A 115343-nucleotide genomic window follows, 5' to 3' on the forward strand; every position below is an offset into this window, starting at 1 on the left:
AAAATTGTGCAAACTGGTTGGGCCTCTTAGAAGGCAGGTGCTCTATCCATTGAGCTATGGGGGCGTTCAGCTATATTTTACAACAATATTCTGTGTTCCGGGACGGAGCCGCCGGCTGGTACGGCTTTTATTTTATCCGGCGGCGGACAGGATCGCTTTTTGAAGCAGGGCTTTTACGATCTGCACCTTGAAGCGGTTCTTTGCCAGGGGCCGGACTTCTTTTGCCGCAAGTTCGCCCGCCGCAACAGCCGTCTTTTCTCCGGCGGACTTACCCTCCAGAAACTTCTCAACGGCTTTAAGCCGCAGCGGAATGGGGGCCACGGCGCTCAGCACAAGTCTGGCGTCCCTGATCTTTCCGGCGCCGGTGTTGAAAACTCCCGCCAGCCCGGCAATGGGGAAGTCTATTGAGTTCCGTATCCTGAACTTGTGGTAGCTTTGGCTGCTGCCCGGCCGTGGCGCGGGTATAAGTATTTCCGTCACCAGTTCGTCCCGGTCCAGCACGGTGGACTTCAGCACGCCGGCGGTAAAGAAATTTTCGGCCGCAAGGGTGCGCCTGGTTGTTTTTATGCTTGCGCCGAGGGCCGCCAGCGCCGGCGCCAAATCCGAAGCGTTTACGGCCACGCAGCTGCAGTCAATACAGCGCTTAGCCTCCGCACACAGCTGCTCCAGGGTTAAACCTTTGCTTTCGGAGTGTTTAGTCCGAGCGCAGCGCGTACTGCAATCGGCGTTCAGCGCAAGCAGCGGGCTTACCGCAGCGTGCTCGATCTTTTTCGGCCGCTTCCGGCCGCTGGCCAGGTAAGCTTCTATCGCGCGCGCGGCCCTGCGCCCCGCGGCGATAGCGTGGATTACCGAAGAGGGGCCGCTGACGGCGTCGCCTCCCGCGAACACTCCGGGCAGGTTGGCGGCCTGTGTTGTTTCATCCGCGCAGATCAATCCCCGCAATGTCTTAACACCCGCGGCGTAGCCGAGCTCGGCGGCCTGGCCGATGGCCAGTATGATCTGGTCGGCTTTGATAACCTGTTTTTGCGCCGCGTCAAAGCTTGGATCAAAGCGGCCCTGCCCGTCAAAAACCGAAGAGCACCGCGCGAACTCCATTCCTTTAACTTTCCCTCCGGCTTCAAAGATCCGCTGCGGTCCCCAGCCCGGTAGAATGCGGACGCCTTCCTTTACAGCTTCGGCTATTTCCGCCGGGAAGGCCGGCATGGCGTCCCGGGCTTCCAGGCAAACCATCGTAACGCGCCGCGCGCCCGCGCGCCGGGCGCTGACCGCCACATCCACCGCCACATTCCCGCCGCCTATAACCAGCACAGTCCTGCCCGCGGACTTGCGGCCTGTTCCGCCGTCCGTAAGAAAAGCCATGCCGGAAGTGAGCAGCTCCGATTTCTCAAGCCGGATATTCTTCTGCGCCCAGGCGCCTGTAGCCAGGAACACGCTGTTAAAATCCCTGCGCAGGGCGCGCAAAGAGAGGCCGGGACCGATTTCCACATTGAGTTTGAAAATTATCCCCATCGCTTCCAGCGCCGCTATCTGGGCGCGGACCAGGTTCCTGGGGAGGCGGTACGGCGGGATGGCATAGGCGAGCATTCCGCCCGCGCGGGGCAGCCTGTCAAACACCGTCACCTGGTGGCCGGCCAGCCGCAGGTAATAGGCGGCCGCAAGCCCCGCCGGGCCCGAGCCGACCACCGCTATTTTTTTCTTTGTCCGCTTAACCGGCGGCTTCATAAGTTCTGCGGCATGCCCGAGGATATTATTTCCGATAAACCGTTCCATGGCGCGGATGGAAACCGCTTCATCAAACTCGCCGCGGTTGCACTTGCTTTCGCAGAGATGCGGGCAGACACGGCCGGTGATGGCCGGGAGGGGGTTGTTGCTGAGAATAATTTCCGCCGCGGCGTTCAAATTCCCCTCACGCACCAGGGCGAGGTAGTCCGCTGTCTCCACGCTGCCCGGGCAGGCGTCCGTGCAGGCCGGCGCGGCTACACGCGCGCCTCCGAAGATAGAGTGATAGCGGTTTTCGCCCAGGAGCGCGCCGCAATGCGTTCCGCCTTTTCTCAGGCAATGGAACCGGTCGTCGGGGGTGCGGTAGTACCAGCACCTGGGCTCCTGGCAGAGATTGCCGGCTATAGTGGCCATGTTCCTCAACTGGGGGGCGGCCACGCTGCGCGCCGCCTCGGCGAGGAGTTTATAGCTGCCCTTAACCGCCCTGTGCGCGGCTATTTCATTAAGCGGCGTCAGCGCGCCAATGCGCAGCCCGCGTCTGTCCTCGGCTATATAATTTAAGCCGGGAATAGTTTTAAGGTCCACTACCAACCCGGGGCTTTCTTTGTGGATCTTGTCTTTCAGGGCGCCCAGCGCGTCGGTGCCGCCGGCAATTGCGAGAACCCGGCCCGCACCGGAAAGAACGGCGGCCGCCTCTTTGAGCGATTTCGCCGGCAGATAATCAAATTTTTTCATTGCCATGATTTACGTTACTCCAGGTAGACAGGATTCAGGAGTCAGAATTCAGAATGGCCTGCGAATAGGCCTCTAACAGTTTTAAAAAACCATATTCTGACTACTGAATTCTGACTTCTGGCTACTTAAGCAGTTACTAATTTACGCCTTCCCTAACGCTTTTAGGACTTTTTCCGGCTTGACCGGGATATCGTCGATACGCACTCCGATAGCGTTGTAAACGGCGTTCAGCACCGCGCGCGGGGTACAGGTAAGCGTGCCCTCGCCGATGCCGCACGCGCCGTACTCCCCGGCGCCTCTCCAGACCTCCAGCAGAGCAGGGTCAATATCGGGCATGTCGGCCATGGTCGCTATCTTGTAATCTATCCAGTTGAAGTTAAGCGGAACGCCCGTGGCCTCGTCGTAGATTATCTCTTCGGTCAGGGCCTCGCCGAGGCCCATTACCTGGCCGCCTATCTGCTGGGCTTCCGCGCCCGAGGCGTACATTACGGTCCCACAGTCGTTAAGGACCACCAGCTTCAGTACCTGCGTCCGGCCAGTGCTCGTGTCCACTTCCACTTCGGCGAAATTGGCGATATAGGGAACGCCGGTTTTTTCGGCGTTGGGCGGCCTGCCCATTTCCACCACTACCGGGAGCATGTCACCCTTGCGGAAAATGTCCCTGACCGTCATACCTTTGGCCGGAGCCGCCTTGCGGTATACGCGCCCGCCGGCGATGTCCAGATCTTCGGGTTTAGCTTTTATAAGGGCGGCCGCTTTTTCCAGGAGCCGCCGCTTCACCTCCCGGGCGGCGTGGGCGACTACCTCGGACTGCAGGTAGGAAACGGCGCTGTCGGTCTGCACGCAATCTTTTAAGCTGGTTTCGGTATCGACCGTGTGCGGCCAGACAATATCTCCGGGGCCGATGCCCAGGAAACCCAGCGCTTCGGCGCAGCCCAGCACATTGCAGGTGTTGGAGCCCGTGCCGGTTTCCACCGTGGGCGCGTCCAGCACCACGCTGCAGTCCGGGTTTACGGTTATCCTGACGCGGATCTCGCCGCGGCGGGCTTCCTGCCACTCGGCGTGCCAGGCGGGATGGAAAGAAAACCCCACACCGCGCTTCTTTACCCGGTCATACACCGGCCCGGCTCCGGGCTTGTGGCGCTTTGCGCGCCAGCCGATACGCCTGGCCCCCTCGCCAAGGACCGCTTTGAGGCTCTTGTCCGGCAGGCCGCCCCATTCATGCCCGAAATTTTTTAATGCCAGGTCTATGGGATCCATGCCGAGTTTTTCGGCCAGCATGTCCACCACATGACCGAAGATGAGATTGAACTGCGAGTTGCCCACTCCGCGCATCATGCAGGCGGGCAGCTTGTTGGTATAAACGCCGTAGGACTCCATCCTGACATTAGGGATGTGGGCGAGCGCCACCTCGGTGATCTCGGTAGGGGCGAACTTAAGGGCGAACATGGTGTGGTCGGCGTACGCCCCGGAATTACCGATGGATTTGAAATACATGGATGTGATGGTGCCGTCCTTTTTAGCGCCCGCCTTGCCGGTATAAATGGCCGGCTGGCGGGAGTCGTGGAAACTTTCCCGGCGGCTGTGCCTGAACTTTACGGGACGGCCGGTCTTTTTTGAAAGCAGCGCGGTGAAAAGGAAAAAGGGCTGGTCGCCGGTATCCCCGCGCCCGAACTGCCCTCCGACATAGGAGCTGATCACGCGGACTTTGTTTATCGGCAGGCCGAGCATCTGGCTGATATGCATTCTGGTCTGATCCGCTTCGTAGGAATTGGACATCACCGTAAGCTTGTCGCTCTTCCAGTCCACAAGGCAGCACCAGTTATCCAGCGAAGCCTGCGTGGCGTTATGGTGCACCGAAACGGCCTCTATAACCACCTCGGCCCGGGCAAAACCTTTATCTACGTCTCCCTTGTCCACGAACACGTCCGAGCCACCGACGGCGTCTTTGGGCAGGATATTGCGCGGGGCGATCTCGGGATGAATTACCGGCGCGCCCGGCTTCATGGCTTCCATGGGGTCAAGCACGAAGGGCAGCACTTCCCATTCCACTTTTATAAGCCTTAGCGCCTCTTCGGCTATCTGCTCGCTCTCGGCCGCCACCACCGCGCCCACCTCGTCGGTGGCCCAGCAGGCGCGGTCGCCCAGCACCCGCCTGTCGCGGAAATGGCGCCACATCATGCGCTCGTAGGAAACCGTATCCACGCCGTCGGTCCAGCCGGCGCTTGTGGGCTTAAGTGAGGACACTTCGGGGTCTTTGCAGGTGAGCACCGCTTTTACGCCCGGAAGCTGTTCGGCAAGGCTTGCGTCTATGCTTTTTATGCGCGCGTGGGCGTACGGGCTGCGCATCACTTTGGCGTACAGCATGCCGGGGAAGCGGCTTTTCAGCGTTATGTCGTCCACGAACTGCACCTTGCCGGAGGCTTTCTCCAGGGCGTCGATGCGGGGACGGTAAGCGCCTATGAATTTGCGGGCCACGCGGGGCGTGTAGGGCCGGGGGGGGGTCATGGCTTGCCCCGCCCTTTTGGCCGTGAAGTGGAAGCCGGTAGCCGCACGCTTGGACCGATCGGCAAATGCATCGATCCAAAAGAGCGGGGCTTGCCCCCTTTGTTTTCTTCGCAAGCGTGCAGCACCGCCCGGGCGATTCCGGAATAGCAGCCGCAGCGGCAGATGTTCCCCGAAAGGCCCTCTTTGATCTCTCCCGTAGTCGGCTTCGGGTTTTCATTGAGCAGGCCTTTTGCCGCCATCACAAAGCCGGGCGTGCAGAACCCGCACTGCAGGGCCGTGCCGTAGCCGGGCTCACACTGTGCGACAAAAGCCCGGATAACCGGGTCATCTTCGGGGAGGCCTTCAATGGTGAGGATTTCATGCCCGTGCGCCTCTGCCGCCAGCTTCATGCATGACAGCACCGCCTTGCCGTCCATCAGCACCGTGCAGGCGCCGCAGGCCCCCTCGTCGCAGGCGACTTTAAGGCCGGTGAAGCCGAGCTTCTCCCGCAGCAGGTAGGAAAGAGTCATCTCCGGCACTATATCGCGACCCGGCTCAAATTCATGCCATTGTCCGTTGATCTTGATCTTTATAGGCGTCTTTTTCGTCTCCCGCGCCTGTTTCCCCGGTTTTGTCGCCATACTCTTTCCCCCGTTCTATATCTATATTTTTCCGCCTGCCAGAAGGCCTTTTGCCAGAAGGCTGAAGATCCCCTGGCCTTTTTTATACGGCACCCCTTTCAGCAAAAGCTTTTCAACCTTCAGTTCCAAAAGTTCGTTTGGTTTCATGGCCAGCGGATCCCTGTTCACGATGACCATATCGGCCATCTTACCCGCTTCGAGGCTGCCGCGTTCTTTTTCGTCAAAGGCGGCCCAGGCGGCGTTATAGGTGAACATTTTCAGGGCCTCCTCCACGGTGAGGGACTGCCCGGGAACATAATGGTTGCAGGCGGCATGGATGCCGGCTATGGGGTCCGGCGGGGTGCAGGGCGCGTCGGAGCCGCCGCTAAGCACAATTCCCATTTCCGTCATTTGCCGCAGGGGGGAAATTTCCTCCGCCCGGCCGCCCAGGAGCGTGCGAAGATACTCAAGGGGTTCAAGGTCCCACGCCAGGAAGGCGGGCTGAAGGGGTATCTGGATGCCGAGCGCGGCGCATTTCCGGAGCCCCTCTTCGGAAGGAAGACAGGCGTGGATGATGCCGTGGCGGTGGTCGGACCTGGGGCAGTCCTTCAGGGCCGCCTCAAGGGCCATGACAGCCTGCTCAAAGGCCGCGTCGCCGACGGCGTGCATCTCGATCTGAAAGCCCTCGCGGTTCGCCTGTTTTGTAAATTTTACAACCTCTTCATCGCGGTAGAAGAGAACTCCCCTGTTTTGGGGATCGTTGCTATAAGGCAGCCGCAGCGCCGCGTCCTGGCTGCCAAAGCAGCCGTCAAGGGCCGCGGCGAAACAGCCTCCCACGCGGGGAAACTTTCGCTTTTGCACCTTTTTTAAATCCATGGTCTGAAAGAAGAGGCGGGTCTGGAAACCGCTGCTGAGCCCCCTGCCCAGGAGCGTCTCCAGGGTGACGTCCAGATCGAAAGGAAAACCCACGCCGGAGGCCGTATGCATCAGCCCGATCCCTTTCAGCGCCATATCATCCACCGCGAGAAGCATGTTTTGAACGGTCCGCAAAAGGGGAATCTTTCTGGTAATAAAATCGGTGACGGCAAAAAAAGTTTCCTGATTCATTTCCCCCGTGTCCTGGTGAAAGCCCCGGAGGGTTTTTACTTTAGCCGGCAGCATGGCGATCAGCGCGCTGTTGAGAATGCAGGCGTGCCCGTCGTACTTGACCAGGTACAGCGGCCTTTCCGGGCAGGCCTGGTCAAGCTCGGCTTTTAAGATCAGCCGGCGCTCCGCGACGCAGTGCGGCGACGCCCCGAAGCCCATCAGTATTTTGTCCCGGCGGCCGGACGCGAATTTTGTTATCTTCCCGCACATTTCAGGCAGGCTCCGCGCGGACCGCACGTCCAGCCCGGCGTTAAAGAGAGCATAGGAGGCAAAGTGCAGGTGGGTATCTCCGAAGCAGGGGAGCAGCGCCCGGGCGCCAAGCGCCTCCCGCGGCGCGCCCTGATACGCCGCCGGAAGCTCCGCCCCGGTATAAAGGATGCGCCCCTTGTCTTCTACAAGGTATTTGTGCACCCGGTTTTCCCGGTCGCACGAAATGATAGTCCCGTTATAAACTTTCAATCTTGTCGCTCCAGCCTATGATCGCTTTCCAGAAAACTATTCTACCAAATGAGGGAATTCCGGTGACATAATACTTAATTCCAGGGAAACAGGTATTGTGTCACCTTATTTCCCATAGGCCTTTTGGCCCATTACCTTTTGGGCATTTTTGCTCTTACCAAACCAGTCGAAACAGCGTATAATATTTTCATGAAAAACAAAATTGCATTCCTTACAATAGTTTCCGGATTCGTTTTATCGATGGGTTGCGGTTTAGCTTCAGCCGAAAACAGCCCCACGTATGACCTGCTGAAGAATGCGAATGATATTCCAAACTATGACAATACGGCCGCGCATAAAGCCGCGCCGGCGCTTAACGTGGCGGGGTTTTTGCCCGATAAAGCTGCAACTACCACAAAAGCGACTACCACGCTGAAAGCGGCACCGGCCGTCTCGTCCGGCACGGCGGTAGCTGCGGCGACGGCGGCGCCTGCAGATCCGACACTGCTTGAAAAAATGGGCAAGGATCTTAAAGACCACAAAACGGACTATGCCATAGCGGGCATGACCGGCGCGCTCACCGGTTATTTTCTGGCGGGATGCGTCCTGTCGGGCGCGCTGCTCGGATTCGGCATAATAGTGGTGTTCCTGCTGCTGTTCAGGAATGTGAGTTAAGCAAAGATTTACAGCCCTTCCTCAAAAGAATCCACCGTGTAAACATAAAGCGCGGTGGATTTTTCTTTCCAGGCGTTCGCGTCAAGCCCCGCTTTTTCAAGGCAGAGTGAAGAAAGGAATTCGTCCCGGGTTTTGAAATGCTCCCACACCTGCGGCAGGTAGGTGCCGCTCCTTGAGCCCTTCTGCACATAAACTCCGTGCCTGCGCGGCTCCACCTCCGCGTAAGAAGCAACCGGTTTAAGGGGTGAAAGGACGGAAATTTCAATTTTTATTTTTGGCAGTTCATTGCGCGTTACAGGGGAAAACCGGGAATCCTCAAAAGCGGCCGCAACGGCATAAAAGTTTACCGCGTCGGCGAGCGCCGCGCGCGGTTCCATTGAACCTATGCACCCGCGCAAACGGCCATTTTCGGTAAGCGTCACAAATACCGCCGCCGGCTGGTTAAATTCAAGCCTTTCGCTCATGGGCAACGGCGTTATCCTGTTATTCTTGAGATAGTCACCTATGCTTTTGCGGGCCTGGGCAAGCAGTTCCAGTTTTATTTCCGCGTTCAGCGCTATGGCACCCGGCTTCTTTTTCCCCGTTTTTGAAAACACTCCGGCCGCGTAACCCACCACATTGTTGTCATCGCCCGAGGTCATGCCGGAGTGGGAATACCCGGCAAGGTCAAAGTCATCCCCGCCTAGTTCAAGCGCGGCGGCGGCCCCGGCTATTATGGCCGCCTGGCCGCAGGCGGCCGTGTCCATTTTGGAGCGGTTCTTTTCAAGCGCCAGGCGGCAGGCCAGGTCAAAATAGCCGGGGTCCGCGTTCCTGAGCGCGGTTTGAAGAGAGAGCATTATTGACTTATCAGATACGGCGGCCACATCGCCCGGCGGATAGTGGGACAGATCTGAAGAAACGCAGATAACTGCTTTGCGGCCTTTCAGGCAGGCGGCCAGGGCTTTGCCGGCCTTAACCAGCGTGTCGGCGTTTTCGGTGTTAAACAGAAGCGGCAATATTTTAAAATCACCGCTATTTAAGACCTGTAAAAAAGGCAGCTGCACCTCTATGGAATGTTCGGTTTCGTGGGCTTCAGGCAGGTTTTCAAAAAGGGAGGGGGTTTTCATCAGTTCCGCAGCCAGTTTTGTATCCACCGGAACCGGGCCCAATGGAGTTTCAAAAAGACCGCCGGCCATAAGCGCACCCCGCTCCAAAGCCATGGTATGCCCGGTACCGATAATCACAAAAGTGTCAGCCTTGATTTCCTTAAGCCGTGCAAAGGCCCTGCCGGCCATTGCGCCTGAATAGACATATCCCGCGTGAGGCGCCAGCACGCCTATAATTTCGCCCTCTGTTTTTGCAGGTCCGCAGTCCAAATATTGTGAAACTGTTTTTTTGAGCTTCTCCGGGTCCGCTTCGTAAAAGCTTCCCGCCACCGCCGGTTTGCGTGTTTCCATTATTTTTTCTCCAGCTTCAGCCCTCAGCCTAGCCTATTGCCATTAATCTTATAAAATTTTAGAATAGTCTTTCAGCGCCCGCCTAAGAGATTGAAAGGCGCGCCCTGAATGCCACGAACAGCAAGTCTTCCGGTATTCTTTCATGGTGGTTGTAGCTCAGTGGTTAGAGCGCTCGGCTGTGGCCCGAGAGGTCGCGGGTTCAAATCCCGTCAGCCACCCCAATTTTGACGGTAATCGAACAATCCTTCCAAGCGGGCCACATCGCCCCAAGCGCGCGAAAGCGGCCTTAAAGCTATTTTAACGCGCGAATTCTTGCCATCATAGGTAACCTCGCGGATCAATATCTTCAACAGCTCTCTCTGCTCCTCGTAGTTGCATTGCCCGAAAATAAGGAGAAAGTTCTCAATGTTCTGACGCACGATCTCCGCGTCAACCGCGCGGCTCTCGTGCTCCAATATCTCTTTGTCCAAAGCGAACAGCTTTGTCCGCACCGTTTCCTTTTTGGCCTGCGCTTCGTCTAGCCTCTCCATGATAACCGTGTAACGGGGGGAAGTGGTGCCTTCCTGTGCCAAAACACCCACAAGGTTTTTGATGTCTCCGTCAATGTTGCCAAGTTCAGCGCACACCCGGCTTTTTTCTTCTTTTTTAACAGGGAGGGCCCGACTGGAATCCTCCAATGTCCCTTTAATGACTTTTTCCACAATGTCTTTGCTCTTACTCAGCAATTCGAGCCGTTTCATCACGAAACTTTCGAGCGCTTTAGCTGGCACCCGCCTGACCTCACATGCGGTTCTGTCCATCTTGTTGACCGAAGAGCAATGATAATAAAAATATCTTTCGCCTTGGCGCGGCCGGCTGGTCGTTGGAGTCATACCAGAATGGCAGAAAGCGCACCTGACCAGACCGCCCAAGAGGTAGCTGTATTTTCGCTCTTCTATGTGTCTTTGTGTCACTCCGTGCCCATTAGCCCTGAGGATTCTGTGCGCCTTTTCGAAAACGTCGTCCGGGATGATGGGCAGATGCTCGCCCTTAATTATGGTATCCCGCTTATAAACTATTTTGCCGGTGAAAATCAGATTATTCAGGAGATAGCTCAGGTTGGCCTTGTTGAATTGCCGCCCACCTTTGCGCTTGCCGCCGTCCGTAACCCACGCTTTCATGGTGTAGCCCTTAGCGGCCATCGACTTGGCAGTAAGCATTAAGGACGCCGTCCGGATGTATGTGTCGAAAATATCCAGGACCTGCTTGGCTTCCTCAGCGTTGACCACCAGAAGCTTATTCTTCCGGTCATAGTCATAGCCCAGAATAGGATGGCCGCCGATCCACTTGCCCTTTCTGGCCATTGCCGCCATTTTATCGCGCGTCCGCTCGCTTATCATTTCGCGCTCGAACTGGGAGAAGTCCACCAGGATGGACCGCATAAGCCGACCGACCGAGGAGGTGGTGTCTATCGGCTGGGTTACAGAAACAAAGGCCACTCCGTTACTTTCGAAGATGTCCAGGATGTGGAGAAAATCTCTCGTATTGCGACTGAGGCGGTCGTATTTATAGCAGACAACGACCTGGAATTTTCCCTGCCGCGCATCGGAGATGAGCTTTTTCAGGCCCGGGCGGTCCATGTTGCCGCCCGTAAACCCCGGATCGGTGTATTCCTCGAGGTTTACGCTCCAGCCTTCCGGCTCCCGGCTCTTGATAAAAGCCTGGCAGTATTCCCTCTGCGAGTCCAGAGAGTTAAAGCTCGTATTCAGGTTTTCGTCAGTGGATTTGCGTGTGTAAATGGCGCACGAATAGCTCTTTGGTTTTTCCTGTTGAACCGTGGCGGTTTTCCTGCTTACCATACACCATTCCTTACCATCTTTCCCGCCGAGAATCAAGGCCCTTTTTATTCGGAATGCCCGCTTCCTCTTTGGCTTGTTTTTGCTTCTTCAGAAGCCGGATAGACGCGATGGTCAAAATTTCCACAACGCGCCGAAACCGCTCATCCTCAGTCATTTCTTCTATAAATTGAATCCGGATATCCGTCATAACCACCTCATATGAATAAAGACGAATGAAGAGGCGGAAATGACGAAAAATTTGACATAGTGAACAAATGTTTACTATTCTTTGATTCGGGGGTTAAACCGCAGATACAAGGACGTGAGATGGAACCGACTCAAAAACAACGGCAGGTACTGGACTTCATTTCCAGGTTCATTCAGAAGACCGGCGCTTCACCGACTTTTAGGGAGATAGGCACTCACTTCGGCTTTGCTTCGCTTAGAGCCGTGGCCGGGCACATTGACGCCTTGGTTAAGAAAGGTCTCCTGAAAAAAGAGAAGCGAAAATTCCGCAGTCTTATGCCTACCACTGGGACGTTTCGGCCTGACTGGTCCGCTTTAACCCCGGTTCCGGAATGCCTGGCGACCGTTCCGTTGGGGAGCCCAAAAGCTTTATCCGACGAAATGGATGAGGTTCACTGGATCTCAAAATCTTTGACCGGCGCGGGAGAGTTTTGCATGTTTCCCGTTAAAGGCGATAGCATGGTTAAGGCTGGGATTTTCTCTGGCGACTATGTGATAGCCAAACAGCAGACAAGCGCGGATGTCGGCGACATCGTGGTTGCCATTTATCAAGGAGGAGCTACGTTGAAAAAATATGGCCGCGATTCAAAAGGGAACCATCTACTGATACCGGAAAATGACAGCATGGCGCCGATTATCATCGCACCGGATGACTCTGACTTTCGTATCGTAGGGAAAATGACGCTTTTAATTCGGAAAGCCAAGAATCTACGTCGAGCATAATCATGGGGGAATTATGGATGAAGTCACAACAAAGAGAAACACCTGGGTCGCCTGTCCAAAATGCGGACACAAGGTAGCCAAGGTCCGGACCTGCGACATGGAGCTGAAATGCAAGCATTGCGGGTGTGAGTTTGAAGCCGTTATAGGCATATCAACCCCATCCAAGAATGTCCCATCGTCTAAAGAATAGAACGATATTAAAAGGATATTTAACATGACTACAATTGCCGAATGGATTGATGCACGGCTTGCCATCGTGATTGGCAGCGACGGACGTGGTGGCTCTGGAATTTGCATAGAAACGGCTGAAGGAGAAGTAGCTGTTCTTACTGCCCGGCATGTTGTTGTGGATTGCATTCGCACAGGCGCACTGTTGGTGGGCAGAAGATCTCAGCACTCTACAATTCGGCCGACAAGAATCAGAATATCTTCGCAAAGCGATGTCGCGTATCTCATCGTTGATAAAAATGCTTTTCAGGGGGATTATCTCTCATATCCCGAATGGACAAAGCCATATGCATCAATTACAAATAGCCAGTCAGTCATGGCTTATGGTGCTTTGGGATCGGAGAAAGAGATTGACATAGAAGCCAGAACTATTTCATCCGTTAAAATTTTATCCTATCTCACTAAAATCTCGAAATTCAAAGATGACCTCATAACATGTGACATAATCCCTGACCGGGACACCCCGAAGACTTTCAAGGGCATGAGCGGTGGCCCGCTTTTTGATCTCAATGGCAATTTTATGGGAGTCTTAATAGAAGAAATACGACGTGGCGGTGAATCTATACCCACAGCGCTTCAGATAGCACCTGTTAATGAGTTAAAAGAATTACATGTGCCATTCCAATCTCCATTGAATGATTATTTCGGAGAAAAGATAACAGCCCGAACCTTGGACATCGTCAACCCCGAAAACACCGGTATTACCGACAAGCTGGAAGTTAATGGCGAATTCTATTGGTCAGACAAGACGCCTGACGCCCTATATGGGAAAATGGGCAAAATCCTATTTTTACGTTTTCTAACCGGTAACGCGCAGTATTATCCTATCAATACAGAAGCGTTATTTACTTGGGACACTAACACGAAAGCCGAAAGGATTAAATCATTCGACGAAGCGGTCCGTTTTTTTCTCTTTAGCATTGGATGGGGAATAGACCCTAAGCAAAAAACAATCTAGTTGTAATAACGAAACTTCGGACCCGCAGCCACGGCTGCGTGATCCGGCGACCTTAAAAGAGCCGCCATAGCAGGCCAGAGCCCCATGAGGGCCAGCGCCTGCTTGAGCCTGGTCGTTAAATTCGGGATGCGTTCCCGTTTTTAGCGATCAGGCTCTTTTTTATTGGAGCCGCTGCACTCGCGCGAACGCATCCCTTAACGCGAGGAGGCGGCTTATGTCCGTTAAAGGGAAGGCTCATGCACGTCCAATCGAGGGATGGGAGGTGGAACTGGCGAAGAACGTGGCGCGTTCGTTCGCCGGGTTTCCGGAGTGGAACGACTTGGAGGCGGAATTATTCAGGAAGTTGTCCGTCATAAAGAGCGGAAAGCGGGAGGGGATAAAAGACTGGAAGGCGTTTCTCGCCAAATCGCTGTTCAATTCCGCGCACGACTACATCCGCAGATGGAAAGCCGGCGCGAAGCTGTTCCAGCCGATGGAAATACCCGGTAAAGACGGCGAAATGCTTTCGCTGGAAGAAATCATCGCGCATCCCGGAGATCCAAAGGACTCCGGCATAGACATAAGGCTTGCGGTCGAAAGCCTGTCGCCGGAACTCCAAGAGCTGTGGGCCCTGCTCATGGAAGAGGGCGGCAATCAGGTCCGCGTGGCCGAAAGGCTAGGCAAGCCCCGGATGACGGTCAAATACTGGATAGACAAGCTCAAGAGTTCCTTGGTAAAGCGCGGTTTTTAGCAGGTAAAAAATAGTTTCGTCATTTCGCATACCCTCATTCGTCTTTAGATAGCGGAGGGCAAAATGGCGAAAACATCATCCGCGATAATTTACAAGTTCACAGTGCCGAAGCGAGGGAGCGCTGAAATTCTGAAAGCCATCCTTACGCTGGCGGTCAGGGAGACGGAAATCATATACGGTAGGGCCAAGCTTAAGCTGGAGACGGACTACAAGCTGCCCCCGAACCGCCCGGCCTGCCTTATAGAGGGCGGGACCGAGTGTGGCGAGCACCTGGCGAAGCTGATGTCCGGGTTCCTCATAAAGCAGTTCGGCGAGAACGGCTTCCGGGTGGATCGGCTCACGAAACAGGGCGGTCGGCCATGAGCTGCGAATCCGAAATCTGCCCGACTTGCGGCCGGAAGCTGAAAGCGGGCGTGAAATCGCTCGACCGGTTCATGACACTGTTGTTCATCGCCGCCGTTAAGCTGTCGAAGGACACGACGGTGAAATGGCGGGCCGACCGCGCAGATTCCAAGAGCACCGTCAAATCCGCGTTTCTGCGCGACGTCGTATTCTCCAAGGACATCCGGAACGCTGGATTCACCACCCGTTACGCCCGCATGGGAGACCTCAAGTACTGGCACCTGCTGGAACAAGACCCGGAGCATTGGCACCAAGGCATATACCAAGTCACCGCCCTCGGCAAGAAGTTCCTAAACGGCGAGATAGCGGTCCCCAAACAGCTTAAAGTCAGCAACGGCAGGATTCTGGAGGCGTCCCATGAGCGAGTGGACGTCAAAACCGCGCTCGGCAGCAAGTGGAATGAGATCGGCGATTGGATAAGCGACTGGCGTAAGGAACACGCGGATGCCAAGGACGAACAGGGTGGCCTGTACCAGCAAAACCAATAAATAGGAGTAAAAAAACATGCAAAACACTGATATTCCGTCAGCATCGTATAAAGCGATGAAACTTCCGGAGCCCAAATACACCGTTAGCGCCGACAACCACAAATACAGCATTATTCTCCCAACCGGCGAGACTGTCGGCCCGCTCAAATCTGTGACCGGCATTCTAAATGTGCTGGCAAAAGACGCGTTGATCGGCTGGGCAGCCAGAGAATCCGCGAATTTCTTTAAGACTGAAATTCTCCGAATGGGCCGCGCGGCGCTCGACCCGGCGATGCTTGAGCAGATCGCAAAGGACGCAGCGGGCGCGCACCGCCGCATGGCCAAGGATGCCGCAGACTTGGGCTCAAAGTGCCATGACGCCTTTGAGGCCATCATCCTCGGCCGCGAGCCGGAGGGACACCCCAAGGAACTTAATGAGCCGGTCTCCGCTTTCAAGACTTACCGCCTCCAATCAGACATCGAGGTCGTCGCCACCGAGGTCGCCGTCGCCAGCGCCAAACACCGTTATGGCGGCCGCCTGGACTTCTTGGGTTACTCAAAGGTTCGAGGCGGATGGGGTATTGGGGATCTAAAAACCAGCAGCGGGTTCTACGGTTCGGAATATGCCTATCAGGTCGCCGGTTACGCTGCTGCCGTAGAGGAAATGTTCGACATCAAGATCGCATGGGCCGAGATCGTACGCTTCTCAAAAAAACCGCCTTACGAAAGCGAAGCCAGACCTGTCACTGATATGGCCGCCGCAATCTTGGGCTTCATCACCGCCCTCAACATGGTGCGTAGCAATGAAATCAAGCTAATCGGTGCGCCAACGTTCTCAAGCGCCGGAAAGCCCGAGATGGTGCCCGCACTGCCCAAGCCGAAAAAGAAGCCTGCGTCACCACTTGGGTTTTGATGATGCGCAAAATAGCATTCACGAATAAATAAGACAAGGAGACCACACATGACCACAGAGAAACAAGAAGCGCAGACACAGACCGTTCCGCCGCCCGCCCATCAACTGGTGAGCGCGCGCAAGAAGAAAAAGACAGGTATGCCAAAGTCCGGCATTTGCATCATAGTGGGTTACCCTAAGACCGGGAAAAGCAAGTTCACTGCTTCATTCCCCAACTCGTACGTTCTCAATATGGACTGCGGTGATGCCGACCATATAGATGGCCGCATCGAGGATATTGAGGATGTCGTTGACGCTCACGGCAATATCGTTAAGACCAAACTGGATAATTTCCGCGAGGCACTCCTGGTTGCGATTAAGGACCCGATTATTGAGGTAATCGTTATTGACACAATCGACACTCTCGTAGAGAACATCTGCGATGAGATAGCCAACAAAGCCGGGCTGTCCAAGATCACGGACCGGCTGCCAGGAGTCGATGGCTTCTCTCTCTGGGGCGAGCTCGGAGCGCGCATCGACGGCATGATTAATCTCTTCAAGAAGAGCGGCAAGCTGTTCATCCTCAATGCCCACCTGCGCGAGCCAAAACTCGACGACAACAACAAGGTCATCACCCCCGCTGGCATTAACGTGCCGGGCAAGAGCGGCGACAAGCTGGCCTTTGCCGCAGACATGATCGGCTACACATTCAAACGCGAGGTCGGCGGCAAGACAGAATACTGTTTGACGTTTCAGGGGGGAGTTGCTGGACGCTGGGGTTCACGCGTCGAGGAACTCAGTGACAAGACGATTAAGCTCGACGGCGACAATCCATATAAGTCTTTTGCGGCGCTATTTACCGAGAAGGCAGCGATGCCCGAAGCAGGTGAGCCCGCGAAAACGCTCGAAAAGAAACCGGCCACAAAGGCCAAAGGAGGCAAATAATCATGGCGAGAATAAATTACAAAGGCGACGCCGGTGCGGAGAGCCCCAGACAGGGCGGCCAGGCGAAGTTCCAGCCGGCCCCGCGCGGAATCTACACGTTGCAGATTTCCGACTATTCGGACGGGGAAGTCACCCAGAGCGGCAAGAACCCGGGCACACCCAGAACCAAGCTGATCTGCGAGATAGCCGACAAGGGCGAGCATTTCGGCAAGCGCGTGTGGCACAACGTTGTCTGGATTCCGCGCGGCAACGGCGAGAAACCGAATCCGGGGCACGGCATGGCCGTCCACTTCCTTCATGCCGTCGGCATGCAATACGACGGCGAGTTTTCGTTCGAGGAGTCAGACCTGCAGGGCCGCCAGTTTCGCGCGCTCCTGGGCGTGACGACCTATGACAAGGTCGCCAACGGGCGAACCTACACCAACGAAAAGAACGTCATCGAAGATGTTTACACGGAACGGCATCCTGAGCCCGCATCCACACCGCCCCCTCGCAAGGACGCTTTCAAAGACGCAAGGGAAATGCTTAAGCACAAACAGCCTACGCCGGAGCCTAGCAAGTCTTCCGACGGCGAAGAAATCCCATTCTGACGCCATAGGGAGGCATTATGTTCATCGACGACATTTTGATGTCGGAAGAAATACCCAGGGAGTGGCCCGGAGGCGGGGTCCCCCGGGAACGGATGCTTCGCGCGTTCCGTACCGTTTTCGTCGTTAAAAACCAGAACGTCTGGGAATACTTTCAGGCGCATATGATGGACGATGAAAATATGAGCGCGAATTGTCCCAATGTCGCGCCCACCATGCCGGGCATGTGGTTCGAGTGGCTCGCGGAGACCAAAACAATACTCGATCCGGCCAGCGGCGAGTACCGGAACGGCAGGCTGAGAATAGGCGTTCTCTGCTCCGCCGAGGACCTGACACTGATCGGACCGGAAGACGCAAAGCCGATTCTAGATAAATACCGGGAATCCGGGGTAAATCCAGGGCGGGAAACGCGGTGGAGCGTGATGGGCATGGTTTTCACGCAAGTAATGGAGCCGGGGAAATTGCCGCACATCCTGGGCGTTATAGCATGGCGGGTCGGCCACAACGGCGAACTGCTGCCGTCCGGTGAAAACAACGGCTTCGCCTATATGCTCCGTCCGCCATATATGGGGAAACGCCAGGATGACTTCGGCGGGAGCATGGCCATCGGCGCACGGGCGTGCTGGCTGGCGCTTTCGCTCATGCACTGCAAGAACGTCCCAATCTCCAAAAGCCCGCCGATACCAGATGCGCTACGACGCGCCCGCGAGCGTAGGGGGAAACCGCCGCTGTTCCGTCACCACACGCTGGTCATAGACCCGTCCAGGCCAGTGACACGCGGCCAGGCGACCGGAAATGTGGGAATCGGCGACACCGCGCTTCACATCTGTCGGGGCCATTTCAAGGACTACGGTGAACGCGGGTTATTCGGTAAGTATACCGGGACATATTGGTGGCCCATGCACGCGCGCGGCTTGGCCGCGCACGGGACGGTGGACAAGGATTACGAGGTGCGAACATGAGCAAGCTTAAATGGGCCCTCAGCCTCGCTGAGCAGGGCTGGCCTGTCTTTCCGCTGGAGCCCAACGGCAAGAAACCGATTACACGCAACGGATTCAAGGATGCCACCACCTCGGCTGAGGCCATACAGCAATGGTGGGAGCGCAATCCGGACGCGAATATCGGCCTGGCAACGGGCGTGGTGTCCGGCATCGCCGCCGTAGACATCGACGTCAAAAAGGGCGCGAAAGGCCGCGAGTCTGCCGCCGGGCTGAATGGCGGCCTGCCGCCAACGCTCAAAGTCCTGACGCCCAGCGGCGGCTGGCATCTCTACTACGTCTGTCCCGAGGGCGGGCTGCGCAGCAGGAACGGCCTGCTGCCGGGCGTGGATCTGAAAGCGGACGGCGGATACGTGGTCGCGCCCGGGTCAACGATAGACGGGAAGGCATACGAGTGGAACAACGCGGAAGAGCATCTATCGGCCATGTCGGAGGAGATTCTCGCCCTCACGCGCAAACCAGTCCAGCCGCCGAGCCTGACCGGCGCGCTGCGGGACGGCACACGGAACTCCACACTTGCCAGTATTGCGGGCACGATGCGCAGGCGCGGCATGTCTGCCGGCGAGATAAAAGCGGCGCTTGCGGCCATAAATATGCAACGCTGCGACCCGCCGCTGCCGGACAAAGAGGTAAACGACATCGCCGCGAGCATAAGCCGCTATCCTCCGGCCGCGCGGGATGATGAAGACGAACCGGTTCCGCCCGGCTTCACTGACGATGCTCTGGCGCTCAAATTCACTTCCAAATACGCCGACGACTGGCGTTACGTCGCCCCGTGGGGACACTGGCTGCACTGGGACGGCGCGCGCTGGCTCAGGGAGACGACGCTCAAGGCGTTTGACCTCTCAAGGCGAGTCTGCCGCGAAGCGTCAGCCAGCTGCGAGAAGGCAAATATCGCGGCCAAGGTGGCAAGCGCGAGCACGGTGGCCGCCGTTGAGCGGCTCGCCCGGGCCGACAGGAAGCACGCCGCTGGCATGGATATCTGGGACCGCGACCAGTGGCAGCTCAACGCGTTCGGCGCCGGTACGGACTTACGCACTGGCGAGCTGAAACCGCACGCGCGGGCGGACTACATGACGAAGATAGCCGCCGCCACGCCGCAAGGCGACGCGCCGACCTGGCTTAGGTTCCTGGCGGATATCACCGGCGGGGACGAGGAACTCCAGCGATATCTCGCTCGCATGGCGGGATACGCGCTTACCGGCGTCACAACGGAGCACGCGCTCTTCTTTCTATACGGCACCGGCGCAAACGGAAAATCGGTATTCCTGAACACGCTGTCGGCTGTAATGGGCGATTATGCCGTAAGCGCGCCAATAGACACGTTCCTGGAAAACAAAAACGAGAAACATCCCACAGATCTGGCCGGGCTGCGGGGGGCAAGGCTCGTCACTTCCATTGAAGTCGAGAAGGGAAAGCGGTGGGCCGAAAGCAAAATAAAATCGTTAACGGGTGGAGATAAAATCGCGGCCAGATTCATGCGGCAGGATTTCTTCGAGTACAAACCGCAGTTCAAGCTTATCATCGCGGGCAATAACAAGCCCGCCATCCGCGACGTAGACGAGGCAATGCGGCGCAGGCTGCATCTGGTGCCGTTTACCGTCACTATCCCTCCGGAGAAACGTGACCAGACGCTGTCAGACCGGCTGCTGGCCGAAGGAGACGGCATACTGCGCTGGATGCTGGACGGCTGCCTTGAATGGCAAAAAACGGGACTTAAACCGCCCACCAGCGTGGTGTCGGCCACGGAGGAGTATCTTGAATCCGAGGACGCACTGGGAAGATGGATTGACGACGAATGTGTCCGTGACATCAATGCCGAGGCCGTCACAGACGACCTCTTCGCGTCATGGAAGGTGTGGACCGAGAAGTGCGGCGAATATGCGGGGACAAAGCGGCGGTTCTCTGATGATCTTGATAAACGCGGGTTTATAAGACGGCGTTCGGGTCGTAAGGGCAATCGCGCGTTTCAAGGAATCGGGCTGAAAGGCAAAGAGGTCCAAGGGACGATACTATGAAAACGCTTATTTTTACGGGCTTTTTTAACTTTTGCAGACGCAGCAGACGCAGCTTCCGGTTAACCCGTTACGCGCGTACGCGCGCGCACACGCGTGACGGGGATATACAGGGACTGCGTCTGCTGCGTCAGCATGGGAGGAGCGATGAATAACAGAGCGAAGGGAAACTTACACGAAAAAAAGGTCGCGGATTACCTCAAGAGCCAGGGCTATCTGGTAGAACGCACATTCGGCAAGCCCGGCTGGCTGCCGGGCCGGGGGATAGTATTCTGCGCGCGGGATCTGTTCGGCGCGTTTGATATTGTCGCCATCCGGCAGCCGGGAGAAGTCCGGTTTATCCAGGTAACATCGGGCGCGGTGGCTGTCCGGCGCAATAAGACGTTCGCGGTCTGGCCGCAGGCAGAGGTCTGGGAACATTTAAGAGCCGGAGTTTACCGGATTCATAAAGCGGACGGCGCGTCCAGCGTTCTCGACGTAAAGCAACCGGAGGGGGCATGAACTGGTTAAACAGTTTATGGACTTTTGACATGAAAGCGTCCAAAATAGATCAAGGCCGGTATGAGCCGCGAGTATGCGAGCACTGCGGGAAGAGGTTTCGACCCTCTTTCCCGAATCAGCAACTCCACAGAACCTGCATCCGCCCCTGGCGGCGCAAGTATATCCGCGAGTATCACCGCAAGGTTAGGCGGGAATTGAAACGGGATTATCACGATGAAACGCAAGGGTCCGCAAAAACACTCAAATGAAACCATCCATACCGCGATCACGAAATTCGAGGGCGGCGCGCGGCTCAGCGCCATCGCAAGGGAGCTTGGAGTTGAAAAGTCCACTGTCAAATACTGGCTCGATAACGCGGCCAGATTTATGCCGGACAAACAAGGCCCCAACCCCGCTGCCGCCAGAATACAAACCCGCCTCACCCGCGAAGCGTGGGACATCATCTTCCTGGCGCTCAAAGAAATCAAACGGAAACTGTCCGAGGCCACAATACGCGACCTGGTCTCCGTTATGGGCGAGCTGTTTGACCGCCAGGCGCAGTTCGGAATGCTCACAGGAAGGAACGCTGTCCCGGAGCGAGTACTTGAGAAGTCGGAAGAACTCCGCATCACTGTGCGGCAGTTCCTTCACAATAAATCAGCAGGAGAAAAAGCTTCTGCTGAAGGCCTGGGCGTCGAGCCCGTTAAACAACCCGGAGCGCAGGAACCACCTGAGGCGCAGACAGAGCCCGGAGAGCACAAAAAGGACGGGAATGACGCCGTTTAACGCCGTATTCACTAAACATAATGCGCGATTATGTTTAGGCTTTTCTCGTCGGAGAAGCACTCCGCGACAAGGCGCGGAAAATTTGCGTAAAAATCCAGACCGGAACCGCGTATGCTCCCCAAAAGAATTTATTTCGCACGTTCAAAAGGGACATACCCATATATTTTTTGTACGAAACCGCTCAATGGAAAATCCTTCGTCCATTCTTCGCACAAACGGCCATTTTCTTCGCACAGGAAAAATGGGGCTATGAAAGACCACGAACAACGGCTTGAAGACCTGTATTTCTTCGCAAAAGAGGTGCTTGGCTACACCCAATTGACCGAATTGCATCTGTCGTGGTTTGATATTTTGCTCCGCGAGCAGTACGTTCTGCTGCTGGCTCCGGTCGGCCATCTTAAAACCAGTTCCTGCACCATAGCCTACCCATTGTTCCGGCTGACAGAGAACCACAACCTGCGGATTCTACTGGTCAACGAAGTATTGGACAACGCCAAAGGCTTCCTGCGTGAGATTAAAGGGCACCTGACCCAAAGCGCGCGATTCCGCGAGCAATACGGCCACTGGGACCTGACAGCCGATACATGGACCGAGGAACGCATCCAGATCCCGCGCACTGAAATACGCAAAGAGCCGTCCATAGCGGTGGCCTCGGTGTTAGGAACTGTTGTCAGCCAGCATCCAGACCTGGTTATTGTGGATGATCCTTGCAGCAACAGAAACACACAAACGCCGAACCAGCGGCAGAAAGTAATTACCTGGTTCCAGAAGGACCTGTTACCCCGGCTGGATGACGGCGGCCAGATAATCGTGGTCATGACCCGCTGGCATACTGACGACATCGCCGGATTCCTGAAATCCGAGCCCGGATTCGCCAACTGGAAGATTATAGATCTGGCGGCGGAATGGCTGGACGAGTCCGGCAAACAGCACATTCTGCTCCCTGAGAAATTCAGCAATAAAAAACTCGCCCAACTTAAAGCACAACTGGGCACGAGCTCCTACAATTGCCTGTATCTCAATGATCCATCCGGCCAGGAGGGCTCTGACTTTAAGGCGGCGTGGCTTGATTCCGGCAGGTATGACCGCGTGCCGGAGGGAATTCCGGTGTTCGTAGGCATCGACCTGGCTATCTCCAGGCGGGAGGGCAGTTCACGATTTGCTTATTGCGTCATCGGCAAGGACAAAGCCGGGAATGTATACGTCATTGACGCCTACCGTGACAGGATTCCGTTTAATGAGCAACTCAAAGCGGCTAAACGGGTATTTCACCAGCACCACCCATGTCTGATGGCGGTTGAATCCAATGGCTATCAGGCGGCCTTTGCCGAGTCGCTGCGTACGGACGAAGAGACCAAGCATATGCCGCTTAAGACTATAAACGCGTCCGATGATAAGCATGCCAGGTTACGCGGCTTAACCCCGCTTTTTGAGAACGGCGCTATACGCCTGCCAAAACCGAACGGCATGGCCTGGCTAACGCAACTTGAAGAAGAACTGCTCCACTTCCCCCACGGCTCTGAGGATATGCTGGACGCGTTATGGCTGGCCATTCAGGCACTTGAGACGCAGCGCGTAGTGCCGCGAATATATTATGTGGGGGATTCCAGGCGGCATGATGAATACATCTAAACTGAACGGCACTGCCGAAATTTTATCCGTAACTCCCATCGCCAACACAACGGGGCGGGATTTTGTTGCGGCGCATCATTACGCCGTCATCTGCCCGCCCATAACGAAGATAACATATGGCCTGTTCAAAGGCGAGAAACTGGTTGGCGTTGCGCTATGGGGCTTCGGCACGCGGCCGATGCATACCATCCGCAGGCTATTCCCGTCGCTTGGCGTGAACAATTACCTGGAGCTGAACAGGTTCTGTGTGCTGGACGAAATGCCCCGCAATACCGAGAGCATGTTTTTGAAGCATTGCTGCCGGCGGATAAAGCAGGACTTCCCCGGTGTCCACGTATTATTCAGTTGGGCCGACGGACTCCGGGGCAAGCCCGGTTACGTTTACCAGTCGGCGAACTGGCTTTACGGCGGATTTATCAAGAGCCAGTTCTACTGCACAGCGGATGGAGAGGTTGTCCATCCCAGGCTTTTGATAACCCGCTACGGGACCAGAGCCAACGGGTTCACCCGCAGCATCGGGCTGACCAAAATATCGGGCTTTCAGTTCAGATACTGCAAATTCATGTGCTCGCACAAACTTATGAAGGCGCTGCTCAAGGAATCGCCATTCAACTGGCGCAGCAGTTATCCAAAGAAGTGCGACCTAAAGTGGTGGATAGATGCGGAGGAGGGCTCAAGAGAGAGCTTTGAGTGTCCCACACTCAAGGGGTCGGGGCGGTTCCGGCACTCCGCTTTAATTTCCAAAGGGGACAGCTTATGGGCATAAGGGAAAGACTTGTGAAGGCTTTGTTCGGCGGCGTGATACGCGCCGAGGTTGAAAAATCGTCAAAGCAGATAATTTCTTATGTGACCGGCTTGCCGTCGTCGACCGAGGGCATCCTGCCGGATATAGACTTCGAAATTTTCAACATGATGTATGAGCAAACCTCCTGGGTCCGCGCTGTGGTCGGCGTCATCTGCAAGGCGGTCACCGCCCGGGGGTATTCGCTGTCGCCGGCAAAGGCCAATGCCGACTCCAATAACGCCGAACTTCTGCAGGAGTTCTTCGCCAACTGCAATCCCAACGACACCCTCCTGGAAATACTGGACGATATCGCCCGTGACGTGTATGTGTTCGGCAACGCGTTTCTTGAGGTGGTCTACGGTGCGGACGGCAAGCCCAGAGAGTTATGGAATCTTGACGCGACCACTATGCGGGTTATAGCGGATGAACACGGCACCATTACTGGTTATATCCAAGTCCCCAGGAGCCAGCCGGGAAAGGTCGAATTTACACCCAGGGAAGTTATTCACTTCAAACTGGGAACCAAGGGGGCTACCCTCTACGGCCTTTCCCCGCTGGCTTCATTGATCCTGCCGGTGACGGTTGATAAATACGCGCAGATATACAATCGGGCGTTCTTCCTGAACGGCGCGAAAATCCGGGGCGCGTTCATAATGAAGGATGCTACTCCGGAGCAGGTGGAACGTAATCGCGAATATATGGAAGCCCGAGTAAAGAATCCGGATATGGCGCATTCGGATTTGGTGATGGAGGGCGACATCGAGTTCAAGCAGATAAGCACGACACAGAAGGACATGGAGTTTCTGGAACTCCGTGAGTTCACCAGAAACGAGATACTGGCGGTCTACGGTGTGCCGCCGAGCAAGGTATCCATCATCGAGACCGGCAACATCGGTGCTGGCAGCGGTGACCAACAGACAGCCACGTTTTATGATGAAACTATTTCACCCTTCCAGATGCGGCTGGCTGAGAAGCTGACAAAGCATGTCATCCGGCAGGGATTCGGCATCAACGACTGGTCGTTCCAGTTCAATAAGCGTGCCATAGACGAGAAAGACCAGGCCGAGATTTTCAATATCTACCTGCAAAACAGTGTGTTCAGCCCGGATGAAGTGCGCCGGATAGTAGCGCCCAGGATGCCGGAGATGCAGAAATCGCTGAATCCCCGTGAGACCATAGCCAACGCCACGCGGGCCATCGTATCGCTTGAGAACAAGTTTGTTGAGGCTGTAAGGGCAATGTTCCGCAAGATCGGCGACGCGGTCAAAGCAAAACTGCCGGGCATCAAGCGCGAAGGTGATTTAGAGATACTGCTCCAGCTGGTTGATAAGGACGGCATCGCCAGAACCATAGAGAGGTTCTCTTTGGAGGCCGCGCGAAAGGGGCTTGCCTTAGCGGCACAGAGAGACGGGCTTGAAAGCGTAGATGACCTAAGCCCCGGTATACAGGAGAAAATCAAAAGCGAGGCAGCCGCGTTGGCAGGTGATTTAGCGGGTGGGATGGCCGCCCGCCTCCGTGAAGAACTATCGGCAGGAATTACGGCCAATGAAACCATCCCACAGCTTATGCGGCGCATTGAGAACTGGGTCGGCAGCCAGTCCATTACAGTCAAGCCGGTCACAGATGCCGAAGGGAATATCATACGGGGGACGAGCACCCGTGTAATCGGCAAGGACGTTCTGGCTGAGGTAATAGCCCGCACAGAGGCAAACCGCGCATATAATGCAGGCAATCTGGACGCGCTTAAGCAGGCCGGAGTTGAAAAAGTCCAATGGCTGCTCGCGGGCGACGCGTGTCTTGAGTGCGCAGATGCGGCCGAGACGGCGCCCGGTGAGAAGCTTGGCAAGATCATGGCATTGGACGAGGCAGCCGACGTATTGCCTGCGCATCCAAATTGCAGATGCACCTTTGTTTCGGTGCTCGAGGAGAAATAATTATGGAAATAGTAAAAATTGACTTTGCGGATTACGGCGAGTTGTTCCGCTCGGACCCGGCCAAGCTGCCGGACCAAGAACTTTTATCTATGGACTTCATCCTGCACAGGGCGTGGGCCATGCTGCTGGGCGGGCACAAGATATTTGACTCGACTACAAACTGGGACGCGCAGGATATCCTGGCATTGCATATCGTAGTCCAGCTGGAGATGACCCGCCGTGGCTTCCAGCATACCATTCAAGACGCGTTGCAGGAGCAGACCCTAGCTATGATTGCGGAGGATGCCGCAGAGGCGGACTATGCTAACGACGCAGAGAAGGGCGTACGCCAGGCATTCGGCTCTTACGGCGGCAAGCGCTATCTGGCGCACCGGATAGCTTCATATATCCCGCACCACCGCACCTATGTCGAGCCATTCGCAGGCGGGGCGGCGGTGCTCTACGCCAAGGACCCATCACCACAGGAAGCATTAAACGACCGCGACGCGGAGATTGCATTCATGCACAAATTTATCCGGGACCACAGCCCGGAGGATAGTAACACGCTGGCAAAACGCGAATGGAAAATCCTCAGGGAGACCCACGAACGTCTTAAAGCTATGAAGCCGGAAACCGACCGCGACCGCTTCTATAAATCATTCTATCTGACCCGGTCATCCTATGGCAAAATGCGAGGCGGCTCATTTAACCCCGCCAACGAAGGCGTAAAAATAGACTTCCCGAATACCGTGGATCGCGCACAAGAGCGGCTGCGCAACGTGGCGGTCACCAATAAAGACTATTTGCAGGTGCTTAAGGACTATGACAGCCCGGAGACGTTTTTCTACATGGACCCGCCATATCCCGGCAAATTCAACCTCTTTGACTTTGGCTTCAAGGAAGAGGATTTTCTGAAAGCCGTTAAGGGCCTTAAGGCGAAGTGGATAATCTCCTATCCATCCGAACGAGCCAAAGTGTTCAAGGGCTACAACGTTTACATAGTTAAACGCAGGAACCAGATGCGGGGCCCGGGCGGCAACCAGGAGTGGGTCACGGAGATGATGGCTTCCAATTTCCCGTTGAAGCCGCTTAACCTCTACATCGAGAAGGACCTAACACCCGAGCCGGAAGGCATGGAGGACAAGGCACCGTCATTTCTACCGCAGCTTGAGGACGCGCCTGATGTAGAGAAAGTGCATGGCGCTTTCAAAAGCCCAGGCGGCAAATACCGGCTTTACAAGAAAATCCTGGCGCTTATCCCGGAACACAAAACATTTGTTGAGGCATTCTGCGGCGGCGCGCAGGTGTTCTTCCATAAGAAGCGGTCTGACGCTGAAATAATCAACGACGTTAATTCCGACCTTATATTCTCATATCGGTTCATCAAGAGCATGACGCCGGAAGATTTAGACTGGTTAAAAAAGCAGGACTGGGTCATACACAGAACCTGGGCCCGGAAGCTGTTTGAGAGCCAGCCCAAAACGCCGAGGGAACGGTTTTACCGTTTCGCCTATCTGAACAAGGCGACCTACTGGGGCAGGTCTGACACATGGGAAGGCGTTAGAACGGGCAGAAACGGAGAGGGCTATCACATCAAACTGCCGCTTAAGTTGCCCGACATACAGGAGAGGCTTAAGAACGTAACACTGCGGTCCTGGGATTGGCAGGATATTCTCAAAGAGTACGATGGCGACAATACGTTTTTCTACCTTGACCCGCCCTATCCCATTCATTGGCCCAAGGAGGGGGGAGACCACGGCGGTAAATTCTTCAAAGAGGAAGATTTAATCCCGGCGCTCAAAAGCATTAAAGGGAAATTCATCCTGAGTTACGAACTGGAAAAACTGGGGCTATTCAAAGGCTTCAAAACTTATCGCGTAAAAACCTTGTGGACCGGCATGCACCAATTGGGAGTGCGTCATAAATACGAACTCCTTGTTTCAAACTTCCCGCTCAAGCCGCTGAATCTCTACTTGGAGAAATCACATGAGGCCGATATAGAGCAGGCCGATGTCAGCAATAAGACGGCATAAACTGGTTAAACAGTTTATGGACAAACCGCAGCCGATGCATTAGAATTTAGACATGGCAGAAACGCGAGCGCCGGAAACACTGGAATCAAAATTCGAGGAGCTTACAGCGAAGCTCCGACGGGAACGTTTCTACGGCACACTGGAAGTGCATTATCAGGACGGACGGCTTGTGCGGGTTAAGAAGCATGAGACTGTGCTCGTAAAGGACATGCAGAGTTTGAAGGAACAATAATCTTTTAGCGCTGTCGAACTGAGTCGAAGCGCTGTTGGTCCCGCTGTAACAGGGACCGGCAGCGCTTTTTTGTTTTGGGTAAATATGAAAACACAAACGATGCTTACGGAAAAAATCGGCTTCTCATTTCCGGTCCAGGTCTTGAAGTTTGCCGAGGAGGCCGGTGAGTTCCATGTGGTCGGCTATGCTGCCACGACCGATTTTGATTTACAGGGCGACATCATAACCGAGGATGCCCTGAAAGCGTCATCTCTCGACCTGCTCAAGAACTCCACCGTACTCCTTAACCACGATATGAAATTGCCAATCGGCAAAGTGACCAAGGTGGAGTTTGACCAACATGGCCTCTTGATAGACGCGCTCATCTCAAAAACCGAGCAGGACATCATCCAGAAGATCAAAGAGGGCGTCCTTAATAAATTTTCCATTCGCGGACAGGTGCTGGAACGGGAGCGCAAGTTTTCTCCGGAGCACGACCGCATGGTCAACGTGATCCAGCGCATGAGCCTGGTTGAAGTATCGCTTGTGTCGGTTCCCGCAAATCCCGAGGCCAAGGCCATCGGGTGGTACATAGCGAAGGCCCTTAACAAAACAGCAGAACAAGGAGACAAGACAATGCCAGATGAAGTGATCATAGAGGAATTACCCGCGCAAGACGGTAGTCCAACGCCGCCGCCGGCCGCTGAACAGCCTGCGCCGGAACCTGCGGCCGCCAAAGCAAACAAACCTGCCCCGGAGGAAAAGCCCAAAGCCGCCGACGCGTTCGCTCAGGCGCAGGCGCAGAAGCCGACGGAAATCCATAAAACCGATACGGGCATCATGAAAGCACGGCTCGAACCGGCGTTTGTCCTGCTGGACAAGCTGATATCCCTGGGCGGCCAGGCCGGGAGCATAGCTCAGCAGGCTAAAACCCTGCTCAAGCAGATGGCCGGGGAGACCGTTCCCGCCAATCCGGTGACCGCCAAGACAATCGACGCGAACGAATTGGCGAAACTGGTTGCGGGCGAGGTCGCCAGGCAGGTGGAAACCGCGCTCAAAGCCATCCCGACCCTGCGGAAAGGCCTCATCCAGTCGGATATCGAGGCCGACGAAGTAAGAAAGCAATTCGACAGCCTATCGCCGGAGAAAAAGCTCCGGGCGGTGCTGGCGGTTCGGGAAAGCAAATAGGAGGAACACGTAATGAATGATTTAGAGCAACTGAAGAAGGCGTTAGACATGGCCAGCGCGGGCGGCACTATGCAGCAGCCCATGATTGACAAGGTGCTGCAGGAACTCATTGAAGTCAACAACCCCCTGCGCGTGAATCTACCCCGCAAGCCGGGGGCAGGCTCCGCGTGGATACTGAACCAGCGGACCTCCCGTGGCGCGGGCGCCGGGTTCGTAAACGACACGGAGGAACCGACTGAAACCCAGGGGAGTGTCATCCCGAAGTCCTTCCCCTACCAGACCATCCTGGACCGCCGCAAGATTACGCGCAAGCTCCAGGCCGTGGGTAAGAGTCTCCTGGACGTAGAGGCTGATGAGGTTGAGAGCGGCCTGCAGAACGTGCGCGACTCGGAAGAGAACGCGCTCATCAACGGCGACGCGGTTGCCAACCCGAAGCAGTTTAACGGCATGAGGAAGCTCATCCCAACCGGCCAGGTGGCGGTTGCCGGAGCAAACGGCGCGCCTTTGAGCCTTGAGCTCCTGGATGCGGCCATTGACCTAAACCGCGGCAATCCCAGCATGCTGATAATGTCCAAGAAGGCCAACCGCAAGTTGAACGGCCTGCTCCAGGCACAGCAACGGTTCACGGACACAATGGAAGTCAAAGGCGGCTTCCGCTTGCAGAACTATAACAGCATCCCGATTTTCCGGTCCATCTGGATATCGGACGCACAAACGCAGGGCACAGCCACCAACTGCACAGACATCTTCGTGCTGGACACAAGCGCCATCTGGGTCGGGGAACTTACCCCCTTGAAGATGCTGCGCCTGGCGCAGAAATCCTCACAGGGCAGCGAGTTCGACATCTTCGAGGACATCACGCTGGTTCTGGCCAATGACATAAAGGCGTCAAGGCTGGCCGGTGTGACCCTGTAAGGAGGCCGGATGTTCAGGCTAAAAAAACTGTATCCACCGTTCGGCACTAAGGACGCGCCGGTCATTGAGGCCTCTTACGCAGAAGGCACTGTTGAGGTCGTGGACGGACTCTGCGAGGTTAAATTACCGGAAACCAGAGACCGGCTGCTTAAAATGGGATATGCCGAATTACCCGCAGACGCACCGGCAAAACCGAATGGGAAGGAAAAAAAGAGGAGATAGCCAGTGGCACATCCTTTCCCCCTGCCACCGCCGCCCAATTTCAGGGTGGCGCAAGTGGAGCCGACGTATATACGGCTTACCTGGTCCGATTACCCGGTGGAGTTTAAGGCAAACCGCCGGTTACGCGGGTTCAGGCTTTATAAATCGGCAGTCAAGAATGAATTAGGCCGGCGAATAGCCGATGAGAAAACTTTGGGCACGGGAGTATTCCATTATGACGACCATGAGCCTGACGCGGGCCCGACAAGGTTTTACACCATGGTCGCAGTTGAAGACTCCGGCTGGGGCGATGGCTTATTCGGTGTCGGGCCATACGGCCAACCCGATCCCGGCGGCTTTGATCTGATGCCTTTTAATACCCGCCCTTGGGGCGCACCCGTGAGAGGCTGGAGCGAAGCGCCCTATGGCAGCGAGCCTTATGGCTTTTAGGATGATTGAATATGGCTGAGACTCTAAGCGATAAACTTAAACTGTCCAAGCGTGACACCGGCGACCTTAACTGGGGCCAGGGCGCGAACGCGAACCTGGACTCTATCGATGCGCACGTCCAGCAAGCACTGTTAAGGCCACCCCGAACGCTAATCGCTACTCTTGGCAGCGGCGGGGTCGGCGCCAACCTGTCGGGCAATACCGCTTATTTATATAAGGTAACAGCGGTCAATACCGCAGGCGAGACTACCGAAGGCACAATACCGGCAATCGTAGAAGCGCAGGTTACCCAACCGGTAACACCGCTGCCGGTCATCATCCAGTGGGAAACGGTCAAAGGCGCAACCGGTTACAAGATTTATAAGTCCACAGCATCCGGCCAGGAGAAGTTTCTGGCTTCCGTATCCGGCGAATCCACCGCCACCTATACTGACAGCGGCAATACCGCGACCAATCCAGCAATTTCGGTTCCGGTCTCAAACTCGGCCAAGACCTCAGTGTCAAAGATCATCGCCGGAACAAATATGACGATTTCGCCTTCAGACGGCACGGGTGATGTGACCGTCAATGCCACAAACCAGACACCGGTCGACGCGTCGGACACGGTCAAAGGCATCGCCAAGCTTTCCGTAGCTCCGGCTTTGGCCGCCAACCCCATCGCAGTTGGCGACAACGATGCCAGAAACACCAACGCAAGGACACCGACAGGCACGGCAAGCGGCGACCTCAGCGGGTCATATCCCGGTCCCACGGTTTCAAAAGTCAACGGCACCAGCGTACCGGCAGCCCCTTCTGCTGGACAGGTTTTGACGGCGACCAGCGCGACAGCAGCGGCGTGGCAAGCCCCAGCTGGCGGCGGCGGTTATTCAACAACCGTGGTGCCAGCGCCTACCGGAGTGGCCGCGACCGACACGGCGAATATCCAGACCGCATTGAATGCCAAGGGCGTTTATACCGGCGCGAGCACTGTTGTTTTGCGGGAGGGCACATACATTGTTAACGCCACCTTGAACATCCCGGATAACACGATACTTAAAGGCCAGGGCATGAACGCCACAATAATCAAGGCCGATGCCGCCCTTGGGGCGGTTCCGATAATCAGCCATATCGGGAATGGCACCTATATTGAGCTTAGGGACTTCAAGGTCAACTGTTTCTTTTCGGGGCGCGGGGCGGTTGCGTCTAACGATATCTCGCTTAGCGGCCGCCTGACACGCCTTGAACGAATCTGCATGGTCGGCCACACAGCTTCCACGGGCGCATTTTCCGCGATACGGCTGGTGTGCGGCTCAAGTGCCGTAGGTGGCTCGGTAATCCGTGATTGCGAGTTTCAGGTTATGGGTGATATGGGCTCAGCAGCGCCTGCCTGCGGGAGCGGATACATCAGCGCGAACTCTGTGCTTATCCAGGGATGCGTATTCCGCGCTTATTCCGGTGATATCACGCTCATTCACGGCAGTCCGGGCACGAATAACAACGGCAGGGTCGCCATAATCGACAACGAGTTCCATCTTCTGTCCAGCAACATCACGTACCTGATCAAAATGTATACCGGCATCGTGGCGCACAACAGGTTTTACCGCGAGTCGGGAACAACCACGGAATCCGTCAGCACTGCCGGTATAACCGCGACAAACATATCAGTCACCGGCAATGTCGCACTGAATTCAGGCAACGGGGCGATCAATGCTTATGGCACGCTTATAACTGTAACCGGCAATGTCGGCTTTAGCGCATACACCGGGGGAACTCCGGTAAACAACGTCTGATAGTCAAAAAAAGGAGAAATAATATATGGCAACTCTTGAATCCCAACTTTCGCAACAGGTCTTAGGCAATCTTGCGGCCGACATTCTGTCGGCGGAGCCCGCTATCCTGGGGCTTATACAGGCCAGCCAGTTCATTGACGGCCCGACGCCGAAAGGCAAGACGCGCATAACTCTTAACTGGACGGCTCCAACCAAAAACGAGTTTATAGGTGGCGAGCTGCTTAAAAACCCGGATGGCACGCCCGACCTTGCGGACGGCGCGGCGAATGCCGTTCATGAAACACAGTTCGACCCAATAGCGGCAGGCTCATTTACCGTCTTTGAAAGAACCTCCGCGTCATCCAACACGAAGACGCTTACGGCATCAACGGTTCACGGCCAGCGCATCATAAACATAGGCACGCCGGTTCCCGTCGATATCATAGTCGGCGCCAAGATACTCATCGATGACGGCGTGACCAACAAAGAAGAGTATGTGGGCGTTAAAGCGGTAAACACGTCTACCGGTGACATCACTCTCACGGACGGCCTTTTCTATCCACACGCTTCGGGAGCAGTGGTCAAGCAGACTGTTGTGATTACCAAGACTCTGTCAACGCATTACAACCTTGATTTGTCTACCGGCGTTCTGACTGAGTTAGCCGGTGGATTCACCGCAGGCAACAGGATCGCTATGCGCTATCAGGGAGTGCTGCAGGACCTTGACCATTATGAGCTTTACCGCGTGCCGGGCAATGCGCCTGTCTCAATCCCCACAAAAGTGAACGTGTTGGCGGCGGCCGGCGTTTCCGCTGTCAGCTCGGCAATCCTGTCAACCGCTACTTCGTTTCAGGACCAGACACCACTGGACCCGGACAACGGCAAGGACTTCACGTATTACCTGTTCGCCGTGGACGATCAGGGCAACGCCTCCAATCTTATAAGCGAGGTGATGACAGCCAATCCGCACATGGCATTCGTCGAGCTTATCCCGACCGTTCCGCAGAATCTTTCTCTTGATGTGTCGAGCAACAAGGTCAATATAACGTGGGACGCGGTCTCGGATGCGAACGCCAACGGCTACAACATCTTCCGCGCGCCCGGCTCGTCATTCGACCCCGCGCAGGCGCTCAAGGTCAACTCAACGCTTATCGCAAAAGGCACGGGCCGGGTAAGTTTTGACGACAGCGCGAGCAATGCGTCCAACCGCAGGCCTTCCGCTCAAGTGCCCTATCCGCTGGACGGCCAGACCTATAGCTACAAGGTTGAAGCCGAGGACACCACAACGTATTGGACTGACGGGACATCCAATATCCCTACGCTGGACACAAGCGCGTCAAAGACCTCAGGCACGGGTGACGGCACGGGTGGGAGATAACCTCTCATGGCAGAGGACAACGACAATGCCGTTCTGCACGTTAACCAACCGGGGCAAGCGCCCAGGGCGATTGTGTTTCTTGACAAAACACAGCGCCCTTTGACTCCGGCGGAGGCTAAACGCGCACGGTTCATCAAAAACCTGAAAAACAACTATGCCCGGCTGAACGAAGCGCTGGCTTTCTTTGAATACTTCGCCGCCATCTGCGAACTTTCATTGGAACGCAGGGAGTCAATACGCAAGGCTAACAAGGAGGCTATTGATGAACTGAGCAGGAACTTCGAGGATAAACTGGCCGAGTATGACAGACGGCGAAAGGGGGTCGTGTAAGATGGCGACGCTGGCCTCTTTACTCTCACAGGCGGTCATGGCTGTTATTCCGACAGCCTACACGACACCAGCGCTCGTTTCCAAGATGACCGGCGGTGAAGTGCCGGAGGAAGACATCCTTCCCGAGTGGATAGAGGCCGCCACCGAAGAGATTGACCGGCGCTCAGGCATGTGCTTCCGCACTAAGCAGTTCACGAATGTCTTAGACGGCGACGGTTCCGACGCTATTTTTCTGGACTGTTTCCCGATCCTTGAGATTGACTCGTTTGAGATAGACGGCGACGAAATCCAGCCGAAAGATTACGTCCTTAAAAAGGCAACTGGAATCATACGGCTTAAAAGCCATCTTACGCCGTATGGGATAGCCAATGTAATCGTTAGCGGCATTCACGGCTATGCCAAAGTCCCGGCTTTAGTCCAGAAGATAGCCACGCTCATAGTAGCAAAGACAGCGCTGTCGGCCAGGTTCGAGCCGTTGGTTGACAGCGAGAATATAGGCGATTTCTCGCAGACACGCACTTTCAAGAAGCTAAACGACGAACTGGACAGGGCATGGGACACGCTGGGTAAGCGGTTCAGGATATTCACCCTATGATTGAAACGCGGCTTTTGACTGAGAATATTACCATCCGCAAGCCTGTCCAGCGGTTTGCGACCGGCACCAGGCAGCCGGTATTCGACTATCAGGCAATCGCCACCGGAGTTAAAGCCCGGTTCAACCCGGGCGGCACCGCCTCAAGCCGGAATGTGCTGGGGCAAACGCCTAAACACTCGTTTCGGCTGTTTCTGAATCCGACCGAGCTAAAAGAGAACTACGAAGTAATGCGCGAGTCGGACGGTGAGCTGTTTACCGTAACCGGGGTCAAGAATTTTTGGAACCACCACCTGGAAGCCACGCTGGAGGAGAAGAAGTGATACGCATTGTGTTGAAAGAGAAAGGCGAAATAACCAAACTCCTGCCGCAACTGCCGCAGCGATTGCGCGGGGCTATTGTGCGAGCCATGCGTGAGTCGGCGGTTCTCCTGCAAAGCTATGCCAAGCTCTACGCGCCTGTATTCAGGGGACTCCTGCGCGTTTCCATAGCCCAGAACGTATCGGAAGAAGGCAACCGGATAACCGGCGAGGTCGGCTCAGGTTTGGCCTATGCCTCCGTGATTGAAGAAGGCAGAAACCCGTGGTCCGGCGCTATGCCGCCGCCGTCAGGCGATTTACGGACCTGGGCGCGGCGTAAACTGGGCGATGAGCGGCTTGCGTTTGTGGTAGCCAGAGCCATCAAGCGGCGCGGGTTCAGGGCGCAGCCGTATCTGAAACCCGCGTTATTGGGCGCAACGCCACGGATTCAGATGATCTTCCAGTCGCGTATTTTGGAAGCGCTGCAGCAGGCGGGAGGCACACTCTAATGCCTGCGCCACGACTGCACGAAACGCTTATCGCCGACAGAATCGTCGAGCTCATAGACCAGAACCTGGCCGATCAGTTGGGCCTTAAGGTTATCGCCATCGGCGCGTTGGAGTTCTTCCCGGCGTTGGAAAATCTGGTAAATAATGTCCCAGCGGTGTTTGTAAAACCCGCACCCGCGACAAATCTTGAACGCATCACAACCGGCCAGACTTACAGGATCGTCTACGGCTTTAGAATAGTATTCGTTAAATCGTTCGGCCCCGGTGAGGAGATAGTCAAAACAAAAACTGTGGAAACGCAGAAAATAGCCGAGCTGCTTATAGACAACGTGGACCTGGGCGGGCTGTCATTACCCAACGGGCAGGTGCTGTTCTCAAGTCTGAAGGCGATTGAATGGGAGCCGCCAGAGGATAATCTGGTCGCCACCATCAACGCCAATATGACAGCGGCCGCTCTGGTATTCACCGTGGAAACCACAAGCCGTAAATAGTGAAGGAGATAAAATATGCCTTTTGCAACAGAAAATCAAAAATATGGATTCAAGAAAGAAGCCACCCGGGGAATAGCCGAGGCCACGCCGCAGAAGTTTTTGGCGGTCGGAGCTGAAGCGCTGCTGGATTATAAATCCCTGCTCATCGCCGATGACAAAATCAGAGGCTCAAAAGAGGTTTTCCCTTCCGCCACTGGAATACGTGAAGGCGGCGGGACGCTGCCTGCCATTGACCTGGAAGCAGACACCTTAGGCGATCTATTACTCGGCTGTCTCGGCAAGGTGACAACGACTCAACCCGACGCTATCAACTCGCCGACAGTTTTTAAGCATACCTTCAAGCCTGACAATAGGGTGCAGTTCCCGTCATTCACATATTTTGTGGACAGGGGGCTTGGCATCAAACGCTATCCGCTCACAGTAATAAAGAAGCTGACAATGGCCGGCTCGGTTGACGGCAAAGGCCAGGTGGCGGCAGATGTGCTGTTTAAGACCGAAGAAACCACGTCAGCTTTCTCGGCGGTATTTGGCACACCCAAACCTTTGATGTTCTTCCAGACCGAATTTAAGCTGGACGGGGTTTTAAGCCAGGACGTCAAAAGCTGGACTTTGAGCATTGATAACGCCTCAGCAGCGCACAGAACACTGAGCCAGTCCAGAGACCCGAAGGACATAGTATCCTCCGGCAGATTCGCGATAGAAGGCGGCTATGAAATATATTTTGAGACCGAAGCCAACCGGCAGAAATTCCTGGATAACCTGCCGCAGGCCATTGATTTAGCTCTGACCGGCGATATCATTGAGGACGCTTTCAAGAGCAAGCTGGAGTTGAGCATCCCGAAAGCCAAATATACCGCCTATGCATTCGGCACGTTGGAAGGGCTGTTCGGCTCAGCCGTAGCCTTCCAGGCCGAGCTGGACCCCGCCTTGGGTTACAGCCTGCAGGCCGTCCTAACGAACGGAGTAACGGGGTATTGATTATGCTTGAACCTGTTTCAGCAACTGAGCTTAAGGAACGGTTGAAGAAAGAGAAAACCGTTGAGGTCTGCGGCCTGGCGTTCAGGATACGACGGGTGCCGCTGCTGTTTCTTGGCGATGAAACCGCTGATTTCTGGAGCCTTGCCCGCCAGGGCAAAGACGCGCTGGCTAAACGCATAAATGAGTTGATAGCCAATCCCAAGTTGCCGCAGTTCCGGCGAGTGCTGTTATACGGAATCATTTCACCTAAAATTGGCGTTGGTGACGGTGATCGTGACGCGGTCCCGGTAGACGCAATCCTTGCCGAGTATCCGCTGGCCGTCGGGCTTTACGTTGAGATCATAAATTTCACACTTGATTCCATCCCCAAGGAGGCTTAATCATGGCTGGCTTCGAGATACTATTCGAGGCCGTGGATCAGGCGTCCCCTGCCATTCAGAAGCTTTCCCAACAACTCCTCGATGCCGCGCAGCGCTCTGATAAGTTCGCTGGCATGGTTGAAAAATCCACCACGCGGGCCGATAAGGCCTTCACGGCACTCCCCCCCAAAGTTAACGCTACAGCACAATCAATGACGGCGGTCCAAGGTGCGGCAGGCCAGCTTATGAACCAGTTGGCTGGCTTTGCCACGGTCGCCGGGATAGCGGCTTTCTTTAAGTCCGCAGCAGACGCGGCCTCAGGGGAAGAGGACGCTTTAAGACGGCTCCAGTTTGCGGTTGAAGCAACCGGCGGCTCTTTTGGCAAGGAAAAAGAACGCATCATGGCGTTCGCGCAAGAGCAGCAAGCCCTGACCAGGTTTTCAGATACGGACACTTATGAGGCCCTTGGCAAGCTTACCAGAATTACAGGCGATGCCGGACAAGCCATGCAGGCGACAAAACTGGCATTCGGGTTAGCGTCCGCGTCAGGCAAGGACTTCAACCAAGTCCTGGAACTCCTTGGTCCCATCTTAAATGGTGACTCCAGTCGCATGAGAGCGCTTAAGACCGAGTTCGGCGCATTCATAGGAGATGCGAACACTTCACAGGAAGTTATAGATGCCCTCTCAAAAAAGTTTCTGGGCGCGGCTGAAAGAGAGACCGGTTTTTCACAACAACTCCAAACCTCACGAAACCGGCTGGACGATTTCAAAGAGGTCGTCGGCATGGGTGTATTACCCGTTTTTAACTTCTTGCTGGCCGCGCTCTTAAAAGGGACACAATTTTTTGAGGTCCTCGGCGTAGTCATGGCTAACTGGGGCGCTAAGGCGATGGTAATCATTGAGCAGACTGCCAGCGGCTGGGGCGCTATCTTCAAGGGGCAATTCGACCGGCTGCCGGATATCGTGCAGGATGCCAATGTAAAGATGCAGGCCATAGAGGAGGCATCAGTTGAGCAGGCAGCCGAGGTTCACAAGCGTTATTCAGATGAGCGCCAAGAGCTGATCACACAGGAAGTTGAGCTTAAAGCCAAGGTTACCGAGAAATCAATCCAGGACTCGCAAAAAGAAGCAGACGAGAAAAAACGCCAAGCGCAAGACGCGCATGACAAGCTAATCCAGCTTGACGCGGAACGCCTGGAATCCGAGGGGCAGAATCTGGAATCCAGGCTGATGCTCATTGAGCAGGAGAAGGCTCAACGGCTACAGCAATTTGAGGACTTGCGAACCAAGGGCTTAATAACCGAGGACGAGCTTACCGCAGCCAGGATGAACGCGACAGCCATTTCTATTGCGGAATCCCAGAAGGCAAGGGATGCCATAAACGGCGACCTCATAATGGTACACGACACTCAAAAGGCTGTATCGGAAGCCTTTGCCTCTTCATTCTCCGGTGCCGTGGCTGACATGATCCTGCAAGGCAAGAGTTTCGAAGATGCCTGGAAAGCCGTAATGAATACGGTCTTAAGGACAGCCATTGAAACTTTTACCCGCATAGCCGTAGAGAGAGCATTGTCAGACTCCGCAACATCATCTGCGGCGGCAGCCTCTGGTGGCATTGGTGGCGGGCTTTTAACTGCCGGTTTCATGGCTATCGCGCCTTCGATATCCAAAGGGTTGAAGAAGATTTTTGGCTTTGCCGAGGGCGCTATCGTCACAAAGCCTGTCCTGGCAACCATCGCGGAAAACGGCCCTGAGGCAGTTATACCGCTTGACCAGTTAGACAAGTTTAGCGGTGACGTATCTGGCGGGAACATATCTGGCGGAGACGTAAGCGTGTCAGTCATACAACACAACACTATTACGGTCACTGGCGTAGGCGATGAACAGGTAAGGCAGTTAATGCGGCGTATGTCTGAGGTTACCCGCTCTGGCGCAGCCGAGGGCGCGGAACTTGTTAAATCCATCATCTCAAAGCAGGGACGGCTGTCCAAGGAAGCCGTATGAAAACCACGTCTCCAGGATACAAAGCTGCGCAAGTCTCGAACCTGATTTATCCGGTCAGAAAAGTTGAGCTTTTCCGAAGGCTGGCAGACGGCTCCAACTGGGAAGGCACGCCTATTGATATTACCACCGAGGTCGTAAGGCTTGACCGGCTTTCCTGGAAGCTGGATACAGAAGCCCTCAACGAATATAAGGCATCCAACATCCGCATAGAGGTAGAAAACGCAAAGCGGCAATGGGACGCCGGATCGGCAGGCCGCTTCGCGGGATTCCAGCGATTCCACTCAAAAATCAGAGTTTCGCTTGGGCTTAAGGTCTCCGGCGCTGATGAGACTTTCCCGACCTTCACCGGGGTCATTGAAGACACCATAGAGGACTCCGGCACGCCCACCCTGCAACTAGACATCCAATCAACAGACCAGCTGCTTGAAGATGCCGACGCTGACAAAGCGGCTATCCTCATAAGCAATGAACTCCTCGGCATTGGCGATGGCTTAAAAGCTGAGTTTGAACTCGCCAACACACCTGTAGGAGCTGTGAAGGCTGTGCGCGTCGGCGGCGAGGTAATGCGGCCTGGCACCAGATGGAGCGCCACAGGCCTAAATGATCCGACAAAGACCGCTGTGATTAAATTTGAGACTGTTCAGCCGCCGCCGGGCGCGGAGGTGCGGGCGGATTATGTGGTCTGGAAACGGGACCAACGCATCCACAGCGTAGCAAGCGACCTCATAGCATCAGTACCACAGGTCCAGGCAGCGACGATTGAAACCGTACAGTTTGAGCCAGCCGCTCAGCGCGAGATACTACACACGCAGTTAGTGGATTTCGCCTCTTATAGTTTATACCGAGCAGCAGTTGTCTCTGAAGCGGAACCACCAGAGGGCGACGGACAGCTTACTATCAATCCGTATGACACGCAAGCTGAATGGGAAGCGGTGTTAAATGTTAATCGCATTAATTTCCGCCGAATAAAAGATGGGATTCACCCTAAATGGACTTCGCAATACGAAGGCGACTACGCACCGGCTTTAGAAAAAGGCACGGTCGACGGCGATTATACATTCCCTTGGTCAGAAACCCTGCCGACGGGTTCGACAGCCACCCTTACCGATAGTATAAGAACGGTGACCCACAACGGCGGCGCGGATTACATGCTCTACAACCAGGCCGAAGAGTTCGGGCTCTCAAGATGCGTTTGCGCCAGAATGAGATTCTCAGCAGTCCACGGAACCATCACACTGGGAACGATGATTGGACAATCTCCTTATCGAGGCGCACAAATTGAAATAACAGACCTAAACAAAGTAAAAGTTCGGTCTGCCACACTTAGTCCCGGTTACAATGTGGATCTTACGCAGTTCCATACATTTAGGTTGGCGCTTACTATGACAAGCGTATCGGTTGGGACTTGGACATTATTCATAGATGGCACACAGGTTTTAACCGGCACACTGGGGACGCTCTCCGGAGGGACTTCTGGAGTTCGACTACAATCCAGCACTGGAACAAATAGTGCTTTTGACATAGATTTTATCCGCTATAACGGCATCAGCCCTACCCCCGCAACAGGGCAGTTAACACTTTGGGTGGATTATGGGATGATATTGTCTGGCATAACGACATTCGCGCTTATAACCACCTTAGGGCCGTTCTTCGCAGAGCTGCAAGGATTACCTGCCGGAGCACAGTTTTATTGGTGCTGGGGCAACGACACCTACTCTTACCCGACAGAAATGCTTGTGGCAAATGGCGGGAATATCGGGAATTGGACAAATGTTGATTCTCCCAGATATATAACGCTCAAAATTGTTTTAACCGACACACTTGAGTCGCTCCCTTATGGCGTTAAGCGGGTCTGGCTGCCAGCTATCGCGGTCTCACCGGCAATTGATGGCGGCTCGGGGATAGCTTCCTGGGATACCTGGAAGGCAGCGGTTATCCCAAACAATGGCACCGTCCAGAGATTTACCGCAGTTGTCACGCCGCTTACGATGTCGGGCTACGGCTACCACCGGGCGCTGGGGCCGAATGACACGATAATCTCCGACGAGTTCGCAGTAGCCAACGGCTTTGGGATGCCGTCAAAGATGGCTTTCATTACTTTGCTAAACACCTCTGGTGCAAATCCCCCCGCGCATACCCTTAGCATTATTACCCTGACCACCAAAGATATCCTTATCACGATGGCGAACTTTGGCAGCCGATCTGTGCTGGATGTAATTAAGGAGTTGGCGAAAATAGCCGACTTCGATATCGGCCTGGATGGGGACGGGCGTTTCTTTTTCAAAAACAAAACAACGGCAACTGCACCATTGATTACCCTGGACGGCTCAAACATTGAGAAAGTCCAAAGCATCAGTCCCGGCTGGGACAGGGTTTATAACAGCATAAGGGCAAACTTCGGCGAGTTCGTTAAGACTGCCGACTCCCAGACAGAGGGAGACCCATCGCCCACCTCAAACCAGCGCTTTGGGATAAGGCCGCTGTCCGTCGGCGGCGGCGGAATGCTATTCCAAGCCGACGTAGACCTGGCGACTGTAATGGCAAAGCGCTACTTCAGCCGCTACAAGGAGCCCAAGCGCCGGGCAACGCTTACTACCAGGTTTATGCCGGAGATGGAGCTGAGCGACCGGGTCAGGCTTAACATCCCGGACCCAAGGCAAATCGGAGAGGCTTTCGATGCCAGAATTATCGGCATCGCGCATGACCTAATGAATTTCAGAAGCGAGATGGACCTTTTGGAGATTTAATGGCCACCAAAGAGACTTTGAACCAAGCAGCGCAGTTCCAGAATAACGCGGGCACAACCGGCCTGGATCTGACGGCTATACCTATAAAACTTCAGCAGACCTTGACCTTTGAACTGGCTGACGACTTTAACGACGGTATAAAAGACCCGCGCTGGCTTTTGGAAACGCCAAGCACCCAGCCCACCGAGGCAGGCGGCTTTCTGCAGTTTGCTTACCCCGGCGCCACGCCCACCAGCAACGAGGCGATATTCAATTCCTCGCGCGGGTCCATAGAGTTGGAGACCCGCTTCATCTGCGAAACCATCTCCAGCAGCATATACCCGTACTCGGATTACTTCGTTCCTTTTGGCCCCGCAATACTGGGCGGCAACATTAATCCGCCACACCTGACGGATGCAGACCGTGAAAGCCGGCTGATATGGGAATGCTGGACCGACTGGAGCCCTTACACGAATTACTTAGCCTTCCTGCCATTTTGCTACGGGGCCAATGGAGTCCGATACTGGTGGAGCCAATCAACGAATCAATGGATACAAGACCCGGGGGCGGCAATGCGACAAGGGATTTTCTTAAGTAACCCGGCGAACATCCCTATAACTCTGAAATGCGAAATCAGCGGGCAGGGGATAATAATCAAGGCTTATAAAAACGACAACCCGGCGCAGCTTATTTTCCAGACCGGGACCAGCCCCGCAATACGCCAGCTTGATAACTACCACCTGCAGCTCGCTCATGCCGCTAACCTCGGCGGTGGCCGCACCAAGTATGATTACTTTAAGCTCTCGGGCGCGGTAATTGAACCAAACTCAGGAGAGGTCATTCTACGCCGGACTTACCCCATTAAGACCAAGGTCACCAAATACACGATGAATCGCGTACTGCCAGCGGCAGGCTCCAAGATAAATATTAAGGCCCGCTCCGGGGATACCCTTGCTGCGCTCCAGGCGGCTCCGTTTAGCGATATAGCCGGGGGCGCTGTCGCAGGGAATGTGGAAACAGGGGACGTAACCATAGCGGCAGGGCTATTATTCGACATCAAACTTGAGTTCGTAAAAGCCAGCCCAAGCCCGCTGCTGAACTCTTTTGATTTCACAACGAACCCGCAGGCTGTTGAAGAGGACCAACCCATAATCCTCTCACTGGACGAGGCAGGGCCGGGGCTTGCTATGGTGACCTCCAGCGAGGAAGGCTTAAGCGAAACTGCAAACACCCGAAAGCTTATGGACGGCGATACCGATACACCGTGGACCTCGTTAAATGCCTCGGACGCGACTTCGGCGACTTTACAAGTCAGCTTCTTGACCCCGGCTGGAGGTGGCGATGTAAGGACATACAACGCTGTAATTCTGCGGAACACGAATATAAAGAACTTGAGAGTTTATGCCGGTATCACAACCTTTTTTGATGGCGAGATTCTGGACGATGACGTGATCATTCCTTTTCCAATGGTAACAATGCCGGTCATCCAGCTTGAGGCAAAGACCACCAAGGTCCCCAACCAGAACAAGAAAATCGGTGAGCTTTACTGTGGGCAGATACTTGTCGCGCTGCCGAATTTTGATTCATACACGCCGCAAAGAGAGCTTTTTGAGTCAGGCAGTTTCAGGACTTTGGGGGGAAAGCTGATCGCTTATCGGGGAAAGAATAAATACGCGGGCAAGTGGCGTGTAATGCTGACGGATTCGACCGCGAAAGACACTGTTGAACTGATTTTCAAGCAAAACCCGCTTCTTACGTTTTGGCCGGAACCCAAAGCCAGGCCACGGGACCTTTTTGACGTCGGTTGGAAGATTGAAGCCTTGCCATTTGCCTACAGTGATGTGTTTAAGAACGCGGGCCACACCATTGAAGCCGAGGTAACGGAAATATAACCGCGTCAAAGGCGGACGGAATGCAGTGTATAGCTCAAGAGGAGGTATTTATGAACAAGCCAAAACTAGCGCTGAATATTGATTTATCCCGGTCCAGACCGTGGACCGGCATCGTCTGGCATCACTCGGCCAGCCCGGACGGGTTAACGCGGGACTGGGACGCCATCCGCAGATACCATATGTCCTACCGGATAGACGGTGACAGCGTTTCGGAGGGCGATTATAATCGCAGGCTGGCCGCCGGAGCAGGGCAGTCATTTCAGCCGCCTTGGAGCGATATCGCCTACCACGGCGGGACAGAATGGGTAAACGGCCAGGTCGTTTTCAACTGGGGCAGGCCGCTCGGTCAAATTGGCGCTCATTCCGGAGTCAAAGGAGCCTCAAATATTTACAACACAGACTACCTTGGCCTGTGTGCCGTTGGAGATTTTGATAAAGCCACGCCTAAACCTGAGCACTGGGAATTTAATCTGCAGCTAACGCGTGCCTTTATGGAAGCCTTCCGCATCCCAGCCAGTCACGTAATCGGTCACCGTGAGGTATTTGACCGCCTCGGTGTGCCCAGGCAGAAATCATGTCCAGGAAAATGCTGGGACCTGGAACTTTTCAGGGGGGAACTGTAATGGACAGAATAAAACGGCTTACTTTCGCCCTGGCCAAGAAAACGGCGAACAGCGACTTCGCCAAGAATCTGATGCGCGACATTAAGTCGCTTCGCGCCCTGTGGAACTGGGTTTATATGGCGCTTTACGTCTGGATTTGCGTCTGGACAGTGCTTTATCACCCCGATGCTATCGCAACCGTGGTTACCGTGACCGGCGGCGTGGTTTCGGTTATTTTCACCGGCTATGTGCTGACCAAGACCTACGAGCGGATAAAAAACGGGAATGGCAATGGGAACGGCCACGGCCCGGCGGGAAACTCCCAGGGAGGGGACGAGAATGGCGCAAGCGATTAAAACACTATGCGGAGCCGTTAAAGCCGCCGCACTATTCATCGTCCGACGGCCCAAGGACGCGGCTTTCGTCATTTGCGGGTTCTTGTTCGTCTTCATACTCATGGAACTTCGGCATGAGCAATCACACGTGCGGGAGCTGACAGCCAAAACAGAGGGACTGCCGCCAGGCACCAAGGAAGAGGTGGTCGTATACCGCGACCGCATAATAGAGAAATGGCGCACCGGCCCGGCACAGGTTGAATACCGGGAGCGGTATCTTCCGCCAGAAGGACACGTGGAGATCGTGACGAAGGAAAACGCACCGAATAAGCCGCCGGAAGTCGTGGTCAAGGACTGGGGATTTGCGATGCGACTGGGCGGGGGGGTGGTTTACTCGGACCGGATTTTGCCGATGCTTGATCTGAAGTGGTTCTACTGGAAGCGGTATAGCCTGACAGTTGGGATAACACCGAAATTCGGTGGGCTATGTCTCTCAAGGCACATAGATGATTTTACACCATTCTGCAATTTGGAGATCTTCAGTATTGTAGGAATTACCTGGCAGGGCAACAGAGACGTGGGAATGGGTGTTCGTATAAACTTCTAAATATTTTGCGACTATCTCCGTCGTGGGAGAAAAAGCACCATCTATTCTGTGTCATTTTTTGTTAAGATTGTCTTAACATGTCTTTATAGGCGCGTTTACTGTTGGTGTGGCGAACGCAAAACTAAGAGCCTCTGCTTGTAAATCACGAAGCAGTCATTCAGATCATTTATTTTCGCCTCTTCAAAGTTATTAATGTGTCGCCTGCTATAGAGGGAAGGAGCTACTAATGACAAAGATAAAACCCGTACAGGACAATCAATCCGCACAAAATATTACTGACATGAAAGTTGACACACTTCTTCTGGACCAGGACAATCCTCGGCTCGCGTCAGGCTCAAACGCAAAAACCCAGGAAGATCTTCTCCAGGTGCTTTGGAATGAAATGGCCGTGGACGAAGTGGCTCTGTCAATTGCTGCCAACGGATTCTTTAGAGAGGAACCATTATTTGTTGTTCCAGATGGCAAAGGAAAATATATCGTAGTTGAGGGAAATCGACGATTGGCGGCCGTCACGCTGCTTCGAGATGAGGCGAAGAAAAAAAAGGTTGGGGCAACAGATCTCCCCACTTTAACAACGGTGCAGAGAGCGAAGCTCGACACTCTGCCAGTTTCTGTTTACAGTCGCAGAGAAGAACTTTGGCAGTATTTTGGGTTTCGTCATATCAATGGTGCCAAACCATGGGACGCATTCAGTAAAGCTCAATATGTGGCGGAAGTCCATGAAAAATACAAAATCCCGCTTGATAAGATTGCAAATAGCATCGGGGATAGACATACCACTGTAAAACGATTGTATCGCGGGTACAAAATTCTTGAACAAGCCGAAAGCTCAGCAAGTTTTAATAGGGAGGACCGAGTTAGAAATCGCTTCTACTTCTCTCATTTATACACAGCAGCAGATCAACCAGAATTCCAAAAATTTCTCGGTCTAGACCCAAATAAATCATTGGAACAAAATCCAGTCCCGAAAGGGAAACTTCCTGAACTAAAGGAGATGATGATTTGGCTCTATGGCAGCAAAGCAAGCGGGAAAGAACCCATAGTAAGGTCTCAAAACCCAGACTTAAACCTACTCAGAGAAGTTGTCAGCAGAAAAAATGCTCTAGCAGGGCTGCGGACTGGACTTCCATTAGAAAGAGCTTTTGAAATCGGTATTGGAGATAAACGTAGATTTAGGGAATCCCTGACTCGCGCGAAAGAAGACCTCCAGCAGGCAAAAGCCACCGTAACCACTGGCTATTCAGGGGAACAAGACCTTTACGACACCATTAAAGATATACTGGCATATGCAGAAACAATCAAATCCGAAATGGATGCGAAGGATGGGAAGAAAGCCGGTGGCCACTAAAAAAGTTCTGTCTTTTCCATTGCCCGACTCTCCAAAGGACGTTATTAAATTAGCGGACTGGTTGGAAATTCATGCTCTTATTTCTCCAGATGGCAACGCCAGTCGCGGCGACCTGGAACGACCACTCAAACGTGCCTCAATATTTCAATCTGCGACAGGAAATGAATCCAATGATATTGATGAGGCCATCAATCAGGCATTTTTAGAGTTGGAAGAACGATTGATCTCCACGGGTGATGGATACCCCTTTCAAATTATTGGCGGCATACTTCATCTCCGGGACAACCCTAGAAATTTCCCCGCCTACATATTTTGCCTATTTCTGTCCTATTTTAAGTGGACACAAAAGAAAAATGCCAAGATAAACCCATGGAAACTTTTTGAGGAACTCTCTTGCAGAGCAGCCGGACATTATATGCGTGGGGATGTGTTTTGGTTTGCAGCACGTGGGTCGGGAAAGAAAAATACCGCAAAAAGAAAAACAACACTTTTTCAGCAAAATGTTAGCGGCTTATCCACTCTTATAGGGGAAGGGAATGGATTCAAAAGTCAACCCACACTAAATAGCCAGGATGACAAGGTCGATTTAGTTGCATGGCGGGACTTTCCAGATAGACACTCGAGCAAACTGATCATGTTCGGTCAATGTGCGGGAGGCAACAATTGGGCAGACAAAACTGCTGAATTACAACCTGAACGTTTTTGGGATCAGTGGATGCAAGATGGGAAAGTTAGCCCCCTGATTCGTTCTTTCTATATGCCATATCGAATCCCCCGTATAGCTTGGACATTTCACGCCCGCAGTGCAGGGATATTATTTGACCGGTGTCGGATAGCTTACTGGACAAGAAACGCTGAAGATATATTGACCGATAAACGCTATATGGATTGGTGTGGGTCAGTCGCTCCAATCCGACAGTGATATGAGAAACCGTTTGCACTCCATTTGCCCATATTTTGCCATGTTTCCTGAAGAGTTCGTCCGGGAACATGTGGAAGCGCACACCCACCCTGGCGATTATGTTTTAGACCCATTTTCAGGAAGAGGAACAACAATTCTTGAGTCGTTATTGCTTGGACGCAAGGCTGTGGCGGTGGATATTAATCCAGTTGCATATTGCATATCGAAGGCAAAAGCTGAGCATCCGAGCCTCGTAAAGGTTCAATCACGCCTAAAGGAATTGAAGACGCTTTGGCTCAGTATGGAGCAAACGCCCTGGATACAGCTACGGGACCAAATGGATGAGTTTTTTCATAGGGCTTTTTTTCATAGCACACTGCTGGAGCTCCTTTTTTTACGACAAGAACTTAAATGGAAATCGGATTCGGTAGACCGTTTTATTGCAGCCTTGGTACTAGGATCGTTGCATGGGGAGCGAGATAAATCGCCCAATTACTTCAGCAACCAAATGCCACGCACTATAAGCACAAAGCCCAGATATTCTTTGAAGTATTGGCGCAAGCATAAGCTTTGGCCGCACAAACGCGATGTCTTTGGGATACTCCTAAGCAGAGCGGAATATAGGTTGAATGATACGTGCCCCACCATAAACGGCCAAGTAGAAATGGTCGACGCACGCCGAGTATCAGAAACTTTTTCAGACCTCAAAGGCAAAGTAAAACTAGCCATAACATCACCACCATATTTTAATGTAACAAACTATGAAGAGGATCAATGGCTTCGCCTCTGGTTTTTGGGCTATGCACCGAAACCGACATACCGGACGATTTCAAGAGATGATCGGCACGGAAACAAAAAAGAATATTGGAGGTTTCTTAAGGATGTATGGCAGGGCATTGCGCCCCTGATGGCTGAAGATGGAATTTTCGTTTGCCGGATTGGAGCTAAGGGAATAGATCGCGCACGTCTGACCCGGGGGATTAATTCCTCCATTAGAACATCGTTTCCACATGCAGAGATAATAGGCACTCCGGCTGTTTCGAAGATCAAAAACCGCCAGACGGAATCCTTTCATCCCAATACGATTGGGTGCTCTTATGAAATTGATTACGTCTTTCAGCTCGGCAGGTTCTCGGAGCCGGCAAAAAGCACTCCGCATCCTGTATCCCAACTTGCAACCAATTAATCTCTATTTACTGCAAAACCCGTGACAGGGTACGGATTCATATACCTCGCAGACCACCGCACGCCACCGCCTTTATTGGTAAATATCTTATTCCATGTGTTATTCTGGATGGCAAATGGTGCGTTCGGTTCAACTTCTTAAGTTCACCAGGGCATATAGACAAAAATGGGCAAGCGTTTGGCGTAGAATAATTTTGCCGGCGCCACCAACCTCAAAATCGAAATCAGATTAAGTTTCTAATCATTATAATTACCATTCCTTAAACTAGCCGCAAGGCTTCCCTTGACTTCATTTCACCTTTTGAGCGGTTAGTATACCACTGCCGTCCAATAAAATGTTATTGTTTTATAAGGTCTTTTTCAATTAATAACAAAAAGGGCTTGCATTTTATAAGAAGCTCTGATATACTATTTAAGTTAGCCGGCAAACTGGCCGGCTAAAATATATGGATTTACAAACGATAACTTCAGAGATTGGCTTCTCGCTTTCCGACCAACAACTGGGGATAGCCTCCCAGGAAAAAATTGGTTTCCGGTTTGGCGATAAAGGGGCACACACCAGCCGCACCATCATGTTAGCGGAACTGACATCACTATTACGTGACTCCAGTCCAACCGCGACCCGCGCAGAATACCGCTCATTGATTATTGACCACAACTGCCTCGGAAAAAGAACAGCCGCAACCCGGAAACTTTCATATCAGCGACTAAGCGAACTTTATGGGCTAGACTCATGCATCGTGCTCTTTCGCCTAATGCGCCGTCTCTGGGAGGTGGATGAGAATGGCCGTCCGCTTCTGGCATTACTGCTTTCACTGTCGCGCGACCCGCTGCTGCGCATGACGGCTCAGCCAATTATTCGCATGCGTATCGGAGAAGAGTTGGGACGCCAAGCCTTGACTGATGTGTTAAACAGGGGGACAGGTTCTCGATTTAACGAAGCGGTGCTGGACAAGATAGTTCGTAATGCCGCTGCATCATGGACACAGTCCGGCCATTTAACAGGCCGTAGCCGCAAGAGCCGGCAAATGGTTCGCCCAACAGCGGTAGTGGCCACTTATGCTCTTTCTTTGGGTTATATTCTGGGTGCGCGCGGCCATGCTTTGCTGGAAACCCTTTGGGCAAAAGTTCTGGATGTTTCTCCAGATGAGCTAATCTCCCTTGCTATGGATGCAAAACGGGCGGGATACTTGGATCTCAAATCATCCGGTGGTGTTGTTGATATATCTCCGGTTCAGCTATTTACAGAAGAAGAGAGGCGATTGCTTTATGGGACGTATTGAAGATTTATCGCAACGATACTACAGCCACATTTCAGCACCGTGGCAGCGGAATCTTGCCGGGGCTCAGAAAACTATTTTTGTCGTTTACGATAAAGATGATGAACGAAAACTCCGCGCCAGGTTGGAAGAATTTGAAACACGCACTGTTGAAGCCGGACATCCGTGGAAATCTTTTGATTTCACGCCGGTGTTTGCGAAATGGATGTCCAATATGGATTACAGGGAGTCGTATTTTGAAGAGCCAGACGATTTATCCATGAAATTACAGATAGAATTCGTCCGCTATGCTGCTGAAGAACTGCGCAAGATTCTCAGCGCTCCAGATGTTACCGAGGACACTGTTATCGGCGTCTATGGAGTGGCAAGCCTCTTTGGATTTACCAAGGTTTCATTGGTACTCAAAGAAGTGGAGCAGAGCATAAAAGGCCGGCTTGTCTTATTTTTCCCTGGAGAATACGAGAATAATAACTACAGACTACTTGATGCCCGGGACGGGTGGAATTATTTAGCGGTTCCTATTACTCTACATGGTGGGGTGACAATAAAATGAAAAACAGCGAAATATTTCAACGCGATCCATCAACAGCCAAGCTATTAAACGATGGCGTTGCCGCGGTATCAGAAGGCGCGACCAAGAAAGAAATTGACACCCTGCGTTACGAGCTGGAGCATTTTGTATGCGAGGGGCAATATAAGGGAGGAATGATCCGTGCACTAGAGTCCTTTATCGGCAATGTGGGGTCGCCAGTCCAGCCGGCGGCGTGGGTAAGCGGATTTTTCGGAAGCGGCAAATCCCACCTATTAAAGATGTTGCGGCACCTTTGGGTGGATACACAATTCTCAGACGGAGCCACGGCTCGCGGATTAGTTCGCCTTCCGTCAGAGGTAGCTGACCTTTTCAAAGAACTTAGCACTGTCGGTAAGCGCCATGGTGGCCTTCATGCCGCCTCTGGCACACTGCCTTCCGGTGGGGGAGCCAGCGTACGGCTAACCGTGCTTGGGATAGCCCTCAAATCCAAAGACCTTCCGGAGTCTTTGCCGCAGGCCCGTTTCTGCATCTGGCTTAAGAAAAACGGCTTCTATGACACGGTGAAAAAGAGCGTAGAAACTGCGGGGAAGGACTTTAATCGTGAACTTCAGGACCTTTACGTCAGCCCGCTATTGGCAAAAGCACTGCTCTCAGCCGACCCCGCTTTTGCCCCGGACGAAAAACAGGCCCGGGCAACTTTACGGGCGCAGTTCCCGGTAGTAAACGACATAACAACAGCAGAATTCGTTCAAACAATCCGCGAAGCCTTGACATGCGAAGGACAAATACCCTGCACAATCATAGTGCTAGACGAAGTCCAACTCTATATTGGAGACAGCACGCAGCGTTCAACCGATGTCCAGGAAGTTGCAGAAGCTTTATGCAAACAGACTGACAGCCGTGTTCTTCTTATCGGTGCAGGACAGACCGCCTTGGCGGGAAGCGTGCCGCTGCTGCAGCGGCTACGCGGTCGCTTCACTATCCCGATAGAACTATCCGATCTGGATGTTGAAACCGTCACAAGACGGGTAGTCCTTGCCAAAAAAGCAGATAAAATTAAAGCGGTTCAGGAATGTTTGGCCACCCATGCTGGAGAAATAGACCGGCAGCTTGCCAGCACCTCTATTGCCGTACGTTCTGAAGATCGAAACATCATTGTCGATGATTACCCGTTGCTTCCTGTGCGAAGGCGTTTTTGGGAACACGCATTACGCGCGGCGGACGTACCTGGAACCACGGCGCAGCTCCGCACCCAATTACGTATTGTCCACGATGCTGTGAGTGAAACTGCGGACAAACCGCTTGGCACGGTTGTCCCTGCTGATTATATTTTTGAACAGCTCCAGCCCGACCTCCTGCGGACCGGTATACTTCTGCGTGAGATAGACGAATCTATCCGGAAATTTGATGACGGAACCGTTGATGGCCGGCTTAAACGCCGGCTCTGCGGCCTTATATTCCTTATTCGTAAGCTTCCCCGCACCTCCGGTGTGGATATTGGCGTGCGTGCCACAGCAGAAATGTTGGCAGACCTATTGGTCAGCGACCTTAGCAGCGACGGCGCGGTCCTGCGCCGGGATGTGCCGCGCATACTCCAAAAGCTTGTCGATGACGGAAAGCTAATAAAACTGGACGAAGAGTATAGTCTGCAGACCCGTGAAAGCAGTGAGTGGGAGCGGGAATTTCGCAATAGGCAAGCTCGCCTCAACGGCGATCCCACAGCAGTGTCCGGGAAAAGGGCAGCATTGTTCGCAGCCGCTCTGGATAAATCCGTCGGTGGCATCAAACTACTGCATGGGAAAAGCAAGGAACCACGCAAATTAGTTCTTCATTATGGTGACATAGCCCCGGTAGCTAAGGGTCATGAAATTCCGGTCTGGATACGGGACGGCTGGGGTGATAGCGAAAACTCCGTCTTAAATCAAGCTCGCGCCGCCGGCGCTGACAGCCCTATAGTTTTTGTCTTCATTCCTAAGGCCAGCCCCGAAGACTTGAAAAAAATAATTGTAGATTGCGAGGCGGTAAAGTCTGCATTAGACTTCAAAGGCGTGCCAAATACAGATGAGGGGCGAGAGGCACAGAATGCCATGAAAGCCCGCCTGCAGGAAACAGAAGCTCGAAGAGATGAACTAGTCCGCCAGATAGTAAACGGCAGTAAGGTATTCCAAGGCGGTGGGACAGAAGCCTTCGGAGTTGAACTCCGCGACAAAGTCCGAGATACCGCAGAGGCATCTCTTGATCGCCTTTTTCCCAATTTTCGCGAGGCAGACCACGATCGATGGAATGGTGTAATCAACCAAGCCAAAAATGGCGCTGAAGACGCCCTAAAAATGGTCGGCTTTAATGATAAACCAGAGAAACACCCCGTTTGCGCAGCAATACTATCTACTGTCGGCGCCGGCAAAAAAGGCAAAGAAGTCCGGACCATTTTTGAGGAAAGCCCCTATGGGTGGTCGCGGGACTCTGTGGACGCTGGCCTTATTCTTCTACATACAGCAGGCCACTTGCGTGCACTTCACAATGGTGCAAACCTGGGGATTGGCCAGTTGGATCAGGCAAAGGTCTCAGTTACGGAATTCCGTGTTGAGTCAGTAAATATTGATGCCGCGCAGAAAATAAAACTTCGCAAACTTTTCCAATCCGCAGAAATACAATGCAGACCTGGGGAGGAGCTTTCAAAGGCCGATCAATTCCTTACTAAGCTGTTTGATGTCGCTAATCTGGCTGGTGGCGATGCCCCATTGCCGGAGCGGCCACCTTTAGCACGAATTGAGGCGCTCAAAGGTTTAGCCGGCAATGAGCTACTTTCCGCCATCCTTACGCAATATGACGCCCTCTCCAAAGACCTCAAAGAATGGTCTGGCAAAGCGGAGTTGTCGGCAAAACGACTACCTGCTTGGGAAACTCTAGAAAAACTTCTTGATCATGGCATACCGGGAGCGGAAATAGAAGACCTCCGCAAACAAGCTGCAGCTATAAACGCGGACCGCCGCCTGCTTGATGGTACAGACCCTGTGCCGCCTGTCCATAAAGCGGCGGTTAAACTGTTACGGGAAGCGGTAAACCGTGCCCTGTCTGGGTATGACGTGGTTTTCAAGAAGCAGATGGAACTACTGGAGACTAATGATAATTGGAAAAAGCTGAAGGCTGTCCAGCAGAAAGAAATCTTGGCCGGTGCATGTATAACCGCAGCGCCAAAACTGGATATGGGCGACGATGATGCCCTACTAAAATGCCTGGAAGCCTGCCCCTTAGACTCCTGGAAGGTTAAAACCACTGCTCTGCCGCAGCAGTTTATTCAGGCCCTGCTGGCCGCCACAAAACTTCTTGAGCCCAAAGCCCAGCATGTTCATCTGACCAGCTCCACGTTAAAAACGCCTGAGGATGTAAAAGCCTGGCTGGTCCAGAAGGAAAAGGAACTACTGGCCCATATTAAGAAAGGGCCCGTGGTGATTTCATAGGGAATAAGATGCCGCCTTTACCATCAGACCTTCGCAATAAACTTGAGCGAGCCATTATTGATGCCCGCGACGTGGCAGAGGCAGGCGCCGAAGCCGCGTTGAAGGCTTTGGCTGTTAATCATCACGAACCATTCCCGCATCAAAGCCCGGAGGAGCGCCGGTTGCGCAACCATCTGCGCGCCCACGCGCGCCAACTGGGTGACAACCAGGATGCCAGCGGCCGCCTGTATATTTCACACCTTGTGAACGAGTGCGCTTACGAGCATTGGCACCGGATGATATTCGCGCGGTTCCTGGCAGAAAACGATCTACTTATTGACCCCACGCACGGGGTTGCCATGAGCCTTGAAGAGTGCAAGGAGCTGGCCGACAAGGAAAAAACCGATCTCTGGGTTTATGCAAGCCGCTGCGCCCAGCAGATGCTGCCGCAGATATTCCGGCCGGACGACCCTCTTCTTAAAGTGACATTGGCGCGCGAGCATCGAATCAAGCTGGAGGCCCTATTAAACAACCTCCCGTCTGCCGTATTTAAGGCTGACGACTCCCTTGGCTGGGTGTACCAGTTCTGGCAAAGCAAAAAGAAAGACGAAGTGAACGGCTCTGGTGAGAAAATAAACAGCGATACCTTGCCGGCAGTAACGCAGCTTTTCACCGAGCATTATATGGTGCTCTTCCTGTTGCACAATACCCTTGGCGCTTGGCATGCAGGTAAGGTACTGGCTGCAAACCCCAAACTGGCGGATAGTGCTAAAGACGAGGATGAACTGCGGAGGGCTGTGGCCCTGAAAGCGGTTGACGGATATTCCTTTGATTATTTGCGTTTTGTGCGCGGCGCGGATGGTAAAACCGGCCCGTGGCGGCCGGCAGCCGGCGTATTTGAGAACTGGCCTAAGAAAGCCTCGGAGTTAAAAGTATTGGACCCATGCTGCGGGTCGGGACATTTCCTTGCGGCCGCATTTGCCCTGCTTTTCCGTCTTAGAATGGAAGAAGAAGGAACAAATCTGGCAACGGCGGTGAATGCCGTCCTTCAAGATAATATTTTTGGTTTAGAGCTGGATGCGCGTTGCACGCAGATAGCGGCCTTCAACTTGGCCCTTTCTGCCTGGAAGCATTTGGGCTGGGCGAGTTTGCCACCTCTTCACGTAGCATGCTCCGGTATAGGAATAAATGCGTCAAAGGAGCAGTGGTTAAAACTGGCTAAGGGTAATGAGACTTTAATGTTCCCACTGGGGCAGCTATGGGAACTCTTTCAAAAAGCCCCGCTACTTGGAAGTCTTATTAACCCGAACGCATTGGCAAAAGTAAAAATTGGCACAGTAATCGGTTTTAATGAAATTCGTCCACTGTTGGAGAAGGCAGTAAAATTGGAAAGTGATGGGGATGATGAGACGGCGGAAATGTCTGTGACAGCTCAAGGTGTAGCAAAGGCCGCCGAAATTCTGGCGGACCACTTTACGCTTGTAATTACTAATGTCCCATACCTTGGTCGAGGCAAGCAAAATGAGGTATTAAGAAAATACTGTGAGCATACACATCCAAAGGCTAAAGCAGACCTTGCGACTTGCTTCGTAGAACGCTGCTTAAGCTTCTCTGATGCGTTGGGAACAACGGCACTGGTGACACCCCACAGTTGGCTTTTTTTAGGAACATATAAACATTTCCGAAAAGATCTGCTAACCACTTCACAATGGGATTCAATCGCACGGCTTGGCCCTGGTGCTTTTGAAACGATTGGCGGTGAAGTCGTAAATGTGGTGCTGGCGACAATAACAAATGTATCGCCATTAAACACACACTCCATTTCTTCTATCGATGTTGCCGCATCAAATTCAATTGATGTAAAAAATGAAAATCTAAAGCATGCGAGCTTGCGAACCCTACTTCAAAAAAACCAGCTTTCAAATCCTGATTCGTGCATTCAAACAGAAGACAGAACTAATAACTTTCCGCTATTAAAAGATTATGCAGATGTTTATCAAGGCATTGGGACCACTGATAATCCGAACTATCTTTGCTCTTTTTGGGAAGTCCCAGTAATCACCAAAGACTGGGATTTGTTCCAATATTCCCCTGAAATTGATGGTGGATTTTCTGGCTTGTCTGGAATTCTAAAATGGGAACAAGGACGAGGCCCTCTGAACGCAATTCCAACTGCACACAAGGGATTAAAGGCATATGGAAAACAAGGATTTGCTGTAAGCGTAACTAGCGGACAAAAGTTCACTCGGTTTATTGGTTTTCGCTTTGACAATACAATTGCCGTCCTGATTGCAAAAAAACCGCAATTTCATAATGCAATTGGAGCGTTTCTAATTTCTAACGATTTTAAGAACGAAGTTAAAATATTAGACCAAGCATTGAGTGTCACTGAATCATCCTTTCTAAAGGTTCCATTCGATCTGTCACACTGGGAAAAGGTAGCGGCAGAAAAATACCCTCACGGCTTACCCAGGCCTTTTTCCAGTGACCCCACGCAGTGGCTTTTTAACGGGCACCCTAAAGGCTCAGACCAGCCATTGCATGTGGCCGTGGCCCGAATGTTGGGTTATAAATGGCCCCGCCAAACTGGCTCAAGCTTTCCCGACTGCCCGGCCCTGGGCCCGGATGATATTGAAAAGTTCAGTGACGATGATGGCATTGTTTGTATCCCCTCGATCCGGGGAGAGGACACCGCAGCGGACCGCTTATCCACGCTGCTGGCCGCCTGCGGAATAAATCCGGACCGTGATCTTGACGAATGGTTGCGCGATAGCTTCTTTGAAGAACACTGTAAACTGTTCCACCATCGTCCTTTTATCTTGCACATCTGGGATGGGCGCAAACGCGACGGTTTTCACGCTCTGGTAAATTACCATAAATTAGCCGGCAAGGGCGGCCATAAACTTCTTGAAAATCTGACTTACGCTTACCTTGGTGAGTGGATCAGCCGCCAGCGGGGTGGTGTTAAAAGTGGCGACGAGGGGGCCGAAGACCGCTTGGCTGCAGCGATTGAACTTCAGAAACGACTTGAATCCATCCTTAATGGCGAACCGCCTGTTGACATTTTTATCCGCTGGAAGCCTCTGTCCAAGCAGGCCATAGGCTGGGAGCCGGATATAAACGACGGCATACGTCTAAATATTAGGCCGCTCCTGGCCAGTGATCTCCCTAATGGCCGTAATGGTGCCGGTATACTCCGCTGGAAGCCTAACGTGAAATGGGATAAAGACCGAGGCAAAGAACCGCATCGACCAAAAGATGAATACCCTTGGTTTTGGAATGGCAACGATTTTACAGGCGACCGAGTTAATGATTGCCATTTTACAGGTGATCAGAAGCAAAAGGCAAGGACCAAAAATAGTGTTGAAAAAAAATAATTACTTAAATAACATTACACTTGCTTTCTGCCTCGTAAAACTATAGAAGTGTGACAGTCTATAATTTAACTTATGACTCAAACTGAACGAGAACATACAACGCTCATTGAGGCCCTGCAAAAGTCCCTTTCAAATGCAGGACGCAATGCCCCTGGCGAAGTCCAGCCTGTCGCTATACTCTGGCCGGATGCTGATGGCCAATGGCAACCGCTTGTTGAGCAGCTACGCCGCACAATGCCGGAATTACTGGTGTATGGGGCATACACTCCGGAACAACGCCAAGGACCGGCCATCTGGTTGCGCTGCATAATAGAGCGTGCATTGGCCGCACCGGCTCTCCCTGAAAAAAGAATTCCAATAGTCTACATGCCAAAGATTACCAGGCAGATATTGCGTGCCGTAGATGAATGCCCTGAAAGCCTCCGGCCACTGGTGGAGTTGCAATACCGTGGTGTTACTTGGTGTCAGCGCAATGGCAGGGACTGGACCGTTGAAGCGTTTCTGGTTTCAGAAGAAAGTGGTCTTGGCCTTGATGTGGCCAAAGATGATTCAACCCGCCGCGCTATGCGCGGATCGCTGCCGCAGCTGGCTGTTACTTCATTATTGCGCCTTCGTGGCAAACGACTTGAAGCCGAGGATTTTGACAAGTTGATGGTTGAAGACACTCCGCGAAACCTTCTTGAATGGCTCAGTGAGCCAAGGGAAGCGCGGGAACGCTGGGACCACGCACGATGGACCGCTTTCTGTTCAAGATGTAAAGCGGAATACGGTTTTGACCCTGAACGCGATGGCGAGATTGTGGCCGGCGAGAAGCTCGGCTTACTGGAAGATGCTTGGACAGGAGTTTGGGATCGGTTTGTCGAGGCACCATCCCTATACCCTGGGATTCCAAGTCTCCTGCGCAAAGCCAAGCCTGCTATCCTGACCTTCAAGAAAGAAACCTGGCCAGATGAGAATGACACCGCTGAAAATAATTTGCGAGAAGCATTATGCGAATTCACCAATCTTCCGCCAGCCGAAGCCCGAACAACCCTCACGAAGTTGGAGATCGAACATGCCCCAAGACGGCAATGGGTGTGGACACAGCTTGGGATGAGCCCTCTGGCAAAATCTCTAGAGTACTTGACCACATTATCAGAACGCACCGTGTCATCGCTAGGGGGGGACTCCCCAAAAACGATGGCAGACTTATACGCGCAGGGGGCCTATTTGGCAGATGATTCAGTGCTTCGCGCTCTGGCTGAAGTCCGTAGTGCCGAGGACTGGCGCGCTGTCTCTGCCGTGATTCACGCGATCTACATGCCATGGTTGCAGGATGCTGCCGAACATTTCCAGAAACTTGTCGCGGCAAATCCGCTTCCCACTCATGATAACCAGACCGATGAGATAATAGCAGAATCGGGAACATGCATCCTCTTCGTAGATGGTTTGCGCTTTGATTTAGGAGTCCGTCTCTCACAACTATCGCAGGAGCACAAACTCCGAATAACTCAAAACCGGCGGTGGGCGGCTCTTCCTACCGTAACGGCCACGGCAAAACCGGCTGTTTCACCAATACATAAAAAGATCGTGGGGCATCGCTTGGCTGCCGATTTTGCTCCAGAAATTCAAGATGCCGGTCAGCCTCTTATCTCATCACGGTTCAAGGATATGGTTATTGGAATGGGGTTCCAGTGGCTCTCTGAAACTGAAATTGGAAAACCTTTTAATGCGGATGCCAAGGCCTGGACAGAGTACGGAGAGTTCGACAAACTCGGTCACACCATGCAGGCCAAACTCGCAACCCAAGTCAGCAATCATTTGGAACTTCTTATAAATCGAATTGACTCGCTGATTGACGCCGGCTGGAAACAGGTGCGCGTTGTCACCGATCACGGCTGGCTTATGGTTCCCAGCGGTTTGCCTTCAATGGTTCTTCCTAAATACTTGGTGGAAAGCCGCTGGTCCAGATGTGCAACCATTAAACCGGAAGCGCATGTGCCGACACCGATGTCCCATTGGTATTGGAACACTTCCGAGGTCTTTGCATATGCATCAGGGGCACATTGTTTCGGTAATGGCATACAATATGCTCACGGTGGAATCAGCATCCAGGAATGTCTGCTCCCCGATTTGATTTTTCAAGGCGACGCGGCGGTGCCTGACTCTGTGTCGCGAATTGTTGACGTGCAGTGGGTAAAGATGCGATGCCGGGTGGTGGTAGAGCCCTTTACGGCCGGCATGACCGTAGATATCAGGACCAAAGCAAGCGATGCCGCTTCAAGCTTGGCTTCACCCAAACCAGTTGACAGCGATGGACGTGCTGGGTTATTGATAGAGGATGATACGATTGAAGGGACAACAGCTAGTGTGGTTCTTTTGGACGTTTCCGGTCGGGTTATGGCTAAGCGCCCGACAATTATTGGCGGCGAGGATTAATTTATGGAACTGGACAAATTAGATAAGTTAGCAGCCTCATCTTTTGAGGGGTTCATGGTGCGCAAAGATCTGGTCCGGCGTTATAGCCGGCAGTATCCAATCCCAACATATGTGGTTGAATTTTTGCTCGGCAGATACTGCGCCACCGTAAATGAAACCGAAATCGCCGAAGGGCTCAAGGTCGTAGAACGTCAACTCATGGATAAAACAGTTCGCACTGGTCAGGAAGAACTGTTTAAGGCTCGGGCAAGGGAAAAGGGTTCTGTAAAAATTATCGATATCGTAAAAGCCCGCCTTGACCCCAAAAATGATTGCTTTCTGGCGGAGCTGCCAAGTGTGCAGATTAAAGATGTGCGGATTGATGACCGGCTGGTCCACGAACACGAGAGGATGTTGACCGATGGGTTCTACGCTGAGGTTACACTCTCCTATGATGCCGCTATCGCTCAGGAACAAAACGGTCGTCCTTTCGCCATACTAAGTCTTCGAGCCATCCAGCTCTCACAATCCGATGTCTTGAGTATTCTCGCTAAGGGTAGGGCGCAGTTCACAACCGAAGAATGGCGGGACCTCCTTATACGTTCCATCGGATTAGAGCCAGACACATTGTCTGATCGTGCAAAATGGGTCACCCTTCTGCGAATGATTCCCTTTGTAGAAAGGAACTATAACCTAGTGGAGCTCGGCCCCAGGGGAACCGGAAAGAGCCATCTTTTTCAGCAAATATCACCTTACTCTCATCTGATTTCGGGCGGTAAGGCCACCGTGGCAAAGATGTTCGTCAACAACGCCAGCGGACAGCGTGGCCTAGTCTGCCACTACGACGTAGTCTGCTTTGATGAAATCGCCGGGATTTCCTTTGACCAGAAAGACGGCGTCAACATTATGAAAGGCTATATGGCCTCCGGTGAATTCTCTCGCGGTAAGGAAAGCATACGGGCTGCCGGCAGCATCGTTTTGGTGGGGAACTTGGACGTAGATGTAGAACAGCAACAGCGGGTCGGACACCTCCTCGGCCCCTTGCCCCCGGAAATCCGTGGCGACACAGCTTTTATGGACCGCTTACATGCATATGTGCCAGGATGGGACTTCCCAAAACTCAATCCACATGAGCACCTGACAAACCATTTCGGCCTGGTCAGCGACTTTTTATCCGAATGCTGGTCCAAACTACGTGAAACAAGCAGAGTTTCCAGCATCCAAGGGCGCGTAAACTGGGGCGGCGCTTTGAGCGGTCGCGATATCGAAGCCGCGACCAAAACTGTTAACGGTCTCATCAAGCTTCTATTCCCTGACCCCAACGTCCCAGTTCCGAGCGAGGAACTGGAAAAGATCGTCCGCCAGGCACTGGAGTGCCGGCGGCGGGTAAAGGAACAGCAAAAGCGCATCTTAAAATCGGAATTCCGCAACACCCACTTCAGCTACTTCATGGGCGTGGAGGGTGTAGAGCAGTTCGTTATGACGCCTGAGTTGCACAGTGAAGACCGCATCGACAGCGATCCTTTGCCCCCTGGCCAGGTATGGACGATCAGTCCAGGTGGACAGGACGTATCCCCAGGCCTCTACCGCATTGAATCCACAGTTGGCCCCGGTAGTGGGGTGAAGATTCTCAACGCCCCGGTCCCGCCGGCGTTCCGCGAGAGCGTACGTTATGGCGAACAAAATCTTTATACCCGGGCGAAAGATTTGGTCGGCGATAGAGATCCACGATCCCACGAGTTTTCAATACAACTACGAGCACTGGATAATGATCATTCAGGAACAGGACTAGGATTGGCGGTGCTTCTGTCGCTTTGTGGCGGCCTTTTAGAGCGAAGCAATAAAGGTGGCCTCATCATCGTCGGAGCTCTCAATCTGGGCGGTTCCGTAGAAATGGTGCCAAACCCAGTAGCAATAGCCGAGCTCGCTGTAGAGAAGGGAGCTACATCCCTCTTGATGCCAATATCGGCGCGCAAGCAGCTCTTTAACCTGTCCGACGACATGGCAACCAAGATCAGCATCGAGTTCTACTCGGACTTGTCTGACGCGCTTCTGAAGGCGCTGGTGGAATAATTCATCAGGCGGTGAAGATTTTGATTTGCATTCGAAAGTCTTGGGATAGTGCAAGGAGACATATATGTCATTAGAAATTCCGCCCGCTTCATTGGAAAACGTGCAGTCTACTCTTCAAGACCAGACAAAACTGGTTTACCTCATAGTTGGCGATGCATCATCTGAGGCTTGGACCATTGCTCTCGCCGCTGAACAAGAGTTGGCCGGCGTTGCAGCCATACGTTTTACCACCCGCGATGATGCACAAAATTGGATTAATCAGGCTGGAATGGTTGCCGCAACCTCTAATTGGGCCGGCAAAATTATTACACTGCTCAATCTCTCCCAGGCGGAAGATAAAGATTTTGTACTGACGGCCATAGATCGCGATTCCAGAGTGGCATGAAACTTAGGAAAACCTTATGACCTATCGTCTATTATCAATTGCCTGCTTGGCCATCACCTTATCGGGTGTGAAATTTGTTCAAGCTGAAGAACTTGCAAAAGCAGGGGGGACAAAGTTCAGTATTACTGAACTTGCTGAAGATGGATCATATCACATCGACCTCCGTCGTTCTAATGTGTCTATCGACGCTCGAAGCCGCATTGTTCTTGATTTCGATAGCACTCAGCTGGGAAAGTCCGCGAATCAAGACAGATGGGATCATCTCCAAGCAGTTCTGGAGAATATTAAGGAGCTTGCATCACAGCGGACCACTGCCATATCGGCTCTAATCGCGGCCCAAGGCTCTGGCGATATAAAGATTAAGGAAGCACAGAAACTGGCCCAAGACTACAACGGCAAGTATCTAGAATTTAGAGCCAGCATTAAGAAAATACTTGGCGAGGAAATATTTAAGCAAATAGACCAAGCTGCAAATAAACGGGCTCGTGATGGCCGCGGCGGTTTTTTACCAGAACTTGCGGACTGGACCTCTAAGGAACTGGAATCCCTTACTCCTTCGTCAACCGATATTACAGAAAAGGCATCAGAAGTCCTAGTTGAGGTTGCTGCCTTTTTGGAACCTGCCGGGCAGGACCGCAAGCCCATTCATGTCGAGAATTACGATCAAATTCCAGAGGGAATCTTAAGCCCACTACCGCGTACCGGTCTCCAGATGACTTCGGAAGAACAAGCCAAACTCAATCAGGACCTGGAATATGCCAGACAAGCATCACAGTCTATCCAAGAGATTCGACGAGAGAAAGATTCCTTAGTGCACGAATTGTTGGGATTTAGAGGGCAACTAAAAGATCGTATACATCAGTCATTGACTGCGGCAGAACAACAAGCACTACGCCTACAAAAACATATCGAAGCCATTACCACCGACAGTGCCGATAGGAAAACCGAACTTTTGGCCGCTGTGCCAGCCCTATCAGCGACAAATGCGTCGCTTGCACAAGTTTTCTCCTCTATCCAAGAGTTAAAGGATGAACTCTCTAACTTGGAGAAACTTAGGAGCTATGACATCTGCTCTGGAATCGGGACAACGTCAACTATTTTCTCATCCACCCACGTCATCACTGTATTGGGGGCTTTGGATGGAAACCTGAAAACAGTGCAGTCTCAAATCCCATCCATAACAGACCAGATTGCTGATGGGATAAAAACATTGGCCGCCGATCAACAGGAAGCTATCACATCGGAGATTAACTCTCTTAAAACAGACCTTGCTAATCAAACTATAGGAGCCTTTGCACAACTGACTCAAACATTACCAGCGACGACAGAAATGCTGAGAACCTGGGGAAAAATATTTGTGGACGCAAGGGAGCAGGCACAAGCCAGCAATACACTTGATCAGCATTCAGTTCCACTTATTCAACGAAAGATTAACGACCTAATACCCGCCACAGTTGATCTTCGTCGCTCAGGAGTCAAAAACGGTGACTATCTTACTTTTAAGGTTCGTGTCCGAAATACCAGCAATGTTCTTTTAGAGGAAAAGACCTATGTTTTTCAGATTGGATCTAAAGGGCTATATCGAGAATACACTGGTCAACTTCTTTTCTCCGCACCGACTACGGGTCCGAACAAAAACCAATTTCAGGCCAATGCCGGCGCACTCGTAACATGGAAATATGGTTATCGTCAACCGAAAGGTTTTAAGAATTTTATGGATTGGTTGAATCCCGGCATTGGCATCCATGCGGCCTCTATGCACCAAGGAACCGCTACAGTTGAGGTCGGAACTGGCGTTGCATTCAGTCTATGGGATGATATTATTACCGGCGGTTATGGTTGGAATCTTGGTGTTACCAAGGACCGTCATTATGTTTTCATCGGCATCGGGATTTTAGATCTTCTCGACAAAATGACCAAGACCACTCTGCCAAAGCAATAGTTCTCATGTATTAGAACCTGGGATGTGTTTTCTGGCAGGAATCCTGTAATAGTTTCGCGGTAACATGAGCATAGCGTTGTGTGGTAGTCACCGAGCTATGCCCCAGTAGTTCCTGAATAACCCGCAAATCTGCCCCACCCTCCAGCATATGCGTCGCGCAGCTGTGCCGTAGCTGGTGGGGGGTAACCCGCCCCGATAAACCTGCCCGGCGCGCGGTGGCGGCAAACTTCCATGCAAATCCTCCCCGCGTTATCGCTCCACAGCCTTTGGCGTTGAGGAATATAGCATCCGGCACCGCCGGGAATCTGGCTGACCGGACAGCAAGATAGCGGCTCAGGGCGGTTGCGGCGCGCTGGCCGAACGGCACCAGCCTCTCCTTTGAGCCCTTGCCCATCACCCGCACCCAGCCGCCTTTCAGATCCACCTGCCCCAATTTCAGGCCGACCAACTCCGAAACCCGCATTCCTGTGGCATACATGAGCTCAAACATGGCGTGGTCCCGCAGGGCCGCGAACTTGGCCACCGTTGGCGGGCGAAGCAGCCTTTCAACGCCCTCAGCATCTAGCGGTTGGGGAATTCGCTGCTTAAAGCGGGGAAGGCGCATCCCTGCGGTAGGATCGGCACCGGCATGGCCAGCCTGCGCCAAATACCGATGGAACTGCCGCACAGCCAGCGCGGCGATGAACAGCGAGGCCGACTTAAGACCGTCGCCCTTGCGGCGGTCCAGGTAGTCCATAACGTCGCCCCTGGCGGCCGAGGCTGGCCCCCGACCGCCAGATCGCATGAAGGCGGCGTACCTCTCCAGCTGATACCTGTAGGACAGGCAGGTATTCGGGGATAGGCCCCGTTCCACCCGGAGATGCCGCATGAACTCGTCCAAGAGGGCGTCCATAGCCGCCCTCAGCCCTTCTTCTGGACGACTTTTACCCGCTTCTTGTCGTCCTTTACCACTTGCCAGCCCTTACGGGTATAGCTCACCATGCGCGCTCGCACATTGGCGGCCAGGTCCTTGCCCTTGCCCGCCTCCCCGGCCTTCTTGGCCAGTTCTGCGGCTATTTCAGCCACAGTCTTGCCCCCGGCCAGCAGGAACGGGTCTATTATGGCCGACAGCGAGCCAGACTTCTTCGCCTTGGCCTTGCCGTTGACCTTAAGAAGCACTTTGGAGTCCTTGCCGATGCCCTTTTCGTCATATGGCTTGAGCTCGTAGTCGCCGTTTACCATCGTGAACGTGCCGGTCGTCTTCAGTTTGATGAGGATTTTTCCGTTTTTCGGCCCCATTACTGTAACCGGGATGCCCGTCCTGGAGAGATACACACCACCCACCTTCGCTTCATTTGCTTTCATGGCTTTGCCTCCTGGGGCGCATGGCCCCGATTACCTTTGCCTTCTCCCGGGCGTCCGCCCGGCTCTGGTTGAACTCGTAAACGCCGTGGTGGACGCCGCCTCTGACCGCCGCTTCTACTTCGTCGCGCCGGAAGCCCAACTGCAGAGCCCGGCGGACCTGATCCGCGACCAGGTCTGTCAGCAAGGCATCCAGCACGTCATCCTTGGGTATGTTCATCCGCGTTCCTCCTTGATTTCGCCGCCGGTCCGGCCCGGAGCCGGCCGGTTTCGCTTTTTTTCCAGCCGCCGCAGAACTTCCTGCGCCCCTTTTTTGTAGACGGCCAGGCATATCAGTTCGCCGCCGTCCGCGTAAACCGCCCAATACCTGCCCCGCTTTTCTATTTTCATTTTGATTCATCCCACACGGGCCACATGCATATATTCGCCTTTTCATCCTGGGCAATATCGTATTCCTTCCCGCAGGCGACGCAAGTCACTCGGCTTTCATCGTTGTAATCCCAGCCCTCAGAGTAGTCAGCTGCCTTATCGTCATACTCCGGGCCGTCCGCTGTTATCTCGCAGGGAACGCCCCGCAGCACCAGCGTTATCTTTTGGGCCTTGAATTGTTTACTTCCGCACGCGCATTGTATGTTCATCTTTGCTCGCCTCCTGTCGCCCGGCCTCATATTTCCTTAAAGGCGGCCAGGATTCGCTTAGCATCCTTCTCCGCTTCGCCGCGGCCCGTGTAAAGCGCGTGGATATCGTCCTCGCTGAGCCCGCCCCGGAACTGCCGGGCCAGCCCCTTGGCGTCGGCCTCAAAGCAGATATCCGCAAGAACGCTCTCCGGACCGGGCTTCGTCACCACCCAGAACTTCGTGATTTTCATTTCGCATCTCCTTTATGTGTCATTACCGCGTTAAAATGGGCAACCAGAAAGTCTGCGGCCAGATGATTGTTGCCGCCAATGTGCCAATCCGTGTTCTTCTCTGGGGCGAGGGGGGATTTATAGTCGTATAAGGTGAATGGCATGCCGTTGATGCGGCCATACCACTCTGCCTTGATTTTGCCGTCACTGGACAGACCCGCCTGCGGCTGGCCGAACACGAGCAAAAGGTCGTCGTAGCGGGTTCCGTCCGGCATGTATCCCATGCAACCTGTCCCGCGATCCTTGCGGACGCCCATTTCCAGCTTCGTTTCCAACGTTATCGTTATATTCATCCTGTCCTCCTTAAAATCTTAGGCGCGGGGGAAATATTCGGCCAGCGCGGGAACGGCGCGGTATTCGTTTAACAGCTTGGCTGCCGCTTTTGCGGCGCGCACGAGCTGTGTCCGCGACTGCCAGTCCAGCGTGGAGTGGAAGATATCGTTCCGCATGATGTCTTCAATGTATTCCGCATCCTTTCCACTGGCCGCCGTCGCTTCGATAATAATCTGTTTATAAACACTCATAGCCGCCGCCCGTTCTTGACCGCTTTGACCACGGTCGGAATATCACCATCTACCCGTGTTCCCAAGGCCGTAACATCTTCGATAAACAGTTCATCTTCCACCGCCAGGTTGTCCCACTGCACAAACACTTCCTGGCCCGCAGTGCGAACCACCGTTCCGGTATATTTGCCGCCCCATTTAGCGTCGCGCACCCGGTCCCCCTTTCTGATTTTCTTTGTATTCTTCATAGTGCTTTTCCTCCTTTCTCCGTCGGCCGCCCGTCGGCATGATCATGATCTACAAGGTTTCTTCGAAGAAAGCAAGGCCTTTCTTCGTCGGGCGGACTGCCCAAATCCGCCTGGTATTGTGACGCTTTACCGCCTTTTCGCCTCGCCTATAAATCCCTGGATTTTTCGCGCATAAGGCAGGAATCCTTCTTGGGGTTTATGGCGCAGCTTCCACAATAGTAAACTGTCGAAACCGTCGTAATCGATTCTTCCGTCTGAATAGACCCTTATCCAAAACTCTGTAATTAAAACTTGCCTCTGTTTGTTTTTCATATAGCCTCCGAGTATATGAACACACTTACCTTCTTCCCTATGCAGGAATCAAGGCGAAACACCGAAGTCTCTCTGCTATTTCTTTTTTTCGCGGAAAAGGTATACAATATTCCAGATGGATGCCATGAAGACTAATCTTGCCGGGACAAAAACACTTAAGAGCCTGATAGCTGTCGTTCTGACGATGGTTTTTCTGGCCGCTGTTCCGCTTCATCATCATGCCGACGGAAAGGTCCATGACGGCGACTGTCAGTTATGTGCGGTCACGAACCATGCGCTGCTGCCTGATGTGGGCTCTGTCGCGGCGGTAATTTTTATTCTGCTGTTTGCGGTAATCCTTTGCGAGACGGTCATACCCTCAGTCCGAAAGGATATCCCGCATCTTCGCGGTCCTCCCGTATTCTGAACATAACTTCAAGTTAGTGCGCTATTCCGTATCCAACCGGGATGCCGCATATATCCCATAATTCAAGGAGAATGTTCATGTTTAGAATACGTTCTATTTTTTCAGTTGTTTCATTGTTGCTTCTTTTGTCCCCTGCATTTCTTTGCGCCGGAGTAATCAATCCTGACATTTCTGTCCTCGGGCAGATCATTTATAAATACCACGATGACAAAACTGCCACGGATGCCCGCAAGCCGACGCTTGACCTGGGCGAAACGGAATTGGTGTTTGATTCCTACCTGAACCCCTACGCGAAAGGAACTTTCGTGTTTACCGTGGGAGATGACGGATTGGGAACGGAGGAGGCGTATATCGACGTAATAAAAGGCCTGCCGGACGGGCTTGCGGTTCGGGGCGGGAAATACCGTCTCGGATTCGGTAAGTTGAACCCCGCTCATCCGCACGCTTATTCGTTCATTGAGGCGCCGAGGGTCATGTCAGCCATGCTTCCAGGTTCGGACGGGTTTAACGATATCGGTACGCGCGCATCGTATTTCCTGCCGCTTTCATGGGCCTCCGACATTACAGCGGACGTTCTTAAAGGCGTGTCGTTCCACCCGGACGAAACAAATGCGGCTGCTGGCTGGTTGGCACATTGGAACAACTCGCTGCTTATCGGAGAAACGACACCGCTGGATATCGGCGTTTCCGCGACCCAGGGGACAAATAATGTTGAATGGGGGACAAAGACGGCGGTTTACGGCATGGATATTAAGGCCAAGATTCCGATCTCGAGTCTGACCAATCTCACGTTGCAGGGCGAGTACTTCTACAACAACAGCAGTGTCGTTGTGGATACCACCACCGGCGACACCAGCCATATGGGCAGGCAGGGCTTTTACGCTTTCGCCGACCTGAAATTCAAACAAAGGTGGAACGCAGGCGTCATCTACGACCAGTATAATCCTCCGGAGAACAAGAACCTGACCAACAGGGCTGTAAAAGGGTTTGTTGGATACTCGCTGCTTGAAGAAACGACCCTGCTCCGGCTTACATGTGAGCGTTTTAAGCCCGAAAACTCCCCGGCTGTCCACACCGTGATGTTCCAGGTGTTGTTCAGCATGGGGCCGCATAAAGCGCATCAGTTCTAACTGTGTATACAAAAGGAGACATTATGAGAAAGTATTTTATTCTTCTGGCTGTTGTAGTGTTCGCCGGTATCATGCCTTTGTCTGCCGCGCCGATAAAGATCGCGGCGGCTTTGCCGGACCTTGGCTCCATAGCGTCATATATCGGCGGCGACAAGGTGGATGTGTTCACGATAGGCAGGAACAATGCGAACCCACACGCAGTGGAGGTGCTGCCGTCATATATGATAAAGGTCTCCCGCGCGGCCATATACCTGAAGGTCGGGCTTGCGCTGGACCAATGGTCCGACGCCATAATGGACGGCTCGCGCAATAATAAACTGATGAAAGTCGATTGCTCCAACGGCGTAGCGGTCCTCCAGAAGCCGACCGGAAAAGTTGATGCCTCGCTGGGCGATGTGCATCCGGAGGGGAATCCGCATTATTGGCTGGACCCGGCGAACGGCGTAATAGTCGCCGGAAACGTGCTTGCCGCGTTGACTAAGGCCGACCCGGAGAACGGTCCGTATTATGAAAAGAATTACGAGCGTTTCCGGGACGAAACGGGTAAGCGCATGGCCGGCTGGAAAGACGCGCTGGCGAACGTGCCGGGGAAAAGAATCATAGGCTACCATTCTTCCTGGGTTTATTTCGCTTCGGCGTTCGGCCTGTCGGTGGTGGGGAACGTAGAGCCTCTGCCCGGCATCCCGCCTACGGCGAAACATCTGGCGGAACTTGTCGACATGATTAAAAGAGACGGAATAGCGGTCCTCCTGCAGGAAATGTATTTTCCGGACAATGCGCCGCAGTTCCTGGCAAGAGAGACCGGAATAAAGGTCTATAAGTTCTCTCCCTCCTGCGATAACGTAAAGCCTGATTCATATTTCAGACATTTTGACGAGATCACGGGACGGATACAGGGAGGTAAATAGGCATGCTGATGTTCCAGTATCACTTCGCGACGATAGCACTCCTGGTTTGTCTTATCCTGACAGGCATACATACGTATATGGGCTATCATGTGGTCAGAAGGGGCGTTATTTTCGTGGACCTGTCTTTGGCGCAGGTGGCGGCATTGGGATCGAGCGTGGCCATTCTTCTGGGCTGGGGCGAACAGTTCCCGGTCCGGAATTACCTGATGTCGCTTTCCTTCACGCTTATAGGTGCGCTGTTGTTCGTGGTGTTCCGCAGTAAGCGTGAAAAAGTCCCTATAGAGGCACTGATAGGCATCACCTACGCCGGGTCCATCGCCCTGTCGCTGATAGTGCTGGAGCACGCCGCCACCGGCACCGAGGAAATAAAGGAGATGCTCACAGGGTCGCTTCTTACGGTCTCGCCGAAAGAAGTGGCGTTTATAGCCGTGCTGTATTCCGCGATAGGGATCATCCACTGGCTGGCCAGGAAACAGCTGTTGTTGGTAACGGAGGCGCCGGATAAGGCGCGGGACAAAGGGATGAAACTCTGGTGGTGGGACTTCGTCTTTTACGCCACCTTCGGCATGATAGTGACCTCATCGGTGAAGGTCGCGGGAGTCCTGCTGGTATTCGCCTTTCTCATTATTCCGGCCGTCGCTGCAATGACCACGGTGGAGGGCACATCCCGGCGGATAATGTTCGGCTGGTTGTTCGGGATCATAGGCTGTTTCAGCGGTCTTGAATTATCGCTGAGGCTGGACTGGTCCACCGGGCCGACTATCGTAACGGCTTTCCTTGTTTTGCTTATAGGCGTCTGGCTGACAAGGACGGCGGTTACGGCTTTTACTAAACCGGGAAGAGCATGATGGCGTAAAATTCGGGAACCGCTGTATGTGTCGTGGATATAATTCAGGACACATTACAGCGGTTTCGTAGGATTTCATCTCATGCTCCGTGAGCAAATAATTGAATTGCCTCTCATGCCGGTCAAGAAAGAATGACAGTGTCGCCGAAGAAAAGCTAACATTGAAGTATCAATTGCGCTTCGGAGGGATTGATGGATATTAAGGTTTTGGCGCTTACAGCCGCTTCTGTCGGCTTCTTCCATACCTTGCTCGGACCGGATCATTATGTGCCTTTTATCGCAATGGCCAAGGCCAGAAACTGGTCCTACCTAAAAACCGGCGTTATAACTTTCGTCTGCGGCCTGGGCCATGTCGGAAGTTCGGTATTGCTGGGCTTTGCCGGTGTCTATATCGGCGCGAAAGTTACCAGCCTGGAAAAAATAGAATCATTTCGTGGCGGCCTCGCTGGATGGCTGCTGGTAATATTCGGCCTGCTGTATTTTGTTTGGGGGCTTAAGAAAGCATATTCAGGCCGGGAACATGTGCACTCGCACGATCACGGCGGTTTCCGGCATGTTCACACCCATTCCCATGCGGATGAGCACGCGCATGTCCATGATACGGGAAAAGTGAATATAACTCCCTGGATATTGTTCACGATTTTTGTTTTCGGCCCCTGTGAACCTCTTATCCCACTGATTATATATCCGGCGGCAAAAAACAGCATGAGCGGCGTAATCGCCGTGACAGCGGTTTTCTCACTGTGCACAATCTCGACGATGATGGTCATGGTTTTAGCGGCTTTGCGGGGTATTGAACTACTGCCGGTTCAAAAGGTAGAGAGGTATTCGCATGCTCTCGCCGGTTTCGCGATTTTGATGTGCGGAGTAGCCGTTACCTTCATGGGGCTGTAATCAATGAAAAAAGTCCTTTTTCTGTGTACCGGAAACTCCTGCCGCAGCCAGATGGCGGAAGGCTGGGCACGGCATTTGCATGGAGATAAGCTGGAAGCTTATTCGGCTGGAGTCACCCCGCAAGGGATTCATCCGTTCACTGTGCAGGTTATGAAAGAAGCGGGCGTCGATATAGCCACTCAAAGTTCAAAACATATCCGCGTGCTGAAGGATGTAAATTTTGATTATGTTATTACCCTTTGTGATAGCGCGCGTGAGAGCTGCCCACTTTTTCCCGGAAGAACCAAGGTGCTGCACTATGATTTTGACGATCCCGCCTCTGCGCGGGGGAGCGAGACCGAAATGGTTGCAGTTTTCAGGCGAGTGCGCGACCAGATACATGATTTCATAGCGGCGTTGCCTGCATCTCTGAATATCAAAGGACAATAGCCGACGAGAAGGAAGGAACAGTATGACAAAAATAGGAATTATCCGGTGTCAACAAACAGAAGATATGTGCCCCGGAAGCACTGACTTCAAAGTCGCCCAGGAGGGCAAGTGCGCTTTTGAGCAGACTGGGCCGGTCGAGATCATCGGCTTTGTTTCCTGTGGCGGATGCCCAGGCAAGAAAGCGGTCACCAGGGCCAAAATGATGGTGGAACGCGGAGCGCAGATTATTGTGTTCGCCTCGTGCATCAAGAATGGCAACCCGATAGGCTTTCCATGCCCGCACTCCGCCAAGATGATAGAGACCGTGACTAAAAAGCTGGGGGCTGAGGTGAAGGTGCTGGATTGGACGCATTGATACCTGGGAAAGAGGCGAGATACCGCCCCTCATAGTCCGCTCCGACAAGGCGACTGAACGCCTCTTTCTGCCGTTCAAAATCGTGGATTACAGTAATGCTCCGGAGCGTGCGCTTCGATATAGGGCACCTATGGGAGGTCGGCGGTAAGGCCATGATACACTCCTGAATCTCGGGTGCGAGCCGGAGCAGATTAAGCCGACGGAGCAGCTCAAAGCGGGTGATTCCCAGTTCCTTGGCCAGGACGATTTTAGTGAGCCCCGGAGTTTTATCCAGCCGTTCTTTAAGTTGCCGGGCATCCAGCAAGTCCCGCTGGATTCTAGGCGGGCGGGGGGCCCGGCGGCGGTGATCCCGTGCAATCTGGGCCTCTTCCGGGAAAAGTATGCGTTTTTGACCGTTTGGACCGGTCGCCAGGCCAAAAGGAGCCTCGTCTATCAGGTAAAAGCCATTTTTCAGGCCGGAATCAGCGTTAAATCGGTCCGAAATTGTTCGATTAGTGTCGGAACAGCCACCCCAAATTTGATTTTGTTGTTTTTTTATTAATTTTTGCAGTTAATGGCCCGAAGGGTCGCCCTGCTTGAACGCAGGGCAGGCTACGGAAAAACACTGCTCTAAAGCAAAATCCCCGACTTTAGGTCGGGGATTTTCATTTGCGGGGATACGACTTGAGTTCCTAACCCAGCAAGCCGCCCATACCGGACTGCAAAGCCTTCAAGTACGGGACATACGAAAAAACGCGGTGGCGCCGCCGCCCGCTGATTTCTCCTACAAAACCCAGTTCCTTAAGATGCGCCAGTGTCTTGTTCGCTGTGGGGAAACTTAAACCCAACTCCGAACAGACGGCATTCACCGACAGCACACACCGCTTCTTAAGCAGTTCGTGCACCTTAAGCGCCGAAAACTTCGCCCGGCCGAGCCTTTGAATAGCCGCCTGGTGTTCATTGAACATAGCGATAAGTTTAGCCGAAGTCTCGCTTCCCTGTTCAGCCACTTCCGCCACGCCCTCCAGATAAAATGCCAGCCAGCCTTCCCAGTCGCCGCGCGCACGCACCCTGTCCAGGGCATCGTAATACTCCTGCCGCCGCTGTTTAAAGTAAAGGCTGAGATACAAAAGCGGGGAAGTCAGCGTACCCTCCGCTATCATAATGAACGGAATAAGGAGGCGCCCCAACCTGCCGTTACCGTCCAGGAAGGGGTGAATACTCTCGAACTGCGCGTGCACCATTCCGGCTTTTATCAGCGTAGGCGTCCTAGTCGGCTCATTATGGATGAATTTTTCAAGAGCGCCCAAAGCGGGAAGCACTTCCTTCGGCGGTGGCGGCACGAAACGTGCGTTGCCGGGGCGGCTCCCTCCAATCCAGTTCTGCGAGCGCCTGAATTCTCCCGGCTCCTTATGACCACCCCGCCCGCCCTGGAGAAGGATATTGTGGATCTCCTTTATCAGCCGGAGGCTTACCGGCAGCATTTTGAGCCGCTTGAGCCCGTATTCCAGGGCTGACACATAGTTGGATACTTCACGCACGTCATCTTCCGGGACTCCCGGAGCTTCCGCATTCTCGTACAGTAGCAGATCTGAGAGCGAGGATTGTGTGCCTTCTATCTGCGAGGAGAGTACGGCCTCTTTGCGTATATACGTATAGAGCAAAAGCTCTGGATTAGGCAACTGCGCCGTAACAGCGTCCAGCCGGCCGAGCGCTCTGCCGGCCCTTTCGGTCAGGGCCTGCAATTTCTCATCATATTTCAGCGGCGGCTTCGGAGGCAGCGGGGCTGGAATAAAGCAGTAATACGGCTCCGGCCCGGCTTGCTTTACAGCATAGCCTGCGCGGGGGGAATACTTTAGGGCATTGATATCCATAATTTAATTATAGCACGCTATCCTTTAATAAGCAATATGCTAATTAAACTTTAGCTAAATACCATCGGACGCTGTTGAGGCGCAAGTTCTTCATTTGTAGCGCTGTTTCCGCCCCTGCAGGTTGTCATAAATAACAGTCCGGTTCAGCGCGCGCGGGAAATAATTTTCTGCGTTGTACGGCCGCCGAAGGCGGACGGGAGCGGCCAGCAGGCCGCGCATAAGGGGTGGACTTTGCGGCAGTCTTGCGCCGCTACGGACACAATTGGCCGTATCATCGGCTGATGAGTATGATAAACACCTCTTTTCTGCTGGAGCAGAGCGAGCCCGGAGCCGGCCCACCAATGGGCCGGCGTGTGGGCGAGCCTGCGGACCTCTTCTCGCGGCAAGGAGCAGTGCGGGGCCGCGCTTCGTGGCCACGCCTGCGACGACATCTCGCGGATAAGCTTCCCCGGACCGCAGATCTACTGGCAGAAGGTGGAATTTATAAAGATTCCTCAGGATGTTGCGCAAAGTAGGTTCTAACTTCATCCTGAAAGCCACCCGCCTACTTTTGAAAATCCCCGACGAGAAACTATGTCTTTCGTTTCTCGTTTATTATTTTCACCACGCCCTATTTGGTAGAATGCTCGAATCAGGGAAAATCAAACAACATATAGCCACTATAGTGCTCAATACTTCCTGCTGATAAGGGAAACTAAAAACATGATTACACTCAATCTCATGAACGGGTTTAAAACAGCTTGTCCATTTTTGTCATTAACTGGGGGGGATACTTTTTTACTTCGCTCGGCGTAAAAGCCGCCCTGATTGGCCCCGCATTACCTATATTTTAGCGGGGGATACTTTAAACCAGGGAATGGTCTAGTTTTTGGGGGAAGGTCACTTTTCAGTCAAGGGGATTCTAACTTTTTCAACCCTGCGTCTACCGGCGCACGGAATTAACCGCTATTGATGTGCCAGAGAGTCGGAAAGTTTTTTGGCGGCGTTCTCCGCGAGAACATCCAGCTTGTAAACATCCGAACTTCGCTCGCTGACACCACCCACGATCTCACCTGTTTCGACTTTGATTAAACGTATTGTCAGCAGCACTTTTTTACCGAACGAGGAAAAACTCCCGAACGCCATTACATTGGCTCCGAGCATCTTCCCGACCTGGATCGCGGCATTCTGGTCGACCACTCCCGACTGTCCTAATTTAAGTTCGCTCAGCATCTCTTCGATCCGCTGCCGCTCTACAAGCTTAAATCCTTTTTTAGCAGCCATCTGCGCTGAGATCAAGTCAGAAAGGGTAATACCGATGGAATCCAAGCTTTTATCCGCGCTGTTGTTTATAAGAGGCAGAATAGCTATAACGATGTCTGATCTGCCATTATCAAGGGCCCCGTGTTTTATAACTGTTTTTTGTCCGCCGCAAGAGACTATAAGCACTGACATAAATACAAGCAATTTTAAATACATATTTTCCTGTGCCCGGTCCGGTTCGGGCTTATTCCTCGATATGGTAATCTCGCAAAGCGGTTTCCGTGGATACGACAGCCGTCCCCACAGTCGTCCCCACAGTCGTCCCCACCTCCGCTTCTAACCGGGACTTTATGATCCCGATCCCTTGGGCGAACCACGAGATGGTCACGGTCTTTGTCGAAGATTTCAAATTCACCCGACCTGAGAATTTCACTTTGCTCGTAGATTCGCTTTTTAGGACATAGCAGTCGAATGTGCCGGCCGGCACCGTAACCGTTTCAGTGCTGATCACCTGGTTTGTCCCATCCAGTATGGTGACCGAATTCAGTCCGCTGGAAGCCACCGTTGTCATCGTCGCAATTGACACCCATTGTTTCCCGACTTCCAGGTCGTAGGGATAAAACAGCTGCGGCGGGTCGTAGATGGACGTGGATATATATTCTTTCCCGCCACCAAGGCTGGTCACACTTTTGTTCCCCAGATAATATATCCCATCGGCCTTTTTTACATAATAGGAGTAAAGTTTTGTCTTTGCATCCGTGGGTTTCCCTTTGCCTATTGCCACGCTCCCTTCGACCTCATTGATATAGGTAAAGGCGGGAGTGCCGTTAAAGTTATCCTGCCCGCCGGCCCGGGAGGTATTCACTTCATGCGTGTTAATTATCGCCGATTGCGTCGTGTTATCGGATGTCCAATAATTGCCTTTGTTCATGGACAGGAAAATATCTATAAACCTATTTTTTGCGAGGGAGAACTTGGGGTCGAGTTTTGTCGCTTCACGCAGCTCTTTTACGGCTCCCTGCAGGTCTTTCCTGGCCTCAAGCAAAGCGCTCTGCCCGAAGTGCTGGTAAGCCTCAAGCGATTCCGTCGGCCTCACGCCCAGCTTCGCCAACTCTTCTTTCTTAAGGTCGATGTTCAGGTTTTCCGCAAGGCCCTTTACAATCTGGTCCTGCAGGTCAAAAATGTCATTCAGCTTCCCTGTCGCCTGCGCTGTCTGCAGGATACCGCCGGATTCCACATCCACGAACCGCGCGGTAAGGCGGACTGTCTCCGCGTGTTTTTGGAACGCCCCCACCACCAGGACGCTGGCACCCATCAGTTTCCCCGCTTTAACCGCCGTTTTCTCGTCTATCGCCCCGGTCAGCTGCAGTTTCTGCTCATCCATCACTTTTCTTACCTGGATCCGCTCCACAAGCGCAAGGTCTTTGACAGCCAGCAGGCTGTTCGTGACGGTCTCTGGAATGCCCAGGGATAGCCAATCGAGGGCCGGGTCCTTACTGACATTTTCGAACGGCATTACCGCGACAGTGTGCGTGACAGCGGAAAGACTAACTGGCAGGGATAAAAGCGCGAAGGCAAAAAACGAATTGCGAAAGAGTTTTAAGGGCATAGTGTATTAATCATAACATTTTAGGTTTGTTCATGGCGGGGACTAAAAAATACCGGTGTTTCACGATTATGAGGCGTTTTTCAAGGGATGTTGCCACTATCCCATGTCCTGCGCCCCACTTTTGCTTAAGTCCTACCTTTAACTGCGGTGTTGCGGTTTTAATCGCTTTTTCATCGCATATAGGGGTATTTTAAGCTCTTTCAAGTAAGTTTCAGAGTTACTGTAAAGAACATTGCGAGCCTTCAATTTGAACCCACGACCTTTAAGGAGTGGCAGATTACCGATAGCATAGTAGTTATGATTAAAAACCGTTCTAGGCCCCAAAAAGGGCCATTTTCGGCTAAATACCAAGAATCACAGGATCGTGGGGGGTAAAGAAGTAGTTACAAAGTTCGTCCACTAAGGGACCCGGACTTTTTAAAATTCTCGACGAGAAACGATGCTTTTGTTTCTCGTTTTTATTTTCATTCCGCCTATTTGCTAAGCTATTTAAGTGGGGGGGAAAGGTCAGTTTTAATGTGGGGCAGCACATTTTCTGAAAATTTAAATGAACTTAAATTTAGACAAGACATCCCTTGAACCAATCGCTGATATGTTGCGCTAGCGGAAAGAGATACTCAAGAACAGCGACTTCTCATGTGAGCCGCTGCCTTTCAGTGAGTCCCGTGAGTGGCGATTCGAGGACGGAATTCTACGACACAGAACAGGCGGTTTTTTCTCCCTCGCGGGACTTGCAACACAGGCACGATGCGCACGACTGCACGCTAAAGAGCAGTTAATCATTTTGCAGCCCCAGCCCGCGATAAATGGTTTTCTATTCCGGCGGACGGCGGATCACCCGGAACTCCTATTTCAAGGGCGCGTGGAACCGGGCAATATCGACATCATGCAGTTGGCTCCTACTGTTCAGTCTACTGAGGCTAACTACAAGCAGTTACATGGAGGACGAGAAACACCATTTGTGGATTGGTTCACGGAAAAGAAAATCGGGCAGGTGCTTATCGATGAACTACAATCAGAAGAAGGTTCGCGCTATCACGGCAAATACAACCGCAATATAGTTATCGAGGTGCCTGCAAACCTCGAACTACCCCTTCCACCGAACTGCCGGTGGTACAGCGTTGATGCTCTGCGTACGTTCGTTGCAAGCAACAATATCTTGAACACGGACGCCCGCTCCGTATTGGCTTGCATGGACTGGGGCACCCTCGCCGAAAATGGCGGACCTTTTATCCGACACGCGCCCGGAACCTTTGGCGCGAGTTTGCGACAATCCTATTTTTCGAATGGTGCAGAAGAGTCACAAGGAATCTCTGAAACCCTGCGATGGCTGGCCCAACTGCGCGTTCAATGTTCGCTGAGATCCCGGATTCTGCCGATTACCGCATTAAAAAACTGGAAAATAGAACAGGGTGAAATCCGGGAAGAGTGTCGAGAAGCCGGTTTTGCTGCCCGACACTTCGCCGTAGTCGCGCGGGGCCGTGAAGTTTCCTCTTGGGATCAACCACTGATTGACAGCGCTGGCGTGGGACTTGTTTGTTTGGTTGCTCAGCGGCGCTGCGGCATGCTGCAGTTCTTGATCAAGGCCAGCTATGAGATTGGCTTTCTTGAAGGCGTCCAGTTATCCGCTTCGCTGTGTATAAATCCCGGACAGACTGTTAGAGCCCAGAATCGGTTCGAATCTGAACTGTTCAGCCGCATTGAAAAGTCAAACGGCGCGATCCTTCACATGGAATGCCGTCAATCTGAAGAAGGAGGGCGATTTTACCAGGATGAAAATCGATATCAGATCGTGGAATTGACAGAGGATGTCATTCTGCCGGAATCAGAAGACTGCCGCTGGATGACTCTGGGTCAAATCAGGCAACTCATCAGTGTACCGGGAACCATAACTATTGAGGCGCGCGGAGCCTTGGCCGGTCTTCTGCACTGGATCTGAACAATCCGCTGCTGCAAACACCGAGGGAATCATGATTAATTTAGGCATCGTTGTCGTATACGTCGTACCCAAGTGGTATGAGGCTATGCTCACTCTTCACCTCCGTCAGATCGAAAGGCACACGCATATGCCTTACAATATATTCGGATGTGCTGTTCGAAGCTCAGCCGAGGCACTACGGATACTGAGGTCTAACTCGAGCGTTCGGCTTTGCGAATGTTTGCCGACTACGGCCACTGGCAGTGGGGAGCACTCTCATTATCTCGAATGTTTAACAAAAATCGCCATCGATGCGGGGGTAACACACGTTGTTACTTTGCATGTGGATTCATTTCCGATCCATGACGGCTGGGTTGATACGATGATGAACAAGCTTTTGGATCTATGCCCTTTTGTGACTGGTGAAGGAGCTAATACCGCCTGCCTCATGTTCAGTAGACAATTCTATCTGCGTTATCGCCCCACGTTTCTACCAACAGATGCTGAGCGGAGCCAACCGTCATTCAGAGATTGCGTGTCTAAATGGAAACTGCGCACACACTCAGGGGTAGGATATGCATTCCGGGCCTACCAGCACGGATTAGCCGCTTGTTACATGCCCGAAGTCCATAGAAAAAACAGCCTCGCATCGGTTTATGCTCAGCAGATTTTGCATTTTAACAGTGGATTCAGAATAACTCGGCCCATCCGCTCGAAGGAACCGGGCCTCTGGTACTCGGCTTGCGCATCTATCTTGGCCGCCGCCTGCCATGTTTTCAGGGGCATTGTTCCGGCAAATACCCGACAAGCTATACGCAACCGACTGGGAAGGAAAATTTTAGAATCTATCGATCAACCAAGAATCTATCGGAGTTGTACCAGATTGTGTCTGGAAAGAGAGGCCCTGTTAGCCAACCCCGATGGATATATAGCTCAAATGTTGGCTCAGCCCAATAAAGCCTCACACCCGAAGAGTAAGGAAGAGTAAGAGCGGTGTTTTTTGGGGAAAGTTATCACCTTCTGCACGCAACCTCCCGATGAAACTTTATAAAGACCGCTCGAAGTCGTTTCCCCTGGCATCCCCCAGCCCATGCCCACGAGATGTTGTTCTCAGGTCTGGGTGAGCAATGAAGCAGTTACAAAATTCGTCCGCCAAGGCGCCCCAGATTTGTAATTCCTCGATGACAGCCGCTCTTCGGCTGTCGTTTTTTATTGGGATTTAAATAAACAGGGTAAATGTTGTACAGTTTTAATGTGGTATAGGTACTGTGCTGGAATTAATGCCTAACATTTGAGTTTCCAAAAACATGAGAAGAATATTGCCAATATCTTTTATGCTTGCCATCTCTAATTTTCCCGTGTGGTGTGCTGTCGATATAACCATGAAAGAGGACGGGAATGTAACCACTTATTCAGTAGCTGGTAAAGAAGTCGCAAGGAAGCTTTTCGATGACAATGGTAAGTTAATAAAAATGACCGGCGTTATACCCGATGGCACCGTCAAACAGATGAAGAATGGAAAATTGTACTCCGTCGAATGTCGGAAGGGAAAATGTGACGGAAAAACCAAGGTATATACTACGGAGGGACGTCTTCAGTTTGAAGAGTCAACGAATGTTAATGGAGTAAAAGAATCTTTATTTTATGACTACCATCCTTCCGGAAAATTAAAAAGTATTATGCAGAGTGAAAATGGAAAAATTTCCTATCTTTCAAGCTACTACGAAACAGGCGATATTTCAGGCGAACATTGCTATTTTGGAGGCAAAAACGGAACTGTGACACACAAGACGTATTATCCCGGAAAAATACTTCACCGTGAATTTACAACAAAGAAAGGCAAGATAAACGGTATTTTAAAAGCATATTATACGAATGGGAAACTTTCCAGTCGGGTGAGGGTAATGAATGGCAAACTTTCCGGGACATCATTACTGTATTATGAAACCGGCAGGATTTCCGCAGAAGAAACTTATACTACCAATAAGATAATTTACAAGAAGGAATATGAGCCCGATGGACGGATCCGCATTGAAGGCCGGACTGATTGCAAAACAGCTGAAAACAAAACAGAACACTGTTTTTATATTGCCGGTCACAGGCCGATAACCACCTTCTCTCTGCCATTACTGCCTTAAACATTGCAGTGCACCACTTAAGAACTGAACAGGTATGAAAACCTTACATCCCGATTTAAAACCCGTTTTAGGCCTAAAAATGGCCATTTTTGGCTACTAAGCCACTCGCCTCTTTAAACAAAAAACGACAGTCAGAATTAGACTATGGAGTTCGAGAAGCGAACGACAGTTCCCCGCCCTGAGCCAGCCTAAGCGCGAAGGCCGAGCGGGAGAGGCGCGCGCACGGTGCGGGCGACGCCATGCCTGATGAGCCAAACCACCGGCAGTACCCGCGAACCCGGGCCGTTTGCTCCATTAAACGCCTTTAGCTGAGATTTGACATCTTTGACATGACATTTCCGCTTTTCCGAATCATGACACTTTAACTTTTTCGCACTCTAAACCTTTTCAAACCAAATATGTATTATAATTATATATGCAAGGTTCACCCCCGATCATGCCATATAAAGATGCTCCGCATAACGAGTCTGTAAAAGGCCCCGGCTTTGCCGCTTTTTTAGACTTACACGACTCCACCTACGCCTGGGACCAGAACGCGGACACCGCCTCCGAAATGATACGGGAACTCTACAGATCGGTCGAGGCCGCCGTTGACAAGTATAATGGACATGTGGGGAACTTTACAGGCGACGGTTTTCTGGTGCTCTTCACCAGCGTAGAAAGCAGCATCTTGTGCCTGAGCCGGATAATACAGGATTGGGAACATACGCGCGCGAAATATATTAAAAAATATTCCGTAGCCGGGGTCTCCGTCCCGGACGCCCATTTTTTGGCCCTGCGCACCGGTATTTCTTTCGGCAACTTCGGTCCTCTGGAGATAAAAGACACGCTCCACTACTCCGGCTCCGGCATAAATAAGGCCCAGCGCTGCGAGGCCGCGTCAAAAGAGTACTTTCAGCGGGAGACCATAGGCCAGCTGACATCGCCTAATTATATTTTCATAGACAGCAGCGCGGAAAACCTTATACAGGTAAGGAGCGACTTTTCCATTTCAGAACAGTTGCCGGCGCAATTCAAGGGATATTTTCAGACCCAGGTGCTGGCGGACAAGCCTGAGCTCGAAGCCAGGAAACAGTTCATTTATGCGGTCTGGCCCAGGGAAAAGGCCGGTTCCGCGGGGAAATCGGCGGCGGAGCTGGAAAAGCTGGCCCTCGCCCAGGCAAAGTCCGATATAGGCGACAGACTTATCCTGGCGGCCCAGACGATCAAATCCGCCAAGATGCTGCACGAATTATCAGAGTCAGCCATGGGCAAAAACCGCAAAAAACTGCTTGAAGAAGCGGTAAAAGCCTATAAAGACGCCCTGGGGGCTTACACCGCCGGTTCGTCTCCCGCAGATTACGCCCGCGCGCAGAACTATCTCGGCGACGCGCTGCTTACCCAGGCCTCCAATCTTGCCGGAGAAGAACGAAACCAAAAACTGGAGGAAGCGGCAGCGGCGCAGCAGGAAGCGCTGAAAGTCTATACCGCCGCATCATTTCCGGATGATTATGCCCGTGTACAAAACAGCCTTGGAGCGACTTTCCGGGACCAGGCTCACTTTCTTGCCGGCGAAAACAGGAAGAAGAAGCTTGAAAGTTCGCTGACAGCGCTTAAAGAGGCCCTGCGGTTCTGGACATTTGACTTGACCCCGGATAATTATGCCCGGGCACAATATAATCTTGGCGCGGCATTGACGGACCGATCCATGCTTGTTACCGGCGAAGAGAAAAGACAAAAGCTCAATGAAGCTGTCATAGCGTGCCGGGAAGCTCTGCGTGCAAGGACCTTAGCCGCGACTCCCGACGCTTATGCCACGACACAAGGGCTTTTTGGACTGATCCTGAAGAGTCAGGCCACATTCCTTTCCGGAGAAGAGAAACGGAAAAAACTTGAGGAAGCGGCAACGGCGCTCCGGGAAGTCCTGAAGGTCCACACATACGATTCCTCTCCCCATGATTATGCCACAACACAGAACAATCTCGGAAGCGCACTTCAGCACCAGACAATGCTCCTTGCCGGGGAAGAAAAACGCAAAAAACTCAAAGAGGCGGCCGCGGCGTACAAAGAATCTCTCCGGGTGGACACTTTTGAGACCTCTCCTTCCAATTATGCCATAAGCCAGAATAATCTCGGCAATGTGATAAAAGAACAAACCGAGTTTGCGGCGGGTGAGGAGAAGCTGCGCATATTTGACGAAGCGATAGCGGCCTATGCCGAAGTTCTGCGGGTTTACACTTTTGAGTCGGCCCCCACCCAATATGCCATCACACAATTCAATCTTGGAGGGGTGCTGGTGAAACAAGCCAAGTGTTTTACCGGGGAAACAAAACAGGCAATACTTGCGAAATCCGTCGCCGCTTACGGGGAAGCCTTGCGCGTGTTCGATCTTTCTTCGATCCCCGACTACTATGCTATAAGTAAATATGGTCTTGGCAACGCGTTGAGAGACCTGGCGGGCTCGATGACCGGCGGGGAAAAACAAAACATCTTAAACGACGCAGTGGCCTCGTATGCTGAAGCTTTGCGGGTCTTCACCTTTGAGTCGGATCCGGGCGAATACGCCGGCGTCCAAAGCGATCTTGCCGACGCTTTAGCCGGGCAGGCGGAGCTCCTTTTTGGAGATGAAAGGAAGGAAAAGATCGCGCAGGCGATGTCGGCTTATACAGAAGCCCTGAAGGTTTACACAAAAACCGATTATCCGGATTTCCATGCCGAACTGAAAAAGAAAGCCGAAGAATTGAATTCATTTCCGCAGCAATGATCCCGCAGCTTTCAAATTTAAATCCGGCGGCGACCCCGGCAAAGGGTGAAGCCCGTGGGATTTATTTTTTTGATGTTGTACGCCGCAGAAGATTGTTGGCTCGGAGCCTTTTATGAAGGCTTCCAGCATCTTTTTCCTGCAGGTTGACGTTCTCCCGAAAAACCAGACCACGGCCAGGTTTAGATACCGCCCTCTGACGGCGCTTTATGGATAAATCCGCCGCGGGTCTTTTGGCCTAGCTGCGACCGGGTCCAAAGCCTCTGCTCAAAAGAGGGGAATTAATACTAAACTATATGCGGTAGTGATATTTTACAGGAGGGTTCACTGATGAAAAAAGCTGTATATCTTCTGTCGTTGTTCGCGTTCTCGGCCCCGGCTGTCGCCGGCGGTTTCTTAAAACTGGAAAACATGCGGGCAGCTGATTTTAAACTGGGCCCGGTCGCGGCTGTTGTGGTGCCGGTTCCCGCCGCCCCGGTAAAAGAAGACCCCGTGCCGCAGGACCTCGTCAACAAATTCAACAATGCCGCAAATGAACTCCAAATGCTGGAAAACGATATTACCTGGGTCAGGAACGATATCGATAACCTTGAAAGAACGGCCAGCCGGATAATACAAACGAACAGCCAGGATTCTTTTTTCCAGTTCGATCTCCGACGGATGTCCTCGGATATGTCCAGGCGTTTCAGCGATATGCAGCGCGTTTCCTACGAGGTAAAGGACCTGCTGAATGCGGCGCAAAAGGCGAAGCAGCTTAACGATATAGCCAGGAACATGGAGCAGGCCGCCAGCGACATATTGCGCGAAGCGTGGCCCGGCATCCAGGACGCTGCCCAGAGGCTGGAATGGACCATACGCTCCGGCAAGCCCGAGATCATCGGTTATGACGCGCAATGGACCGCGATGGATATTTCACGGTACTCCAGACAGTTCACCGACCAGTCCAGATACACTTATTCCGACGTACAGACCCTTGTGGCTAAAACACAGCCGTAACAATGTATCGGGCACAGTTTAAAAGGGCGTCCGTTCAGGCGGACGCCCTTTTTATTCCTTGCGATTTTCAGGGTAATATCCCAATATCTTGATCGCCCTTAAAATCCCCGGCCGGATTCCGGGGATTTTTGTCCGGGCATGTTCCCGCTGTCATCCGTCCATGCGCCTACTTCAGTTTTTCAAGAACTGCGCTCAAGGCGGCCAATTCCCTCTGCACGCCGCCGGAAGTCCAGTGCCGGCTGCCTTTCAGCGCCTTGATCACTGCCTCCCTGCCGTTCAAGCCTGCGGGGGAAATGCCTCGCAGGAAGCCCCAGACCTTCTGCAGGGCTGCATCCGCGTCTGAGCCGAGTACGGACTTTGCCTTGGCCAGGGCCAGCAGCGCCAGGGCCTGGTCTGCCGCGGACGCCTTCCTGCCGTCAGGTTCGCAAAACGCCCCTGAACTGTCCTGCAGGGAGACCAATTTTCTGAGCAGTCTCGGGGAGGGAGCTGCCAGCAGTTCCCCGGCAAGCCCGGCCACCAGGTTTTCGCCGGCCGCCGGGGCTTCGGGCCCTTTAGCTCCGGGCTTAGCGTTGCCCTGCCAGGGCGAAGCCGCGAATCCGCCGCCGCTGCCGGTTCCATTCCCGGCCGGGGCGGGTACATTTGCGCTGGCGAATTTAGCCTGGGCAAACGCGCCCCGCGCGGAAGCAGCCGAGGATCCCGACAGACCTGCCCCGAAAAACCCTTCATACCTTGTGCCTTCCGGCAGCTCCGACTCGACGGGCACGACCATCGGCTTTTTCCCTTTTGCCGGCGCGGAGCTCTCATCCACGGCCACGAAGGAAGTGTAGCGCGTGACCAGCTTATGCGCCAGGGCGAGCTGTATGATCCGCTCCCGCGCGTCCGGGTCTTCCTTCCTGTAGCTTAAGCGCTCGAGTTCGGTTATGCGGGACCTGGCCCACAGAGGCCCCATGGCGCCGTTGCCAGGCTCCTTTTCGGCGAGGTTTACATTGACGGACATTTTCCAGGGCTTGCCCATCATTTTGCCCTTAAGCAGCACGGGGGCGCTGCCGCTTTTCTCATACCTGGCGTGTATGAGCAGCGGCTGCCCGGCGAACAGGTCCGGGATGAACCCGGGCGAAACGTCGCTGACATCCAGGCCGTTCCAGTCCACCGACAGGTCCGTAAGCACGGGGCGGGAGATCCTGTCATAAAACCTCTCTATGACTTTCTCCAGCTTCGCAGGCTTCCCGTCCTGCCGGACATATTGCACCGTACCTTTGCCCATGACAGCCATTTCTTCCAGCAGGTAGCGGTTGGGCGAGGAACCCACCCCGAGCGGGAAGATGCGGGAATTATTAAGGTGCTCTTTTATGAACGCCAGTATCCGCGCCTCGTCGCCGATATAGCCGTCCGTCATGAAAAGCACGATGCGCAGCCGTTCCGGGTCCTTCGGGAACTCGAGCGCATTGCGGAGGGCGTCCAGCATCTCGGTGCCGCCGCCGCCGTTGAGGCCGTTTATCACGGCGCGGCCGCGCGCCACGTTCAGCGGAGTATTCTTAAGCGGTTTCTCGAAATACAGCTGGTTCCCGGAGGCGAAGCTCATTATCTGGAAGGTATCGCCGGGGTTCATCCCTTCCAGGCAGCGAAGGGCGGTCTCCTTGGCGGTTTCGACGGGAAAACCGCTCATGGAGCCCGAGACGTCCAGGGCGAGAACCAGCTCTTTTGGTGTGACCTGCGTAAGCGGGAAGTCCGCGCCGGGCTGCAGCATAAGCGTCAGGTAGCCTTCCTTGCCGTCCTTGTGCGCGATAACGGCGGCGGCAGCCATCTTTACCTCAGGCTCATAGGTCAGCAGGAAATCCTTGTTCGGGATGCGGTCTTCAGGAGCAAGCGTTATCTCCGCCTTCGCCGGGCCGCCGCTCTTGACCGTTATCTCGTGGGACGAACTGCGGATATTCCTGACCGGCACGCCCGCGTCCAGCCTGACTTCCACAGAGATGTCACGCCCCGACCTTTCACCGGGCTTCACTACCGGGGGGGTTATGCGGGAGGCGTCCGGCACCTGGTCGGTGTCGTCCGACCAGCCGTCGCCCGTTTTGCCTGTTTTTTCGCCGGGAATATAGCGCGGCCCTACGGTCATGGGGAAAACGAATTTATATTCCCCATGGTCGTAAGCCAGGTCCTGTATATATTTAAGCGTTACCCTTATTTCATGGCCGGGGGGGATATTGGCCACGGACTGCGTGAAGATATTCGGCCGTTCCTGGTCCAGCAGCGCCGCGGTTCTGCCCTCAGCCCGCGCTTTTTCGTATATCTGGCGCGCCTCTTCGCGTTTCTTTATCTGTCCCTTAATGACCCGGTCCGCCACGGTCAGCGTCATCTCGTTGACCGCGGCGTTCTCCGGCAGGGGGAACACGTAGACCGCTTCTATCGGGCCATCTGCCGGGTTGCTGAACACCTGAGTGACCCTGACTTCAGCCACTAAGCCCGAGATCTCGGCCTTTACTTCGGTATGCTTCAGGGGAAGTATCCTCCGGGTATCTGTTCCGGCGTCCACCACCTGGAGGGAACCTTCTCCCAAATCCTGCGGCTGAGCGAAAGCCGCGGGGTTAAGAGCGAGCACTGCTGCCGCCACCAGCGCTTTACGGACCTGAGCTATGAGTTTCATAACCGCCTCCTTTGCTGTCCCCGGTTAGACACCGGAAGCCGGAAAAAGTTCCATAAATCTTCCGGAATTGGTAAACTTCTTGGGAACTTTTTCTGCCGGCCGGTGTCTTATAGTCGCAGCCCTGGAGGAGTTTTGGACGCTGAGGAGCTTTTTAACAGGCATGCCGCCATGGTCTACAACCTGGCGCTGAGGCTGAGCGGCAACGCGGCCGACGCGCAGGATATAGCCCAGGACGCGTTTATACGGGCTATATCCGGGCTGGGGAATTTGCGCGACGGGTCGGCCGCCGGCACCTGGCTGTACCGCATAACCATGAATGTCTGGAAAAACAGGGTCAGGTCCGAGAAAAGGAGGTTTTTCTGGAAAACCTTCTCGCTCGACCGGGCCAGAGAGGAAGAAAGCGACCCGCCGGCCCTGCAGGTGGCGTCGCCTGAACCGCCCGCGGGCGCGGCGCTTGAAAAGGAGAATGAAAAAGAAATCCTTGAAAAAGCGCTTTCCAGTCTGGACCCGGAAGATCGCGCTATCCTGGTCCTGCGGGAAATAGACGGCCGCTCCTACGAGGAGATCGCCGGGGTCGCCGGGATACCGCTGGGAACTGTCAAATCGCGTATTTCCAGGGCGCGCGAAGCCCTGAGACAAAAAATGGGCGCATTGCTTAAAGACAATGGAACATAATACCTGCAGAGAAAATTTGTCGGCCTACCTGGACGGCGAACTGCCGCGGGAGGAAAAACTTTCGCTCGAGAGCCATTTAGCCGCCTGCCCCGAATGCAGCCGCGCGCTGGCGGAGCTGAAGCAGGTTTCGGCTGTTTTCAAGAAACACGCCATGCAGCCGGCGCCCATGTCATTAAAGGATGCGGTATTCGCCAAAGCGCGGAAACAGGCTGTTTTTTATTTCTGGTTTAAGCCGGCCGCCGCCCTCTCGGCCGCGGCCGCCGGCCTGCTCCTCATCCTCAATTTGCCAAAAAGCCCGGACCGTGAAACGCCGCAGCCGGAGCTCTTTCCGCGCGCCGTTTCCGCCCAGCCGGCCGCGGGCGGGCTCGCGGCAGAAAATGCGCAGCCGTTTGACGGGTATTCCGGCATGTCGGCTGCCGCCGTCCGCGGAGCCGGCGCGCCGAAGTATCCGGCGCTATCCTTACGCAAGAAAGCTTACGCGCAGGCGAAATCCGCAGTCAGCGCGCGTTCAAAAGCGCCGGGGTCAGTTTCTTTCTCAGCCGGCTCACCCGCCGGAGGTTCGGCCCCGCCCGCTTTCTTTGCCGCAGGGAATGTTCAGTCAAAACGGGCCGCGCCTGTCACGGTTCCGGATATCGTCGCGGATGGCGTCCGGTTCTCGGCTGCCCATTGGAGGGAGGACGCCGGCAAGCCCAGGAACGGCGGCTCGGTGCGGGCTTTCGACGCGCACGGCGGCGAACTCCTGTGGGAAGTGCGTGTGTACGAGGCTGTCGAGGATCCGCGCATGGAAGCCGATGTACAACAGGTGCATATCTCGGCGCTGGCGCTGAGCGGGAAGAGACTGGAGATCACTGACGAGAGCGGCAACCGGTACCGGCTGGATATCTCAACGCGGCAGGTTGAAAAGCTGTCACGGTAAAGCAATCAGAATAGCCGGCTTGACTTTTTTATACGCTTTTATTGTTCCTGACTGTCACCCTCTTTCTCTGCCGGCCAGCAATAAGCCCCTGCCCCTGCCCGGCGGCATAGTAGTTGTAAATCCTGTTCAATAAACCACCCGCCGTTTTACAATTTCTCTGCGACAATCGCACTTTGGCTGTCGTTTTTTATTTATGCGTTTATATTCAAAATTTTATTGCACAAAACCGGGTCGATCTGAAGCCATAACCATCTTTTTGGTATTATAAGACATCGGCGGGAAATACAAAGACCTATGAGAGGGTTTAAATATAAGATTTTTTTGGTTTTTTTAACTGCTGCCTTATCCGCGCCGTTCAGTGTAACGGCACAGAATGAACAAAGCCGTCCTATTGCGAAAACACTAAGGCCGTCCAGGCCGCTGCCGGAGGGCGTCAAAACGTTAAAAAACATCGAATACGTGCCCGGAGGCGGAGCATCTCGTTCGCTTGATCTATATTTGCCGGAAAAAGCGGAACATCCCCTGCCGCTGATAATCTGGATCCACGGCGGCGCCTGGAAGGGCGGCGACAAAAATACGCCTTTGGGGATCCGCTTTATCAGCCGCGGCTACGCTTTAGCCAGCATCAACTACAGGCTAAGCGGCGAAGCGAAATTTCCTGCCCAAATCAACGACTGCCGCGCTGCCGTGCGCTACCTTAGAGCTCATGCGCGGGAATGGGGCATTCACCCTGACTATATAGCCGTTTGGGGAGGTTCAGCCGGAGGGCATCTCGTATCCCTGCTTGGGACAACCGCCGATATCAAGAACTTTGACGGCAAAGATAGCGGGCCGGCAAGCGTTTCGCCGCGCGTGCAAGCCGTAGTAGATTGGTACGGTCCCAGCGATGCGCAAATGCCCGGCATGTTCAACTCATCCGTGTTCAAGGATTTAATAGGCGGATCGCCGGAGGAATACAAAGAAAAAGCTCTTCTCGCCAGCCCCATTCTTTATGTCAGCAGCAATTCCGCGCCATTTTTAATTATGCACGGAGAACAGGATCATACGGTCTCCATACAACACAGCGTGCGGCTATATGAAGCTTTGAAAAAAGCCGGCGTGGAAGCGACTTACAAACCTATTCCCGGCGCGGGGCACGGCGGCAAAGAATTTACTAAAACCGAAAACCTGAAAGTCATTATGGATTTTTTTGACCGGCACCTGATGCGACCCATACTTAGGCAAATGAAAAAGCAATAACCCTCACTCCGGCAACGGGCCGCTGAAGGGAACTTTTTTGACGCAATGAACGGGACAAGTCTGGAAGGGTTTCAAAAAATTACGATAATCGCCCTTATGTTTCCTGCAAATCACATTATGCGAAAATCGGGGGATGAATGATTCATATCATTAAGCAGCCGAGTGTGCGTTTTCTTTCAGCCGGAGTTGTTCTGCTGGCCTCTCTGATCGCCTGCGGAAAGACGCCGGTTTCCGATCAAAGTATCGTTGTTTCTTCCGCTTCAGCGAGGGAGAAGCTCGCTTCGCCTGTCTCTGACGCAAGGATTATTATTTTTTCCGCTTCGGCCACGGAGAAACTTGCCTCGCATGAAGCTGAATGGGAGGCGCCGTTCTGGGAACCTTCCAGCCGGCAGATATTGAGATTTGAAGCGGCTTTCCCGGAGTATCTTCGCGGGAATCCGACGGGCAGGGGAATGCCTGGCGAGGACTTTAAGAGCTATGGGAGACAGTATTTCGGAATTTCGAAAAATGGAAAGAGGCTGATCTATCTAAACGCGTTTTGTGGACCGGAGAGATTCCCCAACCGGCAGATGTATAAGGTCTGGGTCTTAGATGGCGGCAAATGCTATTTCCACGTGATTTATAACCCCGCTGAAAATAAATTCTCCGATCTTCAGTACAACGGGGAAGCGTGACTTCATATAACCACGCGCTTCCGCCGCTGCACGCCGCAGTTTGGCTGTCGTTTTTTATTTATGCGTTTGTCCCGTAAATCATATTCCCAAAAACCGGGCCAGACTGACTTCCCAACCGTCTTTTTTGGCCGTCTGAGGCACAGTGTGCGTGATACCGACCCTTTCCCAACAGCTGTGACTCTGGCCTGTCGCGGCGGCCCCCTTCCCGGGAATTAGCCACAGGGGACACCGCACCGCGGTTTCCCCTACCTCTGGCGCTGTCCGCGGCTGAGGGGACACCACATAGTGGTTTCCCCTCCTACGCAAGCCCCGCCCTTTTGGCCGCGGCAAGAGGCTTATAGACGACACTCTGGTTATAGACCCTGGAATTGCGCGCCAAAAGAGCGGGGCAAGTATTGTATTATAATCATTAGCGGCGTTTATTTAGACCTTGATCCACAGGGGGTAAATTATGGATAGAATAGCATGGCAGAATTTGTTCAAGAAAAGGTTCACTTTGGAACCTGACAGCAGGGATTCCATGCCCGGCGAGTCGACATACCTGATCAAGGATAAACAAATTTTAGTGATAATCCGGGCGGCCGTGCCGTCAGGCGCGCTCAGGGCCGAGTCACTAACCGATACCGAGGAATGCCTGGTCGTTAACAGGGGCCAGGGTAAACGCGCCTATGTTGACTGGGCCACGATAGAAGCCATATCGACGGTAGATACTTAGGGGCTGCCGGAGCGCTCCGCTTCGGCCTGCTATATTATGGAAATACTTATTACCAACGACGACGGAATTTACGCCGAGGGAATTTACGCCCTGGCCTCAGCCTTAAAAAAACTTGGGAATATAACGGTGGTGGCGCCCGACACTCAGCGCAGCGCCGTGGGCCACGCCATAACCATAGTCGACCCCTTGCGCGTGAGCGTGGCGCGCAGGAACGGCAAGTTTTTCGGCTACGCCTCCAGCGGCACGCCGGCTGACTGCGTAAAGCTGGCCATCAAGACCCTGATGAAGAAAAAGCCCGACTTGGTGGTTTCAGGCATAAACCTGGGAGCGAATATCGGCTACAATATCCTTTACTCCGGCACGGTTTCAGGCGCCACGGAGGGCGCGCTGCTTGGTATTCCTTCGCTTGCCGTTTCACTTGACACTTTTACCGGACCGGATTTTTCCGCGGCCGCCGCGTTTTCGGTTAAAATAGCGGCCTCCATGAAGAAACGCCGCCTGCCCGCGGGAACGCTTTTAAATGTGAATGTTCCCGCCATAAAGGCCTCAAAAATAAAAGGCGTACGCATTACCAACCAGAGCCGCACTTCCTTCAACGACTGGTTTGACAAGCGCAAGGACCCGCACGGGCAGACCTATTACTGGATGGACGGCGACTTTAAGCCGAAAGACTCCGACGCCTCAAGCGACCTCAACGCGGTGAAAGCCGGCTATATTTCAGTCACACCGATACAATTTGACCTTACAGATTATAAGTTTATCACGGCCCTGGAGAACTGGCAATTGTAAAAGCACAATGAAAACAAAATTCTTTCTGGCCGCGGCTTTGGCCGCTGTTTGTTTAGCGGAGGCGCGGCTCGGCGCCCTTGAAGAAGCGGCGATAACGGGAACAAAGCCTGTAACACAGCCGGCGCCCGCTCCAGAAGCGGCACAAATCCGGCCCGGACTCCCAGAGGCCGCAAAGCCTGCCTACACGCCCAAATATCTGGATGAAACGCGTCAAGCCATGGAATATCTTTCCGCTATGCTAGCGAAGCAGGACAGGCTTGAACCCGAAAAGCTTGCGGAAACCGCCAAGGACATAACCAGGCTGAACGAAAAACTTAAAGCCCTGCTTGGCCCCGAAATACTGAAAGAGCTTGAAGCCGACGAGAAAACCCTGCTTGAGAAACAACAGGGAGCTTTTGCCAAAGGCAGCCTGGCGTTAGTAAGATCCTCGCTGCAGATTTACTACGGCGACCATAACGGCGTTTTCCCGGATAACCTGGGCGGACTGATACCCGGTTATCTGGAATCCATACCGGACTTACAGTTGCCCGTCCACGAAAAAACCGGCAAGATAACCGTGATAGACTCGAAAAAATACGACGATAACCTGAGTTCCGCAGTAACGGACAGCGGAGGCTGGCTTTATTTTTCAAGTCCGGATTCAATGAATTTCGGGATGCTGTTAATTGACTGTTCGCATAAGGCGCCGGGGACAAATCTTGAATGGTATAAGTACTAAGGACAAGATATGCTGCAAAAAAAACATTCAGCCGGAGCGCTGCTTCTATCTTCGGCACTTTTAAGTTTAATGGCCTGCAAAACGCTGCCGCCCCCTGCGGTTATGGCGGGGAAAGACACAAAAACAGCCGAAATACACGCCGGCCCTGTTGAGGAAATGCTGCCCGGCACTATTTCAAAGACGGAAACCGGCATAAAAGTAGCGCTTACTTTGAATGGAACTGTCGGCACTGAAATAAGCAGCGGCACGGCGAAAGACTGTTTTGAGCTTGAAACGCTTATAACGCAGCTGACTGCCGACAGCGCCGCCGCATTTGAAGCGCTTACCGCGCAGCTGACTACGGACAGCGCCGCCGCAACTGGAAAGACCGCTGAGCGCAAACCGGATGAATTAGCCGCCTTTGCCGGTTCCAGCCAGGCCGACTACAGGTCCATATTGGAAAAAACTCTTGGAAGCCTGGAAGGCTTCAAACTGAACCAAATAATATTTTCCGATGAAAACCGGGCAAAAGTTTTTTACGCAATGGAAGCCTTGTATAAAAAAATGGGCGAAGCAACGCTCAATAATATGGACCGGCAGATAGCGAAAGAAGAATTGCGCTCAAAAGAGGATTCCAAGAGCTCCGATGAAATATTAAACGAGGCTAACTGCATGCTGAACACCGCCGAAATAATGCTGGCTCTCTCGGATTATAAAGAAAAGAACGGAAAGTGCCCTGAAAATCTTAATTTACTGGTTCCTGCCCAGCTTAAGGAAATCCCGGCTATAACCCTGCCGGGACACTCCGAAAGCAGGGCTGTGCGCATAATAGACGAAGATTTTAAAGCAGAAATCTCCTCCGCCGTCAAAGACACCGGCGGCTGGCTTTATTTTTCAAATCCGAAGTCAAACCACTACTGTGTTATTACCCCGGACTGCTCGCACAAAAACAGCGAGGGCAAAGCTTTTTACACAGTCGGGATAAAATAAAAATGGATCCTGAAGAATATAAACTTATCGCGGTGGTGGGGGTATCCGGCGACGCTTCCAAATATGGCCACAAAATTTTCCGCGACCTGCTTAAAGCGGGCTACCCGGTTAAAGGCGTAAACCCGAAAGGCGGATTTGTGCTGGGCAGCCGGCTTTATTCGAGCCTTGACGAAATTGAAAAAAAACCGGACCTCGTAATAACCGTGGTCCCGCCCGAAGCGACGGTTACAGTAATTGAACAGTGCAACAAGCTGGGCGTAAAAACCGTGTGGATGCAGCCCGGCTCCGAATCGCCTGGCGCGCTTGAAAAAGCGGCGCTCTACGGTATCAAAACCATCACCGCCTGCTTCATGGCGCAAAAAGGCGTGTGGTAATAAAACGCCATAAGCCATCAGCTGTAAGCCATAGGCAGTAAAATACTGCTTATTGTCGCACACTGTAATCGTAAAAGAATTCAGGAGTTAATTATGCGTAAAATAGAACCGGGGGATATTGTGGACGGTTACCGCATCGTCCGGAAAATAGGCGAGGGCGGCATGGGTTCTGTGTACAAGGGTTTTGACGAAAAGCTCTCGCGCGAAGTGGCCATAAAATTCATGCTTGAGCATCTGGTCAATGAAAAAAGCCTGAAGCGTTTTCTGCGGGAAGGCAGCGCTATCGCCAAATGCGATCATCCCTCCATAGTGCGCGTTTACAGCTGCGGAGAATACGAGGGCGCGCCGTACCTGGTAATGGAGTATGTTGACGGCGAGCCTTTAAGCAGGTTCATGGACAGGGCGAAGATCCTCAAAGATCTGGCGGGACAGACGGAAGACCTTAAAAAGTTCGGCTATATCGGAACAGAGGCCGAAGATAAAAAAATACCGTATTTTTTGCGCGAACTGAAAAGCTGCCCTCTTAAAGACAAAAATTACCCGGCGCTGGTATGCGCGCTTGTGGGCAGCGTTGCGAGGGCGCTTGCCGAAGCCCATTCGCGCGGCGTTCTCCACCGCGACATAAAACCTTCCAACATACTTTTAAACAGGGAGGGGGCCGTTAAACTGCTGGATTTCGGCCTTTCCAAAAGTTTCGGGGATCCGGAACTGACCGCTGCGCATCAGATATTGGGCACTCTGCGCTACATTGCGCCTGAAAGTTTCGGCCCGGATAAAAACCCGCTTACGCCCGCCGGCGATATTTACAGCCTCGGCGTGGTATTTTATGAACTGCTTACCCTTGAGCATCCTTTTGCGGCGGAGGATACCGCCTCTTTCATGGCGAGAATTATTTCGGGAAAGTTCAAACCGGCCTCAAAACTGAATCCCTCCATACCCGCGGGGATAAGCAGGGTGATAGCAAAATGCCTCGCGATAAATCCGGCTCAGCGCTACCAAAGCGCGGCTTTATTGGCGGAAGATCTGCGTTCGGAGGCGGAGAGCGGAAAAAAATCCCCGGGTACGCCGCTGCTGGACGGCATTAAAGTTTTATTCAAGGCGGTTGCGTCTCACAAGGAAAACTCGGCGGAAGACGCTGAAGACATGGCCGGCGTTGCCGACGGAGAGTATGCCGCCGCGGATATAAAGATGATAGAGATCATAACAAAATCCGGCGACGTCGCGGTGCGCGGCTGCGCCGGGCCGAACGTAAAGTTTTCCGCTTTGGATGCCGGAAACAGCTCCGGCAGCCTTAAAGCGGCGGTTTCGCCGGGAGTTCTTAGTATTATTTCGCGCAATCGAACGGGTGTAAGCGTTTCAGCTCCGGAAAATATCGCCGTGAAAATAACTGCAGGCAGCGGTGATGTGGAGTTGAAGGAAAGAACCGCGGCTGTTGAGGTCACTACCGGCTCCGGCGACGTCGCTTTAGAGAATGTATCGGGCAGACTTAAGGCCCGCATGGGCACGGGCGATCTGGACGGGACGATATCGTCAAACGAGGCGGTTGTACTGTCCGGTGCGGGCGATGTAACCCTCTCTGTAGGCACGACGGATGCTGCCGGCTCTAACATAGATATTAAAACCGGCTCCGGAGACGTTACGCTTGACTTTCCCGAAGGCACCGAATTAGCCGCGACACTGAGAAGCCCCGGCGGCGACATAAAGAACGAATTAGGTACCTCGCCGCATGCGGCAATGAAGGTGAGGGTTTTATCAGGCGCCGGGGATATCACTCTCCGCAAACAGCACACTAGCCGATAAGCTGTTAGCTGTTAGCTATTCGCTATTCGCTATTCGCTATTCGCTATTCGCTATTCGCTATTCGCTATTCGCTATTCGCTATTCGCTACCCCTATGTTCCGACATATACTCGGCCCGAAATACGAAGAATTTCAAACCTTTTTACGCGCAAAAATGGTTGAGGACCAGATAATGCGGCGGGGGATAAAAGACGCTGAAGTGCTTGCCGCCATGCGCAGGGTAAAACGGCATTTGTTCGCGCCGGAAGACCTGCGCACCCGCGCTTACGAGGATTACCCGCTCCCCATATCAAACGGGCAAACCATCTCGCAGCCCTACATTGTGGCGCTGATGATGGAGTTGTTGGGGCTGAAAGCGGGCCAAAAAGTCCTGGAAATAGGCACCGGCTCCGGCTATCAGGCCGCGTGCCTGAGCGAGCTTGGGTGTGCAGTCTACAGCGTGGAAATTTCGCCTTCTCTTTCAAAGACCGCCGGCCTGACATTAAAAAGGCTCGGCTACCCCGCTGTGAATATTCAAACCGTCGACGGGCGCGAGGGCTGGCCGGAGTACGCGCCATATGACGGGATAATCGCCGCCTGCGCCGCTGACTCGGCTCCGCCAAGTCTTTTAAACCAGCTTAAAACAGGCGGGCGCCTTGTAATACCCATAGGCCCCGAAGCGGCGCAGACGCTTAAGGTGTTTGAGAAAACAGCCGCGGGTTTTAAAGAAAGCGATATAGCCCCGGTCCGGTTCGTGCCGATGACCGGGTCCGCGGGGAAAGAATTAACTGAGTAGCCAGTAGTCAGAATACGGCAGCCGGGACCCTAAATTCTGAATGTGAATCCTGCCGCGCAGCAACGAAATGAAAAAAATGATTCTCCCCATTCTCATAAGGCTTATAGCTTATCCCGCGGCGCTCTACCTGGTGTTCTCAGTTATTGTGTTTTTCCTATATACCCACCCAAAAAGATATATCAGCCCGCCCGGACTTGGGCCTGGGAACAACGGCCCAGCGGTGGAAAACGTCAGGCTTGCGACCCCGGACGGTGTGGAACTGGACGGCTGGTACATACCGAACAAAAAAAGCGGCAAAGCCCTGATAATCTGCCACGGATACCCCATGGACAAAGGCAATGTGCTGAGTTTTACTTCTTTTCTGGCGAAAGATTTCAATCTGCTGCTGTTTGATTTCCGTGCCATGGGTAAAAGCGGAGGCTTTTTCTCCACCGGGGGCCGGCGCGAAACCAGGGACGTGTCCGCCGCCGTTAATTTTCTGAAAGCCAAAGGATTCACGCATATCGGGGCTTTCGGTTTTTCCATGGGCGCGGCGACCCTTGCCATGGCAAAAGACTACGAGATAAAAGCAAGAGTGCTGGATTCGCCTTACGCCAGTCTAAGCCGTGAACTGGACTTTATTTTTAAAGATTTCGGCGTTTTCCGGATCCCGCTCTTATGGCTTATGAAAGCGTGGAACCTTGTTTTTCTGGGGATCAGCGCGGACGGCGTGGCGCCGGAAAATTTCATAGCCGCAATAAAAACGCCTGTGCTGCTTATACACGGCGATAGCGACACTCAGGTACCGGTTGAGAATTCCCTGACCCTGCACACGATCACCCCTAAAACGGAGCTTTGGATCATTAAAGGCGCCAACCACGGCGAGACTTCCTTTATCGGCGGGGCGCAATATAACAGCAGAATTCTGAATTTCTTCAATAAAAATCTGTAGGCTTAAAGTGTATGGCAGCCTTTCTGCATACGGCTTACGGCACGCCTGTATTTTGTAGAATCTAACTATGGCCGCCATAAAAACCGACAATCTTGTGAAACGCTTCGCGGAAGTGACAGCCGTAAACGGCGTCAGCCTTGAGATACCGGAAGGTGAAGTGTTCGGCCTTTTGGGTCCGAACGGCGCCGGCAAAACCACCCTTATCAGCATGCTGGCGACGCTGGTAAAACCCACTTCCGGCTCCGCGCTCGTGGCCGGTTACGACATCAACCGCCAGCCGCTCGCCGTGCGCAGGCAGATAGGCATAGTGTTTCAGGAACCCAGCGTTGACGATCTGCTTACCGGCCGGGAGAATCTCTATCTCCACTCCATGCTTTACGGCATACCCCGGCGTGAAATAACCGGAAAGATAGACAAGATGCTGGCCCTGGTCAAATTAAGCGACCGGGGCGACAGCTTCGTAAAAACCTATTCCGGCGGTATGAGGCGGCGGCTTGAGATAGCGCGCGGCCTTATCCACAGCCCGAAAATACTTTTTTTGGACGAGCCCACGCTGGGCCTTGACCCGGCCAGCCGCAAAGCGGTATGGGACCATATCCGGGAGCTTAAAGAGGCGCACAACACCACAATCATACTCACCACCCATTACATGGAAGAGGCGGACAGCCTTGCCGACCGGATCGGCATCATCTACAGCGGAAAAATAATAGAACTGGACACGCCTTCCGCTTTAAAGAAAAAAGTCGGACAGGACCTGGTTTTTCTTACCGGCGCCATAAACGAAGAAGCTCTTGGAAAGCTTCCATTCGTCAACAGTGTGGAACGGGAAGACGGACATTACAAAATAGGCATTGTTGATTCGGGAAAGAATCTGCAGGCGCTCCTGAACGCGGGCGGGCATATAGATGAAGTGGAAGTGCGGCGCGTCACATTAGACGACGTCTTCCTTAAATTCGCCGGCCAGCAAATGAGCACGGACGCCGAAGAGCACGCCGAGAGCATTTTTGAAAGGATAGCGACAGTTAAAGCCGCGAGGAAATAGTCGGGGCTGAAATGCCGAAGTAAGCACAAAAGATGAAAAACCCCACCCCTATCCCCTATTCGCTATTCGCTATTCGCTGCCGAATATGATCAACCTCAACGCCATTTACGCTCTATTGCTTCGCGAGGCGAAGATCTATTTCAGAGAGAAAGAGCGCATCGTCTCCATCCTTGTCTCTCCTCTCCTCTTCCTGTTCGTGATGGGCCGCGGCATGGTTTCAGGAACCAGCCCCGTGCCGGGTTTTACCTACCAGCAGTTCATCTTCCCGGGGATACTTGCGATGGTTATATTATTTACGTCCATTACCTACGGGCTTTACATAATCTGGGACAAGCGGCTGGATTTTTTAAAAGAAGTCCTGGCGGCGCCCATTTCGCGGACCACTCTTTTCATAGGCAAGGCGCTGGGGGGGATGTTGGGCGCGATAATAGAGACCTTTCTTCTTCTTATTATCGGAGCCTTTTTCATACTGCCGCTGAATCCGCTGAAAGTTGCGTTGTGTCTGGCGGCTTCCTTCCCGGTCTCATACATGATAACCAACCTGGGCCTGACCATCGGGGCAAAGATGAAGTCCATGGAGGGCTTCGGGCTGATAATGAGCTTCCTGACCTGGCCGCTTTTTTTCTTCAGCGGCGCGCTGTTTGACATCTCCAAAGCCGCGCCTTATATAAAAGTGATAAGCCTTTTTGACCCGGTCACCTACTCAGTGGACCTCCTGCGCATCATCATGCTGGGGCATGGCGTATTCTCAGCCTGGGCAGACCTGGGTGCCATACTTGCCTTCTGTCTTGCCACTACCGCAATAGGCGTGTCCGCCTTCGGCAAACTCCAGCAGGAAAAATAACAGAAAGAAAGAGACGTAGCTGCGCGGCGGCGCAACTGCGTGACGGGAGATCGTGCGGTTTATTTAAAACGCCGGCATTGTTTTATCAGCGTCTGTGGTGTTTTTGCGCCTGGGTAGCGGGTGGAGCCGAGGGGGGGAGGGTAGCCATCAGTCTGGCAAAATCGTCCCAGACACCGTCGCGGGACCAGGCCAGTTTGTCGTAAAGCGGATCATAAACGTCAGGCACATAGATGGACATCCCGTTGCTGTTCGGGTCCAAGCCCCAGTTTTCAAGAACAACTTCGCTCTTAAGGAAGCTCAACAGGCCCGCGCCGGAGTCGCGGAGCGCCGCGTTCTTTGTCGCCGCGGTTACCAGCGAGATAAAATGGTATAGGTCCTTGTATTCCGGATCGTCGTAAGCCTTGCAGGTTTTTTTCGCGGAAGCAAAAACCTCTTTTTCATTTGACACTATCGCGAGGCTTGCCCAATTATCAAGTTTTTCGCGCAATTCGGACAATTTGCCGAGCCGTACCGCGGATTGTGTAACATTGATTTCTTCGGTGCTGCCGCCGCCTAAAAAATAATCCCTGTAAGCGCGCACGATATGGCCCGCCACCTCTTCCGGACCAGCCTCCGGCCGTTCGTTCAATTTCCCGAGGAACTGGGCATAGCGCAAAACCTCTCCGGGTTCCGTCTCCTCGGAGGCCACCATAACATCGGCGTAATTACGGTATTCATAGGCTACGGAAGCCATCTGCATATTGCAGCCATCGGCCATGAACAAGTCCACTTTACCGGCGTCCTTCAGGGCGGCGCCGAGCTGAAGGGTGGATATCTCATGCCCGGTGTCATCATCCAGCGAGAAGCCCTTGCTGATATTGGCAAAATCGGGGGCATTGGCAGGGTCAACAGGCTTCCAGCCGTTGCCATGGTCCCAGATGATAAGCGCGTAACGGCGGGCGGGGAACCTGACCCTGGCCCATTTCACGAAATTCGCCAGTTCTTTCCAGGAACCCATGTCGGCCTTCTTGCGGTACTCAATTACGGGTGAAGCGATATGTGTCAGATCATTGTCTTTGGCTATCAGGTAGCGGCGCGCGCCGGTCCAGTCTCCGTCTGTCGCGTCGTCGCCTTCTTTCTGCCCTTTCATGCGTCCAAGCTCCACCGCGATATTAACCTTAGCGGTGGTACCAACCAGTTCCATCTGGTTGACGTCCTGCAGAGCTGAAGTTTCCAGATTGTTTTTTCCATTCACAAAAATCATCACGGTCCAGTCTTTCAAAGCCGCGCACTGCGGCTGGGCGGCAGGCCCCGCACTTTTTTCGAAGCGTAGGGGAAACCGCTGTGGCGGTGTCCACCTGTGGGTAAATCTGCCGGAAGGGGTCCCGCCAAAGTGCGGGGCAGGAGTGGGAATTACCGCGGCAGACGACCGTATGGCGGAAGCGTCCAGGCTCTCAAGATCGAATTCATTAGCGGGCGCGGCTAAAAGCGGCAGGCCCCGGAACAGAACAAGACAAAAAAAAGCGGCTATGCTTTTCATCATGCGGTTTTCCATTAATTAAAGTGTAATATACACAGGGTTTTTAAGTAAGTGCCTAAGGACCCCTTGTTTAAAGGACTGAAGGCCTATGGGTAAAGAAAGGCTGAGGGCTGAAGAAAGGCTTAAGACTTAAGGCTGAAGGCTGAAGGCGGAGAAATCCTGTCGAAAAGACCTTTAAATGCCTTTTGTTCATCCGGCAAGAGCAGGAAAAAAACCGCGGCCGAATAAGCGCCAAGCGCCGCCAGACGAACGGCCAGCCAGGCGCCGGGCCCTATCAAAGGCTTCAGAAAGACAACACAGGCGCCAACGCCAGCTATGCCTAAAACCCCGGCCACGCGCTTATAATCATAAGGCACAATATAATATTTTCTGCCGGCCTGGTGCATGAACACCGCCATGGAAAAATAGGCGATAAATGTCGCCCAGGCGGCCCCCAGCATGCCGAAAGGCGGTATAAGCAGAAAATTGGCGGCGATATTCAAGGCCGCTCCAAAAAGAGTGGCGGCCATTATCCGGCCGGTTTTTTTTGCGATCACGGCGGGGGCCAAAAAATTAACATAAAGTCCGTTGAACAGATATCCCCATAAAACCACCGGCACAATACCCAGTCCCGGCCAATAGGCGGGGTGTATTAACGTGCGGCCCGCAACTCTTATCTTTACCAGGTCTTCTATAAAAAAGGACAGCGCGAGCACCAGCCAGGCCGAACCCATGGAAAAATAGGTGAGAATTCCCGCAAAAAGCGGTTTTGCCTCCGGGTTTTTGGCGCGCTCTATAAAAAAAGGCCGCCAGGCCTGGTCGAACATGCTGACCACCAGCATCATGAAAATGCCAAGGCGGTAATTGGCCTGATAAATGCCCACCGTGGTCTCGCCCGAAAGGCGGAGAAGTATGGGCCTGTCTATAACCTGCACGGCCATGGCGCCGAGTCCCGCCGGCACAAGCGGCAGGGCAAAGGAAAGCATTTTGCGGAATACCGGCATATCCAGGCGTAATTTAAGGCGCGGGAGCGCCGGCCAAAGGACAATTGCAAGCGTAAACAGCGAAGAAACGATGTTGGCGGCAAAAATGCCTTCAATGCCCCAGCCCGAGCGGGCGATGAACCAGAAATTTAAAAGCAGATTCAATATCACGGCTGAAAACCTGATAAGGGCGTATTTAAGCGCCTTATGGGCCATGCGGAGATCCGCGAACGGCACGGCGCTTAATGCGTCGGCAAAAAGGATAATGGCGGAATAAGCTACCAGGCGGCCGCGGCCTGCGCCAATGCCCGCCGCTAAGGCAAGGGGCTGCCTTCCGGCGCAAAGAACAACGGTTATAACAAAAGAAACCGCGGCAACGCCCCAAAAAGCCGAGGGGAAAGCTTTTTCCCTTTCCTCATAATGGCGCATATAGGCCTGGTCAAGGCCGTATTGGCAGAGAATGTTGAAAAAAGCTATGTAGGAAAAAACAGCCGCCACAACGCCGTAATCGGCGGGAGAGAGGTAATGCGTGTAGAAAGGAAGCAGCAGGAAAGTAAGCAGGCGCGAGGCCACGGTGGACAGGCCGTAAACCAGCGATTCTTTGCCAAGCTTTTTAATTTCGCTGAACATAGTTTAACAACAGGGGCTAGTGTATAGGGGATAGCGGTTTAAGGAATGAGTTTATTTATTCCGTCCGTTTTACGCTGTCCGCTCTCCGCTACACGCCAGCCGCTGTCACAATTCTATTTTAGCAAATGGCCCGGCATTTTCTAATCCGAAGTTGGCAGTCCGCCCCGGCAGACAGTTTCTGGAAAATTTGTATAATATCATTTCAGTGGGTTATTATTGTTTTGGGGGAATATGGAAAATACAGCAAAAAAACAAATAACGAATTGCGCGGATTGCGGCTTTCTTTCCGCCTGTTTCGCCAGCAAGCTTGAACCTGAGGCCGCAAAACTCTGGAACGCCATGAAAGCCGCCCGACATCTGAAAGACGGCGAGGAAATTTACGGAGCGGCCCAGAAACCCGCCGGGTTTTTCGTGGTTTGCAAAGGCCGGGCCAAAGTGTTTTCAACCGACGCCAGGGGCCAGCAGATGATAAACTGGATACGCCACCCGGGGGAGCTTTTCGGCCACATAGCTTTTTTCTCAGGCAATCCGTATTCCTGCAACGCCAGGGCGATGGGCGACACCATCCTTTCTTTTTTCAGCGAGAAAGCCATGGATAATTTTCTGGCCTCCAACCCGAAGACCTACAGGCTTTTTTTGCGGAAGCTGGCCGAAGAAACTCATGGCCTGCAGAAAAAATTGAACGACACCGCCTACCAGCCTGCCAAAGGCAAGGTGGCAAAAACCCTGCTTAAAGCGGTTTCATTCAAAAGCAAGGATACCGCCGCTCCCGCCATCTACGGCCTTAAGCGCACGGAAATAGCCGAAATAACCGGCCTGGCTCTGGAAACAGTGGTCCGGATACTGGCTGAGTTTGAAAAAAAGAATTGGATAAAACGGGAAACCAAATCCATAAAAATACTGGACCACGCAGCCCTTTCAAAGATAGCCAATCCGCATTTCAACACCGGCAAATAATAGCGAAAAGCGAATAGTGAAAGGAAAAATCCTTAACACTATTCGCTTTTCGCTATTTACTATTCGCTAGTTCGTTCCGAACATCCTGTCCCCGGCGTCGCCGAGGCCCGGAACTATGTAGCCGTTTTCGTTCAGCATTGCGTCCACCGTGCCCACATAGATCGGCAGGCCGGGATAAGCTGACGAGAGCCGGCGCAATCCTTCTTTCGCCGCTATAAGGCCGATAAAACAAATCTTTTCAGCGCCCCTGGATTTAAGTATCTCCACAGCTTCCACGGCGGAGCCTCCCGTGGCAAGCATGGGATCCAGCACCACCACCAGGCTGTTTTTTGTTATCCTGGGAAGACGGACATAGTATTTAACAGGCTTCAGCGTTTCCTCGTCGCGGTAAATGCCTATGTGCGCGAGTTTCGCTTCCGGATATAGCTTGGTTACCCCGTCAATCATACCCAGCCCCGCTCTTAAAATAGCCACAAAAACTATGTCGTGGGAAAGCACCCGCGCCGACGCCACTCCGATCGGGGTGCGCACGCTCACGCTTTTTACTTTCGCGTTTAAAAGCGCGTCGTGGGCCAGAAGCAGTCCGGTTTCGCCCGTAAGCCGCCTGAAATCGGCTGCGGAGGTGTTCTTATCCCGCAAGCGGGCTATTTTATCCAGCACAAGCGGATGTTTTGAAATGTGGATATTTTTATTCATCGAAAGCTCCTGGAAGAAAGGGGTCAGCGGTTAGAGTTCAGAGGTAAGGGAAGGAGTTCTTTATACTCTACCCTCAACCCTATACGCTCACCCCTATCCTCTGCCGTTATTTTATTATCTCTCTTATCAGCGGCTCTTTTTTAGGGGGCCGTGCGCCGTATTCAAGCGCGCTCTCGAACATTGCGGCGCCCTCGGAAAGTTTTTTGGCGTCGGAGGCGTAAAGCCTGGCCAGAACCTCGCCGGGTTTGACTTTATCGCCGAGTTTTTTTGAAAGCAGAATGCCCGCGCCGAAATCCACCGCGTCTTCGGCGCGTCCCCGGCCGGCGCCAAGCATCACGCTCGCGTGCCCGACGGTCCTTGAATCCAGCTTTGTAAGATACCCGCCCCGGCCGGCTTTTATTTCGCGCGAAAGTCCGGCCCTGGGCAGGAAACGCCCCGGGTTATCGGCCACCCGCGCGTCGCCGCCCTGCCATTTAAACAATAAGCGCAGCTTTGCAAGCGCGGCGCCGGAGGTTATGGCGCGCCGGGCCTTTTCCTCTCCCTCTTCGGGAGTGCGGGCTTTCGCGCCGAGGTAGATCATCCAGCCGGAAAGGGCTTCAAGCACCCGCGTAAAATCCGCGGGGCCCTTTTCGCCCTGGAGTATACGCACGGACTGCTCCAGTTCAATTGCGTTCCCCACGGCGAGTCCCAGCGGTTCGTCCATGGCTGTCAGAAGCGCCACGCAGCGTATGCCAAGAAGTTTCGCGGTCTCCATTAAAGCGACCGCTAGTTCCCTGCTTTTTTTAAAATCTTTCAGGAAAGCTCCGGAACCGTATTTTACGTCCATCACGAGCCCGGTGATATCTTCGGCGTATTTTTTTGAAAGTATGCTTGCCACTATAAGCGGAAGCGATTCCACCGTGCACGAAGCGTCCCGAAGCGCGTAAAGTTTCTTGTCGCTTGGGGCCAGCTCCTCCGTCTGTCCGAACATGGAGAGCCCGGTGGCTTTAAGCTGGCTAACCACGCGCGCGGGCGTAAGCCGCACCTTAAAGCCTTTCACGGACTCAAGTTTGTCAAGCGTGCCGCCTGTGTGGCCAAGGCCCCTGCCGCTCATCATGGGCACCACCACGCCGCAGGCGGCGACTACCGGCGCGAGCGCCAGCGACACGCCGTCGCCCACCCCGCCGGTGGAATGTTTATCCACCTTGGCGCCTTTAACGCTTTTAAGGTTAAGCCGCGCGCCGGACATGGCCATGGCCCTTGTAAAGGCGGCGGTTTCCTTTTTGGTAAGGCCGTTAAAAAACACAGCCATGAGCCAGGCGGAAAGCTGATAATCCGGTATGGCGCCGGAAGCCGCGCCGGAAGCTATAAATTCAAGCTCCGGGCCTGAAAGTTCAAGACCGGAGCGTTTTTTCAGCAGCAAATCGAGCATTCTCATTTAACATTCTCCTAAAAGGTTTTTGAGCCGATTACCGCTTCAAGCAGGGCTTTTATCTTCACTGAGACGGCGGCGCCGAGTTCAAGCACCTCGTCATGGGATAGAATCGTTTTTGAAATACCGCTGGTGAAATTTGAGATCCAGCACAGGCCAAGCACCCGCATTTTGAGCTGGCGGGCGGCTATATTTTCAGGCACCACCGACATACCGGCCACATCCCCGCCAAGAAGACGGTAAACCCTGACCTCGGCGGGGGTTTCGTAAGACGGGCCGGTTACGGCCGCGTAAACCCCGGTTTTTAACGGCATCCTGAGTTTTTTTGCGGCCGCGAGCGCCGCGCCGCGCAGGAGCGCGTCGTAAGGCTCATTCATATCCGGGAACATTTCGCCGAAAGAAGAGTTGTAATTACCCATGAGAGGATTTGAGCCCATGAGGTTAATATGATCCGTCAGCAACAACAGATCTCCGGGCCTGATGGAAGGTTTCAGCGAGCCGACCGCGGCGGTCAGGATAAGTTTTTTTACTCCCAAAGTTCCCAGCACCCGTATCGGGAATGCTATGAAATTAAGCGGCCGGCCTTCGTAATAATGGAAACGACCGCGCATGATAACCACTTCTTTGGAACCCAGGCGCCCGAAAACGAGCTCTCCCTTGTGGCCTTTTACCGTTGTGCGGGGGAAACCCGGTATTCTTTCGTAGGGAATAATCAGCTTCTGTTCAAGTCCGGGTAAGGCATCGGCAAGGCCGCTGCCGGCTATTATTGCGATAGATGGTTTTCGGCCCCTTGTTCTGGCTTTAAGCCAGGCGGCCGCGGCGGTAACTGTTTGAAAAGCGCTGTCAGGAGTGTTCATAAGTAGTTTCCTTGGCAAACTGCAGGGGTTAGGGGTTAGCGTATAGGGCACAGAATAAGGAACTTCTTACCTAACCTCTAACCGCTATACGCTAGCCCCTGCGTTAATACCAGTATTTGCCGGCGTCAAAAGCGCCGCGAATATGTTCCGGTTCGCTGCCGGGAATGATAGCCACCACATCAAAACGCACGCTCTCGGGCTTAAGCGCTTTGGCTTTAAGGTAGCCGAGAGCCGTTTTAATGATACGGACCTGCTTTGACTTTGTTACCGTTTCGGCGGGTGAGCCAAAACCGGTGTTTGAGCGCCCGCGCACTTCCACAAAAACCAAAGTGTCCTTTTCGGAAGCTATAATGTCTATTTCGCCGGTGGGGGCGCTCCAGTTGCGCCGTATAAGTTTCAGCCCCGCCCGTTCAAGAAAGACAGCGGCCTGGTCTTCGTACATTTTGCCGCGGTCGTTCATATCGCGTTCCTGGAGAGAGCGGCTTCTTTTACAGGCGCGAAACTAAAGCGATGAACGGGAGACGGGCCTAAAGCGCGCAAGGCGGCAAGATGCGCGGCCGTGCCGTAGCCCTTGTGCGCCGCAAAACCGTAACCCGGATATTGCGCTTCAAGGCGCGCCATCCAGCGGTCACGCAGAACCTTGGCAAAAATGCTCGCGGCGGCAACGCATAGCGAATGGGAGTCCCCGCATATCACGGGCTTCTGATTCACGGCAAGGCGTTTTATTTTATGAGGACCATCCACCAAAACAAACAAGCCCCGCCCTTTTGGAACGCGAGGTTCCGCTTGAGAGACCGCCTTGCGGGTATTGGTCCCGACTTGGGGGCCAAAAGGGCGGGGCAGGCCGGCGAATAGCGGAAGGGGCCGGAAAGAGTTTGCCTCTGGTAGTTGCGCCCCGAGGGTACGGGCAAGCCTTTTAACCGCCGCCCCCATGGCGTTGAACGTAGCTTCCAGAATATTGCAGCGGTCTATTTCCTCCGGCGCTGCCCAGCCGAAACCAAAACTTACACCTGCCTGAAGCATGGCCGAAAAAGCCGCTTCCCTTTTCGTGGGCGTCAATTTTTTACTGTCATTAATAAAGGGGGAAACGAGAGGGAAGATCAGGGGGGGGATGTGGGCGGCGCAGGCGACAACCGGGCCCGCCAAAGGGCCCCGCCCGGCCTCGTCAACGCCCACGAGGAAGTCCGGTTTTTCTTTCGCTATCAGGGAAAGGTCAAAAGTGGAAAGCGGCACAATTGTTTTTTCCAATATCCCGACCTCAGGGGTGAGCGGCTAGAGTCCAGGGGATTGGATTAGGGAAGGAATTCTTTATTTCTGCACTCTCTACCCTATTCTCCAGCCCCTATCCCCTGTTTTAGATTTTGGTGTCAGAGGGAACCGGAGCCTGGGCCGTAACCGCGGGTACCGCGGCTGGAGCCTCGGTTGCCGCGGATGGCAGCTCTGTGGCGGTTTCTTTCTGAATGTTCTCTTCCAACCGCGCGGATTTGCCCGCCAGTTCCCTTAGGTAATAAATTTTTGAACGTCTTACTTTGCCGGCCTTAACCACTTCAATTTTGTCAATTCTGGGAGAATTGATGGGGAAAATGCGCTCCACCCCGACGCCGTAAGAAATTTTTCTTACGGTGATGGTTTCGGCTATGCCGCTGCCGCGCCTTGAAATGACTACGCCGTCAAAAACCTGTATCCTTTCGCTTTCACCCTCCACGACCTTGGTGTGCACTTTTACGGTATCGCCCGTCCTGAAATTGAATTTTTCTTTCTTCAGTCCGAGATGCGCTTGAATGTCCTTCATACTTCCTCCAGTTTGGCTTTTTTTATTAAATCCGGCCGGTGTTTTTTTGTAAGTTCCAAAGCTTTCGTCCTGCGCCAGTCTTCTATTAAAGCGTGATTTCCGCACAAAAGGACCGCCGGCACTTTTTTTCCGCGCCAGAGAGCGGGGCGGGTGTAATGCGGAGCCTCCAAAAGTGAATCGGTAAAAGTCTCTTTCACCGTGGCTTCGGCTTTCTTGAGGACCCCTGGAATAAGGCGCGTAACGGCGTCTATAACCACTGAGACCGCCGGTTCGCCGCCCGTAAGCACATAATCGCCCACGGAAAGCTCAAGGTCGGCCAGGGGAGAAATCCTCTCGTCGGTGCCTTCGTAATGGCCGCAGATAAAGATCAGGTTCTTCTTTTTTGCCAGGCGCAAGGCCAGCTTTTGCGTGAACGGCCTGCCCTTCGGGGTCAGCAGAACCGTGAAGGAACCCTTCTTTTTCACTTTTTTCAGCGCCTTGTAGACTGGTTCCGCCAGCATTACCATGCCCGTGCCGCCGCCATAAGGCTTGTCATCTACGGTACCGCGGCGGTCGCCTGAAAAATCCCTGGGGTTTAAAAAAGAAAGTTTAAGGAATCCTTCCCCGCGCGCCCGGCCGACGATACTTTCCGACAGAGCTTCGTCGACGCTGTGCGGGAATAAAGTAATAACATCAACTTTCATAAGAACCCGCCATATGCCGTATGCCTTAAGCCATAGGCTTCAAGGTGTTCCTTATGGAGCTTATGGCTTATGGCTTACGGCGTATAGCGTAAGGCCTTTTAAACCACATCCACGAAAACTTTTTTATTCTGCGCGGCGGCGACGGCCTGTAAAAGCGTTCTTACCGACTTTATTACACGGCCTTCTTTGCCTATCAGCTTGCCCCTGTCGGCCGAGGAAACGGATAGTCTGAAACGCAGGATATTGCCGTCTTCCGAGGAAGCTATTTTTACGGCCTGGGGCTCGGTTACAAGAGCATTAACGATATACATCAAAGCTTCTTTCATGGGATCCTCCATTGTCGCGCCCCGCCCGCACTGCACAGCGTTCGGGGCGGATTAGCCGCCGCGGCCTTATAAGGTGCCGGCCGGTGCTCTACGAGGGGAAACCGCCATGCGGTGTCCCCTCAGTCGTTCGGAAAGGGTAGAGCTAAACTCCACTTCGTCGCTCGCTCAGCCGCGGACATCGCCAGAGGCCCGCGACAGGCCAAAGTCACTGCCGCCTTTGGCGGCCCGCTCATTGAACCCTTTTTAAGGGGTACCCGCCCTCATTAACGAAGGGAATCGCGCGGGCTTATTTTGGCTCTGCAACTGGAACAGCTTTCGCGGCCTTTTTAGCCTTTAAAAACAGCGAGCCTACGGTGTCGGAAGCCTTGGCTCCGTTCTTAATCCAACCCTCGTATTTTTCAATATTGACGGTGACTTTCTGTGCATCCTTGCCGGCTTTGGGATTATAATGGCCGATAACTTCTATGGGCTCGCCGTGCGGCCCGCGGGTTTTTTCTATGGCTACCATCCTGTAATGGGGCTGAGTTCTTTTTCCTATCCTTTGAAGCCTTAAAACTACCGCCATACTTTTCCTCCTTCTTACTCACGCAAAAAAACGGCACAATCGCTCCGGCAGCCTTAAAGCCGCCGTAAGAGCGTTTAGTACATTATATTATATTCGCCGGTTGCAGCGCTACCCTATCAGGGATTTTATATGAGCCAGCAGGCGGGTCCAGTCATAAGGCTTGTTCACATAGATATCGGCGCCGGCGGAAAAGGCGGTTTCCATATCTCCAACCAGTCTTTTGCCGGTAAGCACGATTATTTTTATACCCTTTGTGGCGGCGTCGTTCTTTATAAGTTCGCAAAGGGTATTCCCGTCTATGCGCGGCAGACCGATATCCACAAGCATAAGGTCGGGTTTTTCTTTTTTTGCCTGTTCCAGGCCGTCTTCACCGTCGTAGGCGATAAGCACCTTATAGCCACTGTTTTCAAGTCTTATTGAAAGCACCTTGGCTATAAGGTCTTCGTCCTCCACTATTAAAACTTTTTTTTGCATGTACACCCCCTGCTGAATTCAAAACGCAAACCCTTTAAAAAACCAGCCGGGTCACGCGCACCGAACACGGCGCTGCCCATTACAAGGGAGTCCGCCCCCGCTTTAACCGCGAGTTTCGCGGTGCGGGCGTTAATCCCGCCGTCAACCTGCAGCCATATTTTGCGCCCGGAGGTTTTTATGGCCCGCCGGGCCTCCGAAATTTTATTAAGCATGGCGGAGAGGAAGCTTTGGCCGCCGAAACCCGGCTCCACCGTCATGATAAGGATCAGATCCGCCGCCTCAAGAAAGGCGGCGGCCCGCTTAAAAGGCGTTTTAGGCCGCAACGCCACCCCGGCCGCCAGCCCCATGCTATGCACCCGCTTAAGGCAAAGCAGACTGTCTTCGGCCTCGGCATGAACCGTGATCAGCCGGGCGCCGGCGGCGGCAAAAGCGTCAATAAATTCAAGGGGACGCTCCACCATTAAATGCGCGTCCACGCCAAGGCTGGTGGATCGGGCCACCGCCCATGCCACGTCAGGTCCGAAACTCAGGTTGGGCACGAAATGTCCGTCCATTACGTCCACCTGCACCCAGTCTGCCGCGGCTTCTATTTTTTGCAGACATTTCTCCAAACGGGAGAAATCGGCTGACAGCACCGAAGGCACCAGAGATATTTCCCCGCAAGGGCGGGGGAACACGGGTTTTGTTGTCATTTTACGGGGCGCTCTTCCACCAGAATTCCGTTCACAAAAATCCTGATTTTTTCCGCGCCGGTCAAGGGCACGACAAGGTCAATTTTTGAGCCTGGATCCCGCAGGCCGTTAAAAATTTCCCGCTCTCCGCTGTGGCCGAGCGCCACAATGCGGATGTGACGCTGCGAACCGCTTTGTGAAACCTCGTAATGCACCCGGAACTCGCCGGCTCCGGAACCCTGGCCTTTTTTCGCGCTCACGGTAAGCGTAACTTTTGAATCCGCGGAAACCACGGTATCGGGAGCGGGAAGCTGGTCCACGATCGTGCCTGAAGGGAAAAATGAACTGCCATCCTCCACTATGTCAAAAGTGATTTTGGTTTCAGCCGACCACTGATAAGCGTCTTCGGTTTTTTTCTGTCTGAAATCCGGCATAATAATTATGCCGGCGGGCGGAGGGCCCGCCGATACCACCACCTGCACCATGGTATTCTTAGTAACGCTGGAATCCGATTTTGGGTCCTGGGAAAGCACAATACCCTTTTCCGCTTTCAAGGAATACGACTCGGGAGTCTCGCCAAGAAGCAGAGAGCGCTGGCGCAGCAGAAGCTCGGCGTTCCTGAGCGGCAGGCCTATAAGCGTGGGAACAAAAACGGATTCTCCGCCCTGGCTGAAAACGACTTTTACGATCTTGCCCTCCCGCACCGTGGCGCCCGAAGAGGGGACCTGGCGCAAAACCGTGCTTATGGGCACGGAGTCATTGAATTCGTAACCGGCTATCTTCATGGCCAGATTGTTCTCGCTGAGCAGCTGCAGGGCGTTCGACGCCGATTTTCCGCCGATATCGGGCACTATCACTTCCTTCCTGTTGTGGATAACAGTTTCCATGGTCCAGGAAAAAAGAAAATAGGTGAGCAAAAAAAGCACGAGCCCGACGCCTCCCACCCTGGCGACGAAACCGGCGCTTATCAGACGCTCTTTAGTGTCTTCAGGAGAGAGCTTGGCAACAGAATCTTTTAATACCACTTAGTTCTCCTTCTTGTCGCACCCCGCCCGCACTGCACAGCGTTCGGGGCGATTAACGCCGCCCTTTTTACGGTGGCGGGCGGTGCTCCCACAAGGAAGGGCGCTGCCCTCCTTGTGTTCACTCGCTATCTTCACTTCGTTCAGTCGCTCGTTAAACCTCCCGAGCAGTAATTCCTGAACAATACGGTAAACAACTGTCGTCCCATGCTGTCAGCGGCCCGGCGCCGGCAGCGCTATGGCGTCCCCGGGCTTAAGTCTTAGACCGTTTAGAAAATCAGAAGCTTTTTGGGGCTTTTTTCCCTCCGGCTGAACCTCTTCAATAAACAAGCTTGAGTCGCTACATTTTATAAAAAAACCCTTTCCCCTTTCAATCGCGGAAACGCAGCCGCTTGCGGCGTTCGCGGGTATAGCTGGCGGTTCGGGAGCCAGCTCCGCTTTGAGCACCTGTACCATAATGCGTTTTGAGCCGGCGGCGGCAAAAAACCTGGCCCTGGGCCCGCAGGCAAGGCCCCTTATCCTGTCATAATTTGTCTGGGCGCTAAGAGAAAAATCAAGCCAGGAATGTTCCGGAGTAAGGAGGGGGGCGTAAGACGGCAAGCCCGTCTGCGGTTTTTTTATCATTTCTCCCCCGGCGATATTTTCAAGCGCGCCTAAAAGCAGCCCTGAGCCCTCAACTTCAAGTCTGGCAAAAAGACTTTGGGCGTTATCGCGCGGATCTATCGGGATCTCTCTTGCGGCGCAGACCGGGCCCGTGTCAAGCCCCGAATCCAGCCAGAAAATAGTGACCCCTGTCCGGGTTTCGCCGTTGATGAGCGTCCACTGCACCGGCGCGGCTCCCCTGTATTTCGGCAACAGCGAGAAATGGACATTTAAAAAGCCAAGACGCGCCGCTCGCAGCGCATCCTCTTTTATAAGACGGCCGTAAGCCACCACCACGCACAGATCGGGCTTCAGGAGTTCAAGCGTCTCTTTAAGCTCCGCGTCCGAGCCGGGTTGGTAAGTTTTAAGGCAAAGCCGGTCCGCAGTGCCTTTAACCGGCGGGCAGCAAATTTTAAGGCCGCGGCCTTTGGCTCTGTCAGGCTGGGAAATAACGCCTAAAACATCATGCCCCGCCGCTGAAATATCTTTCAGAAAGCCGCAGGCGATGTCGGGGGTGCCCAGGAAGACGATTTGAAGTTTGGACATAGTTAGGGGCTAAGGGCTGGCGGTTAGCGGTTAGGGGAGGAGTTCCTTATTTTTCCACCCTATCCCCTGGCCTCTCGCCCCTGCCGTTTAGCTTGCTTTCGTCTATCTTTTTCCATTGCTTCTTTAACCTGAAGAGCGCCGGCTTTAACTTCAGCCGTGAGGCAAGCGACAGGCGGCTTATAAAAACAATGCCGTCCAGGTGGTCCAGTTCATGCTGGAGGGCCCGCGCAAAAAGCCCCTCCGCGTTTATTTCTATCGGCAGGCCCTTTTCATTAAGCGCCCTGATCTTAACCTTTGAAAATCGTTTGACCCGGACAAAAAGGCAGGGAAAAGAAAGACAGCCCTCCTCCTCATACATGGACCCGGAGCTTTCCACCATTTCAGGATTAATAAGAACGATATTCAAGTCCGCATTTCCCTCTTTTTTTATCTTTACCACCGCAAGACGCAGATCAAGGCCTATCTGGTTGGCGGCCAGTCCCAGACCTTTTACCGCGTCCATGGTTTCAAACATGTCCGAGAGCAAAGAGGGAAGCCCGCCTTTCAATTTGGCGAAGTCAACTTTATGCGTTTTCTTTTCAAGTATTTTTTCGCCGTATTTGCAGATTCGTCGTATAGGCATAAAAGAACTCCAGGGGCTAGGGGTATAAGAACAGGGGCTAGGGGCGAGAGGATAGGATAAGGAACTCCTTCCCTAACCCCTATTCACTATTCGCTAACCCCTGTCCTATGACAGCTGATAACTCATCTGCCGCCCTTCCCAGATAACCCTGGCGGTAACGGTTTTAGAGGCGCCCTCTGATCTCTTAAGCATACCCCAGGCCATAGCCAGTTTTTCAAGCTGCGTCTCGGCTCCGAAAGAGCCTGACACGCCCATTACTATTTCGTCCACCCCCGCGGCCTGGGCTATATGGGCTATAGAGTAGAACGGATCATTTGAAAACATAAAGAACGGCTTTACGGTCTTGCCGTATTTTTCGGCCATAAGCACCACGGCGCGGAAAAGTTCTTTATCGTCCTCGCCCATGGTCTCCTGGCCGGTTGCGATGCCGCGCGCGATCTTTGCGCTCAACACTATTATGTCCGTGGTTGCGTCGTCCACTGTTTCAAGCACGGTTTTTAAATGCAGAAGATTGTTGGG

Annotated in this window: 111 protein-coding genes and 1 tRNA gene (1 of these 112 cut by a window edge); 75 read left to right on the plus strand and 37 right to left on the minus strand. The window is 53.3% G+C overall.

Translation table 11 applies throughout. From position 1 onward, the window contains the following. Window positions 1–132 precede the first annotated feature (132 nt). The 4 genes from NTX59_02605 to NTX59_02620 form a co-directional block, all read right to left on the minus strand. Window positions 133–2460: an FAD binding domain-containing protein gene (locus NTX59_02605; GenBank protein ID MCX5784556.1), complete on the minus strand. Its 2328-nt coding sequence runs from the start codon at window positions 2458–2460 to the stop codon at window positions 133–135. Between the two features lie 135 nt (window positions 2461–2595). Then, complete coding sequence (locus NTX59_02610; GenBank protein ID MCX5784557.1) at window positions 2596–4962, minus strand: molybdopterin-dependent oxidoreductase; 2367 nt, start codon at window positions 4960–4962, stop codon at window positions 2596–2598. Next, entirely contained in the window at window positions 4959–5582 is a 624-nt protein-coding gene (locus tag NTX59_02615; protein MCX5784558.1) for a (2Fe-2S)-binding protein, read from the minus strand. The genes NTX59_02610 and NTX59_02615 overlap by 4 nt, the downstream gene beginning before the upstream one ends. Before the next feature lie 21 nt (window positions 5583–5603). Continuing rightward, on the minus strand, window positions 5604–7166 hold the full coding sequence (locus NTX59_02620) for an amidohydrolase family protein (protein ID MCX5784559.1): 1563 nt from the start codon (window positions 7164–7166) through the stop codon (window positions 5604–5606). Between the two features lie 189 nt (window positions 7167–7355). On the opposite strand from NTX59_02620, the gene NTX59_02625 reads away from it, so the two are divergent. After that, on the plus strand, window positions 7356–7820 hold the full coding sequence (locus NTX59_02625; protein MCX5784560.1) for a hypothetical protein: 465 nt from the start codon (window positions 7356–7358) through the stop codon (window positions 7818–7820). Between the two features lie 8 nt (window positions 7821–7828). On the opposite strand, the gene amrB is transcribed toward NTX59_02625, so the two are convergent. Next, window positions 7829–9256 carry an AmmeMemoRadiSam system protein B gene (amrB, locus tag NTX59_02630; GenBank protein ID MCX5784561.1) on the minus strand — a complete coding sequence of 476 codons (1428 nt, stop codon included), beginning with the start codon at window positions 9254–9256 and terminating at the stop codon, window positions 7829–7831. Between the two features lie 145 nt (window positions 9257–9401). On the opposite strand from amrB, the gene NTX59_02635 reads away from it, so the two are divergent. Continuing rightward, window positions 9402–9477: transfer RNA gene (locus NTX59_02635), tRNA-His, on the plus strand. Here NTX59_02635 and NTX59_02640 read toward each other — a convergent pair. Next, window positions 9466–11094 carry a recombinase family protein gene (locus tag NTX59_02640; GenBank protein ID MCX5784562.1) on the minus strand — a complete coding sequence of 543 codons (1629 nt, stop codon included), beginning with the start codon at window positions 11092–11094 and terminating at the stop codon, window positions 9466–9468. The genes NTX59_02635 and NTX59_02640 overlap by 12 nt on opposite strands. 306 nt (window positions 11095–11400) lie before the next feature. Between NTX59_02640 and lexA the strand changes: the two genes are divergently transcribed. From lexA to NTX59_02875, 47 genes are all read left to right on the plus strand, one after another. Beyond that, on the plus strand, window positions 11401–12042 hold the full coding sequence (gene lexA / locus NTX59_02645) for a transcriptional repressor LexA (protein MCX5784563.1): 642 nt from the start codon (window positions 11401–11403) through the stop codon (window positions 12040–12042). A 214-nt stretch (window positions 12043–12256) separates the two neighbouring features. Further along, window positions 12257–13228 (plus strand): serine protease, encoded by a 972-nt coding sequence (locus NTX59_02650; GenBank protein MCX5784564.1) that lies wholly within the window; start codon window positions 12257–12259, stop codon window positions 13226–13228. Window positions 13229–13442: 214 nt separating this feature from the next. After that, window positions 13443–13958, plus strand: coding sequence for a sigma-70 family RNA polymerase sigma factor (locus tag NTX59_02655; protein MCX5784565.1), 516 nt, complete (start codon window positions 13443–13445; stop codon window positions 13956–13958). A gap of 63 nt (window positions 13959–14021) precedes the next feature. Beyond that, window positions 14022–14321 carry a hypothetical protein gene (locus NTX59_02660; protein MCX5784566.1) on the plus strand — a complete coding sequence of 100 codons (300 nt, stop codon included), beginning with the start codon at window positions 14022–14024 and terminating at the stop codon, window positions 14319–14321. Further along, window positions 14318–14848: a hypothetical protein gene (locus tag NTX59_02665; GenBank protein ID MCX5784567.1), complete on the plus strand. Its 531-nt coding sequence runs from the start codon at window positions 14318–14320 to the stop codon at window positions 14846–14848. The genes NTX59_02660 and NTX59_02665 overlap by 4 nt, the downstream gene beginning before the upstream one ends. Before the next feature lie 16 nt (window positions 14849–14864). Next, window positions 14865–15740: a hypothetical protein gene (locus tag NTX59_02670; protein MCX5784568.1), complete on the plus strand. Its 876-nt coding sequence runs from the start codon at window positions 14865–14867 to the stop codon at window positions 15738–15740. A gap of 48 nt (window positions 15741–15788) precedes the next feature. Then, on the plus strand, window positions 15789–16664 hold the full coding sequence (locus NTX59_02675; GenBank protein ID MCX5784569.1) for an AAA family ATPase: 876 nt from the start codon (window positions 15789–15791) through the stop codon (window positions 16662–16664). Between the two features lie 2 nt (window positions 16665–16666). Continuing rightward, a complete protein-coding gene (locus tag NTX59_02680) occupies window positions 16667–17254 on the plus strand; it encodes a hypothetical protein (protein MCX5784570.1) in 588 nt (195 codons plus the stop codon). Between the two features lie 17 nt (window positions 17255–17271). Further along, window positions 17272–18213 (plus strand): hypothetical protein, encoded by a 942-nt coding sequence (locus tag NTX59_02685; protein MCX5784571.1) that lies wholly within the window; start codon window positions 17272–17274, stop codon window positions 18211–18213. Further along, complete coding sequence (locus NTX59_02690) at window positions 18210–20267, plus strand: phage/plasmid primase, P4 family (protein ID MCX5784572.1); 2058 nt, start codon at window positions 18210–18212, stop codon at window positions 20265–20267. Before NTX59_02685 ends, NTX59_02690 begins: the two co-directional genes overlap by 4 nt. A 144-nt stretch (window positions 20268–20411) precedes the next feature. Continuing rightward, window positions 20412–20765, plus strand: coding sequence for a hypothetical protein (locus NTX59_02695; GenBank protein MCX5784573.1), 354 nt, complete (start codon window positions 20412–20414; stop codon window positions 20763–20765). Between the two features lie 213 nt (window positions 20766–20978). Beyond that, window positions 20979–21530, plus strand: a complete 552-nt coding sequence (locus NTX59_02700; protein ID MCX5784574.1) for a hypothetical protein — start codon at window positions 20979–20981, stop codon at window positions 21528–21530. 249 nt (window positions 21531–21779) lie between these two features. Next, window positions 21780–23162: a phage terminase large subunit gene (gene terL / locus NTX59_02705; protein ID MCX5784575.1), complete on the plus strand. Its 1383-nt coding sequence runs from the start codon at window positions 21780–21782 to the stop codon at window positions 23160–23162. Next, complete coding sequence (locus tag NTX59_02710) at window positions 23149–23928, plus strand: hypothetical protein (protein MCX5784576.1); 780 nt, start codon at window positions 23149–23151, stop codon at window positions 23926–23928. Before terL ends, NTX59_02710 begins: the two co-directional genes overlap by 14 nt. Next, on the plus strand, window positions 23919–25880 hold the full coding sequence (locus NTX59_02715; protein MCX5784577.1) for a phage portal protein: 1962 nt from the start codon (window positions 23919–23921) through the stop codon (window positions 25878–25880). Before NTX59_02710 ends, NTX59_02715 begins: the two co-directional genes overlap by 10 nt. Window positions 25881–25882: 2 nt before the next feature. Further along, window positions 25883–27892, plus strand: coding sequence for a DNA adenine methylase (locus NTX59_02720; GenBank protein MCX5784578.1), 2010 nt, complete (start codon window positions 25883–25885; stop codon window positions 27890–27892). A gap of 52 nt (window positions 27893–27944) precedes the next feature. Continuing rightward, entirely contained in the window at window positions 27945–28124 is a 180-nt protein-coding gene (locus tag NTX59_02725; GenBank protein MCX5784579.1) for a hypothetical protein, read from the plus strand. 84 nt (window positions 28125–28208) lie between these two features. After that, a complete protein-coding gene (locus NTX59_02730) occupies window positions 28209–29291 on the plus strand; it encodes an HK97 family phage prohead protease (protein ID MCX5784580.1) in 1083 nt (360 codons plus the stop codon). Between the two features lie 12 nt (window positions 29292–29303). After that, the gene (locus NTX59_02735) at window positions 29304–30206 is read left to right on the plus strand and encodes a phage major capsid protein (GenBank protein MCX5784581.1); all 903 of its coding nucleotides are present in this window, start codon (window positions 29304–29306) and stop codon (window positions 30204–30206) included. Between the two features lie 9 nt (window positions 30207–30215). Further along, window positions 30216–30428, plus strand: coding sequence for a hypothetical protein (locus NTX59_02740; protein ID MCX5784582.1), 213 nt, complete (start codon window positions 30216–30218; stop codon window positions 30426–30428). A gap of 3 nt (window positions 30429–30431) precedes the next feature. Next, window positions 30432–30857: a hypothetical protein gene (locus tag NTX59_02745; protein MCX5784583.1), complete on the plus strand. Its 426-nt coding sequence runs from the start codon at window positions 30432–30434 to the stop codon at window positions 30855–30857. An 11-nt stretch (window positions 30858–30868) separates the two neighbouring features. Further along, window positions 30869–32626 carry a glycosyl hydrolase family 28-related protein gene (locus tag NTX59_02750; protein ID MCX5784584.1) on the plus strand — a complete coding sequence of 586 codons (1758 nt, stop codon included), beginning with the start codon at window positions 30869–30871 and terminating at the stop codon, window positions 32624–32626. Between the two features lie 25 nt (window positions 32627–32651). Then, window positions 32652–33983 carry a hypothetical protein gene (locus NTX59_02755; GenBank protein ID MCX5784585.1) on the plus strand — a complete coding sequence of 444 codons (1332 nt, stop codon included), beginning with the start codon at window positions 32652–32654 and terminating at the stop codon, window positions 33981–33983. A gap of 6 nt (window positions 33984–33989) precedes the next feature. Beyond that, window positions 33990–34313 (plus strand): hypothetical protein, encoded by a 324-nt coding sequence (locus NTX59_02760; GenBank protein MCX5784586.1) that lies wholly within the window; start codon window positions 33990–33992, stop codon window positions 34311–34313. After that, window positions 34285–34908 carry a hypothetical protein gene (locus NTX59_02765; protein ID MCX5784587.1) on the plus strand — a complete coding sequence of 208 codons (624 nt, stop codon included), beginning with the start codon at window positions 34285–34287 and terminating at the stop codon, window positions 34906–34908. The genes NTX59_02760 and NTX59_02765 overlap by 29 nt, the downstream gene beginning before the upstream one ends. Continuing rightward, window positions 34905–35228, plus strand: coding sequence for a hypothetical protein (locus NTX59_02770; protein ID MCX5784588.1), 324 nt, complete (start codon window positions 34905–34907; stop codon window positions 35226–35228). Before NTX59_02765 ends, NTX59_02770 begins: the two co-directional genes overlap by 4 nt. Next, the gene (locus NTX59_02775; protein ID MCX5784589.1) at window positions 35225–35713 is read left to right on the plus strand and encodes an HK97 gp10 family phage protein; all 489 of its coding nucleotides are present in this window, start codon (window positions 35225–35227) and stop codon (window positions 35711–35713) included. Before NTX59_02770 ends, NTX59_02775 begins: the two co-directional genes overlap by 4 nt. Next, on the plus strand, window positions 35713–36204 hold the full coding sequence (locus NTX59_02780) for a hypothetical protein (protein MCX5784590.1): 492 nt from the start codon (window positions 35713–35715) through the stop codon (window positions 36202–36204). The genes NTX59_02775 and NTX59_02780 overlap by 1 nt, the downstream gene beginning before the upstream one ends. Before the next feature lie 15 nt (window positions 36205–36219). Then, the gene (locus NTX59_02785; protein MCX5784591.1) at window positions 36220–37182 is read left to right on the plus strand and encodes a phage tail tube protein; all 963 of its coding nucleotides are present in this window, start codon (window positions 36220–36222) and stop codon (window positions 37180–37182) included. A gap of 2 nt (window positions 37183–37184) precedes the next feature. Beyond that, window positions 37185–37562, plus strand: coding sequence for a hypothetical protein (locus NTX59_02790; GenBank protein ID MCX5784592.1), 378 nt, complete (start codon window positions 37185–37187; stop codon window positions 37560–37562). A 2-nt stretch (window positions 37563–37564) separates the two neighbouring features. Beyond that, window positions 37565–39547, plus strand: coding sequence for a hypothetical protein (locus tag NTX59_02795; GenBank protein ID MCX5784593.1), 1983 nt, complete (start codon window positions 37565–37567; stop codon window positions 39545–39547). Next, window positions 39544–42294: a hypothetical protein gene (locus NTX59_02800; protein MCX5784594.1), complete on the plus strand. Its 2751-nt coding sequence runs from the start codon at window positions 39544–39546 to the stop codon at window positions 42292–42294. Before NTX59_02795 ends, NTX59_02800 begins: the two co-directional genes overlap by 4 nt. Next, on the plus strand, window positions 42294–44165 hold the full coding sequence (locus NTX59_02805) for a hypothetical protein (protein MCX5784595.1): 1872 nt from the start codon (window positions 42294–42296) through the stop codon (window positions 44163–44165). The genes NTX59_02800 and NTX59_02805 overlap by 1 nt, the downstream gene beginning before the upstream one ends. A gap of 50 nt (window positions 44166–44215) precedes the next feature. Then, complete coding sequence (locus NTX59_02810; protein ID MCX5784596.1) at window positions 44216–44788, plus strand: peptidoglycan recognition family protein; 573 nt, start codon at window positions 44216–44218, stop codon at window positions 44786–44788. Next, window positions 44788–45123: a hypothetical protein gene (locus NTX59_02815; protein ID MCX5784597.1), complete on the plus strand. Its 336-nt coding sequence runs from the start codon at window positions 44788–44790 to the stop codon at window positions 45121–45123. Before NTX59_02810 ends, NTX59_02815 begins: the two co-directional genes overlap by 1 nt. Then, window positions 45107–45709 (plus strand): hypothetical protein, encoded by a 603-nt coding sequence (locus tag NTX59_02820; GenBank protein MCX5784598.1) that lies wholly within the window; start codon window positions 45107–45109, stop codon window positions 45707–45709. The genes NTX59_02815 and NTX59_02820 overlap by 17 nt, the downstream gene beginning before the upstream one ends. Before the next feature lie 226 nt (window positions 45710–45935). Further along, on the plus strand, window positions 45936–47057 hold the full coding sequence (locus NTX59_02825; protein ID MCX5784599.1) for a ParB N-terminal domain-containing protein: 1122 nt from the start codon (window positions 45936–45938) through the stop codon (window positions 47055–47057). Further along, window positions 47032–47979 (plus strand): hypothetical protein, encoded by a 948-nt coding sequence (locus NTX59_02830; protein ID MCX5784600.1) that lies wholly within the window; start codon window positions 47032–47034, stop codon window positions 47977–47979. Before NTX59_02825 ends, NTX59_02830 begins: the two co-directional genes overlap by 26 nt. A gap of 1 nt (window position 47980) precedes the next feature. Then, window positions 47981–49144, plus strand: coding sequence for a DNA methyltransferase (locus NTX59_02835; GenBank protein ID MCX5784601.1), 1164 nt, complete (start codon window positions 47981–47983; stop codon window positions 49142–49144). Window positions 49145–49589: 445 nt separating this feature from the next. After that, entirely contained in the window at window positions 49590–50426 is an 837-nt protein-coding gene (locus NTX59_02840; GenBank protein MCX5784602.1) for a hypothetical protein, read from the plus strand. After that, window positions 50413–50976, plus strand: a complete 564-nt coding sequence (locus NTX59_02845) for a DUF1788 domain-containing protein (GenBank protein ID MCX5784603.1) — start codon at window positions 50413–50415, stop codon at window positions 50974–50976. The genes NTX59_02840 and NTX59_02845 overlap by 14 nt, the downstream gene beginning before the upstream one ends. Next, window positions 50973–54416, plus strand: a complete 3444-nt coding sequence (brxC, locus tag NTX59_02850) for a BREX system P-loop protein BrxC (GenBank protein ID MCX5784604.1) — start codon at window positions 50973–50975, stop codon at window positions 54414–54416. Before NTX59_02845 ends, brxC begins: the two co-directional genes overlap by 4 nt. Window positions 54417–54424: 8 nt before the next feature. Then, complete coding sequence (locus NTX59_02855) at window positions 54425–57772, plus strand: N-6 DNA methylase (protein MCX5784605.1); 3348 nt, start codon at window positions 54425–54427, stop codon at window positions 57770–57772. Window positions 57773–57844: 72 nt separating this feature from the next. Next, on the plus strand, window positions 57845–60190 hold the full coding sequence (pglZ, locus tag NTX59_02860; GenBank protein ID MCX5784606.1) for a BREX-1 system phosphatase PglZ type B: 2346 nt from the start codon (window positions 57845–57847) through the stop codon (window positions 60188–60190). A gap of 3 nt (window positions 60191–60193) precedes the next feature. Further along, a complete protein-coding gene (brxL, locus tag NTX59_02865) occupies window positions 60194–62242 on the plus strand; it encodes a BREX system Lon protease-like protein BrxL (GenBank protein ID MCX5784607.1) in 2049 nt (682 codons plus the stop codon). A 64-nt stretch (window positions 62243–62306) separates the two neighbouring features. Next, window positions 62307–62627, plus strand: coding sequence for a hypothetical protein (locus NTX59_02870; GenBank protein MCX5784608.1), 321 nt, complete (start codon window positions 62307–62309; stop codon window positions 62625–62627). A gap of 16 nt (window positions 62628–62643) precedes the next feature. Continuing rightward, complete coding sequence (locus NTX59_02875) at window positions 62644–64569, plus strand: hypothetical protein (protein MCX5784609.1); 1926 nt, start codon at window positions 62644–62646, stop codon at window positions 64567–64569. A gap of 10 nt (window positions 64570–64579) precedes the next feature. On the opposite strand, the gene NTX59_02880 is transcribed toward NTX59_02875, so the two are convergent. The 10 genes from NTX59_02880 to NTX59_02925 all read right to left on the minus strand — a co-directional run bounded on the left by NTX59_02880 (window position 64580) and on the right by NTX59_02925 (window position 67880). After that, complete coding sequence (locus NTX59_02880) at window positions 64580–65461, minus strand: tyrosine recombinase (GenBank protein MCX5784610.1); 882 nt, start codon at window positions 65459–65461, stop codon at window positions 64580–64582. An 8-nt stretch (window positions 65462–65469) separates the two neighbouring features. After that, window positions 65470–65913, minus strand: coding sequence for a hypothetical protein (locus tag NTX59_02885; GenBank protein ID MCX5784611.1), 444 nt, complete (start codon window positions 65911–65913; stop codon window positions 65470–65472). Next, window positions 65900–66130 carry a hypothetical protein gene (locus tag NTX59_02890; GenBank protein MCX5784612.1) on the minus strand — a complete coding sequence of 77 codons (231 nt, stop codon included), beginning with the start codon at window positions 66128–66130 and terminating at the stop codon, window positions 65900–65902. The genes NTX59_02885 and NTX59_02890 overlap by 14 nt, the downstream gene beginning before the upstream one ends. Further along, window positions 66127–66300 (minus strand): hypothetical protein, encoded by a 174-nt coding sequence (locus NTX59_02895; GenBank protein ID MCX5784613.1) that lies wholly within the window; start codon window positions 66298–66300, stop codon window positions 66127–66129. Before NTX59_02895 ends, NTX59_02890 begins: the two co-directional genes overlap by 4 nt. After that, the gene (locus NTX59_02900) at window positions 66297–66548 is read right to left on the minus strand and encodes a hypothetical protein (GenBank protein ID MCX5784614.1); all 252 of its coding nucleotides are present in this window, start codon (window positions 66546–66548) and stop codon (window positions 66297–66299) included. The genes NTX59_02895 and NTX59_02900 overlap by 4 nt, the downstream gene beginning before the upstream one ends. A 26-nt stretch (window positions 66549–66574) precedes the next feature. Beyond that, window positions 66575–66778 carry a hypothetical protein gene (locus NTX59_02905; protein MCX5784615.1) on the minus strand — a complete coding sequence of 68 codons (204 nt, stop codon included), beginning with the start codon at window positions 66776–66778 and terminating at the stop codon, window positions 66575–66577. Beyond that, complete coding sequence (locus NTX59_02910; protein ID MCX5784616.1) at window positions 66775–67110, minus strand: hypothetical protein; 336 nt, start codon at window positions 67108–67110, stop codon at window positions 66775–66777. Before NTX59_02910 ends, NTX59_02905 begins: the two co-directional genes overlap by 4 nt. 18 nt (window positions 67111–67128) lie before the next feature. Next, window positions 67129–67341, minus strand: a complete 213-nt coding sequence (locus NTX59_02915) for a hypothetical protein (protein ID MCX5784617.1) — start codon at window positions 67339–67341, stop codon at window positions 67129–67131. Further along, window positions 67338–67568, minus strand: coding sequence for a hypothetical protein (locus tag NTX59_02920; protein ID MCX5784618.1), 231 nt, complete (start codon window positions 67566–67568; stop codon window positions 67338–67340). The genes NTX59_02915 and NTX59_02920 overlap by 4 nt, the downstream gene beginning before the upstream one ends. Before the next feature lie 126 nt (window positions 67569–67694). Beyond that, window positions 67695–67880: a hypothetical protein gene (locus NTX59_02925; protein MCX5784619.1), complete on the minus strand. Its 186-nt coding sequence runs from the start codon at window positions 67878–67880 to the stop codon at window positions 67695–67697. A 124-nt stretch (window positions 67881–68004) separates the two neighbouring features. On the opposite strand from NTX59_02925, the gene NTX59_02930 reads away from it, so the two are divergent. From NTX59_02930 to NTX59_02960, 7 genes are all read left to right on the plus strand, one after another. Further along, on the plus strand, window positions 68005–68286 hold the full coding sequence (locus tag NTX59_02930; GenBank protein MCX5784620.1) for a hypothetical protein: 282 nt from the start codon (window positions 68005–68007) through the stop codon (window positions 68284–68286). Between the two features lie 77 nt (window positions 68287–68363). Continuing rightward, window positions 68364–69416: a hypothetical protein gene (locus tag NTX59_02935; protein ID MCX5784621.1), complete on the plus strand. Its 1053-nt coding sequence runs from the start codon at window positions 68364–68366 to the stop codon at window positions 69414–69416. A gap of 23 nt (window positions 69417–69439) precedes the next feature. Beyond that, on the plus strand, window positions 69440–70324 hold the full coding sequence (locus NTX59_02940) for a metal ABC transporter substrate-binding protein (GenBank protein MCX5784622.1): 885 nt from the start codon (window positions 69440–69442) through the stop codon (window positions 70322–70324). Window positions 70325–70326: 2 nt separating this feature from the next. Beyond that, on the plus strand, window positions 70327–71172 hold the full coding sequence (locus NTX59_02945) for a metal ABC transporter permease (GenBank protein ID MCX5784623.1): 846 nt from the start codon (window positions 70327–70329) through the stop codon (window positions 71170–71172). Between the two features lie 191 nt (window positions 71173–71363). Continuing rightward, window positions 71364–72065, plus strand: coding sequence for a sulfite exporter TauE/SafE family protein (locus NTX59_02950; GenBank protein MCX5784624.1), 702 nt, complete (start codon window positions 71364–71366; stop codon window positions 72063–72065). Window positions 72066–72068: 3 nt separating this feature from the next. Next, window positions 72069–72494, plus strand: coding sequence for an arsenate reductase ArsC (locus NTX59_02955; protein MCX5784625.1), 426 nt, complete (start codon window positions 72069–72071; stop codon window positions 72492–72494). Window positions 72495–72516: 22 nt separating this feature from the next. Beyond that, complete coding sequence (locus tag NTX59_02960; GenBank protein ID MCX5784626.1) at window positions 72517–72849, plus strand: CGGC domain-containing protein; 333 nt, start codon at window positions 72517–72519, stop codon at window positions 72847–72849. A gap of 671 nt (window positions 72850–73520) precedes the next feature. Here NTX59_02960 and NTX59_02965 read toward each other — a convergent pair. The 3 genes from NTX59_02965 to NTX59_02975 form a co-directional block, all read right to left on the minus strand. Next, a complete protein-coding gene (locus NTX59_02965; GenBank protein ID MCX5784627.1) occupies window positions 73521–74702 on the minus strand; it encodes a Fic family protein in 1182 nt (393 codons plus the stop codon). 945 nt (window positions 74703–75647) lie between these two features. Further along, a complete protein-coding gene (locus NTX59_02970; protein MCX5784628.1) occupies window positions 75648–76136 on the minus strand; it encodes a hypothetical protein in 489 nt (162 codons plus the stop codon). A 52-nt stretch (window positions 76137–76188) separates the two neighbouring features. Continuing rightward, complete coding sequence (locus NTX59_02975; GenBank protein MCX5784629.1) at window positions 76189–77553, minus strand: hypothetical protein; 1365 nt, start codon at window positions 77551–77553, stop codon at window positions 76189–76191. A 613-nt stretch (window positions 77554–78166) separates the two neighbouring features. Here NTX59_02975 and NTX59_02980 point away from each other — a divergent pair. From NTX59_02980 to NTX59_02995, 4 genes are all read left to right on the plus strand, one after another. Next, window positions 78167–79492, plus strand: a complete 1326-nt coding sequence (locus NTX59_02980; protein ID MCX5784630.1) for an NDP-hexose 2,3-dehydratase family protein — start codon at window positions 78167–78169, stop codon at window positions 79490–79492. Between the two features lie 1286 nt (window positions 79493–80778). Continuing rightward, window positions 80779–81609, plus strand: a complete 831-nt coding sequence (locus NTX59_02985; GenBank protein MCX5784631.1) for a hypothetical protein — start codon at window positions 80779–80781, stop codon at window positions 81607–81609. Between the two features lie 436 nt (window positions 81610–82045). After that, window positions 82046–84352, plus strand: coding sequence for a hypothetical protein (locus NTX59_02990; GenBank protein MCX5784632.1), 2307 nt, complete (start codon window positions 82046–82048; stop codon window positions 84350–84352). A 327-nt stretch (window positions 84353–84679) separates the two neighbouring features. Then, the gene (locus tag NTX59_02995) at window positions 84680–85345 is read left to right on the plus strand and encodes a hypothetical protein (protein ID MCX5784633.1); all 666 of its coding nucleotides are present in this window, start codon (window positions 84680–84682) and stop codon (window positions 85343–85345) included. Between the two features lie 166 nt (window positions 85346–85511). Here NTX59_02995 and NTX59_03000 read toward each other — a convergent pair whose 3' ends face one another. Continuing rightward, on the minus strand, window positions 85512–87989 hold the full coding sequence (locus NTX59_03000; GenBank protein ID MCX5784634.1) for a VIT domain-containing protein: 2478 nt from the start codon (window positions 87987–87989) through the stop codon (window positions 85512–85514). A 132-nt stretch (window positions 87990–88121) separates the two neighbouring features. Here NTX59_03000 and NTX59_03005 point away from each other — a divergent pair, with 132 nt between their 5' ends. From NTX59_03005 to NTX59_03070, 14 genes are all read left to right on the plus strand, one after another. Continuing rightward, window positions 88122–88664 carry a sigma-70 family RNA polymerase sigma factor gene (locus tag NTX59_03005; GenBank protein MCX5784635.1) on the plus strand — a complete coding sequence of 181 codons (543 nt, stop codon included), beginning with the start codon at window positions 88122–88124 and terminating at the stop codon, window positions 88662–88664. Continuing rightward, a complete protein-coding gene (locus NTX59_03010) occupies window positions 88654–89580 on the plus strand; it encodes an anti-sigma factor (protein MCX5784636.1) in 927 nt (308 codons plus the stop codon). The genes NTX59_03005 and NTX59_03010 overlap by 11 nt, the downstream gene beginning before the upstream one ends. 498 nt (window positions 89581–90078) lie before the next feature. After that, window positions 90079–90819, plus strand: coding sequence for an alpha/beta hydrolase (locus NTX59_03015; GenBank protein ID MCX5784637.1), 741 nt, complete (start codon window positions 90079–90081; stop codon window positions 90817–90819). Between the two features lie 137 nt (window positions 90820–90956). Next, window positions 90957–91493: a hypothetical protein gene (locus NTX59_03020; protein MCX5784638.1), complete on the plus strand. Its 537-nt coding sequence runs from the start codon at window positions 90957–90959 to the stop codon at window positions 91491–91493. 451 nt (window positions 91494–91944) lie between these two features. Beyond that, entirely contained in the window at window positions 91945–92208 is a 264-nt protein-coding gene (locus NTX59_03025) for a hypothetical protein (GenBank protein MCX5784639.1), read from the plus strand. 36 nt (window positions 92209–92244) lie between these two features. Then, a complete protein-coding gene (gene surE / locus NTX59_03030; protein ID MCX5784640.1) occupies window positions 92245–92997 on the plus strand; it encodes a 5'/3'-nucleotidase SurE in 753 nt (250 codons plus the stop codon). Window positions 92998–93004: 7 nt separating this feature from the next. Next, entirely contained in the window at window positions 93005–93715 is a 711-nt protein-coding gene (locus tag NTX59_03035) for a hypothetical protein (GenBank protein ID MCX5784641.1), read from the plus strand. A 9-nt stretch (window positions 93716–93724) separates the two neighbouring features. After that, on the plus strand, window positions 93725–94684 hold the full coding sequence (locus NTX59_03040; protein MCX5784642.1) for a hypothetical protein: 960 nt from the start codon (window positions 93725–93727) through the stop codon (window positions 94682–94684). A gap of 2 nt (window positions 94685–94686) precedes the next feature. Continuing rightward, window positions 94687–95058 (plus strand): CoA-binding protein, encoded by a 372-nt coding sequence (locus NTX59_03045; protein ID MCX5784643.1) that lies wholly within the window; start codon window positions 94687–94689, stop codon window positions 95056–95058. A gap of 93 nt (window positions 95059–95151) precedes the next feature. After that, window positions 95152–96858 carry a protein kinase gene (locus tag NTX59_03050; GenBank protein MCX5784644.1) on the plus strand — a complete coding sequence of 569 codons (1707 nt, stop codon included), beginning with the start codon at window positions 95152–95154 and terminating at the stop codon, window positions 96856–96858. Between the two features lie 93 nt (window positions 96859–96951). Beyond that, the gene (locus NTX59_03055) at window positions 96952–97632 is read left to right on the plus strand and encodes a protein-L-isoaspartate(D-aspartate) O-methyltransferase (GenBank protein ID MCX5784645.1); all 681 of its coding nucleotides are present in this window, start codon (window positions 96952–96954) and stop codon (window positions 97630–97632) included. Window positions 97633–97699: 67 nt separating this feature from the next. Further along, window positions 97700–98563 carry a hypothetical protein gene (locus NTX59_03060; GenBank protein MCX5784646.1) on the plus strand — a complete coding sequence of 288 codons (864 nt, stop codon included), beginning with the start codon at window positions 97700–97702 and terminating at the stop codon, window positions 98561–98563. 67 nt (window positions 98564–98630) lie between these two features. After that, window positions 98631–99605: an ATP-binding cassette domain-containing protein gene (locus tag NTX59_03065; GenBank protein MCX5784647.1), complete on the plus strand. Its 975-nt coding sequence runs from the start codon at window positions 98631–98633 to the stop codon at window positions 99603–99605. A gap of 85 nt (window positions 99606–99690) precedes the next feature. Next, entirely contained in the window at window positions 99691–100449 is a 759-nt protein-coding gene (locus NTX59_03070; GenBank protein ID MCX5784648.1) for an ABC transporter permease, read from the plus strand. An 85-nt stretch (window positions 100450–100534) separates the two neighbouring features. On the opposite strand, the gene NTX59_03075 is transcribed toward NTX59_03070, so the two are convergent. Continuing rightward, the gene (locus NTX59_03075) at window positions 100535–101971 is read right to left on the minus strand and encodes a clostripain-related cysteine peptidase (GenBank protein ID MCX5784649.1); all 1437 of its coding nucleotides are present in this window, start codon (window positions 101969–101971) and stop codon (window positions 100535–100537) included. A gap of 119 nt (window positions 101972–102090) precedes the next feature. Continuing rightward, window positions 102091–103560, minus strand: a complete 1470-nt coding sequence (locus NTX59_03080) for an oligosaccharide flippase family protein (protein MCX5784650.1) — start codon at window positions 103558–103560, stop codon at window positions 102091–102093. A gap of 231 nt (window positions 103561–103791) precedes the next feature. On the opposite strand from NTX59_03080, the gene NTX59_03085 reads away from it, so the two are divergent. After that, window positions 103792–104517 carry a Crp/Fnr family transcriptional regulator gene (locus tag NTX59_03085; GenBank protein ID MCX5784651.1) on the plus strand — a complete coding sequence of 242 codons (726 nt, stop codon included), beginning with the start codon at window positions 103792–103794 and terminating at the stop codon, window positions 104515–104517. A gap of 66 nt (window positions 104518–104583) precedes the next feature. Here NTX59_03085 and upp read toward each other — a convergent pair whose 3' ends face one another. The 15 genes from upp to NTX59_03160 all read right to left on the minus strand — a co-directional run. Next, window positions 104584–105213 (minus strand): uracil phosphoribosyltransferase, encoded by a 630-nt coding sequence (upp, locus tag NTX59_03090; protein MCX5784652.1) that lies wholly within the window; start codon window positions 105211–105213, stop codon window positions 104584–104586. A 106-nt stretch (window positions 105214–105319) separates the two neighbouring features. After that, window positions 105320–106630: a thymidine phosphorylase gene (locus NTX59_03095; protein ID MCX5784653.1), complete on the minus strand. Its 1311-nt coding sequence runs from the start codon at window positions 106628–106630 to the stop codon at window positions 105320–105322. An 11-nt stretch (window positions 106631–106641) separates the two neighbouring features. Continuing rightward, window positions 106642–107481: a purine-nucleoside phosphorylase gene (locus tag NTX59_03100; GenBank protein MCX5784654.1), complete on the minus strand. Its 840-nt coding sequence runs from the start codon at window positions 107479–107481 to the stop codon at window positions 106642–106644. Between the two features lie 103 nt (window positions 107482–107584). Then, a complete protein-coding gene (locus NTX59_03105) occupies window positions 107585–107941 on the minus strand; it encodes a YraN family protein (GenBank protein ID MCX5784655.1) in 357 nt (118 codons plus the stop codon). Further along, a complete protein-coding gene (locus tag NTX59_03110; GenBank protein ID MCX5784656.1) occupies window positions 107938–108729 on the minus strand; it encodes a ribonuclease HII in 792 nt (263 codons plus the stop codon). Before NTX59_03110 ends, NTX59_03105 begins: the two co-directional genes overlap by 4 nt. Before the next feature lie 106 nt (window positions 108730–108835). Beyond that, window positions 108836–109273: a 50S ribosomal protein L19 gene (gene rplS, locus NTX59_03115; GenBank protein MCX5784657.1), complete on the minus strand. Its 438-nt coding sequence runs from the start codon at window positions 109271–109273 to the stop codon at window positions 108836–108838. After that, window positions 109270–109956, minus strand: a complete 687-nt coding sequence (gene trmD, locus NTX59_03120) for a tRNA (guanosine(37)-N1)-methyltransferase TrmD (protein ID MCX5784658.1) — start codon at window positions 109954–109956, stop codon at window positions 109270–109272. Before trmD ends, rplS begins: the two co-directional genes overlap by 4 nt. A 98-nt stretch (window positions 109957–110054) precedes the next feature. After that, a complete protein-coding gene (locus tag NTX59_03125; protein MCX5784659.1) occupies window positions 110055–110282 on the minus strand; it encodes a KH domain-containing protein in 228 nt (75 codons plus the stop codon). A gap of 286 nt (window positions 110283–110568) precedes the next feature. After that, complete coding sequence (rpsP, locus tag NTX59_03130; protein MCX5784660.1) at window positions 110569–110847, minus strand: 30S ribosomal protein S16; 279 nt, start codon at window positions 110845–110847, stop codon at window positions 110569–110571. Between the two features lie 108 nt (window positions 110848–110955). Continuing rightward, the gene (locus NTX59_03135; GenBank protein ID MCX5784661.1) at window positions 110956–111321 is read right to left on the minus strand and encodes a response regulator; all 366 of its coding nucleotides are present in this window, start codon (window positions 111319–111321) and stop codon (window positions 110956–110958) included. Next, the gene (gene rpe / locus NTX59_03140; protein ID MCX5784662.1) at window positions 111303–112013 is read right to left on the minus strand and encodes a ribulose-phosphate 3-epimerase; all 711 of its coding nucleotides are present in this window, start codon (window positions 112011–112013) and stop codon (window positions 111303–111305) included. Before rpe ends, NTX59_03135 begins: the two co-directional genes overlap by 19 nt. Beyond that, window positions 112010–113017, minus strand: a complete 1008-nt coding sequence (locus NTX59_03145; GenBank protein ID MCX5784663.1) for a PASTA domain-containing protein — start codon at window positions 113015–113017, stop codon at window positions 112010–112012. Before NTX59_03145 ends, rpe begins: the two co-directional genes overlap by 4 nt. Window positions 113018–113227: 210 nt before the next feature. Beyond that, window positions 113228–114202, minus strand: coding sequence for a methionyl-tRNA formyltransferase (fmt, locus tag NTX59_03150; GenBank protein MCX5784664.1), 975 nt, complete (start codon window positions 114200–114202; stop codon window positions 113228–113230). A 46-nt stretch (window positions 114203–114248) separates the two neighbouring features. Continuing rightward, window positions 114249–114824, minus strand: a complete 576-nt coding sequence (gene def, locus NTX59_03155; protein ID MCX5784665.1) for a peptide deformylase — start codon at window positions 114822–114824, stop codon at window positions 114249–114251. Between the two features lie 105 nt (window positions 114825–114929). Continuing rightward, window positions 114930–115343, minus strand: partial view of an APC family permease gene (locus NTX59_03160; GenBank protein ID MCX5784666.1) — the 3' end only. It continues 1587 nt past the right edge of the window; only the last 414 of its 2001 coding nucleotides appear in the window; its start codon lies off the right edge, out of view — the gene reads right to left on this strand; its stop codon occupies window positions 114930–114932.

The organism is Elusimicrobiota bacterium (assembly GCA_026388155.1).
In the GTDB taxonomy this organism is placed as follows: Bacteria; Elusimicrobiota; Elusimicrobia; order Elusimicrobiales; family UBA9959; genus UBA9634.

What these genes read in the sequence shown, in the direction of transcription:
- NTX59_02890 (MCX5784612.1), bottom strand. Translation starts at nt 66,130, where the DNA reads ATGAACATACCCAAGGATGACGTGCTGGATGCCTTGCTGACAGACCTG.
- NTX59_02800 (MCX5784594.1), top strand. Translation starts at nt 39,544, where the DNA reads ATGAAAACCACGTCTCCAGGATACAAAGCTGCGCAAGTCTCGAACCTG.
- NTX59_03000 (MCX5784634.1), bottom strand. Translation starts at nt 87,989, where the DNA reads ATGAAACTCATAGCTCAGGTCCGTAAAGCGCTGGTGGCGGCAGCAGTG.
- NTX59_02690 (MCX5784572.1), top strand. Translation starts at nt 18,210, where the DNA reads ATGAGCAAGCTTAAATGGGCCCTCAGCCTCGCTGAGCAGGGCTGGCCT.
- upp (MCX5784652.1), bottom strand. Translation starts at nt 105,213, where the DNA reads ATGAATAAAAATATCCACATTTCAAAACATCCGCTTGTGCTGGATAAA.
- NTX59_02825 (MCX5784599.1), top strand. Translation starts at nt 45,936, where the DNA reads ATGACAAAGATAAAACCCGTACAGGACAATCAATCCGCACAAAATATT.
- NTX59_02695 (MCX5784573.1), top strand. Translation starts at nt 20,412, where the DNA reads ATGAATAACAGAGCGAAGGGAAACTTACACGAAAAAAAGGTCGCGGAT.
- NTX59_02930 (MCX5784620.1), top strand. Translation starts at nt 68,005, where the DNA reads ATGAAGACTAATCTTGCCGGGACAAAAACACTTAAGAGCCTGATAGCT.
- NTX59_02905 (MCX5784615.1), bottom strand. Translation starts at nt 66,778, where the DNA reads ATGAAAATCACGAAGTTCTGGGTGGTGACGAAGCCCGGTCCGGAGAGC.
- NTX59_02750 (MCX5784584.1), top strand. Translation starts at nt 30,869, where the DNA reads ATGGCTGAGACTCTAAGCGATAAACTTAAACTGTCCAAGCGTGACACC.
- NTX59_02990 (MCX5784632.1), top strand. Translation starts at nt 82,046, where the DNA reads ATGCCATATAAAGATGCTCCGCATAACGAGTCTGTAAAAGGCCCCGGC.
- NTX59_03020 (MCX5784638.1), top strand. Translation starts at nt 90,957, where the DNA reads ATGATTCATATCATTAAGCAGCCGAGTGTGCGTTTTCTTTCAGCCGGA.
- NTX59_02790 (MCX5784592.1), top strand. Translation starts at nt 37,185, where the DNA reads ATGCTTGAACCTGTTTCAGCAACTGAGCTTAAGGAACGGTTGAAGAAA.
- amrB (MCX5784561.1), bottom strand. Translation starts at nt 9,256, where the DNA reads ATGGAAACACGCAAACCGGCGGTGGCGGGAAGCTTTTACGAAGCGGAC.
- NTX59_02970 (MCX5784628.1), bottom strand. Translation starts at nt 76,136, where the DNA reads ATGTCAGTGCTTATAGTCTCTTGCGGCGGACAAAAAACAGTTATAAAA.
- NTX59_02940 (MCX5784622.1), top strand. Translation starts at nt 69,440, where the DNA reads ATGAGAAAGTATTTTATTCTTCTGGCTGTTGTAGTGTTCGCCGGTATC.
- NTX59_02840 (MCX5784602.1), top strand. Translation starts at nt 49,590, where the DNA reads ATGGATTTACAAACGATAACTTCAGAGATTGGCTTCTCGCTTTCCGAC.
- NTX59_02660 (MCX5784566.1), top strand. Translation starts at nt 14,022, where the DNA reads ATGGCGAAAACATCATCCGCGATAATTTACAAGTTCACAGTGCCGAAG.
- NTX59_02740 (MCX5784582.1), top strand. Translation starts at nt 30,216, where the DNA reads ATGTTCAGGCTAAAAAAACTGTATCCACCGTTCGGCACTAAGGACGCG.
- NTX59_02650 (MCX5784564.1), top strand. Translation starts at nt 12,257, where the DNA reads ATGACTACAATTGCCGAATGGATTGATGCACGGCTTGCCATCGTGATT.
- def (MCX5784665.1), bottom strand. Translation starts at nt 114,824, where the DNA reads ATGCCTATACGACGAATCTGCAAATACGGCGAAAAAATACTTGAAAAG.
- NTX59_02655 (MCX5784565.1), top strand. Translation starts at nt 13,443, where the DNA reads ATGTCCGTTAAAGGGAAGGCTCATGCACGTCCAATCGAGGGATGGGAG.
- trmD (MCX5784658.1), bottom strand. Translation starts at nt 109,956, where the DNA reads ATGAAAGTTGATGTTATTACTTTATTCCCGCACAGCGTCGACGAAGCT.
- NTX59_02975 (MCX5784629.1), bottom strand. Translation starts at nt 77,553, where the DNA reads ATGCCCTTAAAACTCTTTCGCAATTCGTTTTTTGCCTTCGCGCTTTTA.
- NTX59_03040 (MCX5784642.1), top strand. Translation starts at nt 93,725, where the DNA reads ATGCTGCAAAAAAAACATTCAGCCGGAGCGCTGCTTCTATCTTCGGCA.
- NTX59_02875 (MCX5784609.1), top strand. Translation starts at nt 62,644, where the DNA reads ATGACCTATCGTCTATTATCAATTGCCTGCTTGGCCATCACCTTATCG.
- NTX59_02830 (MCX5784600.1), top strand. Translation starts at nt 47,032, where the DNA reads ATGGGAAGAAAGCCGGTGGCCACTAAAAAAGTTCTGTCTTTTCCATTG.
- NTX59_02910 (MCX5784616.1), bottom strand. Translation starts at nt 67,110, where the DNA reads ATGAATATAACGATAACGTTGGAAACGAAGCTGGAAATGGGCGTCCGC.
- NTX59_02700 (MCX5784574.1), top strand. Translation starts at nt 20,979, where the DNA reads ATGAAACGCAAGGGTCCGCAAAAACACTCAAATGAAACCATCCATACC.
- NTX59_02670 (MCX5784568.1), top strand. Translation starts at nt 14,865, where the DNA reads ATGCAAAACACTGATATTCCGTCAGCATCGTATAAAGCGATGAAACTT.
- NTX59_02855 (MCX5784605.1), top strand. Translation starts at nt 54,425, where the DNA reads ATGCCGCCTTTACCATCAGACCTTCGCAATAAACTTGAGCGAGCCATT.
- NTX59_03135 (MCX5784661.1), bottom strand. Translation starts at nt 111,321, where the DNA reads ATGCAAAAAAAAGTTTTAATAGTGGAGGACGAAGACCTTATAGCCAAG.
- NTX59_02895 (MCX5784613.1), bottom strand. Translation starts at nt 66,300, where the DNA reads ATGAAAATAGAAAAGCGGGGCAGGTATTGGGCGGTTTACGCGGACGGC.
- NTX59_02610 (MCX5784557.1), bottom strand. Translation starts at nt 4,962, where the DNA reads ATGACCCCCCCCCGGCCCTACACGCCCCGCGTGGCCCGCAAATTCATA.
- NTX59_02735 (MCX5784581.1), top strand. Translation starts at nt 29,304, where the DNA reads ATGAATGATTTAGAGCAACTGAAGAAGGCGTTAGACATGGCCAGCGCG.
- NTX59_02935 (MCX5784621.1), top strand. Translation starts at nt 68,364, where the DNA reads ATGTTTAGAATACGTTCTATTTTTTCAGTTGTTTCATTGTTGCTTCTT.
- NTX59_02995 (MCX5784633.1), top strand. Translation starts at nt 84,680, where the DNA reads ATGAAAAAAGCTGTATATCTTCTGTCGTTGTTCGCGTTCTCGGCCCCG.
- NTX59_02605 (MCX5784556.1), bottom strand. Translation starts at nt 2,460, where the DNA reads ATGGCAATGAAAAAATTTGATTATCTGCCGGCGAAATCGCTCAAAGAG.
- rpe (MCX5784662.1), bottom strand. Translation starts at nt 112,013, where the DNA reads ATGACAACAAAACCCGTGTTCCCCCGCCCTTGCGGGGAAATATCTCTG.
- NTX59_03100 (MCX5784654.1), bottom strand. Translation starts at nt 107,481, where the DNA reads ATGAACACTCCTGACAGCGCTTTTCAAACAGTTACCGCCGCGGCCGCC.
- NTX59_02710 (MCX5784576.1), top strand. Translation starts at nt 23,149, where the DNA reads ATGAATACATCTAAACTGAACGGCACTGCCGAAATTTTATCCGTAACT.
- NTX59_02685 (MCX5784571.1), top strand. Translation starts at nt 17,272, where the DNA reads ATGTTCATCGACGACATTTTGATGTCGGAAGAAATACCCAGGGAGTGG.
- NTX59_02780 (MCX5784590.1), top strand. Translation starts at nt 35,713, where the DNA reads ATGCCTGCGCCACGACTGCACGAAACGCTTATCGCCGACAGAATCGTC.
- pglZ (MCX5784606.1), top strand. Translation starts at nt 57,845, where the DNA reads ATGACTCAAACTGAACGAGAACATACAACGCTCATTGAGGCCCTGCAA.
- NTX59_03025 (MCX5784639.1), top strand. Translation starts at nt 91,945, where the DNA reads ATGGATAGAATAGCATGGCAGAATTTGTTCAAGAAAAGGTTCACTTTG.
- NTX59_02820 (MCX5784598.1), top strand. Translation starts at nt 45,107, where the DNA reads ATGGCGCAAGCGATTAAAACACTATGCGGAGCCGTTAAAGCCGCCGCA.
- terL (MCX5784575.1), top strand. Translation starts at nt 21,780, where the DNA reads ATGAAAGACCACGAACAACGGCTTGAAGACCTGTATTTCTTCGCAAAA.
- NTX59_03075 (MCX5784649.1), bottom strand. Translation starts at nt 101,971, where the DNA reads ATGATGAAAAGCATAGCCGCTTTTTTTTGTCTTGTTCTGTTCCGGGGC.
- NTX59_03055 (MCX5784645.1), top strand. Translation starts at nt 96,952, where the DNA reads ATGTTCCGACATATACTCGGCCCGAAATACGAAGAATTTCAAACCTTT.
- NTX59_02965 (MCX5784627.1), bottom strand. Translation starts at nt 74,702, where the DNA reads ATGGATATCAATGCCCTAAAGTATTCCCCCCGCGCAGGCTATGCTGTA.
- NTX59_03070 (MCX5784648.1), top strand. Translation starts at nt 99,691, where the DNA reads ATGATCAACCTCAACGCCATTTACGCTCTATTGCTTCGCGAGGCGAAG.
- NTX59_03035 (MCX5784641.1), top strand. Translation starts at nt 93,005, where the DNA reads ATGAAAACAAAATTCTTTCTGGCCGCGGCTTTGGCCGCTGTTTGTTTA.
- NTX59_02835 (MCX5784601.1), top strand. Translation starts at nt 47,981, where the DNA reads ATGAGAAACCGTTTGCACTCCATTTGCCCATATTTTGCCATGTTTCCT.
- rpsP (MCX5784660.1), bottom strand. Translation starts at nt 110,847, where the DNA reads ATGGCGGTAGTTTTAAGGCTTCAAAGGATAGGAAAAAGAACTCAGCCC.
- NTX59_02945 (MCX5784623.1), top strand. Translation starts at nt 70,327, where the DNA reads ATGCTGATGTTCCAGTATCACTTCGCGACGATAGCACTCCTGGTTTGT.
- NTX59_02725 (MCX5784579.1), top strand. Translation starts at nt 27,945, where the DNA reads ATGGCAGAAACGCGAGCGCCGGAAACACTGGAATCAAAATTCGAGGAG.
- NTX59_02625 (MCX5784560.1), top strand. Translation starts at nt 7,356, where the DNA reads ATGAAAAACAAAATTGCATTCCTTACAATAGTTTCCGGATTCGTTTTA.
- NTX59_03045 (MCX5784643.1), top strand. Translation starts at nt 94,687, where the DNA reads ATGGATCCTGAAGAATATAAACTTATCGCGGTGGTGGGGGTATCCGGC.
- NTX59_02785 (MCX5784591.1), top strand. Translation starts at nt 36,220, where the DNA reads ATGCCTTTTGCAACAGAAAATCAAAAATATGGATTCAAGAAAGAAGCC.
- NTX59_02915 (MCX5784617.1), bottom strand. Translation starts at nt 67,341, where the DNA reads ATGAGTGTTTATAAACAGATTATTATCGAAGCGACGGCGGCCAGTGGA.
- NTX59_02950 (MCX5784624.1), top strand. Translation starts at nt 71,364, where the DNA reads ATGGATATTAAGGTTTTGGCGCTTACAGCCGCTTCTGTCGGCTTCTTC.
- NTX59_02880 (MCX5784610.1), bottom strand. Translation starts at nt 65,461, where the DNA reads ATGGACGCCCTCTTGGACGAGTTCATGCGGCATCTCCGGGTGGAACGG.
- NTX59_02925 (MCX5784619.1), bottom strand. Translation starts at nt 67,880, where the DNA reads ATGAAAAACAAACAGAGGCAAGTTTTAATTACAGAGTTTTGGATAAGG.
- NTX59_03105 (MCX5784655.1), bottom strand. Translation starts at nt 107,941, where the DNA reads ATGAACGACCGCGGCAAAATGTACGAAGACCAGGCCGCTGTCTTTCTT.
- NTX59_02755 (MCX5784585.1), top strand. Translation starts at nt 32,652, where the DNA reads ATGGCAACTCTTGAATCCCAACTTTCGCAACAGGTCTTAGGCAATCTT.
- NTX59_02770 (MCX5784588.1), top strand. Translation starts at nt 34,905, where the DNA reads ATGATTGAAACGCGGCTTTTGACTGAGAATATTACCATCCGCAAGCCT.
- NTX59_02640 (MCX5784562.1), bottom strand. Translation starts at nt 11,094, where the DNA reads ATGGTAAGCAGGAAAACCGCCACGGTTCAACAGGAAAAACCAAAGAGC.
- brxL (MCX5784607.1), top strand. Translation starts at nt 60,194, where the DNA reads ATGGAACTGGACAAATTAGATAAGTTAGCAGCCTCATCTTTTGAGGGG.
- NTX59_02920 (MCX5784618.1), bottom strand. Translation starts at nt 67,568, where the DNA reads ATGAAGAATACAAAGAAAATCAGAAAGGGGGACCGGGTGCGCGACGCT.
- NTX59_02665 (MCX5784567.1), top strand. Translation starts at nt 14,318, where the DNA reads ATGAGCTGCGAATCCGAAATCTGCCCGACTTGCGGCCGGAAGCTGAAA.
- NTX59_03095 (MCX5784653.1), bottom strand. Translation starts at nt 106,630, where the DNA reads ATGAGAATGCTCGATTTGCTGCTGAAAAAACGCTCCGGTCTTGAACTT.
- fmt (MCX5784664.1), bottom strand. Translation starts at nt 114,202, where the DNA reads ATGTCCAAACTTCAAATCGTCTTCCTGGGCACCCCCGACATCGCCTGC.
- NTX59_02675 (MCX5784569.1), top strand. Translation starts at nt 15,789, where the DNA reads ATGACCACAGAGAAACAAGAAGCGCAGACACAGACCGTTCCGCCGCCC.
- NTX59_02730 (MCX5784580.1), top strand. Translation starts at nt 28,209, where the DNA reads ATGAAAACACAAACGATGCTTACGGAAAAAATCGGCTTCTCATTTCCG.
- NTX59_02815 (MCX5784597.1), top strand. Translation starts at nt 44,788, where the DNA reads ATGGACAGAATAAAACGGCTTACTTTCGCCCTGGCCAAGAAAACGGCG.
- NTX59_02960 (MCX5784626.1), top strand. Translation starts at nt 72,517, where the DNA reads ATGACAAAAATAGGAATTATCCGGTGTCAACAAACAGAAGATATGTGC.
- NTX59_03085 (MCX5784651.1), top strand. Translation starts at nt 103,792, where the DNA reads ATGGAAAATACAGCAAAAAAACAAATAACGAATTGCGCGGATTGCGGC.
- NTX59_02715 (MCX5784577.1), top strand. Translation starts at nt 23,919, where the DNA reads ATGGGCATAAGGGAAAGACTTGTGAAGGCTTTGTTCGGCGGCGTGATA.
- NTX59_02760 (MCX5784586.1), top strand. Translation starts at nt 33,990, where the DNA reads ATGGCAGAGGACAACGACAATGCCGTTCTGCACGTTAACCAACCGGGG.
- NTX59_03080 (MCX5784650.1), bottom strand. Translation starts at nt 103,560, where the DNA reads ATGTTCAGCGAAATTAAAAAGCTTGGCAAAGAATCGCTGGTTTACGGC.
- NTX59_02615 (MCX5784558.1), bottom strand. Translation starts at nt 5,582, where the DNA reads ATGGCGACAAAACCGGGGAAACAGGCGCGGGAGACGAAAAAGACGCCT.
- NTX59_02795 (MCX5784593.1), top strand. Translation starts at nt 37,565, where the DNA reads ATGGCTGGCTTCGAGATACTATTCGAGGCCGTGGATCAGGCGTCCCCT.
- NTX59_02720 (MCX5784578.1), top strand. Translation starts at nt 25,883, where the DNA reads ATGGAAATAGTAAAAATTGACTTTGCGGATTACGGCGAGTTGTTCCGC.
- NTX59_02845 (MCX5784603.1), top strand. Translation starts at nt 50,413, where the DNA reads ATGGGACGTATTGAAGATTTATCGCAACGATACTACAGCCACATTTCA.
- NTX59_03050 (MCX5784644.1), top strand. Translation starts at nt 95,152, where the DNA reads ATGCGTAAAATAGAACCGGGGGATATTGTGGACGGTTACCGCATCGTC.
- NTX59_02900 (MCX5784614.1), bottom strand. Translation starts at nt 66,548, where the DNA reads ATGAACATACAATGCGCGTGCGGAAGTAAACAATTCAAGGCCCAAAAG.
- NTX59_02765 (MCX5784587.1), top strand. Translation starts at nt 34,285, where the DNA reads ATGACAGACGGCGAAAGGGGGTCGTGTAAGATGGCGACGCTGGCCTCT.
- NTX59_02810 (MCX5784596.1), top strand. Translation starts at nt 44,216, where the DNA reads ATGAACAAGCCAAAACTAGCGCTGAATATTGATTTATCCCGGTCCAGA.
- NTX59_03010 (MCX5784636.1), top strand. Translation starts at nt 88,654, where the DNA reads ATGGAACATAATACCTGCAGAGAAAATTTGTCGGCCTACCTGGACGGC.
- NTX59_03125 (MCX5784659.1), bottom strand. Translation starts at nt 110,282, where the DNA reads ATGAAAGAAGCTTTGATGTATATCGTTAATGCTCTTGTAACCGAGCCC.
- NTX59_02885 (MCX5784611.1), bottom strand. Translation starts at nt 65,913, where the DNA reads ATGAAAGCAAATGAAGCGAAGGTGGGTGGTGTGTATCTCTCCAGGACG.
- brxC (MCX5784604.1), top strand. Translation starts at nt 50,973, where the DNA reads ATGAAAAACAGCGAAATATTTCAACGCGATCCATCAACAGCCAAGCTA.
- rplS (MCX5784657.1), bottom strand. Translation starts at nt 109,273, where the DNA reads ATGAAGGACATTCAAGCGCATCTCGGACTGAAGAAAGAAAAATTCAAT.
- lexA (MCX5784563.1), top strand. Translation starts at nt 11,401, where the DNA reads ATGGAACCGACTCAAAAACAACGGCAGGTACTGGACTTCATTTCCAGG.
- NTX59_02680 (MCX5784570.1), top strand. Translation starts at nt 16,667, where the DNA reads ATGGCGAGAATAAATTACAAAGGCGACGCCGGTGCGGAGAGCCCCAGA.
- NTX59_02870 (MCX5784608.1), top strand. Translation starts at nt 62,307, where the DNA reads ATGTCATTAGAAATTCCGCCCGCTTCATTGGAAAACGTGCAGTCTACT.
- NTX59_02805 (MCX5784595.1), top strand. Translation starts at nt 42,294, where the DNA reads ATGGCCACCAAAGAGACTTTGAACCAAGCAGCGCAGTTCCAGAATAAC.
- NTX59_03065 (MCX5784647.1), top strand. Translation starts at nt 98,631, where the DNA reads ATGGCCGCCATAAAAACCGACAATCTTGTGAAACGCTTCGCGGAAGTG.
- NTX59_02955 (MCX5784625.1), top strand. Translation starts at nt 72,069, where the DNA reads ATGAAAAAAGTCCTTTTTCTGTGTACCGGAAACTCCTGCCGCAGCCAG.
- NTX59_03060 (MCX5784646.1), top strand. Translation starts at nt 97,700, where the DNA reads ATGAAAAAAATGATTCTCCCCATTCTCATAAGGCTTATAGCTTATCCC.
- NTX59_02985 (MCX5784631.1), top strand. Translation starts at nt 80,779, where the DNA reads ATGAGAAGAATATTGCCAATATCTTTTATGCTTGCCATCTCTAATTTT.
- surE (MCX5784640.1), top strand. Translation starts at nt 92,245, where the DNA reads ATGGAAATACTTATTACCAACGACGACGGAATTTACGCCGAGGGAATT.